Origin of the sequence: Kitasatospora sp. NPDC002040 (assembly GCF_040296785.1) — a bacterium.
Taxonomy (GTDB): domain Bacteria; phylum Actinomycetota; class Actinomycetes; order Streptomycetales; family Streptomycetaceae; genus Kitasatospora.
This window is the reverse complement of the sequence record NZ_JBEOXV010000007.1, coordinates 172,470-264,080: the sequence shown is the minus strand read 5'-3', so window position 1 is coordinate 264,080 and position 91,611 is coordinate 172,470. Positions and strand designations below refer to the sequence as shown.

81 protein-coding genes and 1 riboswitch (1 of these 82 cut by a window edge) are annotated in these 91,611 nt (G+C 72.9%); of the genes, 46 read left to right on the top strand and 35 right to left on the bottom strand.

Translation table 11 applies throughout. From position 1 onward, the window contains the following. The 5 genes from murJ to ABT118_RS19355 all read right to left on the bottom strand — a co-directional run. On the bottom strand, window positions 1–1,828 hold a 1,828-nt coding region (gene murJ, locus ABT118_RS19375; protein WP_350669981.1), incomplete at its 3' end, for a murein biosynthesis integral membrane protein MurJ. Then, entirely contained in the window at window positions 1,825–3,171 is a 1,347-nt protein-coding gene (locus ABT118_RS19370; RefSeq protein ID WP_350669980.1) for an O-antigen ligase family protein, read from the bottom strand. The genes murJ and ABT118_RS19370, both read right to left, overlap by 4 nt. A gap of 31 nt (window positions 3,172–3,202) precedes the next feature. Next, on the bottom strand, window positions 3,203–4,708 hold the full coding sequence (locus ABT118_RS19365) for a sugar transferase (RefSeq protein WP_350669979.1): 1,506 nt from the start codon (window positions 4,706–4,708) through the stop codon (window positions 3,203–3,205). Between the two features lie 334 nt (window positions 4,709–5,042). Further along, complete coding sequence (locus ABT118_RS19360) at window positions 5,043–6,218, bottom strand: glycosyltransferase (RefSeq protein WP_350669978.1); 1,176 nt, start codon at window positions 6,216–6,218, stop codon at window positions 5,043–5,045. An 87-nt stretch (window positions 6,219–6,305) separates the two neighbouring features. Further along, window positions 6,306–6,743: an SRPBCC family protein gene (locus ABT118_RS19355; RefSeq protein ID WP_350669977.1), complete on the bottom strand. Its 438-nt coding sequence runs from the start codon at window positions 6,741–6,743 to the stop codon at window positions 6,306–6,308. Between the two features lie 80 nt (window positions 6,744–6,823). Between ABT118_RS19355 and ABT118_RS19350 the strand changes: the two genes are divergently transcribed. Further along, window positions 6,824–7,693, top strand: coding sequence for a HipA family kinase (locus ABT118_RS19350; protein WP_350669976.1), 870 nt, complete (start codon window positions 6,824–6,826; stop codon window positions 7,691–7,693). A 59-nt stretch (window positions 7,694–7,752) separates the two neighbouring features. Here the strand turns inward: ABT118_RS19350 and ABT118_RS19345 are convergent, their stop codons facing one another. Together ABT118_RS19345 and ABT118_RS19340 are read right to left on the bottom strand one after the other, a co-directional pair. Continuing rightward, entirely contained in the window at window positions 7,753–9,249 is a 1,497-nt protein-coding gene (locus ABT118_RS19345) for a S8 family peptidase (protein WP_502884592.1), read from the bottom strand. Window positions 9,250–9,430: 181 nt separating this feature from the next. Continuing rightward, window positions 9,431–12,346 (bottom strand): glycoside hydrolase family 48 protein, encoded by a 2,916-nt coding sequence (locus ABT118_RS19340; protein WP_350669974.1) that lies wholly within the window; start codon window positions 12,344–12,346, stop codon window positions 9,431–9,433. 210 nt (window positions 12,347–12,556) lie between these two features. Between ABT118_RS19340 and ABT118_RS19335 the strand changes: the two genes are divergently transcribed. Further along, window positions 12,557–14,068: a cellulase family glycosylhydrolase gene (locus tag ABT118_RS19335; RefSeq protein ID WP_350669973.1), complete on the top strand. Its 1,512-nt coding sequence runs from the start codon at window positions 12,557–12,559 to the stop codon at window positions 14,066–14,068. A 102-nt stretch (window positions 14,069–14,170) separates the two neighbouring features. On the opposite strand, the gene ABT118_RS19330 is transcribed toward ABT118_RS19335, so the two are convergent. After that, window positions 14,171–15,514: a type I glutamate--ammonia ligase gene (locus tag ABT118_RS19330; RefSeq protein WP_350669972.1), complete on the bottom strand. Its 1,344-nt coding sequence runs from the start codon at window positions 15,512–15,514 to the stop codon at window positions 14,171–14,173. A gap of 105 nt (window positions 15,515–15,619) precedes the next feature. Further along, on the bottom strand, window positions 15,620–18,169 hold the full coding sequence (locus tag ABT118_RS19325; protein ID WP_350669971.1) for an MXAN_6230/SCO0854 family RING domain-containing protein: 2,550 nt from the start codon (window positions 18,167–18,169) through the stop codon (window positions 15,620–15,622). A gap of 304 nt (window positions 18,170–18,473) precedes the next feature. On the opposite strand from ABT118_RS19325, the gene ABT118_RS19320 reads away from it, so the two are divergent. From ABT118_RS19320 to ABT118_RS19270, 11 genes are all read left to right on the top strand, one after another. Then, a complete protein-coding gene (locus ABT118_RS19320; protein WP_350669970.1) occupies window positions 18,474–19,121 on the top strand; it encodes a TetR/AcrR family transcriptional regulator in 648 nt (215 codons plus the stop codon). Window positions 19,122–19,210: 89 nt separating this feature from the next. Then, window positions 19,211–20,707 (top strand): MFS transporter, encoded by a 1,497-nt coding sequence (locus ABT118_RS19315; protein ID WP_350669969.1) that lies wholly within the window; start codon window positions 19,211–19,213, stop codon window positions 20,705–20,707. Window positions 20,708–21,148: 441 nt separating this feature from the next. Further along, window positions 21,149–22,924, top strand: a complete 1,776-nt coding sequence (locus ABT118_RS19310) for a 3-hydroxyacyl-CoA dehydrogenase family protein (RefSeq protein WP_350669968.1) — start codon at window positions 21,149–21,151, stop codon at window positions 22,922–22,924. A 203-nt stretch (window positions 22,925–23,127) separates the two neighbouring features. Further along, window positions 23,128–24,030 (top strand): TetR family transcriptional regulator, encoded by a 903-nt coding sequence (locus tag ABT118_RS19305; protein ID WP_350669967.1) that lies wholly within the window; start codon window positions 23,128–23,130, stop codon window positions 24,028–24,030. Window positions 24,031–24,369: 339 nt separating this feature from the next. Beyond that, window positions 24,370–25,740, top strand: coding sequence for a crotonyl-CoA carboxylase/reductase (ccrA, locus tag ABT118_RS19300; protein ID WP_350669966.1), 1,371 nt, complete (start codon window positions 24,370–24,372; stop codon window positions 25,738–25,740). Continuing rightward, window positions 25,740–27,761 (top strand): ethylmalonyl-CoA mutase, encoded by a 2,022-nt coding sequence (locus ABT118_RS19295; RefSeq protein WP_350669965.1) that lies wholly within the window; start codon window positions 25,740–25,742, stop codon window positions 27,759–27,761. Before ccrA ends, ABT118_RS19295 begins: the two co-directional genes overlap by 1 nt. A gap of 23 nt (window positions 27,762–27,784) precedes the next feature. After that, window positions 27,785–28,747, top strand: coding sequence for an HpcH/HpaI aldolase/citrate lyase family protein (locus ABT118_RS19290; protein ID WP_350669964.1), 963 nt, complete (start codon window positions 27,785–27,787; stop codon window positions 28,745–28,747). 1 nt (window position 28,748) lies between these two features. After that, window positions 28,749–29,246 carry a MaoC family dehydratase gene (locus ABT118_RS19285; RefSeq protein WP_350669963.1) on the top strand — a complete coding sequence of 166 codons (498 nt, stop codon included), beginning with the start codon at window positions 28,749–28,751 and terminating at the stop codon, window positions 29,244–29,246. 120 nt (window positions 29,247–29,366) lie between these two features. Further along, on the top strand, window positions 29,367–30,569 hold the full coding sequence (locus tag ABT118_RS19280; protein WP_350669962.1) for an acyl-CoA dehydrogenase family protein: 1,203 nt from the start codon (window positions 29,367–29,369) through the stop codon (window positions 30,567–30,569). A gap of 382 nt (window positions 30,570–30,951) precedes the next feature. After that, a complete protein-coding gene (locus ABT118_RS19275) occupies window positions 30,952–31,641 on the top strand; it encodes a phosphatidylserine decarboxylase (protein WP_350669961.1) in 690 nt (229 codons plus the stop codon). Continuing rightward, window positions 31,628–32,512 (top strand): CDP-alcohol phosphatidyltransferase family protein, encoded by an 885-nt coding sequence (locus ABT118_RS19270; RefSeq protein ID WP_502884591.1) that lies wholly within the window; start codon window positions 31,628–31,630, stop codon window positions 32,510–32,512. Before ABT118_RS19275 ends, ABT118_RS19270 begins: the two co-directional genes overlap by 14 nt. Window positions 32,513–32,600: 88 nt before the next feature. Here ABT118_RS19270 and ABT118_RS19265 read toward each other — a convergent pair whose 3' ends face one another. From ABT118_RS19265 to ABT118_RS19250, 4 genes are all read right to left on the bottom strand, one after another. After that, window positions 32,601–34,034, bottom strand: a complete 1,434-nt coding sequence (locus ABT118_RS19265) for an amino acid adenylation domain-containing protein (RefSeq protein ID WP_350669960.1) — start codon at window positions 34,032–34,034, stop codon at window positions 32,601–32,603. Between the two features lie 193 nt (window positions 34,035–34,227). Next, window positions 34,228–35,346: an alpha/beta hydrolase family protein gene (locus tag ABT118_RS19260; protein ID WP_350669959.1), complete on the bottom strand. Its 1,119-nt coding sequence runs from the start codon at window positions 35,344–35,346 to the stop codon at window positions 34,228–34,230. A 101-nt stretch (window positions 35,347–35,447) separates the two neighbouring features. Next, complete coding sequence (locus ABT118_RS19255; RefSeq protein WP_350669958.1) at window positions 35,448–36,137, bottom strand: helix-turn-helix transcriptional regulator; 690 nt, start codon at window positions 36,135–36,137, stop codon at window positions 35,448–35,450. 395 nt (window positions 36,138–36,532) lie between these two features. Next, a complete protein-coding gene (locus ABT118_RS19250) occupies window positions 36,533–36,949 on the bottom strand; it encodes a YidB family protein (protein WP_350669957.1) in 417 nt (138 codons plus the stop codon). Between the two features lie 124 nt (window positions 36,950–37,073). Then, window positions 37,074–37,273, top strand: a riboswitch (cobalamin riboswitch). Between the two features lie 81 nt (window positions 37,274–37,354). Here ABT118_RS19250 and ABT118_RS19245 point away from each other — a divergent pair. Genes ABT118_RS19245 through ABT118_RS19225 form a run of 5 tightly spaced genes read left to right on the top strand, consistent with a single transcriptional unit; the run spans window position 37,355 to window position 43,821 of the window. Beyond that, on the top strand, window positions 37,355–38,296 hold the full coding sequence (locus ABT118_RS19245) for a cobalamin biosynthesis protein (RefSeq protein WP_502884593.1): 942 nt from the start codon (window positions 37,355–37,357) through the stop codon (window positions 38,294–38,296). After that, on the top strand, window positions 38,293–39,807 hold the full coding sequence (locus ABT118_RS19240) for a cobyric acid synthase (protein ID WP_350669956.1): 1,515 nt from the start codon (window positions 38,293–38,295) through the stop codon (window positions 39,805–39,807). Before ABT118_RS19245 ends, ABT118_RS19240 begins: the two co-directional genes overlap by 4 nt. Then, window positions 39,804–41,828, top strand: a complete 2,025-nt coding sequence (locus tag ABT118_RS19235; protein ID WP_350669955.1) for a putative cobaltochelatase — start codon at window positions 39,804–39,806, stop codon at window positions 41,826–41,828. The genes ABT118_RS19240 and ABT118_RS19235 overlap by 4 nt, the downstream gene beginning before the upstream one ends. 3 nt (window positions 41,829–41,831) lie before the next feature. Next, a complete protein-coding gene (gene cobO, locus ABT118_RS19230) occupies window positions 41,832–42,437 on the top strand; it encodes a cob(I)yrinic acid a,c-diamide adenosyltransferase (protein ID WP_350669954.1) in 606 nt (201 codons plus the stop codon). 4 nt (window positions 42,438–42,441) lie between these two features. After that, the gene (locus tag ABT118_RS19225; protein ID WP_350669953.1) at window positions 42,442–43,821 is read left to right on the top strand and encodes a cobyrinic acid a,c-diamide synthase CobB; all 1,380 of its coding nucleotides are present in this window, start codon (window positions 42,442–42,444) and stop codon (window positions 43,819–43,821) included. Here the strand turns inward: ABT118_RS19225 and ABT118_RS19220 are convergent. Next, complete coding sequence (locus ABT118_RS19220) at window positions 43,794–44,345, bottom strand: GNAT family N-acetyltransferase (protein WP_350669952.1); 552 nt, start codon at window positions 44,343–44,345, stop codon at window positions 43,794–43,796. The two genes, ABT118_RS19225 and ABT118_RS19220, sit on opposite strands and share 28 nt — an antisense overlap. 67 nt (window positions 44,346–44,412) lie before the next feature. Here ABT118_RS19220 and ABT118_RS19215 point away from each other — a divergent pair, with 67 nt between their 5' ends. The 3 genes from ABT118_RS19215 (at window position 44,413) to ABT118_RS19205 (ending at window position 47,272) form a co-directional block, all read left to right on the top strand. Further along, the gene (locus ABT118_RS19215) at window positions 44,413–44,889 is read left to right on the top strand and encodes an OsmC family protein (protein WP_350669951.1); all 477 of its coding nucleotides are present in this window, start codon (window positions 44,413–44,415) and stop codon (window positions 44,887–44,889) included. 4 nt (window positions 44,890–44,893) lie between these two features. Next, entirely contained in the window at window positions 44,894–46,297 is a 1,404-nt protein-coding gene (gene cobC / locus ABT118_RS19210; RefSeq protein WP_350669950.1) for an Rv2231c family histidinol phosphate aminotransferase CobC, read from the top strand. A gap of 90 nt (window positions 46,298–46,387) precedes the next feature. Then, entirely contained in the window at window positions 46,388–47,272 is an 885-nt protein-coding gene (locus ABT118_RS19205; protein ID WP_350669949.1) for a peptidase associated/transthyretin-like domain-containing protein, read from the top strand. Between the two features lie 11 nt (window positions 47,273–47,283). Here the strand turns inward: ABT118_RS19205 and ABT118_RS19200 are convergent, their stop codons facing one another. From ABT118_RS19200 to ABT118_RS19185, 4 genes are all read right to left on the bottom strand, one after another. Continuing rightward, window positions 47,284–47,457 (bottom strand): hypothetical protein, encoded by a 174-nt coding sequence (locus ABT118_RS19200; RefSeq protein ID WP_350669948.1) that lies wholly within the window; start codon window positions 47,455–47,457, stop codon window positions 47,284–47,286. 45 nt (window positions 47,458–47,502) lie between these two features. Further along, complete coding sequence (locus ABT118_RS19195; RefSeq protein ID WP_350669947.1) at window positions 47,503–48,207, bottom strand: hypothetical protein; 705 nt, start codon at window positions 48,205–48,207, stop codon at window positions 47,503–47,505. Next, window positions 48,204–48,818: an RNA polymerase sigma factor gene (locus tag ABT118_RS19190; RefSeq protein WP_350669946.1), complete on the bottom strand. Its 615-nt coding sequence runs from the start codon at window positions 48,816–48,818 to the stop codon at window positions 48,204–48,206. The genes ABT118_RS19195 and ABT118_RS19190 overlap by 4 nt, the downstream gene beginning before the upstream one ends. A gap of 229 nt (window positions 48,819–49,047) precedes the next feature. After that, window positions 49,048–49,602, bottom strand: coding sequence for an HAD domain-containing protein (locus ABT118_RS19185; RefSeq protein ID WP_350669945.1), 555 nt, complete (start codon window positions 49,600–49,602; stop codon window positions 49,048–49,050). Between the two features lie 153 nt (window positions 49,603–49,755). Here ABT118_RS19185 and ABT118_RS19180 point away from each other — a divergent pair, with 153 nt between their 5' ends. Both ABT118_RS19180 and ABT118_RS19175 read left to right on the top strand, forming a co-directional pair. Beyond that, on the top strand, window positions 49,756–50,691 hold the full coding sequence (locus ABT118_RS19180) for a phosphatidylinositol-specific phospholipase C (RefSeq protein ID WP_350669944.1): 936 nt from the start codon (window positions 49,756–49,758) through the stop codon (window positions 50,689–50,691). Between the two features lie 140 nt (window positions 50,692–50,831). Continuing rightward, the gene (locus ABT118_RS19175; protein WP_350669943.1) at window positions 50,832–51,140 is read left to right on the top strand and encodes a hypothetical protein; all 309 of its coding nucleotides are present in this window, start codon (window positions 50,832–50,834) and stop codon (window positions 51,138–51,140) included. Between the two features lie 54 nt (window positions 51,141–51,194). Here ABT118_RS19175 and ABT118_RS19170 read toward each other — a convergent pair whose 3' ends face one another. From ABT118_RS19170 to ABT118_RS19145, 6 genes are all read right to left on the bottom strand, one after another. Continuing rightward, window positions 51,195–51,563, bottom strand: coding sequence for a glyoxalase superfamily protein (locus ABT118_RS19170; RefSeq protein WP_350669942.1), 369 nt, complete (start codon window positions 51,561–51,563; stop codon window positions 51,195–51,197). Between the two features lie 10 nt (window positions 51,564–51,573). Next, window positions 51,574–52,752 (bottom strand): M48 family metalloprotease, encoded by a 1,179-nt coding sequence (locus tag ABT118_RS19165; protein ID WP_350669941.1) that lies wholly within the window; start codon window positions 52,750–52,752, stop codon window positions 51,574–51,576. A gap of 87 nt (window positions 52,753–52,839) precedes the next feature. Next, window positions 52,840–53,862 (bottom strand): glutamine synthetase GlnII, encoded by a 1,023-nt coding sequence (gene glnII, locus ABT118_RS19160; protein ID WP_350669940.1) that lies wholly within the window; start codon window positions 53,860–53,862, stop codon window positions 52,840–52,842. Window positions 53,863–54,031: 169 nt separating this feature from the next. Beyond that, entirely contained in the window at window positions 54,032–54,952 is a 921-nt protein-coding gene (locus ABT118_RS19155; protein WP_350669939.1) for an SCO1860 family LAETG-anchored protein, read from the bottom strand. Window positions 54,953–55,145: 193 nt separating this feature from the next. Next, on the bottom strand, window positions 55,146–55,823 hold the full coding sequence (locus ABT118_RS19150) for a uracil-DNA glycosylase (RefSeq protein ID WP_350669938.1): 678 nt from the start codon (window positions 55,821–55,823) through the stop codon (window positions 55,146–55,148). 34 nt (window positions 55,824–55,857) lie between these two features. Continuing rightward, window positions 55,858–56,952 (bottom strand): amidohydrolase family protein, encoded by a 1,095-nt coding sequence (locus ABT118_RS19145; RefSeq protein WP_350669937.1) that lies wholly within the window; start codon window positions 56,950–56,952, stop codon window positions 55,858–55,860. 88 nt (window positions 56,953–57,040) lie between these two features. Between ABT118_RS19145 and ABT118_RS19140 the strand changes: the two genes are divergently transcribed. Then, entirely contained in the window at window positions 57,041–58,123 is a 1,083-nt protein-coding gene (locus tag ABT118_RS19140) for a pyridoxal-phosphate-dependent aminotransferase family protein (protein ID WP_350669936.1), read from the top strand. Here ABT118_RS19140 and ABT118_RS19135 read toward each other — a convergent pair. The 3 genes from ABT118_RS19135 to ABT118_RS19125 all read right to left on the bottom strand — a co-directional run bounded on the left by ABT118_RS19135 (window position 58,060) and on the right by ABT118_RS19125 (window position 63,214). Further along, window positions 58,060–59,319 (bottom strand): MFS transporter, encoded by a 1,260-nt coding sequence (locus ABT118_RS19135; RefSeq protein WP_350669935.1) that lies wholly within the window; start codon window positions 59,317–59,319, stop codon window positions 58,060–58,062. The genes ABT118_RS19140 and ABT118_RS19135 overlap by 64 nt on opposite strands. 72 nt (window positions 59,320–59,391) lie before the next feature. Then, window positions 59,392–60,966, bottom strand: a complete 1,575-nt coding sequence (locus ABT118_RS19130) for a glycoside hydrolase family 53 protein (protein WP_502884590.1) — start codon at window positions 60,964–60,966, stop codon at window positions 59,392–59,394. 232 nt (window positions 60,967–61,198) lie between these two features. Continuing rightward, window positions 61,199–63,214, bottom strand: a complete 2,016-nt coding sequence (locus tag ABT118_RS19125; protein WP_350669933.1) for a beta-galactosidase — start codon at window positions 63,212–63,214, stop codon at window positions 61,199–61,201. 203 nt (window positions 63,215–63,417) lie between these two features. Between ABT118_RS19125 and ABT118_RS19120 the strand changes: the two genes are divergently transcribed. The 7 genes from ABT118_RS19120 (at window position 63,418) to ABT118_RS19090 (ending at window position 71,366) form a co-directional block, all read left to right on the top strand. Next, a complete protein-coding gene (locus ABT118_RS19120; protein ID WP_350669932.1) occupies window positions 63,418–64,728 on the top strand; it encodes an ABC transporter substrate-binding protein in 1,311 nt (436 codons plus the stop codon). A gap of 71 nt (window positions 64,729–64,799) precedes the next feature. Next, window positions 64,800–65,714 (top strand): carbohydrate ABC transporter permease, encoded by a 915-nt coding sequence (locus tag ABT118_RS19115; RefSeq protein WP_350669931.1) that lies wholly within the window; start codon window positions 64,800–64,802, stop codon window positions 65,712–65,714. After that, window positions 65,714–66,550, top strand: a complete 837-nt coding sequence (locus ABT118_RS19110; protein WP_350669930.1) for a carbohydrate ABC transporter permease — start codon at window positions 65,714–65,716, stop codon at window positions 66,548–66,550. The genes ABT118_RS19115 and ABT118_RS19110 overlap by 1 nt, the downstream gene beginning before the upstream one ends. A 32-nt stretch (window positions 66,551–66,582) precedes the next feature. Then, window positions 66,583–67,629, top strand: coding sequence for a LacI family DNA-binding transcriptional regulator (locus ABT118_RS19105; RefSeq protein WP_350669929.1), 1,047 nt, complete (start codon window positions 66,583–66,585; stop codon window positions 67,627–67,629). 207 nt (window positions 67,630–67,836) lie between these two features. Further along, the gene (locus ABT118_RS19100; protein WP_350669928.1) at window positions 67,837–68,829 is read left to right on the top strand and encodes a zinc metalloprotease; all 993 of its coding nucleotides are present in this window, start codon (window positions 67,837–67,839) and stop codon (window positions 68,827–68,829) included. A gap of 132 nt (window positions 68,830–68,961) precedes the next feature. Beyond that, on the top strand, window positions 68,962–70,527 hold the full coding sequence (tmpA, locus tag ABT118_RS19095) for a 2-trimethylaminoethylphosphonate dioxygenase (RefSeq protein ID WP_350669927.1): 1,566 nt from the start codon (window positions 68,962–68,964) through the stop codon (window positions 70,525–70,527). 77 nt (window positions 70,528–70,604) lie between these two features. Beyond that, complete coding sequence (locus ABT118_RS19090; RefSeq protein ID WP_350669926.1) at window positions 70,605–71,366, top strand: YlmC/YmxH family sporulation protein; 762 nt, start codon at window positions 70,605–70,607, stop codon at window positions 71,364–71,366. A gap of 12 nt (window positions 71,367–71,378) precedes the next feature. Here the strand turns inward: ABT118_RS19090 and ABT118_RS19085 are convergent, their stop codons facing one another. Then, entirely contained in the window at window positions 71,379–72,146 is a 768-nt protein-coding gene (locus tag ABT118_RS19085) for a GntR family transcriptional regulator (protein ID WP_350669925.1), read from the bottom strand. 273 nt (window positions 72,147–72,419) lie between these two features. On the opposite strand from ABT118_RS19085, the gene ABT118_RS19080 reads away from it, so the two are divergent. The 10 genes from ABT118_RS19080 to ABT118_RS19035 all read left to right on the top strand — a co-directional run bounded on the left by ABT118_RS19080 (window position 72,420) and on the right by ABT118_RS19035 (window position 82,101). Continuing rightward, the gene (locus ABT118_RS19080) at window positions 72,420–73,592 is read left to right on the top strand and encodes an ABC transporter substrate-binding protein (RefSeq protein ID WP_350669924.1); all 1,173 of its coding nucleotides are present in this window, start codon (window positions 72,420–72,422) and stop codon (window positions 73,590–73,592) included. A gap of 8 nt (window positions 73,593–73,600) precedes the next feature. Next, a complete protein-coding gene (locus tag ABT118_RS19075) occupies window positions 73,601–74,569 on the top strand; it encodes an ABC transporter permease (protein ID WP_350669923.1) in 969 nt (322 codons plus the stop codon). Beyond that, window positions 74,557–75,381 carry an ABC transporter permease subunit gene (locus tag ABT118_RS19070; protein ID WP_350669922.1) on the top strand — a complete coding sequence of 275 codons (825 nt, stop codon included), beginning with the start codon at window positions 74,557–74,559 and terminating at the stop codon, window positions 75,379–75,381. Before ABT118_RS19075 ends, ABT118_RS19070 begins: the two co-directional genes overlap by 13 nt. Before the next feature lie 21 nt (window positions 75,382–75,402). Continuing rightward, window positions 75,403–76,476, top strand: coding sequence for an ABC transporter ATP-binding protein (locus tag ABT118_RS19065; protein ID WP_350669921.1), 1,074 nt, complete (start codon window positions 75,403–75,405; stop codon window positions 76,474–76,476). A gap of 21 nt (window positions 76,477–76,497) precedes the next feature. Next, a complete protein-coding gene (locus ABT118_RS19060; protein WP_350669920.1) occupies window positions 76,498–77,169 on the top strand; it encodes an HAD family hydrolase in 672 nt (223 codons plus the stop codon). Further along, window positions 77,169–77,489: a DMT family transporter gene (locus ABT118_RS19055; RefSeq protein ID WP_350669919.1), complete on the top strand. Its 321-nt coding sequence runs from the start codon at window positions 77,169–77,171 to the stop codon at window positions 77,487–77,489. Before ABT118_RS19060 ends, ABT118_RS19055 begins: the two co-directional genes overlap by 1 nt. A gap of 142 nt (window positions 77,490–77,631) precedes the next feature. Beyond that, window positions 77,632–79,032: an endonuclease/exonuclease/phosphatase family protein gene (locus ABT118_RS19050; RefSeq protein ID WP_350669918.1), complete on the top strand. Its 1,401-nt coding sequence runs from the start codon at window positions 77,632–77,634 to the stop codon at window positions 79,030–79,032. Between the two features lie 13 nt (window positions 79,033–79,045). Beyond that, window positions 79,046–81,016 (top strand): phosphocholine-specific phospholipase C, encoded by a 1,971-nt coding sequence (locus tag ABT118_RS19045; RefSeq protein ID WP_350669917.1) that lies wholly within the window; start codon window positions 79,046–79,048, stop codon window positions 81,014–81,016. Window positions 81,017–81,068: 52 nt separating this feature from the next. After that, on the top strand, window positions 81,069–81,653 hold the full coding sequence (locus ABT118_RS19040; protein ID WP_350669916.1) for a 3'-5' exonuclease: 585 nt from the start codon (window positions 81,069–81,071) through the stop codon (window positions 81,651–81,653). Between the two features lie 40 nt (window positions 81,654–81,693). Continuing rightward, on the top strand, window positions 81,694–82,101 hold the full coding sequence (locus tag ABT118_RS19035) for a DUF3224 domain-containing protein (protein WP_350669915.1): 408 nt from the start codon (window positions 81,694–81,696) through the stop codon (window positions 82,099–82,101). Between the two features lie 4 nt (window positions 82,102–82,105). On the opposite strand, the gene ABT118_RS19030 is transcribed toward ABT118_RS19035, so the two are convergent. Next, the gene (locus ABT118_RS19030; RefSeq protein WP_350669914.1) at window positions 82,106–82,513 is read right to left on the bottom strand and encodes a RidA family protein; all 408 of its coding nucleotides are present in this window, start codon (window positions 82,511–82,513) and stop codon (window positions 82,106–82,108) included. A gap of 216 nt (window positions 82,514–82,729) precedes the next feature. On the opposite strand from ABT118_RS19030, the gene ABT118_RS19025 reads away from it, so the two are divergent. After that, entirely contained in the window at window positions 82,730–83,203 is a 474-nt protein-coding gene (locus ABT118_RS19025; RefSeq protein WP_350669913.1) for a hypothetical protein, read from the top strand. A 66-nt stretch (window positions 83,204–83,269) separates the two neighbouring features. On the opposite strand, the gene ABT118_RS19020 is transcribed toward ABT118_RS19025, so the two are convergent. Continuing rightward, window positions 83,270–84,373: a hypothetical protein gene (locus ABT118_RS19020; protein ID WP_350669912.1), complete on the bottom strand. Its 1,104-nt coding sequence runs from the start codon at window positions 84,371–84,373 to the stop codon at window positions 83,270–83,272. 275 nt (window positions 84,374–84,648) lie between these two features. Here ABT118_RS19020 and ABT118_RS19015 point away from each other — a divergent pair, with 275 nt between their 5' ends. Together ABT118_RS19015 and ABT118_RS19010 are read left to right on the top strand one after the other, a co-directional pair. Beyond that, on the top strand, window positions 84,649–85,437 hold the full coding sequence (locus tag ABT118_RS19015) for a cupin domain-containing protein (protein WP_350669911.1): 789 nt from the start codon (window positions 84,649–84,651) through the stop codon (window positions 85,435–85,437). Further along, complete coding sequence (locus ABT118_RS19010) at window positions 85,434–85,817, top strand: cupin domain-containing protein (protein WP_350669910.1); 384 nt, start codon at window positions 85,434–85,436, stop codon at window positions 85,815–85,817. The genes ABT118_RS19015 and ABT118_RS19010 overlap by 4 nt, the downstream gene beginning before the upstream one ends. A gap of 51 nt (window positions 85,818–85,868) precedes the next feature. Here ABT118_RS19010 and ABT118_RS19005 read toward each other — a convergent pair whose 3' ends face one another. The 4 genes from ABT118_RS19005 to ABT118_RS18990 all read right to left on the bottom strand — a co-directional run bounded on the left by ABT118_RS19005 (window position 85,869) and on the right by ABT118_RS18990 (window position 89,068). Next, window positions 85,869–86,546: a phosphonatase-like hydrolase gene (locus ABT118_RS19005; protein WP_350669909.1), complete on the bottom strand. Its 678-nt coding sequence runs from the start codon at window positions 86,544–86,546 to the stop codon at window positions 85,869–85,871. Between the two features lie 13 nt (window positions 86,547–86,559). After that, window positions 86,560–87,681 carry a TIGR03364 family FAD-dependent oxidoreductase gene (locus ABT118_RS19000; protein WP_350669908.1) on the bottom strand — a complete coding sequence of 374 codons (1,122 nt, stop codon included), beginning with the start codon at window positions 87,679–87,681 and terminating at the stop codon, window positions 86,560–86,562. Window positions 87,682–87,797: 116 nt separating this feature from the next. Continuing rightward, window positions 87,798–88,310 (bottom strand): pyridoxamine 5'-phosphate oxidase family protein, encoded by a 513-nt coding sequence (locus tag ABT118_RS18995; RefSeq protein ID WP_350669907.1) that lies wholly within the window; start codon window positions 88,308–88,310, stop codon window positions 87,798–87,800. Between the two features lie 89 nt (window positions 88,311–88,399). Further along, entirely contained in the window at window positions 88,400–89,068 is a 669-nt protein-coding gene (locus ABT118_RS18990; RefSeq protein WP_350669906.1) for a phosphatase PAP2 family protein, read from the bottom strand. A 160-nt stretch (window positions 89,069–89,228) separates the two neighbouring features. Between ABT118_RS18990 and ABT118_RS18985 the strand changes: the two genes are divergently transcribed. Then, a complete protein-coding gene (locus ABT118_RS18985) occupies window positions 89,229–90,575 on the top strand; it encodes a helix-turn-helix domain-containing protein (RefSeq protein WP_350669905.1) in 1,347 nt (448 codons plus the stop codon). A gap of 46 nt (window positions 90,576–90,621) precedes the next feature. On the opposite strand, the gene ABT118_RS18980 is transcribed toward ABT118_RS18985, so the two are convergent. Then, a complete protein-coding gene (locus tag ABT118_RS18980; protein WP_350669904.1) occupies window positions 90,622–91,119 on the bottom strand; it encodes an SsgA family sporulation/cell division regulator in 498 nt (165 codons plus the stop codon). A gap of 192 nt (window positions 91,120–91,311) precedes the next feature. Between ABT118_RS18980 and ABT118_RS18975 the strand changes: the two genes are divergently transcribed. Beyond that, window positions 91,312–91,611, top strand: the start of a protein-coding gene (locus ABT118_RS18975; RefSeq protein ID WP_350669903.1) for a hypothetical protein. The gene runs 708 nt beyond the window's last position; 300 of the gene's 1,008 nt are visible here — the first part of the coding sequence; the start codon lies at window positions 91,312–91,314; its stop codon lies beyond the right edge, outside the window.

Below are 91,611 nucleotides of genomic sequence, written 5' to 3'. Positions count from 1 at the left end.
GTTCGCCAGCAGCCGCTGCTGCTCGTCGGCGGTCGGGATCAGCGCCTTGTCCAGGTCGTTCCAGTTCGACTGGCCGTTGGTGCCGGGGGAGCCCGGGGGCGGGCGGGGTGGGGGGCGGGGCGGCGGCCTCGGCGGGGGCGGCCGCCGCGGCGCGGCGGAGCAGGCCGGGGCCGAACCGCCCGACGCAGCCCAGCAGCGGCTCCCTGACCTCGGCCGCGCCGAAGGCGGTGCCGAGGGCGGCGAAGACGGTCAGCACCGTCAGACCGCCGACCAGGGTGGCCAGCAGCGGGTTCCGGGTCAGCCCGTCGGCCAGGTAGCCGACCGCGGCGGCGCCCACCGCGGCGGCCAGCAGCCGGGACTGACCGGTGATCACCTTCGGCACCCGGAGCGCGATCCCGCGCAGCAGCAGGCCGCGCAGCAGCAGCGCGGCGGTGGTGGTGATCCCGGCGGCGTTCCCGGCCGCCAGGCCGAGGCCGCCGTAGTGCGGGGTGGCGGCGAGGCCGACCGTGACGGTGACCACCAGGCCGAGGGCCATCGCCCCGACCGGGTACCAGTCCAGCCTGGTCACCCGGAAGCTGCGGGGGTCCTCGTCCGCCCGGCGGACCACCGGGCGGACCGAGAAGTACGGCCGGACCATCACGCCGATCAGCGCCTGGGCGGGGAGGCCGAAGCTGTAGACCCGGATCACGGCGGCGGTGGCGGCGGTGTCGTGGGCGGTGAAGGCGCCGCGCTCGAACAGCAGGGCCACCACCGAGGGCGCACAGGCCATCAGGAACGCGGTGCCGACCAGGACCAGCGCGGTGGCCTGGCCGATGTCCTTCTCCACCCGGTCCCGGGCCGTCTTGAGGTCGCCCGCGGCGAGTGCGCGGGCGACCAGGGGGAAGGTGACGGTGCAGATCAGGATGGCGGCGGTCATGGCGAGTTGGGAGACCTTGGCCGCGTAGTTCAGGTGCGAGATGGTGCCCGGCGGCAGCCCGGAGCCGAGGTGGCGCTCGATGAAGACCTGGGACTGCCGGGTGAGGGTGAAGCCCGCGACCGGCAGTATGGCCAGCGGGATCAGCACCAGGCCGGCCGCGCCCCGGCGGGACTTGCGGGGCCGGCGGCGGCCCGCCCGCAGGCCGACCCTGATCCGGCGCAGGAACGGGCCGATCAGCACCCCCGCCATCAGCAGGCTGCCGAAGGCGACGCCGATCGCGGCCGAGCGGACGCCCCAGGCGGTGTGGCCGACCAGCAGCACACCGAGGATGGCCAGGTTGTACGCGACGTAGATGCCGGCCGGGGCGGTGAAGCTGTGGTGCGCCCGCAGCGCGCTGCCCAGGTAGCCCGCCACGCCGAACGGCAGGATGGTGAGCGCGGTGATCCGGGTGCAGGTGACGGCCAGTTCGGGGTCGACCAGGCCGGGGGCCAGGAAGCGGACCAGCTGCGGGGCCCCGACCAGGGTCGCCACCGAGAGGCTGCACAGCGTCAGCAGCAGCCAGGGCAGGGTGGCCCGGACCAGCTGCCGGACCGGGTCGGGGCCCTTGGGGTTCTCCTCGCGCAGCACCAGGGCCAGGCTGAACGCCGGGACCATCAGGAACGCCATCGCGTCCTCGATCAGCAGCGGCGCGGCGGTCTCCGGCACGGTCCAGGCCACCAGGAAGGCGTCGGTGCCCTGGTTGGCCCCGAAGTACCGGGCCAGCAGGAGGTCGCGCAGCAGGCCGAAGGCCGACCCGGCCGCGGTGAGCAGGGCGGTGACCCCGAAGGCCTTGGCGAGGAAGTCGCGCCGGGGCGCCGGGGCGCCCGGCGGTGCGGCCGGCTCGGCGACGGCGACGTGCTGGTCCGTGCTCATGTCTGGGTTGCCTCACCGGCGTTCGGGCCAGGCAGCGCCGTACGGGCGGCAAGGCCGAGGATCACCGAGGTGAGCACCGTGGTGGTCCCCCCGATGTCCGCGTACAGGAAGTCCACCAGCACCCAGACCAGCAGCCCGAGGGCCGCCAGCCGGGGGCCGTCGACCGTGGGACTGCGGGCGGTGCCGGGCAGCGGCGGCAGCCCCTCCGGGGCCGAACCACCCACTCGCATCAGGCAGTTGACCAGCAGGGTGAGGAAGAGCGCGAGATAGGCGAGGACGCCGATCAGGCCCTGCTCGCTCAGCACCAGGAAGTACATGTTGTGCGGCGAGAGCAGCGGCTCGCGGGTGAAGCCGATCTGCGAGTCGGCCGCGTCGCTGCCCGAGGAGAGCCGCAACGGGGCGTGGCTGTCCCGGAGTTGCTGGAACGCCTTGGGTCCGGCCCCGGCGATCGGGTGGTCCTGCCAGATCCGGCCCGCGGTGCCCCAGAGGTCGTAGCGGTCGGTCACCGACTGGTCGGGGGTGTCGGAGACGGCGCCGATGCTGGAGAGCCTGCTGGTGACCCCGGAGCCGCCGAGGCCGAGACCGCCGACCAGCACCACCGCGGCGGCGGCGGTCAGCACCGCGCCCCGGAGCGCCAGTCGGGCGTCGGCCCGGAGCAGGACCACGGCGGCGGCGGCCGCGCAGGCGATCCAGCTGCCCCGGCTGAAGGAGACCGCGAGCGGGAAGACCAGGAAGCCGGCGGCGGCCCAGCAGCCGATCCGCAGGCGGCGGTTGCCGCCGGGGCCGCGCTCCCCCAGGGCCAGGGCCAGGGCGGCCAGCAGCCCGAAGCAGACCACGGTGGACATCGCCATGATGTCCAGCGCCCCGAAGGTGCCGATGGCCCGGATCGGCTGCCCGGTGTACGAGGCGCCCGTCCCGGTCAGGAACTGCTTGGCACCGACCACGCCCTGCACCAGGGCGGCCAGCACCAGGGAGCCGAGCACGAGTTGCTGGTCCCGCCGGTCCCGGAGCGAGCAGAGCACGGCGGCGGGCACCAGCACGAAGACCTGGACCAGCCGGACGAAGCCGGTGACGCTGGCGAACGGGTCGATCGAGTGCACGGTGGCCACCCCGGCCGAGCAGACCACCGCCCCGAACAGCACGCAGACGGTGCGGTTCAGGGCCGGCAGCCGGCCGCGCAGCAGGCCCGCGCCCATGGTGGCGACCAGCGCCAGCGAGGCCAGGTCGGCGGCGGTGACGTGCACGGCCGCGGTGACGTCCTTGTCCCCGGTCGGCACGCAGACCAGCAGCACGGTGGCGGCGGCCAGCAGACTGGGGCGGGCGGCGAACCTGCGGGGTAACACCAGCCCCTGAGGGAGGGTCAGGGCCACCGGTTCAGCTCCCGTCCGGATGCAGCATCAGGGCGGCGGTGCGGAACAGCAGCTTCACGTCGAGCCACAGGCTCCAGCTCTCGATGTAGCGGTTGTCGAACCGGGCCCGGTCCTCGATCGAGGTGTCCCCGCGCAGGCCGTTGGCCTGGGCCAGGCCGGTCAGGCCGACCGGGACCCGGTGCCGGTCGGCGTACTCGGGGTACGCCTGGCTGAACCGCATGACGAAGTACGGGCGTTCGGGCCGGGGGCCGACCAGGCTCATGTCGCCGCGGAGCACGTTCCACAGCTGCGGGAGCTCGTCCAGCGAGCTGTGCCGGAGGAAGTGGCCGACCCGGCTCATCCGGTGGTCCTGGGCGATGTTCCAGTGGGTGGCCGACTCGTGCTCGTTGGCCGGGCGCAGGGTGCGGAACTTCAGCAGGGTGAAGACCCGGCCGTCCAGCCCGGTGCGCTGCTGGCGGAAGAGCACGCCGGGGCCGGTGTCCAGCCGGACCGCGATCGCGCAGACCGCGAGCAGCGGGGCGACCAGCAGCAGGCCGAACAGGGCGGCGGTGATGTCGAGGGCCCGCTTGGCGATCCAGGGGTGGCGACGCATCGCGGGGCGGTCGAGCTGGAGGCAGGGGAAGCCCCAGAGGTGGTCCCCCCGGTCCTTCGCGGCCACCGCGCCGTACTCGCGCAGGGCCGGGACCAGCCAGACCTGGCAGCCCAGCCGGGCGGCCTCGCGCAGCGCGGCGGCGGTCTCGGCCTCGTCGGTGGCGCCTTCGGTGGCCACCACGTGGTGCACCCGGTGGCGGCGGATCGCCCGCTCCAGCATCTCGCGGCCGCCCAGCACCGGGAGCTTGGTGTCCTCGGCGAGCAGCACCGGATCGGGGTCGAGGAAGCCGACCGGGCGCAGCCCGTACTCCCGCCGCTCGGTCAGGGCGGCGGCCACCTGCTGACCCAGCTGCCCGGCGCCGAGCACCAGGGCGGGCCGGGGCCGGCGGCGGCGGGCCTTGCGGACCAGGTGGTAGACGAAGGCCCGGCCGGTGGCGGCGATCAGCAGCAGTGCGGCCACCAGGCCGAGCAGCCGCAGCGGGGTGGCCGGGCCACTGTCCGGCCAGCCGTCCAGGCAGGCGGAGAGGGTCACCGCGAAGGCCGTCGCGACGGCGGCGCGGGCGGCCAGGGCGGGGAACTCGTCCAGGGCGGAGAGGGTGAGCCGGTTGCGGTACAGCCCGCCGGCCAGGTTGAGCGGGAGCAGCAGTGGCAGGACGGCGGCGGCCCCGAGCAGTGGTCGCTCCGGGTCGGTGGCGGTGAGCACGGTCGCGGCGTACACCGCGACCCCGTCGGCGGCCAGCAGCCCCAGCGGGCGGGCCAGCCGGGACCGGAACGGTCGGCGGTGGCGCCCGAGCGCCGGAGCGGACCTGGCCGGCACCGGACGGCGCGGCGGGCGCCGGTCGAGGAGCTCGGTGGTGACCCTGCGGGAGGGCGGCAGGGGCTGGCCCGGCCGTGGCACACTCTCGTGGTCAATGGTCATCAGCGCACGAACTCCCCTGCTGTGTACCCGCCTTGACGGGACACCCGGACCCGGAGTCGGACCGACGAGTAAATCCCGGCCGACGGATGCGGTCCAGGTAGCACCTGCTGCCAAGGGCGGCATTCGGGCATTTCCGAGAACCGCACCCAGAAATGACAACGAAGCAGGCAAAATCAGACAATACCGAACGCTGGCTTGATTGCAGGAAGTTGACTTGCCATTTCATTCCACCCGCCCATTAATCAGACTTTCGGACTTTGAATCCTCGGGTCACCCGGTCGAGATGCGAACACGGCAGCACCTTCGCGGCGAGCATTCACGGTCTGAGAAACGATCAGGACCGCCCCGGGACACGGGTATCGCGGCGCACTGCCGCGCGGGGGCCGGGGACGGCATCTCGAAGAACGTTTCGATAGAGCGCCTCCACCTGGCGCACCACCCCTCGGACATCGTGATGATCGGACATTCGTTCCCGGGCGAGCAGTCCGATCCGTTCGCACTCGATCGGATCTTTCAGCGCCCGCACGATCAGACGTGCGAGTTCGGTCGGATTCTCCGGCTCGACCAGACCGGTCCCGATCAGCTCCGGCGGCAGGCACTCCCGTGCACCGGGCACGTCCGAGAGCAGCACCGGACGGGCGGTGGCCATCGCCTCCAGCGGCGCCAGCGCCATCCCCTCCCAGCGCGAGGGCAGCACCACCAGGTCGGCGGCGGCCAGCCAGGGCCGGGGGTCGGTGACGTCCCCCGCCAGCCGGACCCGGGCCGGGTCGGGGAGGTCGCGCACCCGGTCGGCCAGCGCGGTGGCGTCCGGACCGCCGCCGACCAGCGCCAGCCGGGCCGCCGGCAGCCGCTCGGCCACGGCCGGCCAGGCGTCGAGCAGCACGTCCTGGCCCTTCTGCCGGCAGAGCCGTCCGACGCAGACCGCGAGCGGGTCGTCCAGGTCGAGGCCGAGCGACATCCGGGCGGCCCGGCGGGCCGCCGAGTCGGCGGGCGCGTGGTGCCGCAGGTCCACCCCGTTCGGGATCACCTGCCAACGGGCCGTCAGCCCGGCCCGCTCCCCGTCCTGCCGCTCCTGCTCACTGACGCAGAGCACCGCCCTGGCCCACCGGGTCGCGTACCGCTCCCAGCGCAGGCTGGCCGCCGCCACCGGACCCTCCACAGCGGCGAACGACCAGGCGTGCGGCTGGAACACGGTCGGGACGGCCCCCCGGACGGCCAGCCGGCCCGCCAGTCCCGCCTTGGCGCTGTGCAGGTGCAGCACGTCCGGGTTGGCACCGCGGACGATCCGGCGCAGCCGCCACGCCTCCCCCGGCGTTCCCGGGCCCGGCGCGCGGCCCGCCTGCCAGTCCAGCACCAGGGCCCCGGCCGCGGCCGCCTCCTGCGCGAGCCGCCCCTCGGCGGGGCAGGCCACCAGCACCCGGCAGCCCGCCTCGCGCTGCCCCCGCACCAGGTCGACCACGACCCGGGCAACGCCACCGTCAACGGGCTGGGAAACATGAAGGATCGTCATATGCACGGCTGCGAGCCTAGGTTGACCGGCACGCTCCGTGACGCCCCAGTCACCCGGACCGGGGATCAGAACCACTCGTTCGAGAAATCAGGCCACTTCGGTCGCCAGCGCGACCAGCACCTGGTCGTGGATCCGGTTCAGCCCCTTGGGCGCGAAGGTCCGCTCGAAGAAGCCGCCGATCCCGGTGGCGCCCTTCCAGCTCGCCTGCACGGTGACCTTGCTGCCGGTGCCCGCCCCGACCACGGTCCAGGTGATCACCATCGAGGAGTTGGCGTCCGTCTCCATCAGCGTCCGGGTGCCCGGCTCGGACACCGAGAAGAGGCAGTCCCGGACTCGCTTCTCGGTGGCCTGGAGCCGCCAGTGCACCAGCGTCCCGGCCCCGGTGCCGCCCTCGCGCACCTCGTACTCGCTGTACTGCGCCGGCAGCAGCTTCGGCCGGGTCACCGCGTAGTCGGCCAGCGCCTCGAACACCCGCTCGGGGGTGGCCGGGTAGTTGCGCTCGGTGGTGGCGTACACCTGTCCCATGATCCGTACTCCTCTGACTGCTCCGGTACTGCGGATTGATCCAAGCCAACCACAGCGGTCCCCGGGTTAGGCTGGCCGGTGTGCTGACCGAGGTGACCGCTCTCCGCTATCTGGACCCGCTCCGGGCCGGTGGCTCCGTGCCCGGCATCGTCGAGACCGACGACCTGGGCACCTACGTGGTGAAGTTCAGCGGCGCCGCCCAGGGCCACAAGGCGCTGATCGCCGAGGTGGTCGTCGGCGAGCTGGCCCGGCGGCTCGGCCTGCGGGTGCCGCAGCTGGTCCTGGTCGACTTCGACCCCGAAGTGGCCGCGCACGAGCCGGACCCGGAGATCCAGGACATCCTGCGCGGCAGTGCCGGGCGCAACCTGGGCATGGACTACCTGCCGGGCGCCCGGGACTTCGAGCCCGGGATGATCGAGGTCGACCCGGTCGAGGCCGGCCGGGTGGTCTGGCTGGACGCCCTCACCGGCAACGTCGACCGCAGCTGCCGCAACCCCAATCTGATGGTCTGGCACGGGCGGCTCTGGCTGATCGACAACGGCGCCGGGCTGGTCTTCCACCACCGCTGGTCCGGCGCGGCGGCCTCGCTGCTCAAGCGGTACGACCTCAGCGACCACGCGCTCGGCAGCCATCACCCGGACGTCCGGGCCGCCGACGCCGAGCTGGCCCCGCAGGTCACCGCCGGGCTGCTCCGCGAGGTGGTCGCCCTGGTGCCCGAGGAGTGGCTCGGCGACGAGCCGGGCTTCGACTCGGTGGAGCAGCTCCGCGAGGCGTACGTCACCCAACTCGCCGCCCGCGCGGCCGAGTCGGCCGCCTGGCTGCCCGACGGCTTCGCCACGCCCGAGCAGCTCCGGCGGACCGCCGCCGAACGGGCGGCCGCCACCCGGGCGGGCCGCCCGGCCTGGCTCCAGGAGGTGCCGGACCTGTCCGGCTGGCCGCAGACCCGCTGAGCCGGCCCGAGCGCGAACGCCCGGGCCGGCTGCTCAACACGGTTCGGCCGTAAGTCAGTTCACCAGCGCCACCACTGCACCGCGGCCGCCGCGTCGACGATGCCGGCGCCGTAGAAGCCGTTCCGCCCGGTGCCGCCCTCGCAGACCGCCTTCCAGGCGCCGTCGCCGCTCGGATCGAAGACCGCCGGGCAGGCGTGCTCGTCCGCCTCGTTGGTCAGCAGCCGCCGGAGCTGCTCGGGCCCGGCCCACGGGTGGCTGGAGGCGAGCAGGGCCGCGACCCCGGCCGCGTGCGGGGAGGCCATCGAAGTCCCCTGCATGTAGCCGTACTTGCTGCCCCGGACGGTGGAGAGGATCCGGCCGTTCTTCGCCGGGGTGTTCGGGATCTGGTACCGGGAGTCACCGCCGGGAGCGGCCACCGTGATCTTGCCCTGGCCGTAGCTGGAGAAGAAGGACTTGTCCCCGTTCACACCGACCGAGGCCACGTTCACCACGTCCGGCAGCTCGGTCGGCAGGCTCAGGCAGCTGCTGTCCACCGGCCGGGGCAGCGGCACCGTGTCGTCGGGGCTGCTGCTGTCGGTGGTCTTGTGGGCCAGGTCGATGTTCTCGTTGCCCGCCGCCGCGACGCTCAGCACGCCGTTGCGGCCGGCGAAGGCCACCGCCCGCTTGACCGCGGTGAGGATGGCCGCCTGGTCCGGGTCGTTCGCGCAGTTGAACAGCCAAGGGTCCACGTAGTAGCTGTTGTTGGTGACCTGGAAGTGGTGCTCACCGGCCCAGACGAAGCCGCAGACCGCGTACTCCGGGAAGATGAAGCCGCCGTTGTCGACCACCTTCACCGCCGCGAGCCGGACGTTCGGGGCCACGCCGAGCACGCCCTTGCCGTTCTTGGCGGCGGCGATGGTGCCCGCGACATGGGTGCCGTGGTCGCTGCTGGTGGGCTGCCAGGCCGCCCAGTCGGTGTTCGGCTTCCCGCTGTCGATGCAGGAGACCGACTGTCCGGCGTCGATGTTGGCGGCGAGGTCCTCGTGGGTGCCGTCGATGCCGGAGTCGAGCACGCCGACCACCACCCGGCGGCTGCCGAGGCTGGTCCGGTGCGCCTCGGGAACGCCGATGGTGCCCAGCGACCACTGGTCGGCCTGGAGCGGCTCGTCCGGTCCGGCGGCCAGCAACCCGACCGGCGGCTCGGCGAGTTCGACGGTGTCGTCGCCGATGCCGGCCGTGACGGCGCTGGTCCGGCTGGCGCCGACCGAGTCGATCTGGTGGGAGGCGCGCAGCGAGGCCGCGAAGGCCGGGTTGTCGGACCGGGCGATGATCACGCCGATCTGCTCGTAGGACTGCACCACGGTGCCGCCGAGCCGGCCGATCGCCCGTTCGGCCAGCTTGACCTGGCCGTGATTGGCCTTGGTGTTGACCAGATAGTTGAGCAGGGGCCCGGTCTCGCCCGCCGCGGCGGTCGTGTCCGCCGCGGCCGCGGTGCCGACCGGCAGCGTCAGCGCACCCGCCGCCAGGGCCAGCCCCGCCACCGCGGATCTGAACCGGCCTGTCCGAGGAACTCTCATAGGGGTTGGCCCTCCCGAGTCTCCGCCCGCGCCTGCTGGTGGCAGGTGCGTGAACTGCCCCGGGACGCTAGTGATCCCGGGCGGCGTCCGCAAGAGGTCCGCACGCGTGTCCGCGCCACTGCACACGGCTGGGTGCACGACCGATCGGCCGTGCACCCAGCCGGAACTGACTCCGCGTCAGTTAACCGAACAGCTCCCCGTAGGTGGCCATCGCGGTCGCGATGTCCGCCTGGGCCCAGAACCGGTGGTAGGTGAAGACCGGGGCCGGGCCGCCGTCCAGGTAGGCCTGGACCTTGGCGAAGGCGGGGTCGTTCTTGTAGAAGGAACGCATCGAGAGGAAGGTCGACGCGGAGTTGACCGGGTCACCGTTGGGCATGGTGCCGGTCCAGCCGGAGGGCACCGGGACGGCATCCTTGAAGCGGATGTAGTCCGTCCGGGTCTCCGGCACCGCGATGCCCAGGGCGTCCTGGTGGCTGCCCCACATCCCGTCCAGCAGCTTCTGCGCCGCCGTCTTCGCGGCCGCGTTGCCGGACTTGGCGGCGTAGTAGGAGAGCAGCTTGGCGTAGGAGCCGGCCACGCCGACGTCCTCGGTGTAGTCCACCACGCTCACGTGCAGGGCGGTGTTGGCACCGGGTGCGGCGGCGTTCCAGCTGTCCGGCTTGCCGCTCCAGGCCAGCGTGGACGGGATCCGGTAGGTGCCGTCGGCGTTGAAGGTGGTCTTGCCGAGCGCCCAGGTGACCCACTTGTCCAGCACGGCCTTGGCCTTGGCGTCACCGCTGGCGTAGTAGTACTCGGCTACCCGCTCCAGGCCCCAGGTCTGGAACCCGAACCACTGGTTGCTCGGCGGGTCGTGGTAGACCGGCGCCTCGTCGTAGTACATCCCGTAGAAGGTCGGGGTACCGGCCGGCGGGGCGGCGTAGCTGCCGTCCCAGCTGTTGGTCGCCCCGCCCGCGATCGCGCCCTCGCTGGACTGGAGCCACTGCACGAACTCCATCTGGCGGGTCAGGCTGGTGGCCCAGTCCGCCTTCCCGGTGGCCGACTTGGGGGCCAGCGCGGGGTCGTTCACCAGGGCGTAGGCGGCCATCGGGTTCTGGTAGCCGCCGTGCGCGGCGCCGTCGCCGATCCGCCAGGCCCAGCCGGCCGAGGTGTCGTAGGCGCCGCCCCAGGCGTAGTACCAGGAGAGCAGGTAGTGCGAGGAGTCCTTGCCGCTGCCCGCCGCACAGGTGGACGGACCGACGCAGTTGCCGATCTTCTTGAAGTACTTGTCGAAGAACGAGTACCGCAGGTAGTCGCCCATCTTGCCCGCCTTGGCGACGGTGGTCGACACCTGGCCGCCGTTGCCCTGGGCCTTGGCCCAGGTGTCCGCCCAGTAGGCGGCCTGGACGGCGCGCGCGTCGGCGTCGGGCGCGTCGGTGAACTTCCACTGCTTGGCGTACGAGGCGTCCTTGACGAACAGGTCCAGGTAGCCGTTCCTGCCGCCATAGGCGAACTTGTCGCAGGTCGGCTGCGGGACGGTCTCCCAGACCGACTCCTGCGAGCCGCGCTGGTAGGTGTTGATGTACGAGGGGCCGGTGTCGGTCGGCCCCGCCTCGCACTTGCCGGGCGAGTTGCCGAAGCCGTAGACGTTGTCGACGTCCTGCAGCCAGTGCATCCCGTAGATGTCACTGGTGCCGTACGCACTGGACAGCTCGGCCGCGATCGGGTCCTGACCGGCCGTCACCGAGGTGTTCAGCGGCGCCGGGTAGTCGCTCGGCAGCGGCATCTCCGGAGCGTACGTGGCCGGCTTGGCGGCGTTGTAGGAGCCGTTGGTCGGCTGATCCGCGTGGGTGGGGATCATGTAGGTCTCCATGAGCGTCCACGCCGCGTTGAACTTCGACCAGTCCTTGCTGATCCGACCGTACTGCGCCTCCAGCCAGAGCAGGTAGCTGTACGCCTCCGAGGTGGTCTGGTGGCCGTGGTCCGGCGCCTCGACCAGCAGGGTCTCGACCGAGTGGTACGGGATGCCCTCGGGCGAGAAGTAGCCGTTCGCCGGGTCCTTCAGCTTGCTGTAGAGCTGGAGGAAGCGGTCGTCGTACACGCCCGCGCCGGCCGCCAGTTCGGTCACCGTGACGGCTGCGGCGGTGTGGCCGGCGGCCGTGGCGGTGAAGGTCGCCGAGCCGGTGCCGGTCGCGTCGGCGGTGAGCGTGACCGTCTGCGCGGTGGCCCAGTTGGCGGGCGTGAAGGTCAGGCTCGCCCCGCCGCTGACGGTCAGTCCGGTGTTGCCCGAGGTACGGGCCGTGGTGACCGTGACGTTCGCGGTGGGCTGGGCGGAGAGCCTGACCGCGAAGGTGCCGGTCTTCCCCTGGGCGACCGAGAGGCTGACCGGCGTCACGGTGACGGCGGGCCCGGCCGCGACGGTGATCCCCGACGGGGCGGACTCGCCGACGGCGCCGGTGCTGTCGTACGCCTTGGCGTAGACCGAGTGGCCGCCGGAGGCCGCACCGGTCCAACTGAAGGCGTACGGCGCGGTGGTGTCGGTGGCCAGCAGGGTGGTGTTGTCGTAGAACTCCACCTTGCTGATGCTCGCGCCGTCGCTCGCCGTCGCGGTGGCCGCCAGCGGAACAGCGGCTCCGGCGGCGTAACCCGACCCGGGCGCCGGGCTGGTGAGCGCGGTGACCGGGGGCTGGTGGGCACCCGTGCAGGTGGTGCCGTTGACGGTGAAGGCGGTGGGTGCGGTGTTGGTGCCGGTGTAGGCGAACTGGGCGCCCGCGGTGACGTTCCCGCCGGGGGCGATGGTGGTGTTCCAGGCCGGGTTGGCGACGGTGACGTTCTTGCCGCTCTGGCTCCAGGTCCCGTTCCAGCCGGTGCCGGAGAGGGTCTGGTTGCCGGTGTAGGCGTAGCCGAGGCTCCAACCGGTGACGGCGGCGGTACCGACATTGCTGATCTTCACGTTGGTCGTGAAGCCGGAACCCCAGTCATTCGTGGAGTACTCGACCGCGCACTGGACCACGGCCGCCGAGGCGGGGGTCCCGACCATGGTGGTGAGCCCGGCGGCGAGCAGCGCGAGGGCTGCGCCGAGCGCGGGCAGGCGGGAACTGCGGAAGGTGGGGGGTGGCATCTGACGGCTCCTGCGGGTGGGGGAACGGGTCGCTGAGCACGAGGCATGGCACTCGCAAACTGTGGGAGCGCTCCCAAGGATCGGCAGCGTCGGACGAGGTGTCAAGAGATTGCGCAGCCAGGGCAGTTGGCAACTCCGGTCCGGCTGGCTATCTTTCTGGTCGGGCCTGTGGGAGCGCGCCCATATTTCATCAGTTGCTAGGAGCGGGACATGTCCCTGCGCCACACCGCGCTCGCCCTCGGGGCCGCGCTGGCCGCCGCCGTCGCCCTGGTCGGCCCGATCGCCGGCTCGTCGTCGGCCGCCGCCGTCGCCTGTACGGTCGAGTACTCCACGAATGACTGGGGTTCCGGCTTCACGACCAACGTGAAGATCAGCAATGTCGGTACCGCCGCCGTCACCGGTTGGAGCCTCGGCTACGCCTACACCGGCAACCAGACCCTCTCCGGCACCGGCTGGAACGGGACCTGGAGCCAGAGCGGCAAGAACGTCACCGTCGCCAACCCGGCCTGGAACACCACCATCGCCCCCGGCGGGAACGTCACCGCGGGCGCCCAGTTCGCCTACACCGGCACCAACACCGCACCCACCGCCTTCACCGTCAACGGGGTGGCGTGCAACGGCGGGACGGGCACTCCGACGCCCACGCCGACACCCACACCCACGCCGTCGCCGTCTCCCTCTTCGTCGCCGACCACCCCGCCCCCCGCCGGGGTCGCGCCCGACCTCAAGGTCTCCGGCAACTCCCTGGTGAACGCGGCCGGTTCACCCGTCGTCCTGCACGGCGTCAACCGCTCGGGCACCGAGTACATGTGCGTCCAGGGCTACGGCATCTTCGACGGCCCGGTGGACGCCGCCGCCATCGCCGCGATCAAGAGCTGGAAGGTCAACGCCGTCCGGGTCCCGCTCAACGAGGACTGCTGGCTCGGCCAGTCGAACGTCAACGCGGCCTACGGCGGCGCCAACTACCGCAACGCGATCAAGGGTTGGGTCGACTCACTGCGCACGGCCGGCCTGACCCCGATCGTCGAGATGCACTGGAGCCGGGGCCGCTACACCGGCAACTCGGCCGGCTGCTCCGACGTCAACGCCACCTGCCAGAAGCCGATGCCGGGGGCCGAAGCGGTGCCGTTCTGGAGCTCGGTCGCCGAGACCTTCAAGGGCACCACCTCGGTGGTCTTCGACCTGTTCAACGAGCCGTACGCGGAGCGGTCCGAGTCCTCACTCGCCCAGGGCTGGCTCTGCTGGCGGGACGGCGGCGCCGCCTGCCCCGGCATCGGCTACCAGGTGAGCGGCATGCAGACCCTGGTCAACACCGTCCGGGCGACCGGCGCCACCAACGTGATCCTGCTCGGCGGCCTGGCCTACTCCAACGACCTGGGCCAGTGGCTCGCCCACAAGCCCACCGACCCGACCGGCAACCTGGGCGCGGCCTGGCACGTGTACAACTTCAACACCTGCTCCACCGCCGCCTGCTGGGACTCCACGCTGGCCCCGGTCGCGGCCAAGGTCCCGCTGCTCGCCGGTGAGATCGGCGAGAACACCTGTGGCCACGCCTTCATCGACCAGGTGATGTCGTGGCTCGACAGCAAGCGGATCTCCTACCTTGGCTGGACCTGGAACACCTGGAACTGCAGCTCCGGCCCGGCCCTGATCACCGGCTACGACGGCACCCCGACCGGCTTCGGCGTCGGCTTCCGCGACCACCTGCTCTCGCTCGGCTGACCCGGCCCTCCCCCGGACCGGCCGGCCCCGCTCGTGCGAGGGTCGGCCGGTACGGGTGCCGTCCGAGCAGCGGCCAGGGCCGGGCCGGGTAGCCGGCAGGACTCAGTAGCGGTCGACCGTGGCGGCGATGACCTGCTCCGGGGTGCGGCCGGCGAAGAGCTCGACCTCGGCCCGGCGGACGGCCAGGACCGCCGCGTACAGCGGCTCGCCGAGGGCGTCGCGGAGGACCGGGTCGGACTCGAAGGCGTCCGCCGCCGCGGCCAGGCTGCCGGGGAGGCGTTCGACGGTGCCGAGGCCGGCCGGGTCGCCGTTCACCTCGTCGGGGAGGGGCTTGCCACCGGCCATGCCGTCGAGTCCGGCGGCCAGGACGGCGCCGATCATCAGGTAGGGGTTGGCGGTGGCGTCGAAGCACTTCAGCTCGGCGTTGGCCTGGCCGGCCGTCGAGCCGGTGATCAGCCGGAGGGCGGCCTCCCGGTTCTCCAGGCCCCAGCAGCGGTACGGGCCGGACCAGCGGGAGGGCTGGAGCCGCAGGTAGCTGGCCATACTGGGGGCGCCGAGCGCGAGCAGCGCGGGCAGGTGGTCGAGCAGGCCGGCCAGGAAGGTCTCGGCCTCCCGGTGCAGCCCGTACGGCCCGGGGCCGCCCGCGCCGAGGTTGCCGCCGTCGCGCCAGAGGCTGAGGTGCAGGTGGCCGCCGTTGCCGACGCCGTCCGGGGTGAGTGCCGGGGCGAAGGTGGCCCGCAGGCCGTGCCGGGCCGACACCGCCCTGATCGTGTGCCGCACCAGCAGGGTGGTGTCGGCCGCCCCGACCGGGTCCTCCGGCGCGACCGAGACCTCGAACTGGCCGGGAGCGTACTCGGGGTGGAGCTGGAGCACCGTCAGCTGCTGGGCCGTCAGGGCGTTGAGCACGTCCCGGAGGTAGTCGGACAGCTCGGTGAACCGGTGCATGCCGTACGCCGGTGCGGTGGTGACCGGGGCCCCGGCGGCGTCGGTGAGGACCCACTCGACCTCGATGCCCGCCAGTGCCGTACAGCCTGCGCGCCGCTCCAGCTCCGCCGCCATCCGGCGGGCGAACTGCCGCTGGCAGCCGGGGTGCGGCGTGCCGTCCTGCGCGTACCGGTCCGCCGGGGCCCAGGCCCAGCCCGGCTGGGCGGCCAGCGGGACCAGCCGGTCCAGGTCGGGCACCAGCCGCAGGTCGCCGTCCGGCCCCTGGCTGAACGGGCTGCTGGTGATCGAGTCGTCCAGCAGGAAGACGTCGAAGCAGGGCGCCGCACCGACCCCCCACTCGGCGGCGTGCTCCAACTGCCCCACCGGGAAGGCCTTCACCCGGCTGATCCCCGCGTTGTCCACCCAGCTGGTGGCGACGCCGTCCACGCCCTGCTCGGTCAGCACGGCGGCAGCCGCCCGGGCCTGCACGGCCCGCTCCGCGCGGGTGGCATTGGTGTCCATACGTCCCATGCTGCCGCCCACCCCGGTTCTAACCCCGGTGTCCGGCCGCCCACTTCACCCGAACAGCGGCATCCGACCACTCCTGCGGGGAGACCTCCGGCCGGCTCAGTCCGCCGGGGCGAAGCGGGCGATCAGGTCGCCGGCGGTGAGGCGGTCGAGGGCGGGGGCGGCGTCGAGGGGGCCGGGGAAGAGGCGGTAGGCGGTGCCGGTCGGGGTGGCGGGGAGGTCGGCCTCCAGGAGGGCGAGGAAGGCGTGCCGGTCGGTCAGCACGTCGGGGTCGAACTCGCCGGTGGCGTCGGGGTGGTGGCGGTCGCGGAGGCGGGTGGCGAAGGTGCTGACGGGCTCGCCGGGGGCGCGGTGGTAGGTGGAGACGGTGGCGCCGGAGCGGACCAGGACCCGGTCGGTGCCGGCGGCCGCGGTGGCGACGGCCAGGTCCCAGAGGGTGGCCCGGGCGCCGGGGGCGAAGTGGGCGAGGACGTCGGAGGCGAGCACGCCGAGGCGGCCGGAGTGGCGGCGGACGTCGTGGAGGCCGCCGTCGCCGCCGAGGCTGAGGTCGGTCCAGGTCCAGTGCCGCTCGGCCAGGTCGATCACCATCGGGAGGGCCACCTTGGCCGCGCCGGCCAGGTCGAGCCGCTGGGTGACGGCCTTCGGGTCAAGCAGGCCCGGCGACCGGCCGCGCTCGCCCAGGGTCATGAAACCGGTGTAGGCGTCCGGGAGTTCGTCGAAGGCGATGTCGTTGTAGCTGAACACCACCACCACGGCGTAGCGGGCACCGGAGCCGGCCAGACCGGCCAGGTCGAGGTCGACGAACTCGGTCGCGCCGTTCGGGGCCGAGGTGAAGTCGCCGGAGTGCACGGCCGTCCGGGCGCCGTGCACCAGCTTGGTGTAGTCGCACAGGCCGACCAGCTCCCAGTCCTCCCCGTAGAACGCGACCGAGAGGTCGAGGTCCACCCGGACGCCCTTGGGCTGGAGCCAGTGCAGGAAGAGCCGCAGCCGGCCGCCGGCCGGCAGCGCGAGCCGGCTGCCGCGCGGGACCGCGACCAGCGAGCGGGCACTGGCCCGCTCCGCGGTGGGCACGGTCAGACCGGTCAACTCCTGGTCGAGGACCGCGAGATCGAACCGCTCCTGCCCACCGGCCCGACGGAGCAGCTCGGCCTCGATCAGCGCGCAGACCGGCTCGCCGACCGACCCGGGCAGCGCTGCGCCCCAGTCGGTGCGGGCATGGGTACGGGCGGTGTGGCCGCGCGGGAAGTACAGCCGGCGCTCGTTGTCGGGACGGGGCGCGCGCAGTCGCCCGTACGCGCCGAGCAGCGGGCCGGGGGCGACCCGGCGCAGGGCGTCCGGGAGCGCGGCGAGCAGCTCGGGCGGGCACGGGGCGTCGGGCGCCCAGCGGTGGTGGGTGCGGAGCAGGTGGTGCAGCCGCCGGGCCAACTCGCCCGGACGGTGGACCAGGAGGGCCAGCGCACCGGGTACGTCGCCGGTGCCGAGCGCGGCCTCCACCCGGGAGGCGAAGGTGGTGACGGTCAGCCGGTTCCGCCCGCCGGCGGTACCGGCCGTGGGCAGCGGGGCCTCCATCAGCCGGGCGCCGAGCGGGTGCTGGAGCAGGTCGGTGCCCCGGACCACCGCGAAGGCGGCGGCCGCGTTCGGGTGGCGGCGGTGGTGCTCGTACGGGTGCAGCACCTCGCCCGCCCGCTGCCAGGCGGTGCGGTGGCGCAGCATGTCCTCGGCGGCGCCGGCCGGCGGCAGTGCGTCCAGGGCGGCGAGCAGCGCGCGGCGGAGCGGGCGGGGCAGGTTGCGCAGGCGCGGCGGCTTGTCGGCGAGCAGGTCCGGCTCGGCGCCGGACCAGGCCCAGAGCAGGCGCAGCACATCGGTGGCGGTGGTGAGCCGGGCGGGCAGTGCGGCGGGCAGGTCTCGGTGCAGGAGCTCGGCCAGCACGGTGGCCTTGGTCTCCCGGACCGGGATCTGCTCGGGCAGCCAACTGTCGTATTCCGCCGGGGCGTTGTCGAGCAGGACGGCGAGGTCGTCCCGGTCCTGCGGGCTGAGCGGGGTCTGCCGCAGCAGCAGCCGGCCCAGCTCCGCACCGGCGGCGACGGCGGGGTCGGCGGCCAGGCGGAGCGGGCGCAGCACGGCGCCGGCCGGGATCTCCCGGCTCGCGACCGGTGCGTCCTGGTCGGCCAGTACCGTCCCGCAGAGCGGGCAGGCCGTGACCGGCTCCAGGTCGTCGAGGCAGTCCCCGCAGACCAGGTGCCCGCACGGCGCGAGCAGCTCGGTGCCCGGGCCGAGGTCGCACCAGCCGCATTCGAGATCGGGCCGGTCGAGCAGGTAGGCGGCCATCCGGGCCGAGTACAGGGAGTGCACGTCGCGCGGCACGCTGTCCGGGAAGCCGCGGAACAGCGGCTGGTGGCGGCGCTCGTTGCCGGTCAGCCGGTCGATCCGGGCGAGCAGTACGCCGCCGGTCTCCTTGAGCCCGGTCGGGCTCAGCCGGGCCAGCGCGCCGTACAGCGGAGCGGTGAGCCGGTAGCCGCGCAGCACGAGGTCGGACTCCAGCACGGCCAGTCCGTCCCGGCTGCGCCGGTCCGGTTCGGCGCCCGGGCGGGCGGGGACGCGGACCAGGCCCTGGCGGTGCAGCAGGAGTGTGTCGAGATCGCGGCTCATCGCGGTGGTTTCTTCCCCCTCGGGACGCCTCACGGGGCGGTGCCCCGGGCGGAGATGTCAGTGCGGGGGCGGAGAATGGGCGCACTCGGATTCATTTGCAGTGAGTGAGAAGGAAGCACGCCGCGGAGCCGCCCCCGCACCACCGATCCTAGTCACCCACCGTGCTGTCAACCCACTGGTTTTCAGCTGTGGCGCAGGTCACACGATCACACGAAATATCCGGGGACATCCTCCCCGTTTGACGCTATGTTCGAGATATCCGGGGAACGAGTCCCCGGTACGGGGGACCGAGGGGAGTTGGACCATGACTGTCACCGCCGCCGAGAAGGCGACCGCGCCACGCCTGCGGGCCGACGCCTCTCGCAACCGGGCGCGGATCATCGCCGCCGCCCGGGAGGCCTTCGTCGAGCAGGGCCCCGACGTGCCCCTCGACGAGATCGCCCGCCGGGCGGGGGTCGGCAACGCGACGGTGTACCGGAACTTCGCCGACCGGCGCGAGCTGATCCACCACGTCACGCTCTCCGTGATGAACCGGGTGATCGGCCACGCCGAGGCCGCGATGGCCGAGGAGGCGGACGCGTTCGAAGCGGTGAGCCGCTTCACCCACGCTGCCGCCGAGGAGCGGATCAGCGCGCTCTGCCCGATGATCTCGGAGCACGGCAACCCGGACGACCCCGAGCTGGAGGAGACCGGTGAGCTGCTGCGGGCCACGGTGATCGAGCTGATCACCCGGGCCCAGCGGGCCGGCCTGTTCCGGGCCGACATCGGCGTCGGCGACTACCTCATCGCGGTCACCCAGCTCACCCGGCCGCTGCCCGGCAGCAACTGCCTCGCCGCGGACGACTTCTCCCACCGCCACCTCCAGATCCTGCTCGACGGGATGCGGGCCCCGGCCCGCTCCGAACTGCCAGGTCGCGCTGCGACCTTGGAGGACCTCCGCCGATCCAACTGACGTCCCGTCTCCTTTCTGCGCCGTCCACGCGATCCGGCGCGTCCAGCACTCCAGCTCGCACAGAACCTCGCACCTAAGTGGGTACCACCTTGTCCGGAACCGTTTCGCCTCCCGATCCCCGCCGCTGGAAGGCACTCGCCTTCATCGGCCTCGCACAGCTGATGGTCGTCCTCGACGCCACCATCGTGAACATCGCGCTCCCCTCCGCCCAGACCGACCTGGGCATCACCGACGGCAACCGCCAGTGGGTCATCACGGCCTACGCGCTCGCCTTCGGCAGCCTGCTCCTGTTCGGCGGCCGGGTCGCCGACCTGTGGGGCCGTCGCCGCACCTTCATCGTCGGCCTGACCGGCTTCGCGCTGGCCTCCGCGCTCGGCGGTGCCGCCGCCAACACCGCGATGCTGCTCGGCGCCCGCGCCCTGCAGGGCGTCTTCGGCGCGCTGCTCGCCCCGGCCGCCCTCTCGCTGCTCGCGGTGATGTTCACCGACGGCAAGGAGCGGGCCAAGGCCTTCGGCATCTACGGTGCGATCGCCGGTGGCGGTGGCGCCATCGGCCTGATCCTCGGCGGCCTGCTCACCGAGTACCTGAACTGGCGCTGGACCTTCTTCGTCAACATCCCGTTCGCCGTGGTCGCCATCGCCGGCGCCGTCATGGTGATCCGGGAGCCGGCCGAGGGCCGCAACGCCAGCAAGCTGGACATCCCCGGCGTGCTGCTGGTCACCACCGGCCTGGTCGCGCTGGTCTACGGCTTCACCCGGGCCGAGTCGGACGGCTGGGCCTCCGGTGTGACGATCGGCCTGTTCGTCGCCTCCGCCGTGCTGCTGGCGCTGTTCGTCCTGGTCGAGTCCAAGGTCAAGGCCCCGCTGCTGCCGCTGCGGGTGGTCCTGGAGCGCAACCGGGCCGGCGTCTACCTCTCGCTCGGTGTCGCGATCATCGGGATGTTCGGGCTGTTCCTCTTCCTCACCTACTACCTGCAGGTGGTGCTGGACTACAGCCCGGTGCTCACCGGTGTCGCGTTCCTGCCGATGGTGGCGGGCATGATCATCGGCTCCACCCAGATCGGCGCCCGGATGATGACCCGGGTCGCCCCGCGCAAGCTGATGGCCCCCGGTTTCGCGGTCGGCGCGCTCGGCCTGCTGATCCTCACCCAGATCAGCACCGACACCTCCTACCCGGCGGTCATCCTGCCCGGCCTGGTGCTGATGGGCCTCGGCATGGGCACCGCGTTCATGCCGGCCATGAGCCTGGCCACCTTCGGCGTCGAGCCGCGGGACTCCGGCGTGGCCTCGGCCATGGTCAACACCTCCCAGCAGGTCGGCGGCGCCATCGGCACCGCGCTGCTGAACACCATCGCGGCCAGCGCCACCACCGCGTACTTCACCTCGCACGCGGCCGGCGCCACCAACCCGAAGGCGCTCCAGCTGGACGCCATGGTGAACGGCTTCCAGGTCGCGATCTGGTGGGCCTTCGGCATCATGCTGCTGGCCGGCGCGATCGCCGCGGTCCTGATCAACACCGGCCGCCCCGACGCCCACCAGGCCGAGGGCGCGGGCGCCGAGGACGCGATCCCGGTGCTGGTGCACTGATCCACTCCCCGCAGTCGGCCGACGGCCCCGCATCCAGTCCGGATGCGGGGCCGTCGGCCGTTCGCGTCACACCCCGCCGAACCCCTTCCCTACTTCTGGGTAACCTCGCTACAGTGACCGCACGCACCACCGCCGGGCTTCGGGAGCCGCACCGGCGGGGCCGCCGTCCGTCCGTGCCATCGCACGCTTTCCGGACGCGGTACGGGACTTCAGCGCCCTCCAGGTGACAGACCCAGCGACACCTCTCGGTGCGCCTGAGTACCACGGCACAGCCGCAGCACGGCCGGAGCGGACCGGCCTGCTGCGCGCCGCCGCAACCGTCATCACCTCTCCCCGCTCCGCCGTACCCTCCTCCCTGCCCCGACGGCCACCGCTCGACGACGAGCGGGTGCGCCCGGCCGGGACGGGCGGAGCGGGGCCCCATGACAAGGAGTCAGGACAATGGAGCGTCCCTTCCCCACCGTCGCGGTCGTCGGGCTCGGCACCATGGGCGCCGGCATCGCCGTCGCCGTTGCGCACAGCGGCCGCCGGGTGATCGGCATCGAGGCCAACCCCGACAGCGCGGCCCGTGCACTGGCCCGGATCGAGCAGTCCACCGCCGAGGCGGTGCGCCGCGAGCGGCTGACCGAGCCGGAGCGCACCGCACTGCTGGCGCTGATCTCGGTCGGCGACCGGCTGGAGGCGGCCGCGGCCGCCGACCTGGTGATCGAGGAGGTCCCCGAGCAGCTGGAGCTGAAGCGGGAGATCTTCGCCGAGCTGGACCGGATCTGCCCGCCCGGGACGGTGCTGGCGACCGGTACCACCGCGCTCTCGGTGACCCGGATCGCCGCCGCCACCGCCCGCCCGGAGCGGGTGCTCGGCCTGCACTTCTTCAACCCGGTGCACACCATGAAGCTGGTCGAGGTGGTCCGCACCGTCCTGACCACCCCTCAGGTCGCCGAGCAGGCGGCCGACTTCGCCCGCGAGCTGGGCAAGGAGCCGGTCGCGGCCGGCGACCGGCCCGGATTCGTGGTGAACGGGCTGCTGTTCGCCTACCTCAACCAGGCCGCCGCGATGTTCGAGTCCAAGTACGCCACCCGGGAGGACATCGACGCCGCGATGCGGCTCGGCTGCGGCCTGCCGATGGGCCCGCTGGCGCTGCTCGACCTGATCGGCGTGGACACCGCGCGGACGGTGCTGGAAGCGATGTACGAGCAGTCCAGGGACCGGCTGCACGCCCCCGCCCCGATCCTCGGCCAGCTGGTCGCGGCCGGGCTGCTCGGCCGCAAGACCGGCCGCGGCTTCTACACCTACGAGGCGCCCGGCTCCTCCAAGGTGGTCGCCGACTCCGGCGCCGCCGCGGCGGCCCGGGTGGCCGGGCGCGAGGTGCGCACGGTCGGGGTCTGCGGCTCCGGCACCATGGCCATCGGCATCGCCGAGGTGTTCGCCAAGGCCGGTTACCAGGTGGTGCTGACCGCCCGCAGCCAGGAGAAGGCCGACCGGGCCAAGGGCCGGCTGGCCCGTTCGCTGGACCGCTCGGTGGAGAAGGGCCGGCTGACGGCCGATCAGCGCGAGGCCGCGCTGGACCTGGTCACCCCCAGCGGCCGGTACGCCGAGCTGGCCGACGCCGACCTGGTGGTCGAGGCGGTGGCCGAGGACCTGGCGGTCAAGCGCGAGTTGTTCGCCGCCCTGGACAAGATCTGCAAGCCCGGCGCGGTGCTCGCCACCACCACCTCCAGCCTGCCGGTGATCAGCTGCGCGACCGCCACCTCGCGGCCGCAGGACGTGGTCGGCATGCACTTCTTCAACCCGGCCCCGGCGATGAAGCTGGTCGAGGTGGTCTCCACCGTGCTGACCTCGCCCGACGTCACCAGCACCGTGCTGGCGATCTGCGGCACGGTGAAGAAGCACGCCGTGGAGTGCGGCGACCGGGCCGGGTTCATCGTCAACGCACTGCTCTTCCCGTACCTGAACGACGCGGTCCGGATGCTCCAGGAGCACTACGCGACGGTGGACGACATCGACACCGCGATGAAGCTCGGCTGCGGCTACCCGATGGGCCCGTTCGAGCTGCTGGACGTGGTCGGGCTGGACGTCTCGCTCACCATCGAGCAGGTGCTGCACCAGGAGTTCCGCGAGCCGGGCCTGGCCGCCGCACCCCTGCTGGAGCACCTCGTCGCGGCCGGCTGCCTGGGCCGCAAGACCGGTCGCGGCTTCCGCGACCACGCCCGCCGATGACCGGCCAGCCGGCGCCGCAGGGCGGCGGTCCCGGCGCTCTGCCGGGTGGTCAGCACCCGCCCGCCGGGCGGCCGGTGCGGCCCGCCTGGGGTCCGGGCTCGGTGGCCGGGCGCTGGCCCCGCCCGGTGGTGGCCGCCCCGGTGCCGCCACTGCGCCGGACAAAGGCCGTGGTCCCGCCACCCGGTACGTGTAGCGTTCCGGCCATGGACCGGGAACAGTCATCCGAACAGTCAGCCCCGGAGCGTCCGGGGGGCGTCCGGCCGGCCACCGAGGTCGGCGCCGGCAACCGCCGGGCGGCCGCCCAGCGGCAGCAGATGCGCCAGGACCTCGCCTCCGCCGCGATGGAGCTGTTCGCCACCCAGGGGTACGAGGAGACCACGGTCGACCAGATCGCGGCCGCCGCCGGGGTGGCCCGGCGGACCTTCTTCCGGTACTTCAGGTCCAAGGAGGAGGCGATCTTCCCGGACCACGACGACACCCTGGTCCGGGTGGCCGACCTGCTGGCCAGCGCCGACTCCGAGGAGCACCCGCTGGACGTGGTCTGCCGGGGCATCAAGGAGGTGCTCCGGATGTACGCCTCCACCCCGGGCGTCTCGGTGGCCAGGTACCAGCTGATCCGCCAGGTCGGGGCGCTGCGCGAGCGGGAGATCGCGGTGGTCTCCCGGTACGAGCGGCTGTTCACCCGCTACCTGCTGGGCCGCTTCGACGCGGCCGAGGAGATCCCGCCGGGCTGGCAGCGCGGCGGGGACGACGACTCGATGCTGGCCGAGGTCTCGGCGGCGGCCGTGGTCGCGGCGCACAACCACGTGCTGCGGCGCTGGCTCCGGGCCGGCGGCCTGGGGGACGTGGAGGCGCAGCTCGACCACTCCTTCGACGTGATCCGCGGCACCTTCTGGGCCACCGCCCCGAACGGCGTGCGGCGCCGTGGCACCACCGTGGCACCCGGTGCCACTGTGACACCCGGGTCGACGTTCGAGGCCGCCGCCGTGAGCGCACTGAGTGCCAGCCCCGGGGGTGAGGTCCTCATCACAGTGACCCGGACGGACGCTCCGCTGGAGCAGGTGGTGGACCGGATCAGGGCCGCCCTGACTTCGGCCGCCGGCTGAGGTTTACGCAGGTCAGAGCAGTTTTGGAGGGCCCGTCCCGGTACGCCGGGGCGGGCCTTCCGTGTGCCCGCTGCGACCCGGCCGCAGCGTTGTCCAGATCACTCGAACTGATGACACCCAGTGTCTTTACGAGTGGCACAGGGTGCCACTACCTTGTTCCTCACCAGTCGCGGCGCCGCGGCTCCCCACCTCGGCGCGCCGTGTCCGGCTGCGACACCACCACCCGTCGCAACCACCCCAGCCTTCCCATCCCAGACCGAACCAGCGAAGCCGGTGTCCGCTCCCGGCTCCCCCAGACGCCCTGTGCGCCCTCACACAGGTACGCCTTCGGAGGCAGCCATGAAGGAAATCCTCGACGCGATCCTCAGCACCGACAGCACCCCGGCGGACTTCGCCGGGCTCAAGCTGCCGGAGTCCTACAAGGCGGTGACGCTCCACAAGGACGAGGAGCAGATGTTCGCCGGCCAGGACAGCCGCGACAAGGACCCGCGCCAGTCCCTCCACCTCGACGAGGTGGCCCTGCCCGAGCTCGGCCCCGGCGAGGCCCTGGTCGCGGTGATGGCCAGCTCGGTCAACTACAACACCGTGTGGAGCTCGATCTTCGAGCCGGTCTCCACCTTCGGCTTCCTGGAGCGGTACGGCCGCCTCTCGCCGTTGACGAAGCGTCACGACCTGCCGTACCACATCCTCGGCTCCGACCTGGCGGGCGTGGTGCTGCGCACCGGCGCCGGCGTCAACGCCTGGAAGCCGGGCGACGAGGTCGTCGCGCACTGCCTCTCGGTCGAGCTGGAGTCCCCGGACGGCCACAACGACACGATGATGGACCCGGAGCAGCGGATCTGGGGCTTCGAGACCAACTTCGGCGGCCTGGCCCAGATCGCCCTGGTGAAGACCAACCAGCTGCTGCCCAAGCCGAAGCACCTCACCTGGGAGGAGGCCGCCTCCCCCGGCCTGGTCAACTCCACCGCCTACCGCCAGCTCGTCTCGCGCAACGGCGCGGGCATGAAGCAGGGCGACAACGTGCTGATCTGGGGCGCCAGCGGCGGCCTCGGCTCGTACGCAACCCAGTACGCACTGGCCGGCGGCGCCACCCCGATCTGCGTGGTCTCCAGCCAGGCCAAGGCCGACATCTGCCGGGCCATGGGCGCCGAGGCGATCATCGACCGCTCCGCCGAGGGCTACAAGTTCTGGAAGGACGAGAACAACCAGGACCCGCGCGAGTGGAAGCGCCTGGGCGGGAAGATCCGCGAGTTCACCGGCGGCGAGGACGTCGACATCGTCTTCGAGCACCCGGGCCGCGAGACCTTCGGCGCCTCGGTCTACGTCACCCGCAAGGGCGGCACCATCGTCACCTGCGCCTCCACCTCGGGCTTCATGCACCAGTACGACAACCGCTACCTGTGGATGTCGCTGAAGCGCATCGTCGGCTCGCACTTCGCGAACTACCGCGAGGCGTTCGAGGCCAACCGCCTGGTCGCCAAGGGCAAGATCCACCCGACCGTCTCCAAGGTCTACACCCTGGAGCAGACCGGGCAGGCCGCCCTCGACGTGCACCACAACAAGCACCAGGGCAAGGTCGGCGTGCTCTGCCTGGCCCCGGAGGAGGGCCTGGGCGTCCGCAACCAGGAGCTGCGCGAGCAGCACCTGCCGGCGATCAACCTGTTCCGCGAGGTCTCCGAGCGGACCGAACAGCAGAGCCGGAACATCTGATGGCCGACCGGGACCGTCCGTGGCTGATGCGGACCTACGCGGGCCACTCGACCGCGAGTGACTCCAACGCGCTCTACCGGAAGAACCTGGCGAAGGGTCAGACCGGGCTCTCGGTCGCCTTCGACCTGCCCACCCAGACCGGCTACGACTCGGACCACATCCTGGCCCGCGGCGAGGTCGGCCGGGTCGGGGTGCCGGTCGGCCACGTCGGCGACATGCGGACGCTGTTCGACGGCATCCCGGTCGAGCAGACCAACACCTCGATGACGATCAACGCCACCGCCATGTGGCTGCTGGCGCTCTACCAGGTGGTGGCCGAGGAGCAGGGCGCCGACATCGCCAAGCTCACCGGCACCACCCAGAACGACATCGTCAAGGAGTACCTCTCGCGCGGGACGCACGTCTTCCCGCCCGGGCCCTCGGTGCGCCTGATCACCGACATGATCGCCTACACGGTCGGGAACATCCCGAAGTGGAATCCGATCAACATCTGCAGCTACCACCTCCAGGAGGCCGGGGCCACCCCGGTCCAGGAGATCGCGTACTCGATGTGCACGGCGATCTCGGTGCTGGACGCGGTCCGCGACTCCGGGCAGGTCCCGGCCGAGCGGATGGGCGAGGTGGTGGCCCGGATCAGCTTCTTCGTGAACGCGGGCGTCCGCTTCGTCGAGGAGATGTGCAAGATGCGCGCCTTCGCCCGGCTCTGGGAGAAGGTCACGCTGGAGCGCTACGGCATCCAGGACCCGAAGCAGCGCCGGTTCCGCTACGGCGTCCAGGTCAACTCGCTCGGCCTGACCGAGGCCCAGCCGGAGAACAACGTCCAGCGGATCGTGCTGGAGATGCTCGCCGTCACCCTCTCCAAGGACGCCCGCGCCCGCGCCGTCCAACTCCCGGCCTGGAACGAGGCGCTGGGCCTGCCCCGGCCGTGGGACCAGCAGTGGTCGCTGCGGATCCAGCAGGTGCTGGCCTTCGAGTCCGACCTGCTGGAGTACGGCGACATCTTCAACGGCTCCGAGGTGATCGAGACCAAGACCGCCGAGCTGCTGGCCGGCGCCGAGGCCGAGATCGAGAAGGTGCTGGAGATGGGCGGGGTGATCCCGGCCGTCGAGTCGGGCTACCTCAAGTCCAACCTGGTCGCCTCGCACGCGGCCCGGCGGGCCCGGATCGAGTCCGGCGAGGACAGGATCGTCGGGGTGAACTGCTACCAGACCACCGAGGACAGCCCGCTCACCGCGGACCTGGACACCGCCATCATGGTGGTCGACCCGGCCTCCGAGCAGTCCGTCCTGACGGCCCTTCAGCAGTGGCGCGCCGAGCGGGACGAGGCGGCCGCCCAGGCCGCCCTGGCGGCCCTCAAGGAGACCGCGGCCGGTACGGACAACCTGATGGCCGCCACGCTCGCCTGCGCCCGCGCAGGGGTCACCACGGGCGAGTGGTCCTTCGCCCTGCGGGACGTCTTCGGCGAGTACCGGGCGCCCACCGGCGTCGGCGGCGCACCGGTCGCGGTCCCGGCCGAGCCCGGCGGCGAGCTGGCGGCCGTCCGGGAGGCCGTCGCGGCCACCGCCGCCGAGCTCGGCACCGGCAAGCTCCGCCTGCTGGTCGGCAAGCCCGGCCTGGACGGGCACTCCAACGGCGCCGAGCAGATCGCCGTCCGGGCCCGCGACGCCGGCTTCGAGGTGGTCTACCAGGGCATCCGGCTGACGCCCGAGCAGATCGTCTCCGCCGCCGTCGCCGAGGACGTGCACTGCGTCGGCCTGTCGATCCTGTCAGGGGCCCACCCCGAGCTGGTGCCGGACGTCCTGCACCGGCTGCGCCGGGCCGGGGTGGAGGATGTGCCGGTGATCGTCGGTGGCATCATCCCCGCAGCGGACGGCGAGGCCCTCAAGGCCGCCGGCGTCGCTGCCGTCTTCACCCCGAAGGACTTCGGCATCACCACCATCATCGGCCGGATCGTCGACGAGATCCGGCTCGCCAACAGGCTCCAGCCCTGGGCCGCGACCTCGACCGCCGCGACCGGCTGACCCGGAAGGACCGAAACACCCTCATGAGCAACGTGAACCGCCTCCGCCCCCGCCGTTCCTGCCTGGCCGTCCCGGGCAGCAACCCGCGCTTCCTGGAGAAGGCCCAGGGCCTCCCGGCCGACCAGGTCTTCCTCGACCTGGAGGACGCCTGCGCCCCGCTGGTCAAGGAGAGCGCCCGGCACAACATCGTCGACGCCCTCAACAACGGCGACTGGGGCAACAAGACCAAGGTCGTCCGGGTCAACGACTGGACCACGCACTGGACCTACCGGGACGTCATCACCGTGGTCGAGGGCGCCGGCCCGAACCTCGACTGCATCATGCTGCCGAAGGTGCAGGACGCCACCCAGGTCAAGGCGCTCGACCTGCTGCTCACCCAGATCGAGAAGACCATGGGCTTCGAGGTCGGCAAGATCGGCATCGAGGCGCAGATCGAGAACGCCAAGGGCCTGGTGAACGTCGACGAGATCGCCGCCGCCTCGCCCCGGCTGGAGACCATCATCTTCGGCCCGGCCGACTTCATGGCCTCGATCAACATGAAGACCCTGGTGGTCGGCATGCAGCCGCCCGGCTACCCGGCCGACGCCTACCACTACATCCTGATGCGGATTCTGATGGCCGCCCGGATGCACGACCTGCAGGCGATCGACGGCCCGTTCCTGCAGATCCGCAACCCCGACGGCTACCGCGAGGTGGCCGGCCGCGCCGCCGCCCTCGGCTTCGACGGCAAGTGGGTGCTGCACCCGGACCAGGTCGGTGCGGCGAACGAGATCTTCTCCCCCGCGCAGGAGGACTACGACCACGCCGAGCTGATCCTCGACGCGTACGACTGGTGCACCTCCGAGGCGGGCGGCGCCAAGGGCTCCGCGATGCTCGGCGACGAGATGATCGACGAGGCCAGCCGCAAGATGGCCCTGGTCATCGCGGGCAAGGGCCGGGCGGCCGGCATGCAGCGCACCTCCAAGTTCGAGATCCCGGAGGCCTGACGTGCAGTTCGGACGCACCTACGAGGAGTTCGAGGTCGGCGCGGTCTACAAGCACTGGCCCGGGAAGACCGTCACCGAGTACGACGACCACCTGTTCTGTCTGCTCACCATGAACCACCACCCGCTGCACCTGGACGCCAACTACGCGACCACCACCGTGCAGGGCCAGAACGTCGTGGTCGGCAACTACGTCTACTCGCTGCTGCTCGGCATGAGCGTCGAGGACGTCTCCGGCAAGGCGCTCGCCAACCTGGAGGTGGAGTCGCTGCGGCACATCGCGCCGACCTTCCACGGTGACACCATCTACGGCGAGACCGTGGTGCTCGACAAGAACATGACCTCGAAGCCCGACCGCGGCATCGTCCACGTCGAGACCAAGGGCTACAAGCAGGACGGCACGGTCGTCTGCGTCTTCCGCCGCAAGGTGATGGTGCCGACCGAGCAGTACCTCGAGGAGCGCGGCGGCGACCAGCCCGGCCGCCCCGAGCCCCTCTCCTAGGACCCCGGCCGAAGGACCGCCGTCATCGGTCCTTCCCCGGTGCACGGGGGGCTCCACGGAAGTCACGCCCGTGGAGCCCCCGCAACCACCCTCACCCTCTTAGACATTCGGAGCCGCACGATGGGACGCCTCGCACAGACCGACGGCCTCACCGAGATCCAGCGGGACATCCTCGCCACCGTGCGGGACTTTGTCGACAAGGAGATCATTCCGGTCGCGACCGAGCTGGAGCACAAGGACGAGTACCCCACCGCGATCGTGGAGGGGATGAAGCAGCTCGGCCTCTTCGGCCTCACCATCCCGGAGGAGTTCGGCGGGCTCGGCGAGTCGCTGCTCACCTACGCGCTCGTGGTCGAGGAGATCGCCCGTGGCTGGATGTCGGTCTCCGGCATCGTCAACACCCACTTCATCGTGGCCCACATGATCAACGCCCACGGCACCCAGGAGCAGAAGGAGTACTTCCTGCCCCGGATGGCGGCCGGCGAGATCCGCGGCGCCTTCTCGATGTCCGAGCCGGGCCTCGGCTCCGACGTCGCCGCGATCTCCACCAAGGGCGTCCGGGACGGCGACGAGTACGTCCTGAACGGCCAGAAGATGTGGCTGACCAACGGCGGCACCTCCACCCTGGTCGCGGTGCTCTGCAAGACCGACGAGGGCGGCTCCAGCCCCTACAAGAACATGACCACCTTCCTGATCGAGAAGACGCCGGGCTTCGGACCGAACCCGACCGTCCCGGGCCTGACCGTGCCCGGCAAGATCGAGAAGATGGGCTACAAGGGCGTCGACACCACCGAGCTGGTGCTCCAGGACGTACGCATTCCGGCCAACCGCGTGCTCGGCGGCGTCCCCGGCAAGGGCTTCTACCAGATGATGGACGGCGTCGAGGTCGGCCGGGTCAACGTGGCCGCCCGCGGCTGCGGCGTGGCCCGCCGCGCCTTCGAGCTCGGCATCACCTACGCCCAGCAGCGCTCCACCTTCGGCAAGAAGATCGCCGAGCACCAGGCGATCCAGTTCAAGCTGGCCGAGATGGCCACCAAGGTCGAGGCCGCGCACCAGATGATGGTGATGGCCGCCCGCAAGAAGGACGGCGGCGAGCGGAACGACCTGGAGGCCGGAATGGCCAAGTACCTGGCCTCCGAGTACTGCAAGGAGGTCGTCGAGGACTCGTTCCGGATCCACGGCGGCTACGGCTTCTCCAAGGAGTACGAGATCGAGCGGCTCTACCGGGAGGCCCCGATGCTGCTGATCGGTGAAGGTACGGCGGAGATCCAGAAGATGATCGTCGGGCGCCGGCTCCTGGAGGAGTACCGCCTGGCGGACTGAGACCGCCCCGCACTCCCGGGCCCGGCGTGCCGGCCGGTCCCGGGCGGAGCCGTAGGGCGCGTACCAGGCGGTATGCGCCCTACGGCTGCATCCGCACGCCCCCGGAGACCCCTCCATCGGGCGCGTACGCACTGAGACATGGGTCACGCGGCACGTCGGAGCCCTTGGGGAACCGGCGTCGGCCGAGCTACGGTCGTATACATAGCAGGCACGGATCGGCACCGCACAGGACACCTCAAGCAGCAGGCGGCTTGCCCACCTACCGCCTGGTCCCGATAGCATCCTCCGGGACAGCACGCCGTCCCTTTATCACTCGATCCCCGCGGTGGCCCCCGTCCAGGTGCCGAGCTCTGCCAGTCGGGGCCCGCGACTAAGGTATTCGATGCCCATCAGCCCGTCCCCTCACTCCTCCGCTCCGGCCGGCGATGCCCTCGCCGCGGCCAACGGTCGGCGCCCTCGCGTCACCATCGCGCGAGGAGCCACCCCCTGGTTCGTCCCCACGCTCGCCACCGCCGCCCTCACCACCGCCCTCACCAGGCGGAGCGGCAAGTGGGCCGTGGCGGCGGTGCCGGCCTGTGCGCTCAGCGCGGGCATGCTGTGGTTCTTCCGCGACCCCGAGCGTGAGATCGGGACCGGCAGGGTCATCTCGCCCGCCGACGGTGTCGTGCAGTCGATCGACGCCTGGCCGGACGGCCGCACCCGCGTGGCGATCTTCATGAGCCCGCTCAACGTGCACGTCAACCGCGCGCCGCTGCCCGGCACCGTGACGTCCGTCGAGCACGTCGCCGGCGGTTTCGTCCCGGCGTTCAACAAGGACAGCGACCAGAACGAGCGGGTCGTGTGGCACTTCGACACCGAGCTCGGCGACATCGAGATGGTGCAGATCGCGGGGGCCGTGGCCCGTCGCATCGTGCCGTACGTCGACGCCGGTACCAAGGTCGAGCAGGGCGAGCGGATCGGTCTGATCCGGTTCGGTTCCCGGGTCGACACCTACCTGCCGGCCGGCGTCGAGGTCGGCGTCGAGGTCGGCCAGAAGACCACTGCCGGGGTGACGCGCCTTGACCGTGACTGATCCTGAGACGCTAGTCGGCCTCAACGACGACGAGGAGACGGACCTGCGCCGCCGCCGCTGGGCGCGCGACCGCGAGCTCCGTGCTCCGCGTTCGCCGCAGCACCTCTCGACCGCCGACTTCCTGACCCTGGGGAACGCCGTCTGCGGCTTCCTGGCGATCTACTCGATCACCACCGGGGTCCTGATGCCGCACATCACCGGCGCTTCCGCCGCCGGCCCCGACAAGCACAGCGCCGCCACCGCGGTGACGCTGCTGCTGATCGGTTCGATGTGCGACCTGTTCGACGGCCTGGTGGCCCGCAGGCTGCGCTCCTCGGCGCTGGGTGCGGAGCTCGACAACCTGGCCGACCTGATCAGCTTCGGCATCGCCCCCGCCTACTTCGTCGCGGTCTGGGGCATCGTCAGCCCCGGGCAGGACCAGCGCTTCTCCGCGCTGATCGCGCTCACCGTGCTGCTCGCGGTGGTGCTCCGGCTGGCCCGGTTCTCGGCGGTCAAGATGCAGCCGGGGATCTTCCAGGGCATGCCCTGCCCGATGGGCGCCATGACGGTGATCGCGATCGTCCTGCTGGACCCGCCGTTCGTGCCGGGCCTGCTGATGATCTTCGGCGTGGCGTACCTGATGGTGAGCCGGATCGAGTACCCGAAGCCGCAGGGCCTGCTGGCCACCGCCACGCTCTGCTGGATCGTGGTCTCGATCGGCTGCCTCGCGGCCTGGGCGGCCGGTCTGCCCGGCGGCAACACCCTGATGCACATCGGCGCGATCGCCCAGATCACGCTGGCCGCCATGGCCCCCCTCCTGGTCATCCGCCGCAAGGTGGGCCAGAAGGTCGGGGACGTCCGCGCCCGCCGCGCGGAGTCGCGCGGCTGCTGACGCCAGGCACACGACGAAGGGCCCCGATCCGGAACCGGATCGGGGCCCTTCGCGTTGGCTTCGGTGCACCTGCTGGGAAGGCCGGAGGCTAGGCGCCGCCCTTGTGGACGCTGAAGGCGCTGCGGCGGGCCGCCCGGGCCACGGCGGGGTCGGGGTGGACCCCGGCGACCGCGGTGAGGACGGAGGCGGCGCGGGGGTGGCCGGACTGGCGGGCCCGGTTGAAGAGCCGGACCGGCTCCCCGGCCGAGGCGCCCTCGACGTGGCCGACCAGCAGGCCGGTCTCGCCGTGGTCGAGCACGGCGGCGGCCGTGTCGACCCAGAGCCAGGCGGCGTCCTCGGCCGTCAGGACGTCCGAGGGCAGGACGCCGACCTCGTCGGACTGCTCGGCCAGCCAGAGCAGCGCGTAGGGCCGCAGCACGGCCTCGTCCACGGCTGCCCGGACCGCCTGCTCGGCGGTGCCCCCGGCGACCCGCAGCGCCTCGAAGGCGAGGCCGCGCAGCAGCGCGTCGTCGCCCCGGGCGGCGTCCAGCAGTTCGGCCACCGCGCGGTCCACCGGCCGGGCCGCGACCCAGGCGCGGTACTCGGCCCTGGCGGGGCCGGGCGAGTAGTTGGCGCAGGCGTCCAGGAGCTCCAGCGCGTCCTGCTCGATGTGCCCGGCGGCGGTCTGCGCGACGGTGCAGATCTCCTCCAGCTTGGCCCGGACCGCCCAGTGGCCGAGCGGGGAGAGCTCGGCCGCCTCGTCCTGGCGGGAGAGGGCGCCGACGGCGGCCAGGCCGTCCAGCATCCAGTCCAGCACCGCGGCCACGTCGGCCGGCGAGTGCGGGGTGTCGATCTGCGGCTCGCGGCAGGTGCCGCGGACGGCGGAGACGGCGGAGGCGGCGTGTGGGACGGGCGACAGCGGGGTGGCCCCGGCGGCGACCCGGCGCTCGTCCAGGCCCCGGCGGAGCAGCTCCAGCAGCTCGCTGTCGGCCACCGGGCCGTCCACCAGGTGCAGGAAGGAGAGCAGCTGGGGCGCCTGGTCCACGGCCTGTCCGGCCAGCACGGCGAAGACGCCCCGCATCGCGGCGGGCGGCATCGGGGCGACCAGCGTCCAGGCGTCGAAGAGCGCGGACCAGCCGCGGATCACGGCCTCGTCGTCGTGCTCCCACGCGTGCAGGCGCCACCCGGGGGTGGCACCGCCGTCGCGGGCCTCGACCAGGCCGACCAGCAGGGCCTGGCCCCAGGCGTTGGCGGCGGCGCCGACGGTCATGGCGAGGGCGCGGCCGGCGGCGCGGGCGTCCTCGGGGAGGAGCTCACCGCGCTTGTCGACCTCGTCGAGTTCGCCGGCCCAGCGGGCGATCCGGACCGCGTCGGCCAGCATCCGGCGGGCCAGCGGGGCCAGCTCGGCGGGTGCGGGGAAGCCGTCCGGCACCGGCGAGCGGCCTCGGCCGGGCTTGGGTGCGGGGGTACGGCGGCGGGGGGTGGGGGTGCTGCCCGGCTGTGCGGTGTCACCGCGGCGGGCCGTGCCGGGGAGACGGGTCACCGTCGCCCCGGTACCGATCGTCGGCGGGAGCGGGGCATCACGGTCGCGCGAATTCCGAGACGTCACGCCGTGCAGTCTTCCCCGTGCGTGGGCCTTCTGTCACATCGCCTTTTCACGAGCCGGGGGCAAACCAGACGCCAACGGTCATTTCACGGTCCGCACGGCGGCCCGGGGCGGCCCTGGAGCACCGGCCCTAGAGCAGCGGGGTGAGCCAGCGGCGGAGGGTCTCCGTGTATCCGGCCGGGTCGGCGTTCCAGAGCGCCGCGTGCTCGGCGTGCGGGACGGGGTGCAGGCTGACCAGGTCGCCGCGCAGGTCGGCCAGCCGGGCGGCGGCGTCCCAGGGGGCGATCGAGTCGGCGGGGCTGTGCAGCAGCAGGGTCGGCACGTGCAGGTCGGCCCCGGCGGCGAGCCGGGCGAAACCGGCCAGGTCGACCCCGGAGCGGCCCTCGGCGGCCAGGGCACCGAGTTCGGCCAGCGGGGCGGGCACGCCGGCCCGGGCGCGTTCCCGCCGGACGGTCTGGGACCAGTCCAGCACCGGGGAGTCGAGCACCAGCCCGGCGATCGCGTCCCGCCAGGCCGTCCTGGCGGCGGCCTGGAGCACCATGGTGGCCCCGACCGACCAGCCGTACAGGATCACCCGGCCCGCGCCGCTGTCGAGGGCGAGCCGGATCGCCGCGTCGACGTCCTGCCACTCCGTCTCGCCGAAGTGCCCGAGCCGGTCCGGCGAGGCGGGTGCGCCCGCGTCGCCCCGGTAGGTGACCGCCAGCGCGGGCAGCTGGAGCCGGTGCAGCACCGGGAGCACCGGCAGTGCCTGCGAGCGGTCGGCGCCGGGGCCGTGCACCAGGATCACCCAGGTACCGCGCTTGCCGTCGACGTACCAGGCGGGCAGGGTGCCGAGTTCGCCCTCGGCCGCGGTGTCGGTGTAGTGCAGGCCGAGTGCCGAGCGCGGGTCGCCGGTGAGGACCCGGGGCGTCAGTTCGACCTCGGTGCCGGGCGCCAGCACCCCGCTGTCGACGCGTTCCAGCCGGCGGGTGACGGTCTGCGGACCGGTGCCGAGCACCGCGCCGACCACCGCGTGGCCGCCGTCCTTCCACTCCAGCGCGTATTGGCCGGGGCGGGCGGTGGCGATGCCGCGGGTGAGCACCACTTCGCCGGCGGCCAGGCCGTGCACCCGAAGGTCGGCCCCCGCCCCGGATTCGGCGACACGCGGTCGCAGCACTCCGTCGGACGCCCTGCGGCCGAGCAGCAGGACGGCTGCGGTACCGGCTCCGACTGCGGCGGCGGCGACCATGGCCGCGGTTCCCCAACGCATTGCGCTCCCCGGTGTGCTGTGGACGGGACGATGCGGTCCATTCCACCGGCGCCGGTGGCGCGCTGCCACCGGGAGGGGGCCGTCCGGGAGCCGACGGCCCGTCAGACCGGGATCTCGGTCCGGTGCGCGGCGAGCAGCTCCCAGAACCGCTGCGCGTGCGGCTTCACCGGCTGCTGGTCGGCCGGGGCCGGGGCGGAGCCCCAGTGCATCGGCACCAGGTACTCGCCCTGGAGCTCCGCCAGCGTCTGCTCCAGCACCTGCCGGGGCACCGGCACCAGCCGGGCCACCGGCTTCACCTGGGACTGCCAGCGCCCCTCCACGCACTGCTTCAGGCACCGGTCGAGCTCGTCCTGACGGTGGGTCACCCGCACCAGCATCCGCAGTCCGATGCCCAGCGCGTGGGCCAGCTCGTACGTCTGCTCGGCGTCGCCGACCCACTTGCCGGCCAGCTCGGCCTGTTCGTAGGTGCGCAGCGCGATGCCGATCCGGCGGGCGGCCTGGTCCTGGGTCAGCTCCCGGGCCACCCGGAAGTCCCGCAGGGTGGCCGGCGCGGCGCCCATCAGCTGGGCGGGCGGGCACCAGAGCGCCCGGGAGAGCGCGATGAACTCCTCCTCGGACGGCCGGAACTCGCCGGTCTCCCAGCCGATCACGTGCATCGGCAGCAGCCGCACCCCGTGCGCGGCCATCCCCTCCGCGACCTGGTCCGGGGTCAGGCCGAGCCCGGCCCGATGGGCCCGGGCCGCCGTCGGCGAGAAGGGCACGGGCGCGGGGGTGGGCGGTCTGCGTCGCATGCCACCAGACGCTAGGCCCGCACCCGTCGCCCCGATCACCCGCTGAACACACGAAGCCCCCGGGCCCCCCTCACCGGGCCTTTGGCGGATCGCACCAATGCTGACGCCCGATCAGCCCTCCTACTCGGAGGTAGGCACACGTTCGATCAACCAGTACGTCCGCCCGGGGCGCTGCTCCGCCGCGCGGGCGGTGCCGACTTCGGTCGGGCAGGGCGCCCCGACGGCGGAGCCGCCCGTCCGCAGCACCACGAGCCCAGGTCTGCTTGCCGAAGAGCTGCTCGAGTGTCGCGGGGCTCGGCACACGTTCGATCAACCAGTGCCTCACCCGGGGCCCAGGGCGCTGCCGAGGTGCGGCTCCGCCGCGCGGGCGGCGCCCCGGGCTTGTGGGTGAGGTCTCAGTTCTGCTTGCCGAAGAGCTGCTCGAGCGTGGCCGGGCTCGGCACCTCGCCGCTCGGCGTGAGCTGGTCGACCGCGCCCGGGAGCTGGGCGGCGAGCCGGTCGGCGGCCTCCTCGCGGGAGAGGCCGGCCTGCTGCGCCAGCGCGTCCAGCTCCTGGTCGGGCAGGGCGGCGGCGAGTTCGGCGCCGCTCACCGGGTGGTTGTCGCCGGTGCCGACCCAGGACTGGGCCTGCGACCCCAGCCCGCCCTGGGTCAGCTGCTGCAGCAGCGCGCCCAGGCCGCCGGACGCTCCCTTGCTGCCGCCGAGCGCTCCCAGCAGCAGGCCGAGCAGATTCCCCGCACCCCCGCCTCCACTTCCGCCCCCGCTTCCCCCGCCGCCGAGCAGTCCCCCGAGAAGTTTGCCGAGATCGGTCATGACCGTCCTCCAGTCCGGACGCGGACCTGCGCCGCGCCAGGGCCAGCTTCACCCGGCCCGGCACCCCCCGCACGGCGGGGCGAACGTCCGTGTGACCAACCCCTCCGCGCCCTTTGTTGACGGCCGATCGAGGCGCGTGATGGGATCCTTCAGCCAAACGGAGGCAAGTAGAGGAAGCCGGTGCGAATCCGGCGCGGTCCCGCCACTGTCACCGGGGAGCACGCTCGACATATGGTCACGACGGCCCGCCCAGGCGGCTGTTGGAAGGCCCGAGGGTGTGTCGGACCCGGAAGCCAGGAGACTCTCGCCCCCGGTACGTCGATCCAGGGCGCGGACCCTGAGTGAGGACACGCACGCCATGCCGCCTGCCCAGGACCGCGACGACCTCCCCCCGTCGTGCGCAGGCTGACCCCCGCGCTCCCCTTCCTGCTCGGCTCCGTCACCGGCTACCTCGCCGACGCGCAGTTCGCCGACCCCCGCCGGGGCCACCCCGTGGCCGTGTTCGGCTCGGCCGCGTCCCGGCTGGAGCGCCGGCTGTGGCGCGACCACCGTCCGGCCGGGGCCGCGTACACGGCCGCCTGCGTGGGCACCGTCGCGGCCGGGGCCGTGCTCGCGGAGCGGGCCCTGAAGGACGCCCCGGTCGCCCGGGCCGTCCTCGCCGCCGCCGCGACCTGGACGGTGCTGGGCGGCACCTCGCTGACCCGGGAGGCCCGCACCATCGGCCGTTCGCTCCGGCAGCACGACCTGGCCGCCGCCCGCGAGCGCCTGCCGCACCTGTGCGGGCGGGACCCGAGCGCGCTGGACGGGCCGCAGATCGCCCGCGCCGTGGTGGAGTCGGTGGCCGAGAACACCGCCGACGCCGTGGTGAACGCGCTCACCTGGGGCGCGCTGGCCGGCACGCCGGGTCTGCTCGCCTTCCGGGCCGTCAACACCCTGGACGCGATGGTGGGCCACCGCTCCCCGCGCCACCTGCGGTTCGGCTGGGCCTCGGCCCGCCTGGACGACCTGGCCGGGTGGCCGGGTGCCCGGCTGACCGCACTGCTCACGGTGGCGGCCGCGCCCGAGCCGCGCACCGCCTGGCGGGTCTGGCGCCGTGACGGCTCGTCACACCCCAGCCCGAACGCGGGCCAGGCCGAATCGGCCTTCGCCGGAGCACTCGGCGTCCAGCTGGGCGGCACGCTGCGGTACGGGGAGCGTGTCGAGCACCGGCCGGTACTCGGCGGCGAGCTGCGGCCGGTGACGGTCGATGACATCGAACGGGCCTGCACGCTCTCCCGGCGGGTCGGCGCCCTGGCACTGGCGGTCACCGTGACCGGCCGGGCACTGTACTCGTGGAGGAAGCGATGAACGCTCTGCTGGTCGCCGGGACGACCTCCGACGCGGGCAAGAGCGTGGTCACCGCGGGCATCTGCCGCTGGCTGGCCCGACAGGGTGTCAGCGTGGCGCCGTTCAAGGCGCAGAACATGTCGCTGAACTCCTTCGTCACCGCCGACGGCGCCGAGATCGGCCGCGCGCAGGCGATGCAGGCACAGGCCGCCCGGGTGGAGCCGGAGGCGGCGATGAACCCGGTGCTGCTCAAGCCGGGCGCGGACGGCCGCAGCCAGGTGGTGCTGCTCGGCAAGGCGGTCGCCGAGGTCGGCGCGCTGGACTACCGCGAGCGCAAGCCGGTCCTGCTGGAGCGGGCACTGGAGTGCCTGGCCGACCTGCGCAGCCGGTACGAGGTGGTGGTCTGCGAGGGTGCGGGCTCGCCCGCCGAGATCAACCTGCGGGACCGCGACATCGCCAACATGGGCCTGGCCACGGCGGCGAAGCTGCCGGTGGTGGTGGTCGGCGACATCGACCGGGGCGGCGTCTTCGCCGCGATGTACGGGACGCTGGCGCTGCTGTCGGCCGAGGACCAGGCGCTGGTGGCGGGCTGGTTCGTGAACAAGTTCCGGGGCGACGCCCGGCTGCTGGCGCCCGGCCTGGAGATGCTGCGCGAGCTGACGGGGCGTCCGGTGCTCGGCACGCTGCCGATGCTGTCCGGCCTGTGGCTGGACGCCGAGGACTCGCTGGACCTGACCACGGTGGTGGACCAGGGCTCGGTCCGCGGCCCGGTCGGGGCGGACGTGCTGCGGGTCGCGGTGGTCCGCTTCCCCCGGCTGTCCAACTTCACCGACCTGGACGCGCTGGCGCAGGAACCGGGCGTGCTGGTCCGCTGGGCCACCCGGGCCGAGGAGCTGGCCGACGCCGACCTGGTGGTGCTGCCCGGCACCCGGGCCACCGTGGCGGACCTGGCCTGGCTGCGCGAGCGCGGGATCGAGCCGGTGCTGAAGGCCCGGGCGGCCGCCGGGCGGCCGGTGCTCGGGGTCTGCGGCGGGTACCAGATGCTCGGTCAGGTGATCGAGGACGCGGTCGAGTCGAAGGCCGGGACGGTCCAGGGGCTCGGCCTGCTGCCGACCCGGGTGGTGTTCGGCCGGGAGAAGGTGCTGGCCCGTCCGGTCGGCGAGGCCTTCGGCGAGCGGGTCGAGGGGTACGAGATCCACCACGGCGTGGTGACGGTCGAGGGCGGGGAACCGTTCCTGGACGGCTGCCGGGTCGGGTCCGTCCGGGGCACCACCTGGCACGGTGCGCTGGAGAACGACGGCTTCCGCCGGGCGCTGCTGCGCGAGGTGGCGGAGCAGGCGGGCCGGGCCTTCGTCCCGGCGCCGGACACCTCCTTCGCCGCCGCGCGCGAGGAGCGCCTGGACCGCCTGGGCGACCTGATCGAGGAGCACGCCGACACCGACGCCCTGTGGAAGCTGATCGAGGGCGGTGCACCCGCCCACCTGCCGTTCGTCCCACCCGGGGCACCCCGAGCTACGGAGACCGACCGATGACCGACGTGCGTTACCCCTTCACCGCGATCGTCGGCATGGCCGACCTGCGGCTCGGGCTGCTGCTGAACGCCGTCTCGCCGGCCGTCGGCGGCGTGCTGGTCCGGGGTGAGAAGGGCACCGCCAAGTCGACCATGGTGCGGGCCCTGGCCGGGCTGCTGCCGTCGATCGACACGGTGCCGGGCTGCCGGTTCGCCTGTGACCCCGCGTCACCCGACCAGCAGTGCCCGGACGGTCCGCACACCCCGGCCGGTGGCGACAGCCGTCCGGCGTACCTGGTCGAGCTGCCGGTCGGCGTCTCGGAGGACCGGATCGTCGGCTCGCTCGACCTGGAGCGCGCACTGGCCGAGGGCGTCAAGGCGTACGAGCCGGGCCTGCTGGCCCGGGCGCACCGGGGCGTGCTCTACATCGACGAGGTGAACCTGCTCCAGGACCACGTGGTGGACCTGCTGCTGGACGCCGCCGCGATGGGCCGTTCCTACGTGGAGCGCGAGGGCGTGTCGGTCCGGCACGCGGCCCGGTTCCTGCTGGTCGGCACGATGAACCCGGAGGAGGGCGAGCTGCGGCCGCAGCTGCTGGACCGGTTCGGGCTGACGGTGGAGATCGCGGCCACCCGGGAGCCGGACGAGCGGGCCGAGGTGGTCCGCCGCCGGCTGGCGTACGACGCCGACCCGGACGGCTTCGCCGCCCGGTTCGCGGCCGAGGAGCAGGAGCTGGCCGAACGGATCACCACCGCACGGGAGTTGCTGCCCCGGGTCGAGCTGACCGATGTGGCGCTGCGTCAGATCACGGCCGTCTGCGCCGCGTTCGAGGTGGACGGGCTGCGCGCGGACATCGTGATGGCCCGCACCGCAGTCGCCCTGGCCGCCTGGGAGGGGCGGACGGAGGTGAACGAACAGGACGTCCGCAAGGCCGCCCAGCTCGCCCTGCCGCACCGTCGGCGGCGGAACCCGTTCGACGCACCGGGGTTGGACGAGGAGCAGCTCGACCGCACCCTGGACGAGCACTCCGACGGCCCCGACGAGGGCCCCGAGGACGACGGCCCGGACGGCGGCGGCCCGGACGGTGACGGCGGCGGTGCCCCCGAGCCGCAGGGCGACGCCCCCGACGGCTCGGCAGCGGCCGAAGAGCCCGCCGCGGAGCCGGAGTTGCCCGCGCAGGCGCAGGGCGGCGGCAGCAAGGCGCCGGTGGCCTCGGCCGGGGAGCCGTACCGGACCCGGCTGTTCAAGGTGCCCGGCACCGGCAAGGGCGCCCAGGGGCGCCGCTCCCCCGCCGAGACCGACGGCGGGCACACCATCCGGGCCCGGCGGCCGCAGGGCCACCTGAGCCGGCTGCACCTGAGCGCCACCCTGCAGGCCGCCGCGCCGCACCAGGCGGCGCGCGGGCGGGACTCGCGGGCGCTGGTGCTGCGCAAGGACGACTTCCGCGAACAGGTGCGCCAGGGACGGGAGTCCAACCTGGTGCTGTTCGTGGTGGACGCCTCCGGGTCGATGGCGGCCCGGCAGCGGATGACCGCCGTCAAGGGCGCGGTGCTCTCGCTGCTGATGGACGCCTACCAGCGGCGGGACAAGATCGGCATGATCACCTTCCGGGGCACCGGCGCCGAGCTGGCGCTGCCGCCCACCTCCTCGGTCGAGGTCGGCGCCGCCCGGCTGGAACAGCTCCCCACCGGGGGGCGGACCCCGCTGGCCGCCGGGCTGCTCCGGGCGCACGAGACGCTCCGGCTGGAGCGGATGCGCGACCCGCACCGCCGCCCGCTGCTGGTGGTGGTGACCGACGGCCGGGCCACCGGCGGCAAGGACGCGCTGGCCCAGTCCGGCCGGGCGGCCGGGCTGCTGGCCGCCCAGGGCGTGGCGAGCGTGGTGCTGGACTGCGAGTCCGGCCACGTCCGGCTCGGCCTGGCGCACACCCTGGCGGCCCAGCTGAACGCCTCCGCCGTCACCCTGGACGACCTCAGGGCCGAGGGCGTCGCCGCCCTGGTGCACGCGCACCGGCCCTCCCCATCGATGCGAAAGGCAGCCTGACCCATGCCCAAGGGCCAGCCCGAGACCGTCCCCGACGACGGCCTGACCACCCGCCAGCGCCGTACCCAACCGATCACCGCCGTGCACACCGGCCCCGGCAAGGGGAAGTCCACCGCCGCCTTCGGGATGGCGCTGCGGGCCTGGAACCAGGGCTGGCCGGTCGGGGTGTTCCAGTTCGTCAAGTCGGCCAAGTGGAAGGTCGGCGAGGAGAACGCGCTCAAGGTGCTCGGCGCCTCCGGCGAGGGCGGCACCGTCGCCTGGCACAAGATGGGCGAGGGCTGGTCCTGGGTCCAGCGCTCCGCGGACATGGTCGAGTCCAGCGAGGAGGCGGCCAAGGAGGGCTGGGAGCAGGTCAAGCGCGACCTGGCCGCCGAGACCTACCGCTTCTACGTGCTGGACGAGTTCACCTACCCCATGCACTGGGGCTGGGTCGACGTGAACGAGGTGGTCGAGGTGCTGCGCAACCGCCCCGGCAACCAGCACGTGGTGATCACCGGCCGGTACGCCAAGGACGAGCTGCTCGAACTCGCCGACCTGGTGACCGAGATGACCAAGCTGAAGCACCCCATGGACGCCGGCCGCAAGGGCCAGCGCGGTATCGAGTGGTAGTCCGTTGAACAACATCCCCCGCCTGGTGATCGCCGCCCCCTCCTCGGGGGCGGGCAAGACCACCGTGGCCACCGGCCTGATGGCCGCCCTCGCCGCGCGCGGCCTGGCGGTCTCCCCGCACAAGGTCGGCCCCGACTACATCGACCCCGGCTACCACGCGCTGGCCGCCGGGCGGCCGGGCCGCAACCTGGACGCCTTCATGTGCGGGCCCGAGCGGATCGCCCCGCTCTTCCTGCACGGCGCCGCCGGGGCCGACGTGGCCGTGGTCGAGGGCGTGATGGGCCTGTACGACGGGGCCGCAGGGCGGGGGGAGCTGGCCTCCACGGCCCATGTCGCCAAGCTGCTCCGGGCCCCCGTGGTGCTGGTGGTGGACGCCTCCTCGCAGTCCCGTTCGGTGGCCGCGCTGGTGCACGGCTTCGCCTCCTGGGACCCGGAGGTCCGGCTCGCCGGGGTGATCCTCAACCGGGTCGCCTCGGACCGGCACGAACAGCTGCTCCGGGAGGCGCTGGAGGAGGGCGGCGGGGTGGAGGTGCTCGGCTGCGTCCGGCGCTCGGCCGCCGTCGCCACGCCGTCCCGGCACCTGGGCCTGATCCCCGCGGTCGAGCGCTCGGCGGACGCGGTACGGGCGGTACGGGACATGGGCGAGCTGATCGGCGCCTCGGTCGACCTGGACGCGCTGCTCGAACTCGCGCGCAGCGCACCTCCGTTGGACGCCGAGCCGTGGTCGGCCGGGCAGGAGGTCGAGCGGGTGCCGGGCCGGCCGAGGGTCGCCCTGGCGGCCGGGGCGGCGTTCTCGTTCTCGTACGCCGAGAACGCCGAACTGCTGGCCGCGGCAGGTGCCGAGGTGGTCCCGTTCGACCCGCTGCAGGCGGCCGAACTGCCCGCCGGGGTGGCTGGGTTGGTGATCGGCGGCGGCTTCCCCGAGCTGTACGTCAAGGAGCTCAGCGCCAACGCCGGGCTGCGCGCCTCGATCGCCGCGCTGGCGGCCGCCGGGGCGCCGGTCAGTGCCGAGTGCGCCGGACTGCTCTACCTCGGGCAGGAGTTGGACGGCCTGCCGATGTGCGGCGTGCTGGAGTCCTCGGCCCGGATGACCGAGCGGCTCACCCTCGGCTACCGGGAGGCGGTCGCACTCACCGACAGCGTGCTGGCGCCGACCGGCTCCCGGCTGCGCGGGCACGAGTTCCACCGGACGGTCTGCGAGCCGGGCGCGGGCAAGCAGCCGGCCTGGGGCTGGCGCGGTCCGGCCGGGAACTGCACCGAGGGCTTCGTCAGCGGCTCGGTGCACGCCTCGTACCTGCACCTGCACTGGGCCGGGGCACCCGAGCTGGCCGCCCGGTTCGTCCGGGCGGCCGCCGACTACTCGGCTGCGAGCGGGAGTTCGTAGATCAGCTCCCGGCCGTCCTCCTCGTCCCACTGCTCGCCGACGTGGACGAAGCCGAAGGCGGCCACGGTGGCCAGCGAGGCGGCGTTGTCCGGGCTGATGGTGGCCCGGACCACGGTCACCTCGGGCTCGACGCCGGCCCGTCGGATCAGCGCGGCCAGGATCGCCTTGGCGTACCCCTGGCGGCGCAGCTCCGGCGAGACGCCGTAGCCGACCTCGACCATGCCGCGCTCGTCCGGCGGGCCGTGGAAGCCCGCGCCGCCGACCACCAGGCCGCCGTCGTAGACGGCCCGGGTCACCCAGTCGGCGCTGGACGGGTCCTCGCCGGTCTGGCGGTAGCGGCGGGCCCAGGTCCCGCGCATCCGCTCGCCGGTCAGGAAGTCGTCGAACGGGAGGCCGGCCCCGGCCTCGGCGGCGGCCCGGTCACCCGCCATCAGGGCGGCCATCACGGCGCGGGGCACCCGTACCAGGCTGACCTGCTTGGTGGCGGCCGGGTCGGAGGTCCAGGGTGCTGATCGATCTGTCACAGTGCGGATGTTCGTCCACCCGTGCACGGCTGTCCAACCCATTTCGTCCAGTTCGCGAGGAGTCCCGATGACGATGCAGCACACCTACACCGTTCGGGTGGAGTGGACCGGGAACACCGGGACCGGAACCGCAGGCCACCGCTCCTACGCCCGTGCGCACGAGATCACCGCCCGCGGCCTGCCGGCCATCCAGGGCAGTGCCGACCCGGCCTTCCACGGCGACCCGAGCCGGTGGAACCCGGAGCAGCTGCTGCTCGCCGCGCTGGCCCAGTGCCACCTGATGTCGTACCTGTACTTCTGCGCCGCCGACGGGGTCGTGGTCACGGCCTACACCGACCAGCCGGTCGGCACGCTGACCCGGAGCGGGGTGAGCGGGCAGTTCAGCGAGGCGGTGCTGCACCCGGTGGTCGAGGTGGCGGAGGCCGGGATGGTGGACCGGGCCCTGGCCCTGCACACCGACGCCAACCGGGCCTGCTTCATCGCCAACTCGGTGAACTTCCCGGTGCACCACCGACCGGTGGTCACCGTCCGGGCCGGGGCCTGAGGCCGTGCGCCGCCCTGCGCTCACCGTCGGTGTCGGCGCCCGCAGCGGCGTGCCGGCGGCCGAACTGCTCGACCTGATCGACGCCGCGCTGGCCGCGCTCGGGCGGACCCGTCGGGACGTCGGCCGGCTGGCCACCGTCGCCGCGAAGACCACCGAACCCGGCCTGCTCGCCGCCGCCCGGACCCTTGCCGTCCCCCTGGTCGGCCACCACGCCGAGGAGTTGGCCACCGTGCCCGTGCCGAACCCGTCCGCAGCCGCCCGCAGTGCCACCGGCACGCCCAGCGTGGCCGAGGCCGCCGCCCTGCTCTCCGCCGCGCCCGACGGCCGACTGCTGGCGGCCAAGCGGAAGTCGGCGAACGCGACGGTGGCCGTCGCGGGGCCCGGGCCCGATCTGCGGCACCACGGCGACGCCGAGGTCCGCTCCTCCGGCCTGGTCGACCTGGCGGTCAACGTCCGCACCGGCACCCCGCCGGCCTGGCTCCGCGAGCACCTGGCCGCCACCCTGGCCGACCTCGCCGCCTACCCCGAGGGCAGCGCCGCCCGGGCCGCCGTCGCCGCCCGGCACGGCCGACCGGTGGCGGAGGTGCTGCTCACCGCCGGGGCGGCCGAGGCGTTCGTCCTGCTGGCCCGGGTACTGGCGCCCCGTCATGCGGTGGTCGTGCATCCGCAGTTCACCGAGCCGGAGGCGGCGCTGCGGGACGCCGGGCACCGGGTGCACCGGGTGCTGCTCTCCCCCGCCGACGGGTTCCGGCTCACCCCGGGCGCCGTCCCCGAGGAGGCCGACCTGGTGGTGGTCGGCAACCCGACCAACCCGACCTCCGTGCTCCATCCCGGTCTGGCCGGACTGGCCCGCCCGGGGCGGACGCTGGTGGTGGACGAGGCGTTCATCGACACCGTCCCCGGCGAGCGCGAGAGCCTGGCCGCCGTCCGCGACCTGCCCGGTGAGGTGGTGGTACTGCGCAGCCTGACCAAGACCTGGGGTCTGGCCGGCCTGCGGATCGGCTACGTCCTCGGGCCCGCCGAACTGATCGCCCGGCTCGGCGCCGCCCAGCCGCTCTGGCCGGTCTCCACCCCCGCCCTGGCCGCCGCCGAGGCCTGCAGCGCACCCGCCGCACTGGCCGAGGCGGAGGCCGCCTCGCACACCATCGCCGCCCAACGCGCCCATCTGCTGCGGGGATTGGCGGACATCCCGGCCCTCACCGTGCACGGCGACCCGGCCGCCTCCTTCGTCCTGGTGCACACCCCCGGCGCGGACCTGCTCCGGGACCGCCTGCGCGCGGCCGGCTTCGCCGTCCGCCGGGGCGACACCTTCCCGGGGCTCGGCCCCGACTGGCTGCGGATCGCAGTACGGGACGAGGCCACCACCGACCGCTTCCTCAGGGTGCTCTCAGATCTCACCCGGAACTGACCACCCGGCCCTCAGCCGCCTGCCACCGCGCTCTCATCCGGCGTTCCTAGGCTCCCGGCCATCGGAGCAGGACACCGGAGGAGCAGCGCCATGGAACACGACCACCACGAAGGCCAACGGGTCAGCCGCCGAACCGCGTTGGCGGGCTTCGGCAGCATCGGCCTCGGCGCGCTGCTGGCGGCGTGCAGCGGTACGGAGTCGACCGGCGCGGGCGCTGCTGTCCCGTCGAGCAGTGCCACCACGGCCTCCACCGATGACCTGGCCGCTCTGTTCGCCGGTGCGGGCACCTGCACGCTCACGCCCGGCACCACCCAGGGCCCGTACTACTTCGACGCCGACCGGATCCGCAGCGACATCCGCGAGGACCGCCCGGGCACCCGGCTCCGGCTGGCCGTGCGGGTGCAGGACAGCGAGGCCTGCGGGCCGCTGCCCGACGCGGTGGTGGAGATCTGGCACTGCGACGCGGCCGGGCTGTACTCGGGCGCCGAGTCGCTCTCCTCCGGCGGCGGGGGCGGCGGGGGCCCGGGCGGAAGTGCACCGCCCTCCGGCGCACCGACCGGCGCACCGCCGTCCGACGGCGGCGCAGGCGGCGGAGCAGCAGGTGGCGGCGCCGGGGGCGACCTCACCCCGCAGGACGACAAGCGCTACCTGCGCGGCGCCCAGGTCACCGACGCCGACGGCATCGTCCGGTTCACCACCGTCTGGCCGGGCTGGTACGTCGGCCGCACCGTCCACATCCACGCCATGGTGCACATCGACAACGACCGCACCCTGACCACCCAGTTGATGATGGACGAGACCCTGAACTCGAAGGTCTTCGCCCAGGCGCCGTACTCCGGGCACACCGGCCGGGACACCTTCAACCAGGGCGACTCGATCTACCGGGACGCCATGCTCCTCAAGGTCACCGAGGACGGCGACGGCTACCTCGGCGTGATCACCTTCGGCGTCGACCCGGACCACGACGGCAGCTAGCCGGCGGGCCGTCAACCGCCGCGGCGGAGCAGCACGGTGAGGGTCTGCCGGGCGTCCCGGCGGCGCTGCGCGCTCCGGGCGGTGACCGAGGTGACGGCCAGCCCCGCGAGGGTGAGGGTGTAGCCGGCGGCGAGCGTGGTGAGGGCGAGAGCGCCCGGTTCGAGCAGTGTGACGAGCGTGGGCATGGCTGATGAACCCTTCGGCTGGGAGGGGGACTTGCGGGCGGTCGGTCAGTTACCGACCAGGTCGAGCAGGTGGTCGGCGATGTTCTCCGGCGGCAGGCTGAACGAGCCGCACATGTCGTCGCGCAGGGTCTGCCGGTTGCCGAGCGACTCGCGCAGCGCGTGGTCGGGCCCGGCCGGCAGGTCGTCCGGGCCCGGCAGGTACTGGCAGACCCAGGGAGCGTCCCGGAAGTAGCCGGGTATGGTCGGCGGGGTCGGCGGCAGCATGCCGGGTTCGGCCTCCAGCCGGGCGGCCTGGTCGAACCAGTGCTCGGCGTCGCGCATCTCGCCGAGCCGGATGTGGTGCAGGTAGAGGCAGTAGGTGGCGGTGCAGTCCCCTGCACCGGCGGCGAACTGCCACCACCACTGGGCCTCGAAGGGCTGGCCCGTGAGGTGCAGCAGGCAGGCGAAGACCAGGCCGCCCCTGGGGTCGATCCGGTCGCCCTCCAGGCTAGACAGCCAGTCGTAGGCCCCGGGCTGGTGCAGGACCAGGGTGGCGAGGGCGGTGAGGTCGCGTTCGGCGTGGTCGTGGAAGCTCAGCCCGTCCCGGTCCGGCCGGTCCACGCCGGGTGCGGCGGCGGCCGGTAACCCGGCGGCGTGGGCCGCGAGGCGCTCGGCGGCGTACTGGCGGCCGGCCTGGAGGTCGTACCGGGGCTGCGGGAGGTCGGGGTCGGGGGCGACGGCATTCAGCAGGCGGTCGAGGTGGCCGGTCACGGGGAGCACTCCTCGTCGTGCGTCGTCGGGCCCGGCGACCTGAGCAGCCGTCGGGGCCTGAGCCTGGTTTCGATCTTGTTCCGCGCCTGCGAGGTCAGCGAGCGCACGGTGGGCTCCTCGATGCCCATCGCCGCGGCGGTCTCGGCGACGGACCAGCCGTTGACGTAGCGCAGCACCATCACGTCGAACTTGGCCCCGGACAGCCCGAGCAGGGCGGCACCCAGGGTCATCCCCTCCTCCAACTCGGCCACGCAGGCGCCGAGGTCGTGCAGGAACGCCTCGGCCTGGTCGCGCAGCCGGATCGAGAAGGCGATCCGCTCGACCAGGGCCAGGTGCTCCTGGCGGCGGTCGCGTTCGGCCTCGACCACGTGCCTGAGCATCCGCCAGCCGTAGCGGGCCGGGTTCGGCTGGGTGAGCACGTGCTCCCAGCGCACCACCAGGGCGGCGAACACGTCGTCGACGAGCTGCTGGGCCACCGCCGGACTGCCGAGGTTGGCCAGGGTGTAGCGGAAGTACGGCTCGCCGTGCAGCTCCTGGAAGGCCTGGAAGCTGATCGGCAGCACGAGTTCGGGGTGGGTGCCGGCCGGTTCGGCCGAGGTGGCGTCGTTCATTCAGGCCTCCCCGGTCGGGTCCGTGACGGCACCGCGCGGGAGGACGGGGGGACGGCTGGTCATCTGAGGGTTCCTTCGGGGGGTCCGGTGCGCGCCGGTTCGGAGGGTGGAGCGCGCTCTCCGTTGCATCAAATCGCCCGGACACCGGCTTCGTTCATCGCCCGAAGGTAAAAAGATATGGACGGTCGAACTCCGAAGTTTATCGATCAACTCCGGTGTCCCACCGGCCTCATGAGTCTCCGTCAGCCAGCTCTCCGGCCCACTCCGCGAGCAGCGCGAAGTCGGCCTGCTGCAGCCCCACCCGGTGGTCGATCCGTACCGTCAGCGCGGGCCCCGGGTGGTGGGCGGCGATCCACTCCGTGTCGCGCTCCTCCAGCTCGTCGTCCACCCAGGCGAACGGCCGGCCGGCCGCCCAGGCGACCAGCTGCCGGGTCTTCCAGTGCAGGTCCTCGGGATCGCCCTGGTGCATGGACGACCATTCCACGTACGGGAGTTCGGGCAGGCCGAGCAATGGTGAGATCCAGGTGTTGGCCTCGTCCTTCCAAGTGGTGCACCAGACCAGCTCGTACGGCAGCGCCAGCAGCGCCGGGCCGTGCCCGGGGTGCAGCCAGAGCCGGAGCGGGCGGACCCGGTCGGCCGGGCGGTGCTGCCACTGCATCTGCCGGGCGATCCAGGAGGCGGGCCTGACCCGGTGGGTCAGGTAGCCGTCGGGGCGGCGGTGCGGCTTGGCGGTGTACGGGTTCAACGGGCCGTCCACGTCGAGCAGGAGCAGGGGGCGGGGCATCGGGTCTCCTCGAGGCGGCGGCGGCGGTGGGGGCACCGTAGTCGGGCGGGGCGGGGGACGCCTCCGGTTTTTGTCGGGGGGCTTGTGGCGAGGGGCGGGCGGCGGGACCGTGGTGGCCGTACGCCGTCAACTCCCCCTTCGCCGGAGGCCCCGATGCAGCTGACCCGCCGTACGCTCCTCAGCACTGCCGCCGCCACGCTGGTAGCCGGTGCGCTCGGCACCGGACCGGCGGGCGCCGCCCCGCAGGCGCGGGTGGGGGCGTCCTGGATGGCGGGGCTGCCGGACGGGCGGTCGCTGCTGCGGATGACGATCCCGGGGACGCACGACTCCTGCTGCACCGATCCCGCCAACGGCACCGAGTGGTCGCACACCCAGAACTGGGGCGTACCGGAGCAGTTGGAGCGCGGCATCCGCTTCCTGGACATCCGCTGCAACGGTCTGGCGGGTGCGCCGGACGCGTTCGGGATCTACCACTCGGGCTGGTACCAGGGCACCACCTTCGACCAGGTGCTGAACCAGTGCCGGAGCTTTCTGGCCGCGCACCCCGGCGAGGTGCTGCTGATGCGGGTGAAGAAGGAGAACGGGACCAACAACGACGTCGGCGCGGACTTCGCCCGGATCTTCAACGGCTACCTGGACACCAAGGGCTACCGGCCGCTGTTCTGGACCGCCCCGCGGGTGCCCGCCCTCGGCGAGGCGCGCGGCCGGATCGTGCTGCTGGCCGACTTCGCCAACGACTGGCCGGTGCTGCACTGGCCGGGCGGGGACAACGGCTTCCTGTCCAACGACGTGATCGACCTGCAGGACCGGTACACCGCGATCAGCAGCGGCACGAAGTGGTCCTCGTACGTGCAGCGGCAGTTCGACAAGGCCTTCAACGACCAGGGCTCGGCGAAGCTCTACCTCAACTTCGCCAGCATCGGGAACGGCGAGTGGCCGAAGTACTCCTCGCAGACCGTCATGCAGAAGGTCTGGGAGTACCTGGAGGCCCGCAAGCAGCAGCGGGCGAACCTCGGGGTGGTGCCGATGGACTTCCCCGACTTCCACACCAACGCGCTCCAGCTCCTGATCGACAAGAACTTCATCTGACCGGCTCCGTCAGCCCGTTGCCGCTCCGCCGTCATCCCTTCCGGCGAACCGGGGCGTGTCCGGCGCGGATCGGGCCGGGTGGCGGCGGCCGGGGCGGGATGATCGCGGATGGTTCCGGAACGCCCTGGGAGAGAGAGCTCATGATTCGCAAGACCGCCGCCTCCGTGTCCGCCGTCGCACTCGCCGTGCTGGGGGCGGCGCCCGCCGTCGCCTGGGCCGCCCCCGACACCACCGGCGCGGCCCTGGACACCACCTGCTCGGAGGTCGGCAAGCTCGGCACCCAGGGCCCGGTCGCGATGACCGCGATGGCCACCGAGGCGCTCCCGGTGGGCGGGTTGATGCAGAAGTGCACCGACAGCGCCCTCTCGGTGGACGGCGACGCCGAGCTGATGCACGCGCTCAGCGGCGCCCCGTCGCTGGCCGGCAGCGGTCCGCTGCTGCTCGGCTGAGGCCGCCGGAAGGACAGGCCGGGAGGACGGGCCGGAGGGGCAGGCCGGGGCGGGCTAGCGTGCGGGCAGCTGCTGGACCGCCCAGCCGTTGCCGTCCGGGTCCGCGAAGAAGACGAAGGAGCCCCACGGGAACTCCTGCACCTCGCTCACCGCGACGCCCCGCCCGCTGAGTTCGGCGTGCGCGGCGTGGATGTCGGCGACCACCAGCTGCAGCCCCTGGGCCGAGCCGGGCGGGGTGTCCAGCAGTCCCGTCCCCAGCGCGATCGAACAGGCCGACCCCGGGGGCGTGAGCTGGACGAAGCGGATCGTGTCGCTGACCGTGTGGTCGTGGTCGGCGGTGAAGCCGACCTGGTCGGTGTAGAAGGCCTTGGCCCGGTCCACGTCCGAGACCGGGACCGCCACCAGTTCGAGTTTCCAGTCCATGCGGCCGACGCTACCGAACCCCGCCCGCCCCGCCCCGTTCGACACGCACGGCGGCCCAGGCCCGGGCGGCGGCGATCCGGTCGGTGGCGCTGGGGTGGGTGGCGAAGAGCAGCTGGAGCAGCCGGGGCGGGTCGACGTCGGAGATGTTGGTGACCGCGAGGCGCCGCTGCATCGCGATGAACTGCTCGGGGTCCGAGGTGAGTTCGAGGGCGTGGCGGTCGGCCCTGGTCTCGATCCGGCGGCTCGCCGCGCACTGGAACGGCCCGGCCAGGGTGCCGAGCACGGTGGCGCAGGCCGCGAACAGGAAGAGCGAGCGCGGGTCGGCCGCCGAGTCGGCGGAGGCCGCGTCGAGCAGCGGCCGCCAGGAGGTGAGCAGCCCGAGCAGGGCGACCGCGACGGCTGCGCCGAGCGAGCCGAGCAGGGTGCCGGTGAGCACGTCCCGGTGCTTGACGTGGCCGAGTTCGTGGGCCACCACGAGTTCGACCTCGCGCGGCGCCGCGGTGGAGAGCAGGGTGTCGTACGCGACGATCCGGCGGGTGGCGCCGAGGCCGGAGACGTACGCGTTGAGCGCGGTGGTGCGGCGGGAGGCGTCGGCGACCAGCACCTCGCGCACCCGGACCCGGTCGCGCTCGGCCAAGTCCAGCAGGGCGGTGCGCAGTTCACCCTCCGGCATCGGGGTGAAGCGGTTGAACAGCGGCTCGACCAGCAGCGGGAAGAGGAACGAGAGCAGCGGCACCAGTACGGCCGCGAGCAGCGCGGCGGGCAGCCACCAGCCGTCCGGCGAGCGGTCGGTGAGCGCGTACAGCCCGTACCCGACCGGCAGCGCCAGCACCAGGCCGAGGGCCAGCCCGCGCAGCAGGTCCACCGCCCAGCCGGCCCAGCCCTGGGTGACCAGCCCGTACTCCCGGCGGATCAGGTGCAGCCGGGCGGCGAACGGGAGTCGGGCCAGTTCGCCGAGCAGCAGCAGGGCGGCCACCCCGGCCGGCACCTGCGCCGTCCGGGAGCCGCCGAACAGGTCACCGGCCGCCGTGACCAGCCCGGCCCCGGCGGGAGTGAGTCCGAGCAGCAGCGGCAGCAGCAGCCCGACGGCGCGGGCGCCGAGCACCCAGGGCAGCTGGGCCCGGCGCAGCGCCCGGCCCCGGGCCGCCTGCCCGGGAGTGAAGTCGGGGGCGGCGGGGAGGGAGTCCATGGGAGTCAAGGGTGGCAGAACGACGGCGGCCCGTCCTCCCCGCGAAGGGGTGGACGGGCCGCGCGAAGTGACTGGCGTTCAGCCGGATCAGACCTGGCCGGCCTTCTCCAGGGCGGAGCAGCAGGTGTTCACGATCAGGCGGGTGACCACGTACGGGTCGACGTTCGCGTTCGGGCGACGGTCCTCGATGTAGCCCTTGCGGTCGACCTCGACCTGCCACGGGATGCGGACCGAGGCGCCGCGGTCGGACGCGCCGTAGGAGTACACGTTCCACGGGGCGGTCTCGTGCTTGCCGGTCAGGCGGGACTGGATGTCGTCACCGTACTGGTTGACGTGCTCCAGGACCTTCTCCTGCGAGGCACCGAGCGACTCGCACGCGGTGATGATGGCGTCGTAGCCCTCACGCATCGACCGGGTGGAGAAGTTGGTGTGCGCGCCCGCGCCGTTCCAGTCGCCGCGGACCGGCTTGGCGTCCAGGGTCGCGTCGATGCCGAACTCCTCGGCGGTGCGGTAGAGCAGGTAGCGGGCGATCCACAGGTCGTCCGAGACGGTCAGCGCGTCGACCGGGCCGATCTGGAACTCCCACTGGCCGGGCATGACCTCGGCGTTGATGCCGCAGATCGCCAGGCCGGCGTCGATGCAGCGGTCGAGGTGCAGCTCGACGATCTCGCGACCGAAGACCTCCTCGGCGCCGATGCCGCAGTAGTAGCCACCCTGCGGGGCCGGGTAACCGCCCTCCGGGAAACCGAGCGGACGGGAGCCCTTGAAGAAGGTGTACTCCTGCTCGATGCCGAAGATGGCCTCCTGGCTCTCGAACTGCTCGGCGATCGGACGCAGCAGCGCACGGGTGTTGGACTCGTGCGGGGTGCCGTCGGTCTCGAAGACCTCACAGAGGACCAGGATGTTGTCGCCGCCGCGGATCGGGTCCTTGACGACCTTCACCGGCTCGAGCACACGGTCCGAGGCGTGACCCTCGGCCTGGTTGGTCGAAGAACCGTCGAAGCCCCAGGTGGGGATCTTGTCCGCGTTCGGCAGCACCCGAGTCTTGGAACGGAGCTTGGCGGTCGGCTTGGTGCCGTCGATCCAGATGTACTCGGCCTTGATTGCCATTGCGGTGAACCTCACTGCTTGGGTGGTGGGTGCCCGCGTAGCGTCGCAAGCCGCCGTTTCCCGGTTGTTCCTCCCGTGTAACGCCCATGTGAACCAACCGTCCGCAGCGGCACGACCACCGTCGGAAAGTGTCATGTCCGGATGGTGGACGGGTCGGTCCACCCCTTGATCAGTGCCGGCGGGCGTGCGCGCGACGGCGCCGGGTCAGCCGGAGCGCCACCGCCCCGACCGCCAGCAGGGTGCCCGAAGCGGCCAGCACGGTACCCGTCCCGCTGCTGCCGGTGGCGGCCAGCGACTGGCCCTCCCCCGGCTTGGTCGCCACCGCCGGGACCGCCCGGTTCGCCTTGGTCGGCGCCGCGCTCGGGGACACCGCGCCCGGCGACGGGGCGGGGACGGGCTTCTCGCAGCTGACCGAGGCCACCGTGATCCTTCCGCTGACCTTGGCCACGTTCAGGTTGAGCGGGTTGACGTCCACCTGCACCTCCAGGGCCGAGGCGGCGGCCGTGGAGGAGGTGGTGCTCTTCCCGGAGAACTCGATGTCGACCACCCCGACGCCGGGGACCTCCACATGGGTCGGCTTGCTCAGCCCGAGCGCGACGGACTTGCCGAGCACGGAGATCCGGGCCGGCGAGGTCACCTTGGCGGTCGGCGGCCCGTCCACCGGGCAGGTGACCTCCGCGCTCAGCGCCTCCAGCTGGAGCAGGGCCGCACCCAGCAGGCCCGGCGCCCGGACGTCGGCATCCACCAGCTCGACCTTGGCGGCGGCGCCGGTGGCGTCCGCCCTGGTGGTGGACTTGCCGACGTCGGCCCGCACCAGCGTGACCGGCCGTCCCTGGTCCACGCCGTCCACCTTCGCGGTCAGCACCGAACCGTTCAGACTGGCCGGGGACTCCACCTTGTTCAGCGAGATCCTGACCGGTACGGCCGCCGCCCCGCCCACCAGGGCCACCTTCAGGTCGAGCTCGGCCGTGACGGCGGCCGCCTTGCCCGGGGAGCCGGGGACCGGCTCGGCCGCGTGCGCGGCGCCGGGGAGGAGCAGCGCGGCGGTCAGGGCGGTGGCGGCCGAGGTACGGAGGACGGAGCGGCGCACGGGCATGACGGAGGAACCCCCAGGGAGGAAGAGTGGGCAGAGCGGGCCGCGGACGCTCCCCGGCGCAGGCACGGGGAGGGGGCTGGTGCTCTCGACTGCCGACAGTCTCTTCGAACAATCCGTCACATGAGTAACACTGTGCGTCAGTTCACTCTTTCGGGTTGAGTTGACGCGGAGTGCTGACCGAGAAGCCCTACGGCAGGCGCCAGTCGACCGGCTGGGCGCCCTGGCCGGCCAGCAGCTGGTTGGCCCGGCTGAACGGGCGGGAGCCGAAGAAGCCGCCGCTCGCCGACATCGGGCTCGGGTGGGCGGACTCGACGGCCGGCACCTCGCCGAGCAACGGGCGCAGCTTGCGGGCGTCCCGCCCCCAGAGGATCGCCACCAGCGGCCCGCCCCGGGCCACCAGCGCGCGGATCGCCTGCTCGGTGACCTTCTCCCAGCCCTTGTCCCGGTGCGCGGCCGGCTTGCCGGGCGCGGTGGTCAGCGCCCGGTTCAGCAGCAGCACGCCCCGGTCCGTCCACGGGGTCAGGTCACCGTTGGCCGGCGGCGGGAAGCCCAGGTCGCGGCCGTACTCCTGGAAGATGTTGATCAGGCTGCCCGGGATCGGCCGCACCTCGGGCGCGACCGAGAAGCTCAGCCCGACGGCATGGCCCGGCGTCGGGTACGGGTCCTGACCCATGATCAGCACCCGGACGGAGTCGAACGGCTGCTGGAACGCCCGCAGCACATTGGGCCCGGACGGCAGGTACGTCCGCCCCGCCGCCAGCTCCCCGCGCAGGAAGTCCCCCATCGCGGCGACCTGCCCGGCCACCGGCGCCAGCGCCTCGGCCCAGCCGGGTTCGACAATCTCGTTCAACGGACGTGCAGCCATACGGGTCAGCCTATCGGCCACCGGACCCGGTCCTTCACGCCCTCCCTCGGACGATCCGGCCGCGCAGCACGATCAGTTGCGGGTCGGCCAGGACGCGGACGTCCGCGCGGGGGTCGGCGGCGTAGACGACCAGGTCGGCCGGGGCGCCCTCGGTGAGGCCCGGGCGGCCGAGCCACTTGCGGGCGGTCCAGGTGGCGGCGCCCAGTGCGGCGAGCGGCGACAGGCCGGCCCTGACCAACTCGGCCACCTCGTCGGCGACCAGGCCGTGCGCGAGCGAGCCGCCCGCGTCGGTGCCGACGTAGATCGGGACCCCGGCGTCGTGGGCCGCGCCCACGGTGTCGTAGCGCCGCTCGTGCAGCCGCCGCATGTGCGCCGACCAGGCCGGGAACTTCTCCTCGCCGCCCGCCGCCAGCTTCGGGAAGGTCGCGATGTTCACCAGCGTCGGCACGATCGCCACCCCGGCGGCGGCGAACTGCGGGATCAACTCCTCGGTCAGACCGGTCGCGTGCTCCACACAGTCGATCCCGGCGGCCAGCAGGTCGGGCAGCGAGTCGGCGGCGAAGCAGTGCGCGGTGACCCGGGCGCCCTCCTGGTGCGCGGCGGCGATCGCCTCCCGCAGCGCGTCCCCCGGCCAGCAGGCGGCCAGGTCGCCCGTCCCCCGGTCGATCCAGTCGCCGACCAGCTTGACCCAGCCGTCGCCGCGCCTGGCCTCGGCCCGGACGTACGCGGCCAGGTCGCCGGGCTCGATCTCGTGCGCGTAGTTGCGGATGTAGCGCCGGGTCCGGGCGATGTGGCGGCCGGCCCGGATGATCCGGGGCAGGTCCTCCCGGGCGTCCACCCAGCGGGTGTCGGCGGCCGAACCGGCGTCGCGGATCAGCAGGGTGCCCGCGTCCCGGTCGGTGATCGCCTGCTGCTCGCCGGTCGCGGCGTCCACGGCGCCGTGCGCGTCCAGCCCGACGTGGCAGTGCGCGTCGACCAGCCCGGGCACCGCCCAGCCCTGCACCGTCCGGGCCGCACCGGCGGGCCGTTGGTACGTCACCCGGCCACCCACCACCCAGAGTTCGTCCCGGACGTCCTCGGGGCCGACCAGCACCCGGCCCTTGACGTGCAGCACCGCAGCATCACTCATGCCCGCACTCTACCGAGGCCGGTACGTGCCACCGAAGGACGGACCAGGGCAAAATGGCCCCAGCCCGTCCCCTCCGAAAGGCCGTCCCATGAGCCCCTTCCTCGACCTGCCGCCGCTGGGCGCCGCACAGTTCGCCGCGATCGAGGACCAGGTCGGTGAACTGCTGCGGACCCGGGCCGACGTGATCGTCACCCAGGGCGAGGCGCTGCTCCCGCTGGAGGCGGCGATCCGCGGTGCGGCCCACCCGGGCTCCACCGCGCTCAACATCGTCACCGGGCCGTACGGGCAGACCTTCGGGAACTGGCTCCGGGACTGCGGCGCCAAGGTGGTGGACCTGGTGGTGCCGTTCAGCACGGCCGTGACGGCCGATCAGGTCGCCGAGGCGCTGGCGGGCCGGCCGGAGATCGACTTCGTCTCGCTGGTGCACGCCGAGGCGGCCACCGGCAACACCAACCCGGTGGCGGAGATCGCCGAGGTGGTGCGGGCGCACGGGGCGCTGCTGATGCTGGACGCGGTGGCCTCGGTGGCGGCCGAGCCGCTGCTGACCGACGCCTGGGGCGTGGACCTCTGTGTGATCGGCGGCCAGAAGGCGATGGCGGGCCCGGCCGGGGTCTCCGCCGTCTCGGTCAGCGACCGGGCCTGGGAGCGGATCCGCGCCAACCCGGCCGCGCCGCGCCGCTCGTACCTCTCGCTGCTGGACTGGAAGGAGCGCTGGACGGACGCCGGACGCACCGCCCTGCCGCACGCCCCGGCCCAGTTGGAGATGCTGGCGCTCGGCGCCTGCCTGGACCGGATCGGGGCCGACACCCTGGACGCCACCATCGCCCGGCACCGGGCGGCGGCCGCCGCCACCCGGGCGGGGGTGCGGGCGCTGGGCACCCTGGAACTGTTCGTCCCCGAGGACCGCGACGCCGCGCCGGTCGCCACCACGATCCGTACCCCGTCCGGCCTGGACGCCACCGCCCTCGTGGCCGCCCTCGACCCGGCACTACCGGTGCAGGCCGGCGGCGGCGCGCTCGCCTCCGGGATGCTCCGGGTCAACCACTACGGCCGCGCGGCCGACCTGGGGACGGTGCTGGCCTGCCTGGGTGCCCTGGCCGAACTGACTCAGGGTGCGGACGGGGCCGTCGCGGCGGCCGAAGCGGCCTGGTCGGCCGCGCTCGCGGGCTGAGTCCGCGTCAGCGGCAGCACCGCCAGTGCGCTGAGCCCGTAGCAGAGGGCCACCGCGCCGAACAGCAGCTGCGGTTCGCGGTCGTAGAGCACCGCCGCCAGGTAGCCGGAGGGGACGGCGGCCAGGGCGGTGGCGGTCTTGATGGCGGAGGAGAGTTCGGCGCGGTCGAGGACGGGGATCGCGCTGACCACCAGGGCGTCCCGGTAGGACTCCAGCAGGAACGGACCGGCGGCGGTCAGCACGGTGCTGAGCAGCAGCACCGGCAGGCCACCGCTCGGCACCGCGAGGAAGGCCAGCCAGCCGGCCGTGCTCAGCAGCAGGCCGGCCAGGATCGAGCGGGCCGGCGGACGGTGCTGCCAGCGGGGCATCGGGCCCAGGTAGCAGGCGAAGGCGGTGACGGCGGCCACGGCGGGCAGGGCGGCGATCGCGGCGGTGCCGTAGTGCAGGTTGTCGGCGAGGTGGACCACCTGGAACAGGTTGATCTGCACGGCCAGGTTGGTGAGCAGGCAGAGCACCACCACCGGCCACAACTGCCGGGAGCGGCAGGCCAGTCCGAGCATCCGCAGGCCGCGGGCGACGCCGCTGGGCAGCGAGCCGCGCGGGGCGGCGGCGGACTGGTGCCCGGCGGCGGTCTCGGTGGTGAGGCGGTTCCGGATCAGGAACAGCGCGGTCATGCTGACGCCGCCGAGCAGGTAGACCCAGCGCAGCGTGGGCAGGGTGCCGAACCGGGCCATCGCGATGCCCGCCAGCGGGGTGAGCAGGCCGGCCGCCATCACCACGAGCTTGATCGCCGCGAAGATCCGCGGCCGCTGCCGCTCGGTGGCGTCCTCGGTGACCAACAGGAAGAACGAGAGGTCGACCACCCGGCCGAACGAGGCGCAGAGCGCGGCCAGCAGGAAGAGCCAGAAGCCGTCGGCGAACGCCCAGATGAACATCGGCACCGACCAGGAGAGCAGGTCGAAGACCAGCGTGGTCCGCCTGCGCCCCAGCCGGTCGGTGACGGTGCCCGCCAACAGCTGCACGCAGCAGGCGAGATAGAGCCCGAGCGAGGCGATCAGGCCGATCTCCAGCGTGCTCAGCCCGGCGGTCTTCTGGTAGAGCGTCGCGTAGTAGATCGAGATGGTGCCGGGGACGGCCCAGAGCGGCTCCCAGCGGATCGAGTGCCGGGCGTTCGGGGGAAGGTCGGCGATCAGCATCGGTACTCCTGCCACGTGGCTGGTGCGCCCTCACCCATGGGAGTGGTGAGGGCGCACCGGGGGGAGGGGTGGTCAGCGGTGCTTGAACCAACTCGCGGCGGTGGTGACCTTGTTGGAGTAGTCGAACAGCGCCTGGTTCTCCCAGGCGTTGCCGGAGGCGGCGTCGGCCGGGTCCCAGCCGTTGCCGGGGACGGCGGTCCAGGCCGGCTCCCAGTAGAAGACGCCCAGGCCACGGCCATTGGGGACGGCCTCGACCACGTTCATCACGTCGCGCAGGTTGGCGGCCTGTCCGGCCTGGGTGGCGGGGTAGCCGCTCTGCACGTTCGCCGCGAGGAAGTTGTTCTCCAGCGCATCGTTGTCGGCGGTGGTGAAGGCGTACGCGGTCTCGGCCACGAAGACCGGCTTGCCGTAGCGGGCGGCCGCGTCGTCGAGGGTGGTCTGCAGGTCGTTCAGCGGGCCGTGCCAGTAGTTGTAGTAGGAGAGCCCGATCAGGTCGAAGGGCACGCCGTTGGCCACCGCGTTGTCGAAGAAGGTCCGGGTGCCCGCCAGGTCGCCGCCCTTGGCGAGGTGCAGCGCGACCTTGGTCGAACCGCTCACCGCCTTGGCCGCGTTGGCGCCCTGCTTGAGCAGGCCGGCCAGGGCGGACCAGTTCGCGGTGGAGCCGGTGGGGAGCAGCATCCCGCCGTTGATCTCGTTGCCGATCTGCACCAGGTCCGCCGTGGTGCCCTGCGCCTTCAGGGCGTTCAGCACGTCGTAGGTGTGGTTGTAGACGGCGGTGTTGAGCTGGGCGGTGCTGTACGAGGCCCAGGCGGCAGGCTTGTCCTGCTGGCCGGGGTGGGCCCAGTGGTCGGAGTAGTGGAAGTCGACCAGGACGCCCATGCCGAGGGCCTTGGCCCGCTTGGCCATGGCCAGCACCTGGGTCCTGGTGTTGTAGCCGTCGGCCGGGTTCACCCAGACCTTGAGGCGGACGTAGTTCATCCCGTTGGAGTTCAGGATGGTCATCGCGTCGCCGGTGCTGCCGGCGGCGTTCCTGTACACGCCGCCCTTCGCCTCGCTCTTGGCGAGCGTGGACAGGTCGCCGCCCTTGACGGCGAGGCCGGTGGAGCCCGGGGTGAAGGTGAGGTCGTCGACGTTCAGCCAGTTCCCGGCGTTGGCATCGGAGTTGATGCTGACGGTGCACTGGCCGCCGGTGACGGCGATCGAGGTGACCAGCCGGATCCAGCCGCCGTTGGCGGTGGGCGGCAGGTCGGTGCGCTGCTCGGCGGAGCCGCAGTTGCGCAGCACGAGGTAGGCGGAGTTCTGTCCGCCGCTGGAGCGGACCCACGCGGTGAGCGTGTAGGTGCCGTTGGTCAGCCCGGAGAGGTACTGGTACGTCTCGACCTTGTAGGCGGCGGCGTTCCAGTGGGTCAGCCGGTACGAACCGGCGTGGCCGCCCGCCTCGGTGAAGGAGGAGGCGTTCTGTCCGGCGGCGGAGTACGTCGACCAGCCGCTGGGGGCGGCGGTGGCCGAACCGTCGGACTCGAAGCCGGGGTTGGTGAGGCTGGTGGCGGCGAGAGCGCTCGGGGCGGGGAGCGCGACCGCACCGGCGGTGGCGAGCAGGAGTGTGGCGGCGCCGCTGCTCAGCAGGCGCAGGAGTCCCTGGTGCATCGTCATCCTTGGCGATGAGGTGGGGTGGGGGAGGTACTGCCACGAGGGTGGGTGCCGACCGGTGGCGATCCGGGCGTACGGCCCCGGCGCCGATACCGGGCGGTGCGGCCGGTGGGGCGCCCCACGACGAAGGGGGGCGCCCCACCGGGTGGCCGGTCCGGGGGAGCCGGTCCGGCCGGTCCTGTCGTCGCCGACCCTCAGCGGCTCCGACAGGCGGTCTCGGTTCGGGTCGTCAGAGCTGCACGACCCGGGTGGAGTTGGCGGGGACAGTCAGCCGGCCGGAGACGGCGGTGCCGGTGAGGAGCTCCACCCCGGCGCCGTCCAGCGGCAGTTCGACGTCGGCCGCACCGTGGTTGATCGCGAAGAGGTAGCGGCCGTGCTCGCCGACCCGCTCCACCAGCTCGACGTCGCGCGGGAGTTCACGCTCGGCCAGGCCGGCGTCGGCGCAGGCCCGGGCCAGCACGGTGTCCAGGTCAGCCCCGTGCAGCCGACTGGAGACGTACCAGGCGGTGCCGTCGCCGAGCGCGTGCCGGGTGACGGCGGGGTGCCCGGCGGCGGGGCCGTCGGCGTACGTCCAGACCGGTTCGGCGCCGCGCGGGACGACGAACTCGGACCACACGTCGCCGGTCAACCCGGGCCCGCCGCCGATCAGTCGGACCGTCTCGCCGACCCGCAGCGGCGCGAACTCCTCGACCGTGAGGCCGAGTACGTCGCGCAGCGCACCCGGGTGCGGCCCCGGCTGGACGGTGTCGTGCTCGTCCACGATGCCGGAGAAGTAGGAGACCGCCAGGGTGCCGCCGTTCGCCACGTACTCCCGGAGGTTGAGCGAGGCGGCCTCGGTCATCAGGTACAGCGCCGGGACCAGGACCAGCGGATACCCGCTGAGGTCGGCCTCGGGGTGCGCGAAGTCGACGGTCAGGTGCCGGTCCCAGGCGGCGGCGTACCAGGCGTCGGCCCGCTCGCGGGCGTCCAGGTCCTCGCTCGGCCGCCACTCCAGCTTCTGCGCCCACCAGGACTGCCAGTCCCAGAGGATCGCCGCGTCGGCCCTGACCCGGCTGCCCCGGACGGCGCCGAGCGAGCCCAGGTCGGCGCCGAGCGCGACCACCTCGCGCCAGATCCGGCTGTCGGTGCCCGCGTGCGGCAGCATCGCGGAGTGGAACTTCTCGGCGCCGTAGCGGGAGGCCCGCCACTGGAAGAACATCGCGCCGTCCGAGCCGCGGGCGACGTGCGCCAGGCTGTTGCGGGCCAGTTCGCCGGGCTGCTTGACCAGGTTGCGGGGCTGCCAGTTGACCGCGCCGGTGGAGTGTTCGAGCAGCAGCCACGGGCGGCCGCCGGCCACCGAGCGGGTCAGGTCCGCCGACATGGCCAGGTTGATGTGGTTGCGGGGCGCTTCGGCGACCAGGTAGTGGTCGTTGGAGACGATGTCCACCTCCCGACCCCAGGCCCAGTAGTCCAGTGACTCGCACTGGGACAGCGCGGTCATGAAGTTGGTGGTGACCGGGATGCCGGGTGAGAGGCGGTGCAGTAGGTCCCGCTCGCGCTTGAAGTTGGCCAGGATCGCGTCGTTGGTGAACCGGGCCCAGTCCAGCTGCTGCGCCGGGTTGCCGGCCGTGGGGGTGGTGCGGGGCGGCCTGATGTCGTCCCAGCGGTTGTAGCGCTGACCCCAGAAGGCGGTGCCCCAGGCCGAGTTGAGCTCGGACAGGGTCTGGTACCGGTCGGCCAGCCAGCGCCGGAAGTGGGCGGCGGAGGTCTCGCAGTAGCAGGCGCTGACCGGCACGCCGTACTCGTTGTGCACGTGCCAGAGCGCGACCGCCGGGTGGCTGCCGTACCGGAGGCCGAGCTGCTCGGTGATGCCCGCGGCGGCCTCCTGGTAGGCCGGTGAGCTGTGGCAGATCGCGCCGCGCCCGCCGAACTCGTACCGCAGGCCGTCCCTGGTCACCGGCAGTGCCTCGGGGTGCTCGCGGTAGAACCAGGCGGGCGGGACCACGGTGGGGGTGCCCAGGTCGGCCCGGATGCCGTTGGCGTGCAGCAGGTCCAGCAGCCGGTCCAGCCAGCCGAAGTCGTAGCTGCCGCGCTCGGTCTCCAGCAGGGCCCAGGAGAAGATGCCCACGCTGACCATGGTGACCCCGGCCTCGCGCATCAGCCGGACGTCCTCCCGCCAGACCTCCTCGGGCCACTGCTCCGGGTTCCAGTCCCCGCCGAAGGCGAGCGCGTCCAGCCCGGCGGGCCAGGTCAGCGGGTGTTCCATGTCAGGCTCCAGGAGAGTTTCTGTGAACGTGCACAGTCGTGGGCCGCTGTGTCTCGCCTAGATAACCGTACGACTCCAAGCATTGACAAGTGTCTGGCTGGTTTCCGTACTGTGAACGTGCACAGTCGATGGTCGCGGCCCCCACGCCGCTCCGGCTGTCCCCCACTTCTCCCCCTGCAGCAGTGATCCTCGGGAGGATCCCCATGAACCGTCGCGTCCTCGCCCCGGCCGCCCTCGCCCTGACCGGGGTGCTCGCGCTCGCCGCCTGCTCCGGCTCGGCCGACACCGGGGGCAAGGCGGCCAGCGGCCCGGTGAACCTGACCTTCTGGTCCTGGACCCCGAACATGGACAAGGTGGTGGCGCTCTGGAACCAGGGCCACCCCGACATCCAGGTCAGCGTCCAGAAGCAGGCCAGCGGCGACGACCTGGTGACCAAGACCATCACCGCCGCCAAGGCCGGCAACGCCCCAGACCTGGTCCAGGCCGAGTTCCAGGCGCTGCCCACGCTGGTCTCCAACGACGTGCTGGCCGACATCGCCGCGCAGGCGGCCCCGGTGAAGAGCCAGTTCGCGGCCGGCGTCTGGCAGCAGGTCTCGCTCGGCACCGACGCGGTGTACGCGATCCCGCAGGACACCGCCCCGCTGGCGCTCTACTACCGCGCCGACCTGTTCCAGCAGTACGGCCTCAAGGTGCCCGCCACCTGGACCGAGTTCGCCGACGCCGCACGGCAGTTGAAGCAGAAGGACGCCACGAAGGCGCTGACCACCTTCTCCGCCAACGACTCCGGCCTGTTCGCCGGGCTGGCCCAGCAGGCCGGCGCCAAGTGGTGGACCGCCGCCGGGGAGACCTGGAAGGTCGGCATCGACGACGCCGCCACCCGGAAGGTCGCCGAGTTCTGGGGCGGCCTGGTCAAGGAGGGCGCCGTCGACAACCAGCCGATGTACACCCCCGCCTGGAGCAAGGCGCTGAACGACGGCAGTCAGATCGCCTGGGTCAGCGCGGTCTGGGCGCCCGGCGTCCTCACCAGCTCCGCCCCCGACACCAAGGGCAAGTGGGCGATGGCCCCGCTGCCGCAGTGGACCGCGGGCGAGTCGGTCACCGGCAGCTGGGGCGGCTCCACCACCGGCGTCACCACCGGCGCGAAGAAGGCCGGACACGCCGACGCCGCCGCACAGTTCGCCACCTGGCTGAACACCGACCCGACCGCCGTCGCCGCCCTGGTCAAGGAGGCGGGCATCTACCCGGCCGCCACCTCGGCGCAGACCGGCGCCGCCCTGGCCACCGCCCCGGAGTTCTTCGCCAACCAGGCCGACTTCTACCCGAAGGCCGCCGAGCTCGCCAAGGGCACCGCCCCGGCCGCCTGGGGCCCGAACGTCAACGTCGCCTACTCCACCTTCAAGGACGCCTTCGGCAAGGCGGCCCAGGACAAGGGCGACTTCGGCGCCGCGCTGACCGCGATGCAGCAGGCCACCGTCGCGGACCTGAAGAAGAACGGCTTCAAGACCGAAGGCTGACCGGCCCGTCGACCAGGCCCGGGGCTGATCCGTCGTCAGCCCCGGGTGCCCTCCCGAACCCAAGGACCGCCATGGCGCCCCCGCAGCCCAGGCCGACCAGGCGACTCGCCCCGTACGCCTTCCTCGCCCCCGCCACCCTGCTGTTCTCCCTGTTCTTCGCCCTGCCGATCGGTTACGCGGTCTACCTGAGCTTCCGCGCGGTCCGGGTCAAGGGCCTCGGCCTGGGCTCCGGCGCCCGCACCGAGGTGTGGGCCGGGTTCGGCAACTACACCTCCGCCCTGAGCGACCCCGAACTGCTCGGTGGGGCCGGCCGGACCCTGGTCTACGGCGCGCTGCTGGTGCCCGCGATGCTCGGCGCCGCGCTGTTCTTCGCGCTGCTGCTCGACACCCCGGCGATCCGGTTCGGCTCCTTCTCCCGGCTGGCGATCTTCCTGCCGTACGCGGTGCCCGGCATCGTGGCCTCGCTGCTCTGGGGCTTCCTCTACCTGCCGACCGTCAGCCCCGGCTACTTCCTGCTCACCGAGGCCGGGATGTCGGGCCCCGACCTGCTCTCCGGCAACGGCCTGTACGTCGCGCTGGCCAACATCGCGGTCTGGGGCGGCACCGGCTTCAACATGATCGTCATCTACACCTCGCTCCGGTCCATCCCGGTCGAGCTGTACGAGGCGGCCCGGCTGGACGGCTGCTCGGAGCTGAAGGTCGCCCTGCGGATCAAGATCCCGATGGTGCTGCCCTCGCTGGTACTGACCTTCTTCTTCTCGATGATCGCCACCCTCCAGGTGTTCAGCGAGCCGATGACGCTCAAGCCGATGACCAACGCGCTCAGCTCCACCTGGAGTCCGCTGATGAAGGTCTACCGGGACGCGTTCGTCCAGGGCGACATCCACTCCGCCGCCGCCACCTCGGTGATCATCGCGGTGGGCACCCTGCTGATCTCCTTCGGCTTCCTCAAGCTGGTCAACAAGCGCACCGACGGGGGCAGCTGATGCGTACCAAGTCGACCCGGTGGATCCCCACCCTGATCCTGCTGCTCGGCGCCGCCTACTGCCTGGTGCCGATCATCTGGGTGGTGACGGCCTCGACCAAGAGCGGCCAGGAGCTGTTCACCACCTTCACCTTCGCGCCCGGCACCGGCTTCCTGGACAACCTGGCCGAGCTCTCCTCCTACCGGGACGGCGTCTACTGGCGCTGGATGCTCAACTCCGCGCTGTACGCGGGCTTCGGCGCGCTGCTGTCCGCCGCGCTCTCCGGGGTGACCGGCTACGCGCTGGCCAAGTACCGCTTCCGGGGCCGGAACGCGCTGTTCAGCATCCTGCTCGCCGGGGTGCTGATGCCGCCGATCACGCTGGCCATCCCGCAGTACCTGCTGATGGCCGAGGCCGGACTGGCCGACAGCTACTGGTCCGTACTGCTGCCCAGCATCCTCAGCCCGTACGGCATCTACCTGGCCCGGATCTACGCCGCCGCCGCGATCCCGGACGAGGTGGTCGAGGCCGCCCGGGTGGACGGGGCACGGGAGTTCCGGCTGTTCCGCAGCGTGGCGCTGCCGATGATGGTGCCCGGCCTGGTCACCGTCTTCCTGTTCCAGTTCGTGGCGATCTGGAACAACTTCCTGCTGCCGTACATCATGCTCGGCGACGACGCGAAGTTCCCGGTCACCGTGGGCCTGTACTCGCTGCTGCAGCAGGGGGCCAACGCGCCCGCGCTGTACACCCTGGTGATCACCGGGGCACTGCTGTCGATCGTCCCGCTGGTCGCACTCTTCCTGGGACTCCAGCGCTACTGGCGCATCGATCTGCTCTCCGGCGCCGTAAAGTCCTGACTGTCCGCCAGCACCAGCACGCAAGGAATCCCATGACGGAGCCAGCCTCCCGGGGACGGTCGGCCGGCCGCACCCGCCGGCCGCCGACCATCCACGACGTCGCCGCCGAGGCGGGCGTCTCACGCGGCACCGTCTCCCGCGTCCTCCAGGGCGGGCACAACGTCAGCCCCGCCGCCCTGGAGGCGGTGAACGCGGCGATCAGGAAGCTCGGCTACGTGGTCAACCGGGCCGCCCGGAGCCTGGTCACCCAGCGCTCCGGCTCGGTCGCCTTCCTGCTCACCGAACCGCAGGAGCGCTTCTTCGAGGACCCCAACTTCGTCACCCTGCTGCGGGGTTGCACCGCCGCACTGGCCGAGCACGACATCCCGCTGATGCTGATGACGGCCGGCACCGAGGCCGAACGCCGCCGGATCACCCGCTACCTGGCGGCCGGCCACGCCGACGGCGTGCTGCTGGTCTCCACCCACGCCGGCAACCCGATCCTGGCCGAGCTCCGGCAGGCCGAACTCCCGGTGGTCTCCTGCGGCCGGCCGCTCGGCCACCGCGGCCGGCTCGCCTACGTCGCCGCCGACGACCGGGACGGCGCCCGGGAGATGGTCCGTCACCTGCTGGACTCCGGCCGCCGCCGGGTGGCCACCGTGACCGGCCCGCAGGACACCCCCGGCGGGGTCGAACGGCTGGCCGGCTACCGCGAGGTGCTGGCCGAGTACGGCCTCCCGTACGAGGACCGCCTGGTCGCCGAGGGCGACTACAGCCGCGCGGGCGGCGAGGCCGCCACCGACCTGCTGCTGAGCCGCTCCCCCGACCTGGACGCCCTCTTCGTCGCCTCCGACCTGATGGCCGACGGCGCCCTCACCGCGCTCGCCCGGGCCGGCCGCACCGTCCCCGACGACGTGGCCCTCGGCGGCTTCGACGACTCCTCGGTGGCCCTGACCACCCGCCCCCCGCTGACGACGATCAGGCAGCCCTGGGACCGGATCAGCGAGGAGATGGTCCGCCTGCTCCTGGCCCAGATCGCCGGCGACGACCCGTCCACCGTGATCCTCCCGACCGAGCTGGTGGTCCGCGGCTCCGCGTGAGCGGTTTTCGGACAGCACGCCGTGTTGCCTGGCAGTAACAACTGGGCGCAGCAGGGGTGTCAGCAGGGAGGATCTGCGGCCCTGTGATGGTGGGGCAGGATATTTTACGGCCGGTTCGGGTATGACGCGTGCACGTCGATGCTGCGTAGCCTCTCTGGTCGGCGGCCCCTCACCGCCGCACCCCCCACGGCTTCACCAGGAGAGCAGATGCGTCCTGCCCGTTCCTTCACCCGTGCCTCCAGCCGCCTGCTCGGCGTCGCCGCCCTGGCCGGGATGCTGACCGCAGGCCAGTTCGCCGTGCCGTCCTCGCTCGGTGCGTTCGGCGCGTCGAGCGCCGCCGCCTGTACGACGGACGCCGGGGACAACGCCGCGGCCCGGCAGATCAAGGGCGGCCACACCGCCGAGCCGAACGCGGTCACCGACGCCCAGGCCAAGGCGATGGACGCGGACCTGAGCGCGAAGGTGGCCCAGCTGCAGAAGTCGGCGAAGGGTCAGCAGCTGCTCTCGGGCGGCGCGCTGGCGTCCACCAGCATCCCGGTCTACTTCCACGTGGTGCACAGCGGCAGCACCGGCAAGCTCACCGCGACCGACATCAGCAAGCAGATCGCGGTGCTGAACGCGGCCTACGGCGGCCAGGGTGCGGGCAACACCGCCACTCCGTTCGCGTTCTCGCTGGCCGGCACCGACTACACCGACAACTCGGGCTGGTACAACGGCATCACGCCGGGCTCCGCCGCCGAGAAGAGCATGAAGACCAGCCTGCGCAAGGGTGCCGCCAACGCGCTCAACATCTACACCGCCAGCCTCGGCGACGACCTGCTCGGCTGGGCCACCTTCCCGAGCTCCTACAAGTCGAACCCGAAGGACGACGGCGTGGTCATGCTGGACGCCTCGCTCCCGGGCGGCTCGGCGACCAACTACAACGAGGGCGACACCGCCACCCACGAGGTCGGCCACTGGATGGGGCTCTACCACACCTTCCAGGGCGGTTGCAGCGGCAACGGCGACTACGTCTCCGACACCCCCGCCGAGAAGACCGCAGCCTTCGAGTGCCCGACCGGCCGCGACTCCTGCACCAACAAGCCCGGCCTGGACCCGATCAAGAACTTCATGGACTACACCTACGACTCCTGCATGACCCAGTTCACCCCGGGCCAGGTCGCCCGGATGAACAGCTCCTGGGCCTCGTACCGCGCCTGACCCCGCGACGGCCGACGGGCACTCCTCCTGCCGGAGGGGTGCCCGTCGGTCGTTGTTCGTCCGAGCGCCTCCTGAAAATCACCTTCGGCGGCCAGAGTTGTCTGTACAACTTCTGGCTCTGGAGGCCCGACGATGACGCTCTCGCCGTACTGGCTGCGCGACAACTGCCCCTGCACCGACTGCCGCGACCTGCGCACGGGGCAGAAGCTGTTCCAGATCACCGACCTGCCGGGCGACCTGACGGTCCGTACGTCGGCCGAGGCGGACGGGGTGCTGGCAGTCGAGTGGTCGGACGGGCACGCCTCCCGCTACCCGCTCGACTTCCTGGCCGGCGACCAGGACGGGCCGGGTGACGACGGGCGCACCGAGCAGGGCCGACCGCTCTGGGCCGCCGCCGACTTCGCCGCTGGGCTGCCGGCCGCCGACTGGGCCGACTACCTGGCCGATCCGGCCGAAATCCTGCGCGCGGTGCGGAAGTTCGGCTTCGCGCTGCTGCGGGACGTACCGGTGGTCGAGCAGCAGGTGCTGACGGTGGCCCGGACCTTCGGGTACGTCCGGGAGACCAACTACGGCGAGCTGTTCGACGTCCGGGTCGAGGCCGATCCCAACAACCTGGCCTTCACCAACGTGGCGATCGCCCCGCACACCGACAACCCGTACCGCGACCCGGTGCCGACCCTGCAACTGCTGCACTGCCTGCGCAACGAGGCCGAGGGCGGTGACTCGGGCCTGGTGGACGGCTTCCGGGCGGCGGCCCTGCTGCGGACCGAGAGCCCGGCGGACTTCGCGGTGCTGACCGGTACGCCGGTGCCGTTCGTGTTCCGCGACCGGGGTACCGAACTGCGGGCGGACCGGCCGCTGATCGAGGTGGACGCGCTGGGGCGGATCCGCGAGGTGCGGTTCAACAACCGCTCGATCGGGACGCTGCGGGTGTCCGACCCGGACGCCTTCTACGCGGCGTACCGGCGGTTCGCCGAGATCACCCTGCGGCCCGAGCTGCAGCTGGAGTTCCGGCTCGGGCCCGGTGACTGCCTGATCTTCGACAACACCCGCCTGCTGCACGCCAGGACGGCGTTCGAGCAGGACGGCGCCCGGCACCTCCAGGGCTGCTACGCCGACCTGGACTCGCTCGCCTCCACCCTCGCGGTGCTGGAGCGGCGGGCCGCCGCGCTCGACTCGATCGCGGAGCTGTTCGCGGGCGAGGGCGCCGGGGAGTACCTGGGCGAGGCGGTGACGATGGCCGAGCACATGCTCCAGTCCGGTGCGCTGGCCGAGGCCGCCGGCGCACCCGACCACCTGGTGGCCGCCGCCCTGCTGCACGACATCGGCCACTTCGGCGGCTCCGGGCTGGAGTTGATGGCCGGGCAGGACAACCGGCACAGCCACACCGGTGCGGACTGGCTCGCCCGCTGGTTCGGGCCCGAGGTGACCGAGCCGATCCGGCTGCACGTGGCCGCGAAGCGGTACCTGTGCGCGGTCGAGCCCTCGTACCTGGCGCTGCTCTCCGAGGCCTCGGTCTTCACCCTCCAGGTGCAGGGCGGACCGATGACGGACCAGGAGGCCGCCGCCTTCGCCGCCCTCCCGGGTGCGGCCGATGCCGTCACCGTCCGGCGCTGGGACGACGAGGCCAAGGTCGCCGACGCGGCCACCCCCGGGTTCGACCACTTCCGCCCGCTGCTGGCCCGGCTGCTGGGGTAGCACCCCGACGGTCGGTGAACGAACGGCGATGTGAGAGGCTACTGCGCTCCGACCACCGTTCTGACCTGGGGGAACCCGTGCCGACCCACCGCCGCCGCCACCTGATCGCCGCCGTCGCGGCACTCGCGCTGGCCGGTCTGGCCGGGTGCGGCACGGCCGACCGGGCCGGTACGGCGGCACCCGCGACGACGGCAGCGGCGGCCGCGTCCCCGACCGCCTCGGCCGGGCCCTCGTTCGATCCCGGGATGGCACTGGCGCTCAGCATCGGGAAGCCCTACTCCGCAACCGTCCTGCTGACCTCCACCATCGACGGGAAGCCCGGGTTCACCGGATCCGGGCGGATGAACAACGGCGACCTGTTCACCGGCCGGATCGAGATGCGCGCCGCCGAGCCGTCGGCGGACGGGCGGACGGTGCACTTCGAGTCGGTGCTCACCGAGACCTCGGCGTACGCCAGGGACCTGGCCGGCCCCGGTCCCTGGCGGAAGCTGCCGCGCTCGGCCGACGCCACCCTGGCCGACTACGGTGCCTTCGCCAGGGCGCTGGCCACCCGTGGGGCGGAGGCCCGCAAGGGGCCCGAACTGCTGGACGGCGTCCCGGCCTACCGGTTCGCCGGGCGGTTCGAGTCGGCGGAGCTCGAAACCCTCGACCCCCGCACCGCCCGGAGCCTGGCGGCCAAGGGCGTGGCCGGCTTCGACTGCGACCTGTGGATCGACCGACAGGGCCGGACGGTGCGGTTCGAGCAGCGGGTGGAGCTGTCGGGTCTTCGGGCGCTGAACACCGCGGTCTTCCGGGAGTTCGGCGAGCCCGAGACGTTCACCGCGCCGGACGGTTCCTGATCGGCCCGGGGGTCAGTCGCTCTCCCGTGCGTGCCGCGAAAGGGCGGACGAGGCCAGGGAGTTGTGGATGCTGAAGGCGACGGTGCCGGGGAGGTAGCGGTCCTGCGACCACTCCACCGGGGTGCCGGTGGGGTCGGTGGTGCGGCGCTTCTCGCGCAGCAGCGGGCTGCCCCGGCGGCAGGTGAGCAGGCGGGCGTCGTCGGCGTTGGCGGCGACCACGTCGATGGTGTGGTCGGCGTCGGTGAAGAGGATGCCGTGCTCGCGCAGCGGCTCGGTGTGCGAGACCACGTCCGGGGGGAGCTGGGCCACCAGCTCACCGACCCGGGGCGGATAGACCGTTCGCTCCACCATCACGGGGGTGCCGGAGAGGGTGCGCAGACGGAGCGTGACGTAGACCTCGGAACCGGGCTCCAGCCGGAGCTGCTCGCGTTCGGCGGCGTCGGCGGGGCGGCGGACCAGGGATTCGAGCCGGCCGCCGGGCTCCTCGCCCATCGAGCGGGCCCAGTGGGTGAAGGAGAGCAGTTCGGAGAAGCTCTGCACCCGGGCGGTGCCGAGCACCACCCGGCGGGTGCCGCGACGGGATGTGACCAGTCCGTCGGCGCGGAGCACGGCGAGGGCCTGGCGGACGGTGCCCCGGGAGACGCCGTACTGCTCGGCCAGGGCGCCCTCGGCGGGCAGCCGTCCGGCGTCGCCGTACGAGCCGGAGGTGATGGCTTCGCGCAGGTCGGCGGCCACCTTGCGGTAGAGCGAGCCGGTGGCGCGGTCCTGGTCGAGTGCCACGTGCGTCAAAGTCCTTCCCTGCGCGGTGTCCTGTCCACCCAGATGGTGCACGGACGCCACCGACTGTAGCCGCTGCTGATCACCGCGCCGAGGTCGGCCGACACCGTTCCCGCAGCCGCCCCCTGTACTGGGGCATCCGTTCACCTTCCCGTCACCGGGCTCCGGCGTACTTACCCCGGCAGCCAAGTTGGCTGGCCAACTTGGCACAGCGTCAGCTGTTTCCCACGCTGTCCCCCCTCCCTCGAGAACTCCCCTTACTCAGGAGATCCACCCGTGATCACGTCCCGCACCCGTGCCGCCGCCTTCGCGGCCGTGCTGACCGCCGCCGCGCTCTCCCTGTCCGCCTGCGGCTCGGCGGGCTCGACCGCCAAGTCCGGTGACACCGCCCCGAAGGCCGGCACCAAGGAGGCCAAGGACGCCACCTCCGCGGCCGATCTCGGCGGCATGGACGGCCTGATCGCCGCCGCCAAGAAGGAGGGGAAGCTGCACGTCATCACGCTCCCCCGGAACTGGGCGAACTACGGCAAGATCATCGACGGCTACAAGGCCAAGTACGGCATCGAGGTCGAGGAGGAGAACCCGGACGGCTCCAGCCAGGACGAGATCAACGCGATCAACTCCCGCAAGGGCCAGGACCGCGCCCCCGACGTGGTCGACCTCGGCAGCGCCTTCGCCATCCAGGCGGTCAAGGACGGCCTGCTGGCCCCGTACAAGGTCGCGAGCTTCGACAAGGTCGCCGAGACCATGAAGGACGCCACCGGCGCCCGGGTGAACGACTACGGCGGCTACATCTCGATCGGCTGCGACGCCAAGAAGGTCGCGGTCTGCCCGAAGACCTTCGCCGACCTGCTCAAGCCCGAGTACAAGGGCAAGGTCGCGCTGAACGGCAACCCGACCAAGTCCGGCTCGGCCTTCGGCGGCGTCTACGCGGCCGCGCTGGCCAACGGCGGTTCGCTGGACAACATCCAGCCCGGCATCGACTGGTTCGGCAAGCTGAAGCAGTCCGGCAACTTCAACCCGGTCGAGTCCACCCCGGCCACCATCGAGAAGGGTGAGACCCCGATCTCGATCGACTGGTCCTACCTGAACGCCGGTTACACCGACCAGTTCAAGCCCAAGGGCATCGACTGGCAGGTCTCGATCCCGTCCGACGGCAGCTACGCCCAGTACTACAACCAGGGCATCAACAAGTTCGCCCCGCACCCGGCCGCCGCCCGCCTGTGGCAGGAGTACCTGTTCAGCGTCGAGGGCCAGAACCTCTTCCTGGGCGGCTACGCCAACCCGGCGCTGTTCGACGCGCTGAAGAAGGACGGCACCCTGGACGCGGCCGCCGCGGCCAAGCTGCCCGTGATCGAGAAGCCGTTCACCGTCTTCCCGACCCCGGAGCAGGTCACGGCCGCGAAGAAGGTCGTGACCGAGAACTGGACCAAGGCGATCGCGGGCTGATCACCGAAATGACCACGGCTCCCACCCCGGTGCCGGCCCCTGCCGCCGCCGAGCTCACCGAGCTCGGCGGCGGTGCGGGGGTCCCCACCGCAGCCCCCTCCCCCGCCCCCCGTCCGCTGGTCCGGTCCCTGCGTCGCCTCGGCGGCTCCTGGCTGGCCACCGTCCCGCTGCTGCTGTTCTTCCTGATCAGCTTCGGCCTGCCGGCCGTCGCGATCATCAGCGGCGCGTTCACCACCTCCAGTGACGCCGAGACCGGCGCCGGTGCCTTCACCACCGCCAACCTCACCGACTCGGTCCAGGGCGCCTACCTGACCGCGCTGTGGAGCAGCGTCAAGCTCTCCGCGCTGACCGCGCTGCTCGGCACCCTGATCGGCCTGCCGATCGCCCAGGCGGTCGTCACCTCCCGGTTCCGCGCGCTGCGCGAGGCAGTGCTCACCGCCTCCGGCGTGCTGGCCAACTTCGGCGGCCTGCCGCTGGCGTTCGCCTTCGTCGCGACCCTGGGCAACGCCGGTGAGATCACCCAGCTGTTCGGGCTGACCGAGCACGGCTGGACCCTCTACTCCTTCACCGGTCTGACCATCGTGTACCTGTACTTCCTGGTGCCGCTGATGGTGCTCACCATCACCCCGGCCCTGGACGGTCTGCGGACCCAGTGGCGCGAGGCCGCGCACAACAACCGGGCCACCGCGTTCCAGTACTGGCGGCACGTCGCGCTGCCGATCCTGTTCCCCTCGCTGCTCGGCGGCTTCGTGCTGCTGTTCGGCAGCGCCTTCGCCGCGTACGCCACGGCGGCCGCGATGGTCGGCGCCACCGTGCCGCTGGTCAGCCGCTCGATCGCGGACGCGCTCTCCGGCAACGTGCTGGTCGGCCAGGGCAACCTGGCGCTCGCGCTGAGCCTGGACATGATCCTGGTCGCCGTCCTGGTGATGGCCGTCTACCTCCCCCTCCAGCGTCGGAGCGCACGATGGCTCAGCTGATCTCCAAACTGCGCATCTGGCGCGGCCTCGTCCTGCTGCTGGCCGGGGTGTACTTCCTGGTGCCGATGGCGGCCTCGGTCTGGTTCTCCGTCGACAGCCGGGACGGCATCGACTTCGCCGCCTACACCGGCCTGTTGAGCGCCCCCGGCTTCACCAAGAGCCTGCTGCTCACGCTGGAGCTGGCCGGCCTCACGGTCGTCGTGCTGCTGCTCCTGCTGGTGCCCGCGCTGATCGCGGTCCGGCTCGGCTCGCCCCGGCTCCGCTCGGTGCTCGAAGTGGTCTGCACCCTCCCGCTGGTGGTCCCCCCGGTGGCACTCACCGCCGGGCTGATCGGCGTGCTGCGCTGGGGCCCGGACTACCTGATGGACACCCCGTTCTTCCAGACCATGGTGTTCATCCAGGACCCCGAGTTCCCGCTGGTGCTGGTGATCGCGTACGTGCTGATGTCGCTGCCGCTCGCGTACCGGGCGCTGGACGCCGGGCTGCGCGCGCTGGACGTCCGCACCCTGGTCGAGGCCGCCCGCAACTGCGGTGCGAGCTGGCCGCGCGCGGTGGTCACGGTGGTGCTGCCGAACCTGCGCGGCGCGCTGCTGAACGCCTCGTTCCTCACCCTGGCCCTGGTGCTCGGGGAGTTCACCGCCTCCTCGATCCTCGGCTACGAGCCGTTCGCGGTCTGGATCTACACGGTCGGCAACAGCCAGGGCCAGATGTCCGTCGCGGTCTCCGTGCTGAGCCTGCTGATCACCTGGGTGCTCCTGCTCCTGCTGTCCGCGGCCGGCCGTGAGCGGCGCCGGAAGACCACCTCCCACTGACCCCCTGCGGAGACAACCCCCATGAGCACCACCACTGTTGACAAGAAGACGGCCGTCGGCGCCACCGTCGAGTTCCGGGCCCTGCGCCGGTCCTTCGGTGCCACCACCGCGCTGGACGGCCTGGACCTGACCATCAACCCGGGCGAGCTGGTGGCCCTGCTCGGCCCGTCCGGCTGCGGCAAGACCACCGCGCTGCGGATCCTGGCCGGCTTCGAGACGCACGACTCGGGCCAGGTCCTGGTGGACGGCGAGGACATCACCGGAGTGCCCGCGCACCGCCGGGACGCCGGCATGGTGTTCCAGTCCTACAGCCTCTTCCCGCACCTGACCGCCGCCGACAACGTGGCCTTCGGGCTGCGGATGCGCGGCGCCGCCAAGGCCGAACGCCGCGGCCGTGCCAAGGAGTTGCTGGAGCTGGTCGGCCTGCCCCAGCACGCCGACCGCTACCCGCACCAGCTCTCCGGCGGCCAGCAGCAGCGAATCGCGCTGGCCCGCGCGCTGGCCCTGCAGCCGCGGGTGCTGCTGCTGGACGAGCCGCTGTCCGCCCTCGACGCCAAGGTCCGGCTGAACCTGCGGGACGAGATCCGGCGGCTGCAGCAGGAGCTGGGCATCACCACCCTGTTCGTGACGCACGACCAGGAGGAGGCGCTCTCGATGGCCGACCGGGTCGCCGTGCTGCGGGCCGGGCAGCTGGAGCAGTGCGCCACCCCGTCCGAGCTGTACGCCCGCCCGGCCACCGCGTTCGTGGCCGAGTTCGTCGGCACCATGAGCCGGATCCCGTGCGCCCGTTCCGGCGAATCGGTGGCCCTGTTCGGCCGGAACTTCCCGGTCGACGGCACCCTGCCGTACGACGGTGAACTCGACGTGCTGGTACGGCCGGAGAACGTCGGCCTGACCGCCTCGGCGACCGGTGCCGCGCTGGTCGTGGGCGCCTCGTTCCTCGGCAGCGTCACCCGGCTCACCGTACGGTTGGCCGACGGCACCGAGGTGAAGGCCGACCTGCCGACCGAGGCCGCCGCCGCGCTGCCGATCGGCAGCAGCGCCGAACTCACCCTGCCGGACCGCCCGGTGCTGGTCGACCGCCGCACCGCCTGAACCACCACCGAAGGTACCGCCATGCCTGAGCCCGTCTCCCCCAAGCCCGCCGCCGTCCTGTTCGACATGGACGGCACCCTGGTCGACACCGAGCACCTCTGGTGGCAGGCCGCCGTCGAGTGCGCGGCCGAGCTCGACCTCGCCCTGACCGACGCCGACCTGCCCGAGGTGCTCGGGCAGGCGGTAGAGCACACCGCCGCGCACCTGCACCGCGCCAGCCGCACCACCCTCAGCGAGCTCGAACTCGCCGTGCGGCTGAACGACTCGTTCACCGGGAAGGTGGCCGCCGAGGTGGTCCCCCGCCCCGGCGCGCTGGCCCTGCTGGCCGCGCTGCGGGACGCCGCCGTACCGACCGCCCTGGTCTCCGCCTCGCCCCGCCGGGTGGTCGACCTGGTGCTCGGCACCCTGGGCAGCAGCTGGTTCGCCGTCACCCTGGCCGCCGAGGACACCCCGCGCACCAAGCCCCAGCCCGATCCCTACCTGGCCGCCGCCGCCCGGCTCGGCCTGGACCCGGCGGACTGCGTCGCGGTCGAGGACACCCCGACCGGGGTCGCCTCCGCCCACGCGGCGGGCTGCGCGGTGCTGGCCGTACCGTCCGCCGTGCCGATCGCGGCCGCCGAGCGGATCACCCTGCTGGACAGCCTGGAGCAGGCCGACCTGGCCCTGCTGGCCGGGCTCACCGGGCTGCGCTGATGCCGTACCTGCTGCTCGCGCTGGCCATCCTGAGCGAGGTCTGCGCCACCAGCTGCCTCAAACTCACCGAGGGATTCAGCCGGTTGTGGCCGAGCATCGGGGTGGGGCTGGGCTACGCGCTCTCCTTCCTGCTGCTCGGCCGGGCGCTCAAGCACATCCCGGTCTCGATCGCGTACGCCGTCTGGTCCGGTGCGGGCACCGCCGCCGTGGCGGCGATCGGGGTGGTGGCCTTCGGCGAGCAGCTCGGCAAGGCGCAGTGGATCGGCATCGCGCTGGTGATCATCGGCGTGGTGGTGCTGAACCTCCGCAGCAGCCACTGAGGCATCCGCCGAGTTCCCGGTCCTCCCGTCGGGCCGTCATGTCCTGTTCACGTGAAGTCCCCCGGGACTGGAGTGAATTGGGTCGGTTGTACAGCCAACTCGACCCAGCCGCACCAGCGTTGGTGCGGCGGACAGGAGCTCCGTGGCGACCGGCAGCACGCTCGCGCTCAGCACTCCGACCAGCCCCACCGAAGGTGACAAGCTCACCTTCCACTGGGTCACCGACGTACCCGACAGCAAGAACTGGGTCGGCATCTACGACGGCACCCGCCTGCCCGGCACCGGCTCCTCGCTGCTCTGGAAGTACACCCCGGGCGGCTCGGGCGACGTACAGCTGGACACCTCGGCGCTGACCGGCGGACCGTACACCGCCTACCTGCTGGCCAAGGACGGCTACGGCATCCTGGCCCAGACCGCGCCGTTCTCGTTCAAGCCCAAGCCCGCCCCGGTCCGCCCGCACCTGGCGGTGGACGCGCTCACCGCCACCCCGGTCGCCCCCGGCGGGGCGGTGGGCGTCAAGCTCGGCGGCCTCTGGGTCCGGGCGTCCGGCGCGGTCACCTTCCGCCGGACCGGCGGGGTGTCCTGGCTGTCCGTCAGCTCCGCCGGGCAGGTCACCGGCACCGCCCCCGCGACAGCCCTGGCCGACCCGGCCGTGCTCACGGTCGAGGCCAAGGACACCGCCGGCAACACCGACACCCTCACCCTGCTGGTGCCGGTCCAGGCCGCCACCGCGCCGCTCCGGCTCAAGGTCGCGGCCTGGAACCTGGCCAACGCCGGGGCCGCGTTCACCGACCCGGTGGAGAAGCAGCTCCGGGTGCTGCTCACCCAGGGGATCGACGTGGTCGCCCTCCAGGAGACGGCCGGTACCGCCGCGCAGACCCTGGCCACCGCGCTCGGCTGGTACGCCCAGCAGACGGCCGGCAGCGTGGGCATCCTCAGCCGGTACCCGCTGACCGCCGCGACCACGCCGGCCCTGCCCGCCGTCGGGGTCACCGTCCAGCTGCCGGGCGGGCGTTCGGTCCGGCTCTGGGGCGCGCACCTGGACGAGACGGCGTACGGCCCGTACGCGATCCAGGACGGCCAGACCGCCGCCCAGGTGGCGGCCGCCGAAGCCGCGTCCACCCGGGGGCAGCAGGCCACCGCACTGGCCACCGCCGTGAAGGCGGACATCACCGCCGGCGCGGCCGTGCTGCTGGCCGCCGGGCTGGCCTCCCCCTCGCACCTGGACTGGACGGCCGCCACCGGCAAGCCGCTCAACTGGCCGGTGACGACGGCCCTGCAGAGCGCCGGACTGACGGACGCGTACCGGGCTGCGCACCCCGACCCGGTGTCCTCCCCCGGCGCGACCTGGTCGCCGACCCGGAAGCTGCGCGGCAGCAAGCCCGAGCCGCAGGACCGGATCGACCAGGTCCAGTACGCGGGCCCGCTCACCCTGGTCGAGGCGCACACCCTGACCACCGGCCGCCCGCAGCCCGACCCGGCTGCCACCGGCAACGAATGGCCTTCCGACACCGCCGCCGCCGTCGCGACCTTCACCCTCTGAAAGGCCGTTACCGATGACCGAGTTCAGCCGTCGCACCTTCGTCGGGGCCACCGCAGCGGCGGGCGCCGCCGCCCTGGTCGGCCTGCCCGCCGAGACCGCCTCCGCCGCCACCGTCACCCCCGGCTCCGTCGGGCTCTCCGGCACGGTCGCCGACATCCGGCACGTGGTGATCCTGATGCAGGAGAACCGCTCCTTCGACCACTACTTCGGCACCCTGAACGGCGTCCGCGGCTTCGACGACAAGCAGGCGCTCCAGTTCCCCGACGGCGGCAACGTGTTCCGCCAGCCCGACGCGGGCCGCAGCGACGGCGGCGTGATGCTGCCGTACCGGATGGACACCAGCAAGTACAACGCGCAGAACGCCGGCGGCCTCGCCCACGACTGGGCCACCGGCCACCAGGCCATCAACAACGGCGCGATGAACAAGTGGATCGCCGCCAAGGGCGAGCGCACGATGGGGTACTTCACCCGCGCCGACGTGCCCTACCAGTACGCGCTGGCCGACGCGTTCACGATCTGCGACGCCTACTTCACCTCACTGGCCGGGCCCACCGACCCGAACCGGCTCTACCTCTGGACCGGCACCTCCGGCCCCGGCGTGGACGGCACCACCGGCCCGTGGATCGACAACACCCCGGTCACCGACAACCCGGTGGCGGACTGGACCACCTACGCCGAGCGGCTGCACGCCGCCGGGGTGAGCTGGCGGGTCTACCACAACCCGAGCAAGGACGAGCGGACCGGCGACTACGACGACAACGCGCTCTCCTACTTCAAGCAGTTCCACAACTTCCCCGCCACCGACCCGCGGTACATCAACGCGATGACCAAGTTCGACCTGACCGCCTTCGACCAGCACTGCAAGGCGGGCACCCTGCCCACCGTCTCCTGGCTGGTGGCCCCGTACCTGTTCAGCGAGCACCCGGCGGCCAACCCCAACTACGGTGCGCACTGGGTCAACACCGCGCTCCAGTCGCTGATGGCCAACCCGGAGGTCTGGAAGCACACCGCCTACCTGGTGATGTACGACGAGAACGACGGCTACTTCGACCACATGGTGCCGCCCACCCCCGAGCCCGGCACCCCCGCCGAGTTCACCCAGGGCCGGGCGATCGGCTTCGGCAACCGGGTGCCGCTCTGGGTCGCCTCCCCCTGGTCGCGCGGCGGCTGGGTCAACTCCCAGGTCTTCGACCACACTTCGGTGCTCCGACTGCTGGAGGTCGTGACCGGTGTGCAGGAGCCCAACATCTCCGCCTGGCGCCGCGCCGTCAGCGGCGACCTCACCAGCTGCTTCGACTTCGGTGCCCCCGACCTCTCGATACCGGCCCTGCCCGACACCGCCGCGCTGATGGCCAAGGCCGACGCCGCCGCCTCGCTCCCGGCGGTCAAACTCCCCGCCACCGGCGCCCAGGCGATGCCGGTCCAGGAGCAGGGCGCCCGGCCGCACCGCCGCCTGCCGTACCGGCCCTGGGCCGACGTCGCGGTCGACCGGACCACCGGCAGGCTGACCTGCACGCTGGCCAACTCGGGCACGGTGGCGTTCCACTTCACGGTCTACCCGAACATCGCCTACGCCTTCGCGGGCACCCCGTACACGGTCGCTCCCGGCGCCACCGCGAGCTACGTCTGGGACACCGCCGCCACCGACGGCCGGTACGACTTCACCGTCCACGGCCCGGACGGCTTCGTCCGCCGCTTCGCCGGTTCGGTGGTGCCGGCCGGACAGGCCGACGTGGCCGTCCCGGTGGTGACCGCCGCCGTCTCCGGCAGCGCCCTCACCCTGACGCTGACCAACGCCGGGCAGACGCCCGCGTACTTCGCCGCCACCCCGAACGACTTCGCCACCCCGGCCCAGTCCGCCTGGGTCCCGGCGAACTCCACCCGCACCCTGAACTGGGCGCTCGACAACGGCCGTTACGACGTCACCGTGACCGCCGCCACCGGCACCCGCTTCGCCCAGCGCTATGCGGGCACGCTGCACTGACCCGGCGCAAATCCGGGTGACCCGCGGGCCCCGGGCGACCTACCCTCGGCGAATGGAGATCACCGCCGGGCTGCTGAACGTGGTGGACATCGAGGCCACCTGCTGGGAGGGCATGCCCCCGGTCGGCTCGGTCAGCGAGATCATCGAGATCGGGCTGACCGTGGTCGACCTCGACAGCAGGGAGCGGGTGGGGCGGCACCGGATCGTGGTGCGCCCCGCCCGCTCCTCGGTCAGCGCGTTCTGCACCGAGCTGACCGGGCTGACCCAGGCCGAGGTGGACGGCGGCGTCAGCTTCGCCGAGGCCTGCCGCCGGCTGGCCGCCGAGCACCGCAGCGGGGCGCTCCCGTGGGCGAGTTGGGGCGACTACGACCGCCTCCAGTTCACCCGCCAGTGCGCGGCCACCCGAGTCGCCTACCCGTTCGGACGGCGGCACGTGAACGCCAAGGCGGTCTTCGCCGAGGCGTACGGCCTGCGCAAGCGGCCCGGCATGGCACAGGCCCTCCGCATCGCCGGCCTCCCGCTGGAGGGACGCCACCACCGGGGCGAGGACGACGCCTGGAACATCGGCGCCCTGGTGCTCGACCTGGCCGCCCGCGACGGTTGGCCGGGCACGCCCGGCACGCCCGGGGCGGCCTGAACGCCCGGAGTTGTCGGGGCCCCTCGGTACGATCCGCGCCATGAGAGCTTCGGGCACGTTCACCGTGAAGAGCTTCGTCCCGGCCGAGCTGACGGTGGATCCGGTCATCGAGACCGCGATCCCGGTCGGCGTCGCGACCCTGACGAAGGAGTTCGAGGGCGAGATCATCGGCCGCTCCAGCACGATCTTCACCGGCGCGTACGACCAGGCGGCCGGGGTCGGCACCTACCTGGCGATGGAGTCCTTCGAGGGCTCGCTGAACGGGCACTTCGGCGCGTTCAACTTCGTCCACTCGATGACCACCACCGGGGGCGAGCCGAGCGACCGGTTCTTCCTGATCGTGCCCGCCAGCGGGACGGGCAAGCTGACGGGCATCACGGGTGGCGGCGGCCTCAAGGTGGAGGCCGACGGCACCCACCGGATCTGGTTCGACTACGAGATCGCCTGAGTCCTCACCCGGCGGGCTCCGGCACGATCGCGAACGCCTCGATCTCCAGCAGCAGTTCCGGCAGGAACAGCCCGGCCACCTGGACGGCCGAGCTGGCCGGGGCGTGCGCGGGGTCCAGCGCCTCGTCCCACGCGGTCCGGACGGCCGGCAGGTGGGCGATGTCGGTGACGAAGACGGTCAGCTTGGCCAGGTGCTCGAATCCGGCCCCGGCGGCGGCCAGGCAACTGCCGATGTTCGCGAAGACCTGCCGGGCCTGGGCCAGCGCGTCGCCCTCGCCCACCAGTCGGCCCTTCGCGTCCAACGCCACCTGTCCGGCGACGAACACCTGGCGTCCGACGCCGGACACGACGTGGCTGTAGCGGGTGCTGGGGGCGACCCCGGCGGGGTCGGCGACACGGTCGAGCTGAGGCATGACGGACCTTTCGAGCAGCTGATGACGTCCCGTCATCCTTCCCCCCGTACCGGCGTTCCGACAGCGAATAACCGGTCCGTCCCGGCCGGGCGGATGACATCCGTCATACCGTCCCGGTGACCGTCGGCGCTGCCGGGGGCGGCCGCTCCGGCGACAGACTGGTGCCACCGGCGGGGCGAGCGGCGCGAGGTCGGACGGGGTACTTCGGGGGACGGGATGACCAGCACCACCATCACCAAGCGGACCAGTACGGTTCCCACCGACGGCGAGGCGCGGTCGGTCGAGGCGCGGCCCACGGTCGCGGAACTGCGGCTCCCGGACTGGTACTTCGCCTTCGAGGCCGTGCTGGCCGGCGCGTACGACCTGATCAGCGCCTTCCCGTCGAGCTGGCCGGCCCTGGTCGCGCTGGGGGTGGTCAACCTGACGGTGTCGCTGACCGTGCTGCGGACCAGGCTCAAGCTGGCGAAGCTGATGTGGCGGGGCAAGGGGACGCGCAGGCTGGCCTTCGCGCTGCTGGGAGTGCGGATCGGCCTGCACGTCGTGCTCGGCCTGCTCGGCCTGGCGATCGGTGGGACGCTGGGCCACCTGGCGCTCGGGCTGCTGATGTCCGCGCTGACCATCGCCCTGCTGGTGCACGCCCAGCGCACCTCACTGCGGGCACTGGTGGCGGACGGCCGCGTGCTCGCCTGACCGGGCGCCGGCCCCGGGCCCGGCCGCGAGCGGCTCCGGCGGGACCGGGGTCCGGTACGGGGCCCTTCAGACCGAGGGCGGGGGCACGGCGCCGGACGGCGGCTGCTCGAACAGGCGGGCGGTGCGGCCGGTGAACTCGTACGGGAGCCGGAACGCGGCCGCCGCCTCGTACCGGTCGACCAGCCCGGACAGCTCCTGTTCGACGTCGCCCCAGTCACCGGCGTCGACCGGCGGGCGGTGGGTCCAGGGCAGCGGCTCCAGGCCGAGGGTCGTGAAGTTCCGCCAGGCCCCGGCGAGTTCGGCCCGCGCGGGGGCCAGCGCGGCCCCGCCGACCTGGTCGGCGAGCAGCTGCTCCAGCCCGGGCGGCAGCGGGCCGGCCGCGGCCAGCGTGATCCGGATCCGGAACACCGGGCCGAGGTAGCGGCGGATCGCGTCCTCGAAGAAGTCCCGGCCCGCCTCGGCCGCCCGGTCGGCGGAACGGGAGCCCTGCCAGCGCGGACCCCCGGCCACCGGGCCGGCCAGCCGGCCGTACAGCTCGGCGAACTGGTGGAACAGCAGCCCGGCCTCGGGCAGCAGTCGGACCGGTTCGAGCGCCACCGAGAGCGCGGTGGGTACCGGCTGCCTGGCCAGCTCGGTCCAGAGCAGCTCCCAGGAGCGGCCGCTGGGCGCGAACGGCCGGGCGGTGGCGGCCTGTCGGCGCGTCGATCCGGCCCGGGCGATGGTCCTGATGTCGATCCGCTTGCGGATCTCCCGCAGGTCGACCGTGCCGGACGGGCCGCCGCCAGGACCGATGGCGGTCAACTCCGGTTCCACGGCAGTCGGTTCGGCCACCACATGGGCGGGCAGGCCGGCCACGGCGGCCCGGACGGCGGCGGCCGCCGCCGCCGGGGTCGGCGCGTCGGCCCGGGCCAGCAGGGCGACCCGGAGCGGGCCGCCCGTCCCGCCGGTGCACCGCAGCTCGAACCGGCCGCCGGGGCGGCACAGCCCGCCCAGCCAGGCCAGCTCGACGGCCTCGGTCTCGGTCCTGCGCTGCTCCTCGCCGAGCACGGTGCCGACCCGGCGCCCGGCCGGCCCGAGCACCGTCCCGAGCGCCGGGGCGAGCCGCAGCGCCGTCCAGGCGGTGTACCCGCCGGCCCCGCCAGCGGTGATCAGCGGCCGATCCGCCGTCACCGCGGACCGACCCGTCCCGGCGGCGCGACCGGCCCGGCCGTCGGGATGCAGCTGCCGGGGAAGCCGGCCGTACCGGTTCTGAACATATGAGTTCTCCCTGGCGGTCCGTCAGATCGCGGGTGCGGTCGACATGTTCGCACATCGACGCGTCCCTGTCAGAGGAAGCCGCGGCACGGTCGGGACCGGGTGGTGACACCTGCCCCAGGCGACCGGGACAGCGGGTTCCGCACCATGGTGGGCAGAACGGACCCCCGCAGCCCGAGGAGGAGAACGGCATGCGGCCGACCCCCACCCCCACGGCCACCGGCTACGCCGGTGAGCTGATCGTCGCGGCGCCCGGCGGCGCCTCGGACGTCTACGCGATGCACGGCGGCAAGGCCGTCGCGCGCTGGAAGTGCCTGGCCCGCAGGCTCGGCCTGGAGGGCACCTGGGAGGCGATCGAGATCTCCACCCTGCCCCCCGGGGCCGAGTGCGGCGTGCACCACCACAGCCGGACCGAGGAGCTGTACTTCGTGGTCGCCGGGACCGGGGAGCTGCTGCTGGACGGACGGCTGCGCACCGTCCCGCCGGGCACCCTGATCACCAACCCGGTCGGCACCCGGCACCGGCTGAACAACCCCGGCGCCGAGGACCTGCACTGGATCGTCATCGAGGTGATCGGTCCGCAGGTCGCCACGATCCTGACCGGCGACCCCGGCCACTCCGGAAGGAACACCATGAGCAGTGCCACCGTCATCGACCTCGAAGCGCACGGTCCGGTGGACCTCACCACCCTGCTGAGCGGCCCGCTCCGCGAGGCCAGGCTGGTCACGCTCCGTCCCGGCGAGCGGGAGACGCTCCGGTCGGACGACCGGGAGCACACCCTGTTCGTGCTGGACGGCACCGGGACGGCGGTCGCCGGGGAGACCGAGGTGGACCTGGCCCCCGGCACCGGGGTGACCCTGCCGCTGGGCAGCGCGGTCGAGCTGCGGGCCGACGGGCGCCCGCTCCGGTTCTTCACCGCCAGTCTGGGCGTGCCGGACGCCAAGGACGGCCGGCGGGTGTCCGGAGGGAGCACGGCATGATCATCTCGCGAACGGGCAACGCCCCCGCCACGCTGCGCGACGACGCGGTGCGCAGCTCCGGCCAGTCCCTGGCCCGACGTGGCTTCTTCCACAGTGAGACCGAGTCGGTGGACCACCTGCGGCTGGCCCCCGGCAGCCGGATCGACGGCCGGGGCCGGGCGGGCACCGAGGAGATCTGGTTCGTGGTCAGCGGCGGCGGCCGGCTGGTCACCGCCGACGGCAGCACCCTGCCGCTCCAGCGCAACGCGCTCGCGGTCTGCGAGCTCGGCAGCGGCGCCGTCCTGCACGCGGGCCCGGACGGCCTGACCGCACTCCTGGTCGCCGTGGTCCCGCCCGGGCTGACCGACGCGATGCCGGTCAGGTTCCCGGCCGGCGGATGACCGCGGGGGCCGGTCCGGGGCCCACTCCCCGGACCGGCCCCACGGCGGCGGTCAGCCGGCCAGCAGCAGCGCGGGCAGCTCCGCGATCGAGCCCAGCACGTGGGTGGCACCGTCCGCGAGCAGCCGCTCCCGGTCGTGCGCACCGGTCAGCACCCCGGCCACCACCGAGGCGCCGGAGCGCACACCGGTGAGCATGTCGTAGCCGGTGTCACCGACCACCGCGAGCTCGCGGACCGAGTCGGTGCCGGTGCGCAGCAGCGCGGTGAGCGCCAGGTCGGGGTAGGGGCGACCCCGGCCCGCCTCGGCCGGACAGAGCGTCAGATCGGCGATGTCCTGCCAGCCGAGCGCACCGAGGATCTGGTCCTGGGTGGCCCTGGAGAACCCGGTGGTGAGCACCACCTTGCGCCCGGCGGCGCGGAGTTCGGCGATCGCCTCGGCCGCACCGGGCAGCGCGGCGCAGTGCCCGGCGTCGACCAGCCGGTGGTAGGCGGCCTCGAAGGCCAGGTTGGCCTGCTGGGCCCTGGCCTCCTCGCCGAACAGGTGGCGGAAGACCGAGATCTTCGACTCGCCCATGGTGGCGCGGACGTGCTCCAGCATCCGCTGGTGCTCGGCGCTGCCGGCCTCGACGCCGAGCTCGTCGGCGGCGGCCTGGAAGGCGCGCTCGACCAGGCCGTCGTCGGCCACGGTGGTGCCGGCCATGTCGAGCACGACCAGAGAGATGTCAGTCATCAGCGAACTACCCTTACAGGTTGGTGAGTTGGGCGGTGGTCTCGGCGATGGCGGGCGAGCAGGTCATGCCGCGGCCGCCGGGGCCGGTGACCAGCCAGACGCCGCTGCGCAGCTGCTCGCGGTGGACCACCCGGGTGGTGTCGACGCACTGGGCGTAGACGCCGGCCCAGCGGTGGCGGATCCGGGGCAGCGGACGGCCGAGCAGCTCCTCGGCCACGGCGGCCAGGTGCTCGTACGGCTCCTCGACCACGTCGAAGTTGAACGGCTGGTCGTACTCGTGGGTGTCACCGATGGTCAGACCGCCGTCGCGGCGCTGGACCATCAGCAGCTGCATCTTGTGCTCGGCGGCCACCGGGCCCTGCGGCTGGGCGGCGCGCAGCTCCTCCAGGGCCGGCCCGGCGAAGGCCGGGTAGTAGCGGAAGCTGTCGCCGTCGGCGACCGAGGTGGGCATCGACTCGCCCAGCGGGTCGGTCTGCATCATCTGCAACCGCACCTTGCGGACCGGCAGTTCGGGCGCCAGCTCGCGGACCAGGCCGCCCAGCCAGGCACCGGTGCAGAGGATCACCAGATCGCCCTGGTGGGTCTGCCCGTGGTCGTCCCGGACCGCGTTCTCGCCGACCACCTCGCGCACCTCCCGTCCCGGCAGGAAGGTGTAGCGGCCGGTGGCCTCCAGCGCGGCGCGCAGCGCGGGCTGGGCCACCCGGGGCTCGACGGCCGCGTCCCGGTCGCAGTGCAGCGCGCCGAGCAGCTTGCCGCGCAGGGCGGGGTTGGCGGCTCTGGTCTGCTCGGCGTCGAGCAGCCGGTAGCCCCGCTCCTTGGCGTCCGGGCGCAGCAACGCCTGTTCCGCCACCGCGAGTTCGGCCTCGGTGCGGACGACGGTCAGCGATCCGTTGCCGCGGAACCACAGCCCGGGCACCTTGGCGCCGATGCCCTCCCAGAGCTCGCGCGCCCGCAGCGCGGTCTCCAGCTCCTCCCCGGCGGCCCGGCCGCTGACCCAGACCAGGCCGAAGTTGCGCACCGAAGCACCGCGCGCCTCGCTCTCGCGCTCCAGGTGGACGACTTCGTGGCCGCGCTCGACGGCCTGCCAGGCGTGCATGGTCCCCAGCACGCCCGCTCCTACGACGATGACTCTCATGGCGGCCAGACTGGAGCGCCCAGGTGTCCTACGGGCGTCCGAACGGCAGCGAGGAGATTAACCGGCTCGCAAGAGTTGTACATACAACCTGGGCGGCCGGTCCGACCGGAGGGCCGTCAGCGCAGCACCCGGGCGGAGAGGTAGTTGCGGCGCCCGAAGCGCGGTTCGTCCACCGCCGTCAGCTCCTCCACCTGGAACCGGTACAGCGCGGCCGCCCCGGCGCCGGCCAGGTACTGCCGCCGCAGCTCCGGGTCCCGCCCGAAGTCCGGGTAGCGGGCCTGGTAGGCGGCGAAGGCCGCCTCGGCCTGGTGGCCCCAGGCCTCGCCCGCGCTGCCGGTGAACTGGATGCCGCGCAGCTGCTCGCCGAAGACCGGCGGCGGCAGGAAGACGGTCGCGGCGGCCCTGGCCTCCTCGGTCAGGTGCAGGCTGTGCCGGGTCGAGCGCTCGCTGACGAAGTAGAGCACCAGGTCGTCGTCGTAGGCGAAGAAGGCGAGGTTCGCGTGCGGGCCGCGCTCGGGCCCGGTGGTGGCCAGGGTGAGCACCATGCTCTCGGCCAGCAGGCCCTCGACCCCCTTGGCCAACTCCGGTGCGGGCCAGTCGCCCTGGGTCATTTCGAGCCGGAACGCCATGGGTGCCCCCTCAAGGACCGAGCCGGGCCGGGGAGTTCCCGGACCGGCTCACATGCTCTCCCCGGGCCCGGGGTCGCACAAGAGGACCGTCAGCGGCGGACCGGCACCGCCGGGGCGCCGGGTCCGGCGCCGAGGAACGGACCGAGCGGTCCGCTGCGGCCCCGGTCCACCAGCGGCGCCGCCCGGGCCGCGAGCAGCGCGAGCGGGACGGCCACCAGGATGCCGACCAGCGCGCCCGCCAGCACGTCGTGCGGGTAGTGCACGCCCACCCAGACCCGGGAGGCGGCCATCAGCAGCGCGGCCGCCGCGCAGACCCAGCCCAGCGCCCGGAAGGCGAACCAGAGCGCGGTCGCGGTGGCGAAGGCGATCACCGCGTGGTTGCTCGGGAAGGACCAGTCGCCCGGCGCCGGGCAGACCTCCAACGTGGCCGTCCCCGGCCGCTGCTGACAGGGCCTCACCTCCTCCACCAGGCCCTTCAGCACCGTGTTGACCAGGTAGGCGGCGACCACGATCAGCGGGGCGGCCAGCACCCGGGCCATCACCACCGGGTCGGCGCTCCGGGCCCGCCACCAGCCGTAGAGCATGAACAGCGCGAAGACCGCCAGGCCGACGTCCGACCAGATCCGGACCGCCTGGTCGAACCAGTCCGGGGCGCCGTCCGCCCAGCCGACCACGGTGGACCAGAGGCCGCCGTCGATCCCACTGCCGTCGTAGGCGAGCGGCCCGGATCCGAACGTCTCATGAACAATGGGGATCACAAGGACAACTACTACCAGACCGCCACCAGGAACCCGATATCCGGCGAAGCATCACAGATCGTCTCCATACCGAACGGTCGAAAGATTTGCCAAGACCTCCATTCGGCGGGCCTGCGGTCGTAACCTGTCCCGTGACACCACGGGACGGGGAGGCACCGGTTTGCTGGAGAGTCATCGCGCGGTCCCGCAGCCTCGCCGGACCCCGGAGGCCCTCGACCTGGCCAGAGTGCACGACGAGGTGCTGTCCGACACCGCCGAGGCCCCCGAGCCCCGGCCCGAGATCGGCGACTCCTGGGAGCGGCTGCGCCGGCTCGGGCTCGACCCCGAACGCGGCCGCAACGCCTACCGGCTGAGCCTGGCCGAGGTGGAGCACCGGCGCCGGGAGACCCACCTCTCCGACATCCTCCCGGTGCTCCGCTCCACCCTGCTGCTCCCCACCAGCGGCACCCCGCTGATCCTGGCGATCAGCGACGGCGAGGGCCACGTGCTCTGGCACGAGGGCGAACGCCCGCTGCTGCGCACCGCCGACGGCATCGGCTTCGAGACCGGCGCCCGCTGGGTCGAGGACGAGGTCGGCACCAACGGCATCGGCATGGCGCTGCGCATCCGCCGGCCGATGCAGGTGCACTCCGCCGAGCACTACCTGCGCAGCCACCACAACTGGACCTGCGTCGCCGCCCCGATCCACGACCCGCGCACCGGACAGCTGCTCGGCGCGGTCAACCTCAGCGGGCCGGCCCGCACCATGGCCCCGTACCTGCTGCAGCTCGCCGCCACCGCGGCCCGGCTGGCCGAGGCCGAGCTGAGGGCCCGTCAGCTGGAGGCGCTGCACCGGCTGCGCACCGTGGCCACCCCGCTGCTGGCCAAGGTCGACCAGCCCGCCCTGGTGGTGGACAGCGCGGGCTGGACCGCCGCCGCGATCGGCCTGCCGCCGGTCCCCCGGCTCCGGCTGCCCGCCGGCGGGCTCGGCTCCTCGCCCCGGCTCTGGCTACCGACCATCGGCGAGTGCGCGGTCGAGCCGCTGGCCGACGGCTGGCTGATCCGCCCGCTGGGCGGCGGCACCGACCCGGACGGCCTGAGCGAGCAGACCGAGGGGGCCAGGATCACGCTGGACCTGCGCCGCAGCACCCGGCCCGAACTCGCCGTCTCCGGCGCGGTGGGCAGCTGGTCGCACACCCTCAGCCCCCGGCACGCCGAACTGCTGCTGCTGCTCGCGGTGCACCGGGAGGGGCTGAGCGCCGCCGGGCTGGCCGAGGCGCTGTTCGGCGACTCCGCCAGAACGGTGACGGTACGGGCCGAGATCTCCCGGCTGCGGCGCTACCTGGGCGGGCTGCTGGACCACCGGCCGTACCGGCTCACCCGGTCCGCCGAGGTCTCGGTGCTCCCGCCGGACGACCCGTACGACCTGCTGCCGACCTCCTCCGCACCGGCCGTCCGGGAGCTGCGGGCCGAGCTGCTGCGCGGGGCGCTCCAACTGCCGGGGACGGGGTGCCTCGGGTCCTGCTGACGTGCGGGCGCCGGTCTCAGCGCGGGCCTCGGCGCGGGCGCCGGTCTCAGCCGCCGAGGAGGGCGGCGAGCTGCTCGTCGGTCGGCCCGGCGATCGCCTCGGCCTCGGCCGAGACGCAGGCGTAGGTGCGGTCCAGCCAGTCCTTCACCCTGGGCTTGGAGACCTCCAACAGGGCCCGGCCGTGCGGTGATTCAAGCGCCAGGTGCAGGGTCGAGCCGTGACAGGGACAGTACGCGGGCCAGAGCTTGACGTCACCCTGGCCGCTCAGGCCCTGCAGGCCGTCCCGCAGCAGGTCGCGGGAGAACACCCAGTCCGCCTCGTCCGAGCGGCCCAGGTGGAAGGTGAGCAGCACCTCGTAAGGCCGGTCCGGGTCGTACCTGAACCGGGTGCGCACCTCGCCCACCGAGTCCTCGTCAAGGGCGATCCGCAGTGTCAGGATCTCCTCCACCGGCCCGGGTTCGACGTCGGGTCGGACCGCCTCGTCGCCCGTGGGGGTGGCGGCGAACGGCGGGTTCGAGGCTGCTGACAGTGGGTCGCGCGGCATGACGATCTCTCCGAGGCGGCTGGGGTTCCGCCCAGACTGCGGCAGTGCGCCCGCTCCTGCAACGGTTGCAAAGAGGTTGCAACAAGCCTCCGGGGCGGCCGAGCTGACAGAGCCGCAAGTGTCATCAAGCTGTTTCCCAACGGACCTGGCGGTCCGTCAGGTAACCGCTGGTAGTCTCTTCTGACTCTGCCCGTGACCGGGCGATGGCAGGCCCGGACGGTGGGGAGGGGCGAGACGATGCTCCGCGAGGAGAGCGGGACGGTGCTGGTCGCCGTCCCCGACGGCCGGCAGCGGCGGCACGGTCGGCAGAAGCCGGTCGGGGCGCGGTTCCGACTGCCCGGGTTCCGGTTCTCCGGCGCCGCGATGGCGATGTCCACCGTGGTGGGCATCAGCGTCGCCACCACCTGGCTGGTCAGCGAGCAGCAGAACGTGGGCCGGCTGCCCGGCGTCTCCAACGTCGGCGCCAGCCCGCCGGTACCGAGCCCGGACTCG

What these genes read in the sequence shown, in the direction of transcription:
- ABT118_RS19365 (WP_350669979.1), bottom strand. Translation starts at nt 4,708, where the DNA reads ATGACCATTGACCACGAGAGTGTGCCACGGCCGGGCCAGCCCCTGCCG.
- ABT118_RS19360 (WP_350669978.1), bottom strand. Translation starts at nt 6,218, where the DNA reads ATGACGATCCTTCATGTTTCCCAGCCCGTTGACGGTGGCGTTGCCCGG.
- ABT118_RS19355 (WP_350669977.1), bottom strand. Translation starts at nt 6,743, where the DNA reads ATGGGACAGGTGTACGCCACCACCGAGCGCAACTACCCGGCCACCCCC.
- ABT118_RS19345 (WP_502884592.1), bottom strand. Translation starts at nt 9,249, where the DNA reads ATGAGAGTTCCTCGGACAGGCCGGTTCAGATCCGCGGTGGCGGGGCTG.
- ABT118_RS19340 (WP_350669974.1), bottom strand. Translation starts at nt 12,346, where the DNA reads ATGCCACCCCCCACCTTCCGCAGTTCCCGCCTGCCCGCGCTCGGCGCA.
- ABT118_RS19335 (WP_350669973.1), top strand. Translation starts at nt 12,557, where the DNA reads ATGTCCCTGCGCCACACCGCGCTCGCCCTCGGGGCCGCGCTGGCCGCC.
- ABT118_RS19330 (WP_350669972.1), bottom strand. Translation starts at nt 15,514, where the DNA reads ATGGACACCAATGCCACCCGCGCGGAGCGGGCCGTGCAGGCCCGGGCG.
- ABT118_RS19325 (WP_350669971.1), bottom strand. Translation starts at nt 18,169, where the DNA reads ATGAGCCGCGATCTCGACACACTCCTGCTGCACCGCCAGGGCCTGGTC.
- ABT118_RS19320 (WP_350669970.1), top strand. Translation starts at nt 18,474, where the DNA reads ATGACTGTCACCGCCGCCGAGAAGGCGACCGCGCCACGCCTGCGGGCC.
- ABT118_RS19310 (WP_350669968.1), top strand. Translation starts at nt 21,149, where the DNA reads ATGGAGCGTCCCTTCCCCACCGTCGCGGTCGTCGGGCTCGGCACCATG.
- ABT118_RS19305 (WP_350669967.1), top strand. Translation starts at nt 23,128, where the DNA reads ATGGACCGGGAACAGTCATCCGAACAGTCAGCCCCGGAGCGTCCGGGG.
- ccrA (WP_350669966.1), top strand. Translation starts at nt 24,370, where the DNA reads ATGAAGGAAATCCTCGACGCGATCCTCAGCACCGACAGCACCCCGGCG.
- ABT118_RS19295 (WP_350669965.1), top strand. Translation starts at nt 25,740, where the DNA reads ATGGCCGACCGGGACCGTCCGTGGCTGATGCGGACCTACGCGGGCCAC.
- ABT118_RS19290 (WP_350669964.1), top strand. Translation starts at nt 27,785, where the DNA reads ATGAGCAACGTGAACCGCCTCCGCCCCCGCCGTTCCTGCCTGGCCGTC.
- ABT118_RS19280 (WP_350669962.1), top strand. Translation starts at nt 29,367, where the DNA reads ATGGGACGCCTCGCACAGACCGACGGCCTCACCGAGATCCAGCGGGAC.
- ABT118_RS19275 (WP_350669961.1), top strand. Translation starts at nt 30,952, where the DNA reads ATGCCCATCAGCCCGTCCCCTCACTCCTCCGCTCCGGCCGGCGATGCC.
- ABT118_RS19260 (WP_350669959.1), bottom strand. Translation starts at nt 35,346, where the DNA reads ATGCGTTGGGGAACCGCGGCCATGGTCGCCGCCGCCGCAGTCGGAGCC.
- ABT118_RS19255 (WP_350669958.1), bottom strand. Translation starts at nt 36,137, where the DNA reads ATGCGACGCAGACCGCCCACCCCCGCGCCCGTGCCCTTCTCGCCGACG.
- ABT118_RS19250 (WP_350669957.1), bottom strand. Translation starts at nt 36,949, where the DNA reads ATGACCGATCTCGGCAAACTTCTCGGGGGACTGCTCGGCGGCGGGGGA.
- ABT118_RS19240 (WP_350669956.1), top strand. Translation starts at nt 38,293, where the DNA reads ATGAACGCTCTGCTGGTCGCCGGGACGACCTCCGACGCGGGCAAGAGC.
- ABT118_RS19235 (WP_350669955.1), top strand. Translation starts at nt 39,804, where the DNA reads ATGACCGACGTGCGTTACCCCTTCACCGCGATCGTCGGCATGGCCGAC.
- cobO (WP_350669954.1), top strand. Translation starts at nt 41,832, where the DNA reads ATGCCCAAGGGCCAGCCCGAGACCGTCCCCGACGACGGCCTGACCACC.
- ABT118_RS19215 (WP_350669951.1), top strand. Translation starts at nt 44,413, where the DNA reads ATGACGATGCAGCACACCTACACCGTTCGGGTGGAGTGGACCGGGAAC.
- ABT118_RS19205 (WP_350669949.1), top strand. Translation starts at nt 46,388, where the DNA reads ATGGAACACGACCACCACGAAGGCCAACGGGTCAGCCGCCGAACCGCG.
- ABT118_RS19200 (WP_350669948.1), bottom strand. Translation starts at nt 47,457, where the DNA reads ATGCCCACGCTCGTCACACTGCTCGAACCGGGCGCTCTCGCCCTCACC.
- ABT118_RS19190 (WP_350669946.1), bottom strand. Translation starts at nt 48,818, where the DNA reads ATGAACGACGCCACCTCGGCCGAACCGGCCGGCACCCACCCCGAACTC.
- ABT118_RS19185 (WP_350669945.1), bottom strand. Translation starts at nt 49,602, where the DNA reads ATGCCCCGCCCCCTGCTCCTGCTCGACGTGGACGGCCCGTTGAACCCG.
- ABT118_RS19180 (WP_350669944.1), top strand. Translation starts at nt 49,756, where the DNA reads ATGCAGCTGACCCGCCGTACGCTCCTCAGCACTGCCGCCGCCACGCTG.
- ABT118_RS19175 (WP_350669943.1), top strand. Translation starts at nt 50,832, where the DNA reads ATGATTCGCAAGACCGCCGCCTCCGTGTCCGCCGTCGCACTCGCCGTG.
- ABT118_RS19170 (WP_350669942.1), bottom strand. Translation starts at nt 51,563, where the DNA reads ATGGACTGGAAACTCGAACTGGTGGCGGTCCCGGTCTCGGACGTGGAC.
- ABT118_RS19165 (WP_350669941.1), bottom strand. Translation starts at nt 52,752, where the DNA reads ATGGACTCCCTCCCCGCCGCCCCCGACTTCACTCCCGGGCAGGCGGCC.
- glnII (WP_350669940.1), bottom strand. Translation starts at nt 53,862, where the DNA reads ATGGCAATCAAGGCCGAGTACATCTGGATCGACGGCACCAAGCCGACC.
- ABT118_RS19150 (WP_350669938.1), bottom strand. Translation starts at nt 55,823, where the DNA reads ATGGCTGCACGTCCGTTGAACGAGATTGTCGAACCCGGCTGGGCCGAG.
- ABT118_RS19145 (WP_350669937.1), bottom strand. Translation starts at nt 56,952, where the DNA reads ATGAGTGATGCTGCGGTGCTGCACGTCAAGGGCCGGGTGCTGGTCGGC.
- ABT118_RS19140 (WP_350669936.1), top strand. Translation starts at nt 57,041, where the DNA reads ATGAGCCCCTTCCTCGACCTGCCGCCGCTGGGCGCCGCACAGTTCGCC.
- ABT118_RS19135 (WP_350669935.1), bottom strand. Translation starts at nt 59,319, where the DNA reads ATGCTGATCGCCGACCTTCCCCCGAACGCCCGGCACTCGATCCGCTGG.
- ABT118_RS19130 (WP_502884590.1), bottom strand. Translation starts at nt 60,966, where the DNA reads ATGCACCAGGGACTCCTGCGCCTGCTGAGCAGCGGCGCCGCCACACTC.
- ABT118_RS19125 (WP_350669933.1), bottom strand. Translation starts at nt 63,214, where the DNA reads ATGGAACACCCGCTGACCTGGCCCGCCGGGCTGGACGCGCTCGCCTTC.
- ABT118_RS19120 (WP_350669932.1), top strand. Translation starts at nt 63,418, where the DNA reads ATGAACCGTCGCGTCCTCGCCCCGGCCGCCCTCGCCCTGACCGGGGTG.
- ABT118_RS19115 (WP_350669931.1), top strand. Translation starts at nt 64,800, where the DNA reads ATGGCGCCCCCGCAGCCCAGGCCGACCAGGCGACTCGCCCCGTACGCC.
- ABT118_RS19110 (WP_350669930.1), top strand. Translation starts at nt 65,714, where the DNA reads ATGCGTACCAAGTCGACCCGGTGGATCCCCACCCTGATCCTGCTGCTC.
- ABT118_RS19105 (WP_350669929.1), top strand. Translation starts at nt 66,583, where the DNA reads ATGACGGAGCCAGCCTCCCGGGGACGGTCGGCCGGCCGCACCCGCCGG.
- ABT118_RS19100 (WP_350669928.1), top strand. Translation starts at nt 67,837, where the DNA reads ATGCGTCCTGCCCGTTCCTTCACCCGTGCCTCCAGCCGCCTGCTCGGC.
- tmpA (WP_350669927.1), top strand. Translation starts at nt 68,962, where the DNA reads ATGACGCTCTCGCCGTACTGGCTGCGCGACAACTGCCCCTGCACCGAC.
- ABT118_RS19075 (WP_350669923.1), top strand. Translation starts at nt 73,601, where the DNA reads ATGACCACGGCTCCCACCCCGGTGCCGGCCCCTGCCGCCGCCGAGCTC.
- ABT118_RS19070 (WP_350669922.1), top strand. Translation starts at nt 74,557, where the DNA reads ATGGCTCAGCTGATCTCCAAACTGCGCATCTGGCGCGGCCTCGTCCTG.
- ABT118_RS19065 (WP_350669921.1), top strand. Translation starts at nt 75,403, where the DNA reads ATGAGCACCACCACTGTTGACAAGAAGACGGCCGTCGGCGCCACCGTC.
- ABT118_RS19060 (WP_350669920.1), top strand. Translation starts at nt 76,498, where the DNA reads ATGCCTGAGCCCGTCTCCCCCAAGCCCGCCGCCGTCCTGTTCGACATG.
- ABT118_RS19055 (WP_350669919.1), top strand. Translation starts at nt 77,169, where the DNA reads ATGCCGTACCTGCTGCTCGCGCTGGCCATCCTGAGCGAGGTCTGCGCC.
- ABT118_RS19045 (WP_350669917.1), top strand. Translation starts at nt 79,046, where the DNA reads ATGACCGAGTTCAGCCGTCGCACCTTCGTCGGGGCCACCGCAGCGGCG.
- ABT118_RS19040 (WP_350669916.1), top strand. Translation starts at nt 81,069, where the DNA reads ATGGAGATCACCGCCGGGCTGCTGAACGTGGTGGACATCGAGGCCACC.
- ABT118_RS19035 (WP_350669915.1), top strand. Translation starts at nt 81,694, where the DNA reads ATGAGAGCTTCGGGCACGTTCACCGTGAAGAGCTTCGTCCCGGCCGAG.
- ABT118_RS19030 (WP_350669914.1), bottom strand. Translation starts at nt 82,513, where the DNA reads ATGCCTCAGCTCGACCGTGTCGCCGACCCCGCCGGGGTCGCCCCCAGC.
- ABT118_RS19025 (WP_350669913.1), top strand. Translation starts at nt 82,730, where the DNA reads ATGACCAGCACCACCATCACCAAGCGGACCAGTACGGTTCCCACCGAC.
- ABT118_RS19015 (WP_350669911.1), top strand. Translation starts at nt 84,649, where the DNA reads ATGCGGCCGACCCCCACCCCCACGGCCACCGGCTACGCCGGTGAGCTG.
- ABT118_RS19010 (WP_350669910.1), top strand. Translation starts at nt 85,434, where the DNA reads ATGATCATCTCGCGAACGGGCAACGCCCCCGCCACGCTGCGCGACGAC.
- ABT118_RS19005 (WP_350669909.1), bottom strand. Translation starts at nt 86,546, where the DNA reads ATGACTGACATCTCTCTGGTCGTGCTCGACATGGCCGGCACCACCGTG.
- ABT118_RS19000 (WP_350669908.1), bottom strand. Translation starts at nt 87,681, where the DNA reads ATGAGAGTCATCGTCGTAGGAGCGGGCGTGCTGGGGACCATGCACGCC.
- ABT118_RS18995 (WP_350669907.1), bottom strand. Translation starts at nt 88,310, where the DNA reads ATGGCGTTCCGGCTCGAAATGACCCAGGGCGACTGGCCCGCACCGGAG.
- ABT118_RS18980 (WP_350669904.1), bottom strand. Translation starts at nt 91,119, where the DNA reads ATGCCGCGCGACCCACTGTCAGCAGCCTCGAACCCGCCGTTCGCCGCC.